At 68.9% G+C, this 115343-nt stretch carries 103 protein-coding genes, 2 tRNA genes and 1 riboswitch (2 of these 106 only partly in view); of the genes, 40 read left to right on the forward strand and 65 right to left on the reverse strand.

The features are described 5' to 3' along the window. Positions 1–917, forward strand: partial view of an FAD-dependent oxidoreductase gene (locus BLV57_RS14560; protein WP_091290350.1) — the 3' portion only. Its footprint begins 328 nt before the window's first position; 917 of the gene's 1245 nt are visible here — the last part of the coding sequence; its start codon lies off the left edge, out of view; its stop codon occupies positions 915–917. Here the strand turns inward: BLV57_RS14560 and BLV57_RS14565 are convergent. Both BLV57_RS14565 and BLV57_RS14570 read right to left on the reverse strand, forming a co-directional pair. Then, positions 895–1665: a fumarylacetoacetate hydrolase family protein gene (locus BLV57_RS14565; protein ID WP_091289280.1), complete on the reverse strand. Its 771-nt coding sequence runs from the start codon at positions 1663–1665 to the stop codon at positions 895–897. The two genes, BLV57_RS14560 and BLV57_RS14565, sit on opposite strands and share 23 nt — an antisense overlap. 13 nt (positions 1666–1678) lie before the next feature. Next, positions 1679–2197: a lipoprotein gene (locus tag BLV57_RS14570; protein ID WP_091289281.1), complete on the reverse strand. Its 519-nt coding sequence runs from the start codon at positions 2195–2197 to the stop codon at positions 1679–1681. Between the two features lie 86 nt (positions 2198–2283). Here BLV57_RS14570 and sigJ point away from each other — a divergent pair, with 86 nt between their 5' ends. Next, the gene (gene sigJ, locus BLV57_RS14575) at positions 2284–3132 is read left to right on the forward strand and encodes an RNA polymerase sigma factor SigJ (RefSeq protein ID WP_091290351.1); all 849 of its coding nucleotides are present in this window, start codon (positions 2284–2286) and stop codon (positions 3130–3132) included. 39 nt (positions 3133–3171) lie between these two features. On the opposite strand, the gene cimA is transcribed toward sigJ, so the two are convergent. From cimA to BLV57_RS14620, 8 genes are all read right to left on the reverse strand, one after another. Continuing rightward, positions 3172–4800 carry a citramalate synthase gene (gene cimA, locus BLV57_RS14580; RefSeq protein ID WP_091289282.1) on the reverse strand — a complete coding sequence of 543 codons (1629 nt, stop codon included), beginning with the start codon at positions 4798–4800 and terminating at the stop codon, positions 3172–3174. A 733-nt stretch (positions 4801–5533) separates the two neighbouring features. Next, on the reverse strand, positions 5534–6496 hold the full coding sequence (locus BLV57_RS14590) for an ABC transporter substrate-binding protein (RefSeq protein WP_091289284.1): 963 nt from the start codon (positions 6494–6496) through the stop codon (positions 5534–5536). Further along, positions 6489–7250, reverse strand: coding sequence for an ABC transporter ATP-binding protein (locus BLV57_RS14595; protein WP_091289285.1), 762 nt, complete (start codon positions 7248–7250; stop codon positions 6489–6491). Before BLV57_RS14595 ends, BLV57_RS14590 begins: the two co-directional genes overlap by 8 nt. Continuing rightward, positions 7250–8278 carry a FecCD family ABC transporter permease gene (locus tag BLV57_RS14600; protein ID WP_091289286.1) on the reverse strand — a complete coding sequence of 343 codons (1029 nt, stop codon included), beginning with the start codon at positions 8276–8278 and terminating at the stop codon, positions 7250–7252. The genes BLV57_RS14595 and BLV57_RS14600 overlap by 1 nt, the downstream gene beginning before the upstream one ends. 34 nt (positions 8279–8312) lie before the next feature. Next, positions 8313–8443, reverse strand: a riboswitch (cobalamin riboswitch). A 31-nt stretch (positions 8444–8474) separates the two neighbouring features. Then, complete coding sequence (locus tag BLV57_RS14605; protein WP_091289287.1) at positions 8475–9515, reverse strand: 3-isopropylmalate dehydrogenase; 1041 nt, start codon at positions 9513–9515, stop codon at positions 8475–8477. Between the two features lie 213 nt (positions 9516–9728). Continuing rightward, positions 9729–13079, reverse strand: coding sequence for a S8 family peptidase (locus tag BLV57_RS14610; protein ID WP_091289288.1), 3351 nt, complete (start codon positions 13077–13079; stop codon positions 9729–9731). A 108-nt stretch (positions 13080–13187) separates the two neighbouring features. Beyond that, positions 13188–14786 (reverse strand): phosphoglycerate dehydrogenase, encoded by a 1599-nt coding sequence (serA, locus tag BLV57_RS14615; RefSeq protein ID WP_091289289.1) that lies wholly within the window; start codon positions 14784–14786, stop codon positions 13188–13190. 115 nt (positions 14787–14901) lie between these two features. Continuing rightward, positions 14902–15447, reverse strand: a complete 546-nt coding sequence (locus BLV57_RS14620) for a TetR/AcrR family transcriptional regulator (protein ID WP_091289290.1) — start codon at positions 15445–15447, stop codon at positions 14902–14904. 80 nt (positions 15448–15527) lie between these two features. Here BLV57_RS14620 and BLV57_RS14625 point away from each other — a divergent pair, with 80 nt between their 5' ends. From BLV57_RS14625 to BLV57_RS14640, 4 genes are all read left to right on the forward strand, one after another. Next, positions 15528–16382 carry a TIGR03620 family F420-dependent LLM class oxidoreductase gene (locus tag BLV57_RS14625; protein WP_091289291.1) on the forward strand — a complete coding sequence of 285 codons (855 nt, stop codon included), beginning with the start codon at positions 15528–15530 and terminating at the stop codon, positions 16380–16382. Further along, positions 16379–17191 carry a TIGR03620 family F420-dependent LLM class oxidoreductase gene (locus BLV57_RS14630; protein ID WP_091289292.1) on the forward strand — a complete coding sequence of 271 codons (813 nt, stop codon included), beginning with the start codon at positions 16379–16381 and terminating at the stop codon, positions 17189–17191. Before BLV57_RS14625 ends, BLV57_RS14630 begins: the two co-directional genes overlap by 4 nt. Positions 17192–17231: 40 nt before the next feature. After that, positions 17232–18350, forward strand: a complete 1119-nt coding sequence (locus tag BLV57_RS14635; protein WP_091289293.1) for an ankyrin repeat domain-containing protein — start codon at positions 17232–17234, stop codon at positions 18348–18350. A gap of 530 nt (positions 18351–18880) precedes the next feature. Continuing rightward, the gene (locus BLV57_RS14640; protein WP_091289294.1) at positions 18881–19762 is read left to right on the forward strand and encodes a nuclear transport factor 2 family protein; all 882 of its coding nucleotides are present in this window, start codon (positions 18881–18883) and stop codon (positions 19760–19762) included. Here the strand turns inward: BLV57_RS14640 and BLV57_RS14645 are convergent. The 4 genes from BLV57_RS14645 to BLV57_RS14660 all read right to left on the reverse strand — a co-directional run bounded on the left by BLV57_RS14645 (position 19759) and on the right by BLV57_RS14660 (position 23479). Continuing rightward, positions 19759–20007, reverse strand: coding sequence for a DUF397 domain-containing protein (locus tag BLV57_RS14645; protein WP_091289295.1), 249 nt, complete (start codon positions 20005–20007; stop codon positions 19759–19761). The two genes, BLV57_RS14640 and BLV57_RS14645, sit on opposite strands and share 4 nt — an antisense overlap. 76 nt (positions 20008–20083) lie before the next feature. Further along, positions 20084–21097: a ketol-acid reductoisomerase gene (gene ilvC / locus BLV57_RS14650; RefSeq protein ID WP_091289296.1), complete on the reverse strand. Its 1014-nt coding sequence runs from the start codon at positions 21095–21097 to the stop codon at positions 20084–20086. Between the two features lie 40 nt (positions 21098–21137). After that, on the reverse strand, positions 21138–21644 hold the full coding sequence (gene ilvN / locus BLV57_RS14655; protein WP_091289297.1) for an acetolactate synthase small subunit: 507 nt from the start codon (positions 21642–21644) through the stop codon (positions 21138–21140). Beyond that, positions 21641–23479 (reverse strand): acetolactate synthase large subunit, encoded by a 1839-nt coding sequence (locus tag BLV57_RS14660; protein ID WP_091289298.1) that lies wholly within the window; start codon positions 23477–23479, stop codon positions 21641–21643. The genes ilvN and BLV57_RS14660 overlap by 4 nt, the downstream gene beginning before the upstream one ends. Positions 23480–23766: 287 nt before the next feature. Here BLV57_RS14660 and BLV57_RS43940 point away from each other — a divergent pair, with 287 nt between their 5' ends. Together BLV57_RS43940 and ilvD are read left to right on the forward strand one after the other, a co-directional pair. Continuing rightward, on the forward strand, positions 23767–24183 hold the full coding sequence (locus BLV57_RS43940; protein ID WP_245757324.1) for a PH domain-containing protein: 417 nt from the start codon (positions 23767–23769) through the stop codon (positions 24181–24183). A 36-nt stretch (positions 24184–24219) separates the two neighbouring features. Further along, the gene (gene ilvD, locus BLV57_RS14670; RefSeq protein WP_091289299.1) at positions 24220–26064 is read left to right on the forward strand and encodes a dihydroxy-acid dehydratase; all 1845 of its coding nucleotides are present in this window, start codon (positions 24220–24222) and stop codon (positions 26062–26064) included. 97 nt (positions 26065–26161) lie between these two features. Here the strand turns inward: ilvD and BLV57_RS14675 are convergent, their stop codons facing one another. Together BLV57_RS14675 and BLV57_RS14680 are read right to left on the reverse strand one after the other, a co-directional pair. Continuing rightward, positions 26162–26701, reverse strand: coding sequence for a DoxX family protein (locus BLV57_RS14675; RefSeq protein ID WP_091289300.1), 540 nt, complete (start codon positions 26699–26701; stop codon positions 26162–26164). 81 nt (positions 26702–26782) lie between these two features. Beyond that, the gene (locus BLV57_RS14680) at positions 26783–27745 is read right to left on the reverse strand and encodes a hypothetical protein (RefSeq protein ID WP_091289301.1); all 963 of its coding nucleotides are present in this window, start codon (positions 27743–27745) and stop codon (positions 26783–26785) included. A gap of 183 nt (positions 27746–27928) precedes the next feature. Between BLV57_RS14680 and BLV57_RS14685 the strand changes: the two genes are divergently transcribed. Then, positions 27929–28282: a hypothetical protein gene (locus BLV57_RS14685; protein WP_091289302.1), complete on the forward strand. Its 354-nt coding sequence runs from the start codon at positions 27929–27931 to the stop codon at positions 28280–28282. Between the two features lie 52 nt (positions 28283–28334). Here the strand turns inward: BLV57_RS14685 and BLV57_RS14690 are convergent, their stop codons facing one another. After that, positions 28335–29243 carry a 2-hydroxyacid dehydrogenase gene (locus BLV57_RS14690; protein WP_091290355.1) on the reverse strand — a complete coding sequence of 303 codons (909 nt, stop codon included), beginning with the start codon at positions 29241–29243 and terminating at the stop codon, positions 28335–28337. 64 nt (positions 29244–29307) lie between these two features. On the opposite strand from BLV57_RS14690, the gene BLV57_RS14695 reads away from it, so the two are divergent. Beyond that, entirely contained in the window at positions 29308–30489 is a 1182-nt protein-coding gene (locus BLV57_RS14695) for a PQQ-dependent sugar dehydrogenase (RefSeq protein ID WP_091289303.1), read from the forward strand. On the opposite strand, the gene BLV57_RS14700 is transcribed toward BLV57_RS14695, so the two are convergent. The 10 genes from BLV57_RS14700 to gatC form a co-directional block, all read right to left on the reverse strand. Beyond that, entirely contained in the window at positions 30486–31931 is a 1446-nt protein-coding gene (locus BLV57_RS14700) for a caspase, EACC1-associated type (RefSeq protein ID WP_091289304.1), read from the reverse strand. The two genes, BLV57_RS14695 and BLV57_RS14700, sit on opposite strands and share 4 nt — an antisense overlap. Positions 31932–31934: 3 nt before the next feature. Further along, entirely contained in the window at positions 31935–32303 is a 369-nt protein-coding gene (locus BLV57_RS14705) for a hypothetical protein (RefSeq protein ID WP_091289305.1), read from the reverse strand. A gap of 33 nt (positions 32304–32336) precedes the next feature. Further along, on the reverse strand, positions 32337–33485 hold the full coding sequence (locus BLV57_RS14710) for a Gfo/Idh/MocA family protein (RefSeq protein ID WP_091290356.1): 1149 nt from the start codon (positions 33483–33485) through the stop codon (positions 32337–32339). Between the two features lie 5 nt (positions 33486–33490). Beyond that, a complete protein-coding gene (locus BLV57_RS14715; RefSeq protein WP_091289306.1) occupies positions 33491–34204 on the reverse strand; it encodes a cupin domain-containing protein in 714 nt (237 codons plus the stop codon). Continuing rightward, a complete protein-coding gene (locus BLV57_RS14720) occupies positions 34204–35118 on the reverse strand; it encodes a DUF6807 domain-containing protein (protein WP_091289307.1) in 915 nt (304 codons plus the stop codon). The genes BLV57_RS14715 and BLV57_RS14720 overlap by 1 nt, the downstream gene beginning before the upstream one ends. Continuing rightward, positions 35115–36179 carry a Gfo/Idh/MocA family protein gene (locus tag BLV57_RS14725; protein WP_091289308.1) on the reverse strand — a complete coding sequence of 355 codons (1065 nt, stop codon included), beginning with the start codon at positions 36177–36179 and terminating at the stop codon, positions 35115–35117. The genes BLV57_RS14720 and BLV57_RS14725 overlap by 4 nt, the downstream gene beginning before the upstream one ends. 119 nt (positions 36180–36298) lie before the next feature. Continuing rightward, the gene (locus BLV57_RS14730) at positions 36299–36826 is read right to left on the reverse strand and encodes a hypothetical protein (RefSeq protein WP_091289309.1); all 528 of its coding nucleotides are present in this window, start codon (positions 36824–36826) and stop codon (positions 36299–36301) included. Between the two features lies 1 nt (position 36827). Then, positions 36828–38333 (reverse strand): Asp-tRNA(Asn)/Glu-tRNA(Gln) amidotransferase subunit GatB, encoded by a 1506-nt coding sequence (gene gatB, locus BLV57_RS14735; protein WP_091289310.1) that lies wholly within the window; start codon positions 38331–38333, stop codon positions 36828–36830. Continuing rightward, positions 38330–39835 (reverse strand): Asp-tRNA(Asn)/Glu-tRNA(Gln) amidotransferase subunit GatA, encoded by a 1506-nt coding sequence (gatA, locus tag BLV57_RS14740; protein ID WP_091289311.1) that lies wholly within the window; start codon positions 39833–39835, stop codon positions 38330–38332. Before gatA ends, gatB begins: the two co-directional genes overlap by 4 nt. Continuing rightward, positions 39832–40131, reverse strand: a complete 300-nt coding sequence (gene gatC, locus BLV57_RS14745; RefSeq protein ID WP_091289312.1) for an Asp-tRNA(Asn)/Glu-tRNA(Gln) amidotransferase subunit GatC — start codon at positions 40129–40131, stop codon at positions 39832–39834. The genes gatA and gatC overlap by 4 nt, the downstream gene beginning before the upstream one ends. Before the next feature lie 191 nt (positions 40132–40322). Between gatC and BLV57_RS14750 the strand changes: the two genes are divergently transcribed. Beyond that, the gene (locus BLV57_RS14750) at positions 40323–40976 is read left to right on the forward strand and encodes an ACT domain-containing protein (protein WP_176968621.1); all 654 of its coding nucleotides are present in this window, start codon (positions 40323–40325) and stop codon (positions 40974–40976) included. A gap of 343 nt (positions 40977–41319) precedes the next feature. Then, positions 41320–41499: a hypothetical protein gene (locus BLV57_RS14755; RefSeq protein ID WP_091289314.1), complete on the forward strand. Its 180-nt coding sequence runs from the start codon at positions 41320–41322 to the stop codon at positions 41497–41499. 52 nt (positions 41500–41551) lie between these two features. Here the strand turns inward: BLV57_RS14755 and BLV57_RS14760 are convergent, their stop codons facing one another. From BLV57_RS14760 to BLV57_RS14770, 3 genes are all read right to left on the reverse strand, one after another. Continuing rightward, positions 41552–42274: a peptidylprolyl isomerase gene (locus tag BLV57_RS14760; protein ID WP_091289315.1), complete on the reverse strand. Its 723-nt coding sequence runs from the start codon at positions 42272–42274 to the stop codon at positions 41552–41554. A 68-nt stretch (positions 42275–42342) separates the two neighbouring features. Beyond that, positions 42343–43299 carry a methylmalonyl Co-A mutase-associated GTPase MeaB gene (meaB, locus tag BLV57_RS14765; RefSeq protein ID WP_091289316.1) on the reverse strand — a complete coding sequence of 319 codons (957 nt, stop codon included), beginning with the start codon at positions 43297–43299 and terminating at the stop codon, positions 42343–42345. Then, entirely contained in the window at positions 43300–44481 is a 1182-nt protein-coding gene (locus BLV57_RS14770; RefSeq protein ID WP_091289317.1) for an acetyl-CoA C-acetyltransferase, read from the reverse strand. A gap of 126 nt (positions 44482–44607) precedes the next feature. Here BLV57_RS14770 and mce point away from each other — a divergent pair, with 126 nt between their 5' ends. After that, on the forward strand, positions 44608–45048 hold the full coding sequence (gene mce, locus BLV57_RS14775; RefSeq protein ID WP_091289318.1) for a methylmalonyl-CoA epimerase: 441 nt from the start codon (positions 44608–44610) through the stop codon (positions 45046–45048). Between the two features lie 78 nt (positions 45049–45126). Here mce and BLV57_RS14780 read toward each other — a convergent pair whose 3' ends face one another. After that, complete coding sequence (locus BLV57_RS14780) at positions 45127–45693, reverse strand: TetR/AcrR family transcriptional regulator (protein WP_091289319.1); 567 nt, start codon at positions 45691–45693, stop codon at positions 45127–45129. 19 nt (positions 45694–45712) lie between these two features. Continuing rightward, on the reverse strand, positions 45713–46081 hold the full coding sequence (locus BLV57_RS14785) for an SPW repeat protein (RefSeq protein WP_091290358.1): 369 nt from the start codon (positions 46079–46081) through the stop codon (positions 45713–45715). Positions 46082–46242: 161 nt separating this feature from the next. Here BLV57_RS14785 and ccrA point away from each other — a divergent pair, with 161 nt between their 5' ends. From ccrA to BLV57_RS43245, 5 genes are all read left to right on the forward strand, one after another. Then, on the forward strand, positions 46243–47583 hold the full coding sequence (gene ccrA, locus BLV57_RS14790; protein WP_091289320.1) for a crotonyl-CoA carboxylase/reductase: 1341 nt from the start codon (positions 46243–46245) through the stop codon (positions 47581–47583). A gap of 54 nt (positions 47584–47637) precedes the next feature. Beyond that, positions 47638–48729 carry a coiled-coil domain-containing protein gene (locus tag BLV57_RS14795; protein ID WP_425425998.1) on the forward strand — a complete coding sequence of 364 codons (1092 nt, stop codon included), beginning with the start codon at positions 47638–47640 and terminating at the stop codon, positions 48727–48729. A gap of 44 nt (positions 48730–48773) precedes the next feature. Further along, complete coding sequence (locus BLV57_RS14800) at positions 48774–49223, forward strand: universal stress protein (RefSeq protein ID WP_091289322.1); 450 nt, start codon at positions 48774–48776, stop codon at positions 49221–49223. Beyond that, complete coding sequence (locus BLV57_RS14805; protein WP_091289323.1) at positions 49220–50290, forward strand: adenylate/guanylate cyclase domain-containing protein; 1071 nt, start codon at positions 49220–49222, stop codon at positions 50288–50290. Before BLV57_RS14800 ends, BLV57_RS14805 begins: the two co-directional genes overlap by 4 nt. Before the next feature lie 81 nt (positions 50291–50371). Further along, the gene (locus BLV57_RS43245; protein WP_176968622.1) at positions 50372–50527 is read left to right on the forward strand and encodes a hypothetical protein; all 156 of its coding nucleotides are present in this window, start codon (positions 50372–50374) and stop codon (positions 50525–50527) included. 167 nt (positions 50528–50694) lie between these two features. Here the strand turns inward: BLV57_RS43245 and BLV57_RS14810 are convergent, their stop codons facing one another. The 3 genes from BLV57_RS14810 to BLV57_RS14820 form a co-directional block, all read right to left on the reverse strand. Beyond that, positions 50695–51927: an aldehyde dehydrogenase family protein gene (locus BLV57_RS14810; protein ID WP_091290360.1), complete on the reverse strand. Its 1233-nt coding sequence runs from the start codon at positions 51925–51927 to the stop codon at positions 50695–50697. Positions 51928–51990: 63 nt separating this feature from the next. Further along, the gene (locus tag BLV57_RS14815; protein ID WP_091289324.1) at positions 51991–52710 is read right to left on the reverse strand and encodes a M50 family metallopeptidase; all 720 of its coding nucleotides are present in this window, start codon (positions 52708–52710) and stop codon (positions 51991–51993) included. Between the two features lie 63 nt (positions 52711–52773). Beyond that, entirely contained in the window at positions 52774–53703 is a 930-nt protein-coding gene (locus tag BLV57_RS14820) for a DNA-3-methyladenine glycosylase family protein (protein ID WP_091289325.1), read from the reverse strand. Positions 53704–53824: 121 nt separating this feature from the next. Here BLV57_RS14820 and BLV57_RS14825 point away from each other — a divergent pair, with 121 nt between their 5' ends. Together BLV57_RS14825 and BLV57_RS14830 are read left to right on the forward strand one after the other, a co-directional pair. Beyond that, entirely contained in the window at positions 53825–54589 is a 765-nt protein-coding gene (locus BLV57_RS14825; RefSeq protein ID WP_245757325.1) for a class I SAM-dependent methyltransferase, read from the forward strand. Positions 54590–54666: 77 nt separating this feature from the next. Next, the gene (locus BLV57_RS14830) at positions 54667–55572 is read left to right on the forward strand and encodes a S1C family serine protease (RefSeq protein ID WP_091289327.1); all 906 of its coding nucleotides are present in this window, start codon (positions 54667–54669) and stop codon (positions 55570–55572) included. Here BLV57_RS14830 and BLV57_RS14835 read toward each other — a convergent pair. Both BLV57_RS14835 and BLV57_RS14840 read right to left on the reverse strand, forming a co-directional pair. Further along, on the reverse strand, positions 55553–55930 hold the full coding sequence (locus BLV57_RS14835) for a DUF3224 domain-containing protein (RefSeq protein ID WP_091289328.1): 378 nt from the start codon (positions 55928–55930) through the stop codon (positions 55553–55555). The genes BLV57_RS14830 and BLV57_RS14835 overlap by 20 nt on opposite strands. A gap of 65 nt (positions 55931–55995) precedes the next feature. Beyond that, entirely contained in the window at positions 55996–57519 is a 1524-nt protein-coding gene (locus BLV57_RS14840) for a helicase HerA-like domain-containing protein (RefSeq protein ID WP_091289329.1), read from the reverse strand. A gap of 101 nt (positions 57520–57620) precedes the next feature. Here BLV57_RS14840 and orn point away from each other — a divergent pair, with 101 nt between their 5' ends. Together orn and BLV57_RS14850 are read left to right on the forward strand one after the other, a co-directional pair. Then, positions 57621–58229: an oligoribonuclease gene (orn, locus tag BLV57_RS14845; protein WP_091289330.1), complete on the forward strand. Its 609-nt coding sequence runs from the start codon at positions 57621–57623 to the stop codon at positions 58227–58229. 76 nt (positions 58230–58305) lie between these two features. Further along, positions 58306–58378: transfer RNA gene (locus BLV57_RS14850), tRNA-His, on the forward strand. A gap of 101 nt (positions 58379–58479) precedes the next feature. On the opposite strand, the gene BLV57_RS14855 is transcribed toward BLV57_RS14850, so the two are convergent. Continuing rightward, a complete protein-coding gene (locus BLV57_RS14855; protein WP_091289331.1) occupies positions 58480–59649 on the reverse strand; it encodes a L,D-transpeptidase in 1170 nt (389 codons plus the stop codon). 175 nt (positions 59650–59824) lie between these two features. Here BLV57_RS14855 and BLV57_RS14860 point away from each other — a divergent pair. Both BLV57_RS14860 and BLV57_RS14865 read left to right on the forward strand, forming a co-directional pair. Beyond that, positions 59825–59900: transfer RNA gene (locus tag BLV57_RS14860), tRNA-Lys, on the forward strand. 113 nt (positions 59901–60013) lie between these two features. Further along, positions 60014–61114, forward strand: coding sequence for an AbrB/MazE/SpoVT family DNA-binding domain-containing protein (locus BLV57_RS14865; RefSeq protein WP_143047059.1), 1101 nt, complete (start codon positions 60014–60016; stop codon positions 61112–61114). Between the two features lie 6 nt (positions 61115–61120). On the opposite strand, the gene BLV57_RS14870 is transcribed toward BLV57_RS14865, so the two are convergent. The 5 genes from BLV57_RS14870 to BLV57_RS14890 form a co-directional block, all read right to left on the reverse strand. Next, a complete protein-coding gene (locus BLV57_RS14870; protein ID WP_091289333.1) occupies positions 61121–61768 on the reverse strand; it encodes an HAD family hydrolase in 648 nt (215 codons plus the stop codon). Between the two features lie 466 nt (positions 61769–62234). Next, positions 62235–62453, reverse strand: a complete 219-nt coding sequence (locus tag BLV57_RS14875) for a hypothetical protein (RefSeq protein WP_091289334.1) — start codon at positions 62451–62453, stop codon at positions 62235–62237. Positions 62454–62581: 128 nt separating this feature from the next. After that, the gene (locus BLV57_RS14880) at positions 62582–63688 is read right to left on the reverse strand and encodes a hypothetical protein (RefSeq protein ID WP_143047060.1); all 1107 of its coding nucleotides are present in this window, start codon (positions 63686–63688) and stop codon (positions 62582–62584) included. A gap of 90 nt (positions 63689–63778) precedes the next feature. Then, complete coding sequence (locus BLV57_RS14885) at positions 63779–68053, reverse strand: RNase A-like domain-containing protein (protein WP_218134809.1); 4275 nt, start codon at positions 68051–68053, stop codon at positions 63779–63781. 50 nt (positions 68054–68103) lie between these two features. Further along, complete coding sequence (locus BLV57_RS14890; RefSeq protein WP_176968624.1) at positions 68104–69036, reverse strand: hypothetical protein; 933 nt, start codon at positions 69034–69036, stop codon at positions 68104–68106. Positions 69037–69481: 445 nt separating this feature from the next. On the opposite strand from BLV57_RS14890, the gene BLV57_RS14895 reads away from it, so the two are divergent. Next, positions 69482–71410: an RICIN domain-containing protein gene (locus BLV57_RS14895; RefSeq protein WP_176968625.1), complete on the forward strand. Its 1929-nt coding sequence runs from the start codon at positions 69482–69484 to the stop codon at positions 71408–71410. Positions 71411–71885: 475 nt separating this feature from the next. Here BLV57_RS14895 and BLV57_RS14900 read toward each other — a convergent pair whose 3' ends face one another. Continuing rightward, positions 71886–72329: a nuclear transport factor 2 family protein gene (locus tag BLV57_RS14900; RefSeq protein WP_091289339.1), complete on the reverse strand. Its 444-nt coding sequence runs from the start codon at positions 72327–72329 to the stop codon at positions 71886–71888. Positions 72330–72508: 179 nt separating this feature from the next. Between BLV57_RS14900 and BLV57_RS14905 the strand changes: the two genes are divergently transcribed. Next, positions 72509–72964: a hypothetical protein gene (locus tag BLV57_RS14905; RefSeq protein ID WP_143047062.1), complete on the forward strand. Its 456-nt coding sequence runs from the start codon at positions 72509–72511 to the stop codon at positions 72962–72964. Here the strand turns inward: BLV57_RS14905 and BLV57_RS14910 are convergent, their stop codons facing one another. Next, complete coding sequence (locus BLV57_RS14910; RefSeq protein ID WP_176968626.1) at positions 72965–73459, reverse strand: YfbM family protein; 495 nt, start codon at positions 73457–73459, stop codon at positions 72965–72967. A 109-nt stretch (positions 73460–73568) separates the two neighbouring features. On the opposite strand from BLV57_RS14910, the gene BLV57_RS14915 reads away from it, so the two are divergent. After that, complete coding sequence (locus BLV57_RS14915; RefSeq protein WP_091289342.1) at positions 73569–74717, forward strand: PLL family lectin; 1149 nt, start codon at positions 73569–73571, stop codon at positions 74715–74717. Positions 74718–75000: 283 nt separating this feature from the next. On the opposite strand, the gene BLV57_RS14920 is transcribed toward BLV57_RS14915, so the two are convergent. Continuing rightward, on the reverse strand, positions 75001–75633 hold the full coding sequence (locus tag BLV57_RS14920; RefSeq protein WP_176968627.1) for a TetR/AcrR family transcriptional regulator: 633 nt from the start codon (positions 75631–75633) through the stop codon (positions 75001–75003). An 81-nt stretch (positions 75634–75714) separates the two neighbouring features. On the opposite strand from BLV57_RS14920, the gene BLV57_RS14925 reads away from it, so the two are divergent. Then, positions 75715–77112: an amidase gene (locus BLV57_RS14925; protein WP_091289344.1), complete on the forward strand. Its 1398-nt coding sequence runs from the start codon at positions 75715–75717 to the stop codon at positions 77110–77112. Here the strand turns inward: BLV57_RS14925 and BLV57_RS14930 are convergent. Beyond that, the gene (locus BLV57_RS14930) at positions 77109–79808 is read right to left on the reverse strand and encodes a helix-turn-helix transcriptional regulator (RefSeq protein WP_091289345.1); all 2700 of its coding nucleotides are present in this window, start codon (positions 79806–79808) and stop codon (positions 77109–77111) included. The two genes, BLV57_RS14925 and BLV57_RS14930, sit on opposite strands and share 4 nt — an antisense overlap. Positions 79809–79991: 183 nt before the next feature. On the opposite strand from BLV57_RS14930, the gene BLV57_RS14935 reads away from it, so the two are divergent. The 3 genes from BLV57_RS14935 (at position 79992) to BLV57_RS14945 (ending at position 83300) form a co-directional block, all read left to right on the forward strand. Further along, positions 79992–80576, forward strand: coding sequence for a papain-like cysteine protease family protein (locus BLV57_RS14935; RefSeq protein ID WP_091289346.1), 585 nt, complete (start codon positions 79992–79994; stop codon positions 80574–80576). A 2-nt stretch (positions 80577–80578) separates the two neighbouring features. Beyond that, positions 80579–81343: a hypothetical protein gene (locus BLV57_RS14940; RefSeq protein ID WP_091289347.1), complete on the forward strand. Its 765-nt coding sequence runs from the start codon at positions 80579–80581 to the stop codon at positions 81341–81343. A gap of 235 nt (positions 81344–81578) precedes the next feature. Continuing rightward, entirely contained in the window at positions 81579–83300 is a 1722-nt protein-coding gene (locus BLV57_RS14945; protein WP_176968628.1) for a BCCT family transporter, read from the forward strand. 66 nt (positions 83301–83366) lie between these two features. Here the strand turns inward: BLV57_RS14945 and BLV57_RS14950 are convergent, their stop codons facing one another. The 3 genes from BLV57_RS14950 to BLV57_RS14960 all read right to left on the reverse strand — a co-directional run bounded on the left by BLV57_RS14950 (position 83367) and on the right by BLV57_RS14960 (position 87986). After that, positions 83367–85406: a putative bifunctional diguanylate cyclase/phosphodiesterase gene (locus tag BLV57_RS14950; RefSeq protein WP_245757326.1), complete on the reverse strand. Its 2040-nt coding sequence runs from the start codon at positions 85404–85406 to the stop codon at positions 83367–83369. Positions 85407–85522: 116 nt separating this feature from the next. Next, positions 85523–86593, reverse strand: a complete 1071-nt coding sequence (locus tag BLV57_RS14955) for an alpha/beta hydrolase (protein WP_091289349.1) — start codon at positions 86591–86593, stop codon at positions 85523–85525. 61 nt (positions 86594–86654) lie between these two features. Then, positions 86655–87986 (reverse strand): cytochrome P450, encoded by a 1332-nt coding sequence (locus BLV57_RS14960; protein ID WP_281244413.1) that lies wholly within the window; start codon positions 87984–87986, stop codon positions 86655–86657. Between the two features lie 103 nt (positions 87987–88089). On the opposite strand from BLV57_RS14960, the gene BLV57_RS14965 reads away from it, so the two are divergent. After that, positions 88090–88902 carry an SAM-dependent methyltransferase gene (locus BLV57_RS14965; RefSeq protein WP_091289351.1) on the forward strand — a complete coding sequence of 271 codons (813 nt, stop codon included), beginning with the start codon at positions 88090–88092 and terminating at the stop codon, positions 88900–88902. Here BLV57_RS14965 and BLV57_RS14970 read toward each other — a convergent pair. Then, positions 88875–90059 carry an epoxide hydrolase family protein gene (locus tag BLV57_RS14970; RefSeq protein WP_091289352.1) on the reverse strand — a complete coding sequence of 395 codons (1185 nt, stop codon included), beginning with the start codon at positions 90057–90059 and terminating at the stop codon, positions 88875–88877. The two genes, BLV57_RS14965 and BLV57_RS14970, sit on opposite strands and share 28 nt — an antisense overlap. A 62-nt stretch (positions 90060–90121) precedes the next feature. On the opposite strand from BLV57_RS14970, the gene BLV57_RS14975 reads away from it, so the two are divergent. Beyond that, entirely contained in the window at positions 90122–91081 is a 960-nt protein-coding gene (locus BLV57_RS14975) for a helix-turn-helix transcriptional regulator (protein WP_091289353.1), read from the forward strand. A 385-nt stretch (positions 91082–91466) separates the two neighbouring features. Here the strand turns inward: BLV57_RS14975 and BLV57_RS14980 are convergent, their stop codons facing one another. Further along, entirely contained in the window at positions 91467–91931 is a 465-nt protein-coding gene (locus tag BLV57_RS14980; protein ID WP_091289354.1) for a hemerythrin domain-containing protein, read from the reverse strand. Between the two features lie 258 nt (positions 91932–92189). On the opposite strand from BLV57_RS14980, the gene BLV57_RS14985 reads away from it, so the two are divergent. From BLV57_RS14985 to BLV57_RS15005, 5 genes are all read left to right on the forward strand, one after another. Further along, on the forward strand, positions 92190–92678 hold the full coding sequence (locus tag BLV57_RS14985) for a DUF3830 family protein (protein ID WP_091289355.1): 489 nt from the start codon (positions 92190–92192) through the stop codon (positions 92676–92678). Continuing rightward, a complete protein-coding gene (locus tag BLV57_RS14990) occupies positions 92675–93430 on the forward strand; it encodes a maleate cis-trans isomerase family protein (protein ID WP_091289356.1) in 756 nt (251 codons plus the stop codon). The genes BLV57_RS14985 and BLV57_RS14990 overlap by 4 nt, the downstream gene beginning before the upstream one ends. A gap of 9 nt (positions 93431–93439) precedes the next feature. Beyond that, entirely contained in the window at positions 93440–94120 is a 681-nt protein-coding gene (locus BLV57_RS14995; RefSeq protein ID WP_091289357.1) for a maleate cis-trans isomerase family protein, read from the forward strand. 241 nt (positions 94121–94361) lie between these two features. Then, a complete protein-coding gene (locus tag BLV57_RS15000) occupies positions 94362–96614 on the forward strand; it encodes a helix-turn-helix domain-containing protein (protein ID WP_091289358.1) in 2253 nt (750 codons plus the stop codon). A gap of 231 nt (positions 96615–96845) precedes the next feature. Then, positions 96846–97034: a hypothetical protein gene (locus BLV57_RS15005; RefSeq protein WP_091289359.1), complete on the forward strand. Its 189-nt coding sequence runs from the start codon at positions 96846–96848 to the stop codon at positions 97032–97034. A gap of 143 nt (positions 97035–97177) precedes the next feature. On the opposite strand, the gene BLV57_RS15010 is transcribed toward BLV57_RS15005, so the two are convergent. Then, entirely contained in the window at positions 97178–97960 is a 783-nt protein-coding gene (locus BLV57_RS15010; protein ID WP_176968630.1) for a polyketide synthase dehydratase domain-containing protein, read from the reverse strand. Positions 97961–98044: 84 nt separating this feature from the next. Between BLV57_RS15010 and BLV57_RS15015 the strand changes: the two genes are divergently transcribed. Then, a complete protein-coding gene (locus BLV57_RS15015; RefSeq protein WP_091289361.1) occupies positions 98045–100843 on the forward strand; it encodes an ATP-binding protein in 2799 nt (932 codons plus the stop codon). A 57-nt stretch (positions 100844–100900) separates the two neighbouring features. Here BLV57_RS15015 and BLV57_RS15020 read toward each other — a convergent pair whose 3' ends face one another. Together BLV57_RS15020 and BLV57_RS15025 are read right to left on the reverse strand one after the other, a co-directional pair. Next, positions 100901–101440, reverse strand: coding sequence for a carboxymuconolactone decarboxylase family protein (locus tag BLV57_RS15020; protein WP_091289362.1), 540 nt, complete (start codon positions 101438–101440; stop codon positions 100901–100903). Positions 101441–101453: 13 nt separating this feature from the next. Continuing rightward, positions 101454–101711 (reverse strand): DUF6235 family protein, encoded by a 258-nt coding sequence (locus tag BLV57_RS15025; RefSeq protein WP_091289363.1) that lies wholly within the window; start codon positions 101709–101711, stop codon positions 101454–101456. A 270-nt stretch (positions 101712–101981) separates the two neighbouring features. Between BLV57_RS15025 and BLV57_RS43250 the strand changes: the two genes are divergently transcribed. Beyond that, positions 101982–102155 (forward strand): hypothetical protein, encoded by a 174-nt coding sequence (locus BLV57_RS43250; protein WP_176968631.1) that lies wholly within the window; start codon positions 101982–101984, stop codon positions 102153–102155. On the opposite strand, the gene BLV57_RS15030 is transcribed toward BLV57_RS43250, so the two are convergent. The 10 genes from BLV57_RS15030 to BLV57_RS15070 all read right to left on the reverse strand — a co-directional run. Then, positions 102138–102311, reverse strand: a complete 174-nt coding sequence (locus BLV57_RS15030) for an acyl-CoA carboxylase subunit epsilon (RefSeq protein WP_091289364.1) — start codon at positions 102309–102311, stop codon at positions 102138–102140. The two genes, BLV57_RS43250 and BLV57_RS15030, sit on opposite strands and share 18 nt — an antisense overlap. After that, positions 102308–103828, reverse strand: a complete 1521-nt coding sequence (locus BLV57_RS15035; protein ID WP_091289365.1) for an acyl-CoA carboxylase subunit beta — start codon at positions 103826–103828, stop codon at positions 102308–102310. Before BLV57_RS15035 ends, BLV57_RS15030 begins: the two co-directional genes overlap by 4 nt. 110 nt (positions 103829–103938) lie before the next feature. After that, the gene (locus tag BLV57_RS43255; RefSeq protein WP_176968632.1) at positions 103939–104106 is read right to left on the reverse strand and encodes a DUF6222 family protein; all 168 of its coding nucleotides are present in this window, start codon (positions 104104–104106) and stop codon (positions 103939–103941) included. Continuing rightward, positions 104103–105137: an NAD-dependent epimerase/dehydratase family protein gene (locus BLV57_RS15040; protein ID WP_091289366.1), complete on the reverse strand. Its 1035-nt coding sequence runs from the start codon at positions 105135–105137 to the stop codon at positions 104103–104105. The genes BLV57_RS43255 and BLV57_RS15040 overlap by 4 nt, the downstream gene beginning before the upstream one ends. Before the next feature lie 110 nt (positions 105138–105247). Beyond that, positions 105248–105721 (reverse strand): flavin reductase family protein, encoded by a 474-nt coding sequence (locus BLV57_RS15045; protein WP_091290363.1) that lies wholly within the window; start codon positions 105719–105721, stop codon positions 105248–105250. Between the two features lie 73 nt (positions 105722–105794). Beyond that, positions 105795–106232 (reverse strand): acyl-CoA thioesterase, encoded by a 438-nt coding sequence (locus BLV57_RS15050; protein WP_091289367.1) that lies wholly within the window; start codon positions 106230–106232, stop codon positions 105795–105797. Between the two features lie 2 nt (positions 106233–106234). Then, positions 106235–112054 (reverse strand): type I polyketide synthase, encoded by a 5820-nt coding sequence (locus BLV57_RS15055; RefSeq protein ID WP_091289368.1) that lies wholly within the window; start codon positions 112052–112054, stop codon positions 106235–106237. Between the two features lie 146 nt (positions 112055–112200). After that, entirely contained in the window at positions 112201–113133 is a 933-nt protein-coding gene (locus BLV57_RS15060) for a hypothetical protein (protein WP_091289369.1), read from the reverse strand. A 512-nt stretch (positions 113134–113645) separates the two neighbouring features. Beyond that, on the reverse strand, positions 113646–114779 hold the full coding sequence (locus BLV57_RS15065; protein WP_091289370.1) for a nucleotide disphospho-sugar-binding domain-containing protein: 1134 nt from the start codon (positions 114777–114779) through the stop codon (positions 113646–113648). Between the two features lie 70 nt (positions 114780–114849). Continuing rightward, positions 114850–115343, reverse strand: the 3' portion of a protein-coding gene (locus BLV57_RS15070; protein ID WP_091289371.1) for a TIGR03084 family metal-binding protein. 292 nt of this gene lie beyond the right edge of the window; 494 of the gene's 786 nt are visible here — the last part of the coding sequence; the start codon falls outside the window, past its right edge; its stop codon occupies positions 114850–114852.

Consider the following 115343-nt stretch of genomic DNA (forward strand, 5'->3'; position numbering starts at 1 on the left):
TCGACCTGATGGCTGAAGCAGGCAAGGCCGAGAAGACGTTCGACCTGCGGATGAGCACCGAGATGACCGGCCTGATCCGTGAGCACGGCAAGGTCACCGGCGTCCGGTACCGCACCGAGGGCGGCGAGGAGCGCGAGTTGCGCAGCAACCTGGTCGTGGCGGCCGATGGGCGCTGGTCGCTCGCGCGGCGCGAGTCGGGACTGCGGCCGAACGACTACGGCGTGCCGTTCGACGCGTGGTGGTTCCGCCTGTCACGCCCGGCCGAGCAGGGCCTGAGCGGCGCGCAGATCATGCCGGAGATGAAGAACCGCCGCTTCGGCGTGCCGTTGCCGCGGGTCGGCTACTACCAGATCGCCTACCTCGCGCCGAAGGGCGAAGACCTGCGCAGGCAAGGGATCGAGAAGTTCCGCGAGACCGTCACCGCGCTGTTCCCGGCGTTCGCGGACCGCGTCGGCGAGCTCGAGTCGATGGACGACGTCAAACTGCTCGACGTCAAGCTGAACCGGCTGCACCGCTGGCACGTCGACGGCCTGCTCTGCATCGGCGACGCGGCGCACGCGATGTCACCCGTCGGTGGCGTCGGCATCAACCTGGCGGTGCAGGACGCCGTCGCGACCGCGACCCTGCTGGCCAAGCCGCTGCTGTCCGGCACGATCGGCGCCAAGGACCTGGCGAAGGTCCGCGCGCGCCGCTGGCTGCCGACCGTGCTGGTGCAGGCACTGCAGCGGGTGATGCACAAGGCCGTCATGCGCCCGGTGATGGAGGGCAGGCGCAATGGCCCGCCCCCGCTGATGATCAAGCTGATGGAGCGCTTCCCGCGCACCTCGATCGTGCCCGCCTACCTGCTCGGCGTCGGGTTCCGCCCCGAGCACGCGCCGGACTTCGCGCGGCGCGCTACAGAGCCTGCACGGGGTTAGTCAGCGTCCCGATGCCCTCGATGGTGATCGAAACCTGCTGCCCGTCGACGATCGGGCCGACCCCCTCCGGGGTGCCGGTCAGGATCACGTCGCCGGGCAGCAGCGTCATGACACCGGAGACGAACTCGACCAGCTCGGGGATCTTGTGCACCAGGTCGGAGGTGCGCCCGTCCTGCTTGAGCTCACCGTCCACTTCGGTCCGCAGCGCCAGGTCGGACGCGTCGATCGAGGTCTCGATCCACGGGCCCAGCGGGCAGAACGTGTCGTAGCCCTTGGCGCGGCCCCACTGCCCGTCGGACTTCTGCAGGTCACGCGCGGAAACGTCGTTGGCGACGGTGTAGCCGAGAATCACGCTCGACGCGCGCGCGGCGCTGACGTTCTTGATCGGCTGGCCGATGACGATGGCCAGCTCACCCTCGAAGTCGATCCGGCCGACGTCGCCGGGCCGCTTGATGGCCGCGTTGGGGCCGATCACCGTGGTCGACGGCTTGATGAAGGTCATCGGTGAGGCAGGCACCTCGTTGCCGAACTCGGCCGCGTGCTTCGCGTAGTTGCGCCCGACGGCGATGATCTTCGACGGCAGGATCGGCGCCAGCAGGCGGACATCCGCCAGCGGCCACCGTTTCCCGGTGAAGTTCGGGGTGCCGAAGGGGTGCTCGGCGATCTCCAGCACCTGGGCGTCGTCACCGTCCCCCTCGACCGAAGCGAAGGCGACACCACCGGGATGAGCAATACGGGCTAAGCGCACGCTGCCGAGCTTACTAGGTCAACTTGAGCGTGCTCTTGGCCAGCTCGTAGGCCTTGACGTTGGTGTCGAAGGTCTCCTGGTCGAGCCCGCCGACCTCGAGCAGGATCACCGAGTTCGCGGCGGACACGGCCAGCACCCGCTTCGGCATCTCGATGTCGTCCTGCTTGATGACGTAACTCACTTCCTTGCCCGCGATGCCGCCCGCGGTGACGTCGGAGTACGCGAACCCCTCGGCGCCCTTGGACTTGGTGGCGAAGGTCTTCAGCCCGGACTCGAGGTCGGTGGCGGTGGTCTTGTAGACGCGCAGGAAACCGAGGCTGCCCGCCGGCTTCGAGTCGATCTCGCACAGGATCTCGCTGCCCGCGTCGACCGTGCCCGCCTTCCACTTCTCGGCGATCTTGAAGGTGACCGGCATCGGGCAGGGCGAGCCCGCCGGGCCGACTTCGGCGGCCGCGGCCGCGGGCTTCGGGTCGCCGTCGGAGCCGCATCCGGCGGCCAGCAGCAGAGCGACGAGCGGTACAAGCTTTTTCATGTTCTTCCCCCAGGCGAGTCAGGCAGGATCACCTTAGTCCCGCGGCCATGTCACGTCTGCCGGGTTTCACACGTCGAGGGGACATGATGAACGACTTCTCCCTGGCGGAGCGCTTCGAGGAAAACCGCTCCCAGCTGCGCTCGGTCGCGTACCGGATGCTCGGCTCGACCAGTGAGGCCGACGACGCCGTCCAGGAGGCCTGGCTGCGGCTGAGCCGGTCGGACACCAGCGAGGTCGAGAACCTGGCAGCCTGGCTGACCACGGTCGTCGGGCGGGTCTGCCTGGACATGCTGCGCTCGCGCAAGTCGCGCGGCGAGGAGCCGCTCGGCGTGCACGTGCCCGACCCGATCGTGAGCCTGGACCCCGAGCAGGAAACGCTGATGGCCGACTCGGTCGGCCTCGCGCTGCTCGTCGTGCTGGAGACCCTCTCCCCCGCCGAGCGCCTGTCGTTCGTGCTGCACGACATGTTCGGCGTGCCTTTCGACGACATCGCGACCATCGCGGGCCGTACGCCCGCCGCGACGCGGCAGCTCGCGAGCCGGGCACGGCGGCGGGTGCAGGGGGTTCCGGCGCCTGAGACGGATCTCACGCGCCAGCGGACGGTCGTCGAGGCGTTCATCGCGGCTTCGCGCGGCGGGGACTTCGACGCGCTCGTGGCGGTGCTCGATCCCGATGTCGTGCTGCACGTCGACGGTGGGACTTTCTCGAAGGTCGTGCGCGGCGCGGCCGAGGTGGCCGGGCAGGCGCTCATGTTCTCGCGGCTCGCGCCGTACTCGCGCCCTGCGCTCATCAATGGCGCTTGGGGGATTTTGACCGCGCCGGAAGGGAAACCGGCTTCGGTGATGGCGTTCACCGTGCGCGACGGGCTGGTGGCCGAGCTGCACATCTTGGCCGACCCCGAGCGGCTCGGGCGGCTGGAGGTTAAGGACTCGTGAGTGGCGTTGCCGGTTAGAACCGGCAACGCCACTCACGACCTACTTGGTCACCAGGGATTCGCGGACCGTGGCGGCCTTGTGGACGAGCGCGTCGCAGAGCGCGAGCCAGCTCGCCTCGACGATGTTGCCGTGCACGCCGACGGTGGTCCACTCCGTGTGGCCGTCGGTGGTTTCGACCAGTACTCGCGTAACGGCGTCAGTACCGGGATGCCCGGGGAGAATGCGCACCTTGTAGTCGGCCAGCTCCACGGTGTCCAGCCACGGCAGGTGCGGGGTCAGCGCCTCGCGCAGCGCAGCGTCCAGCGCGTGGACCGGCCCGGTGCCCTCGGCGGTCGCGATGACGCGCTGGTCGCCGACGTGCACGCGGACCGTCGCCTCGGAGACCACCTCGCCGTCGGCGCGGTGGTCCATCACCACCCGGTAGGACTCGAGCACGAACGGCGGCTCGTCGAGAAAATCGCTGCCGATTTCGCGGTGCAGCAACAGTTCCAGTGAGGCGTCGGCGGCTTCGAACGACCAGCCCTCCGATTCCAGCAGCTTCACCTTGCGCACCGAGCGCGTCAAGGCTTCGGGCTGACCGGCAAGGTCAACCCCGAGCTCACGTCCCTTGAGTTCGAGGCTGGCCCTGCCGGCCATCTCGGTGACCAGAACCCGCATGTCATTGCCGACGGAAGCTGGATCGATGTGGTTGTACAGCAACGGATCCACCTTGATCGCGCTCGCGTGCAGGCCCGCCTTGTGGGCGAACGCTGACGAACCGACATACGCCTGGTGGGTGTCGGGTGCGAGATTCGCGATTTCGGCAAGGGCATGGGAGACCCGGGTGAGCTCGGCGGCGCGTCCGGTCGGGAGCACCTCCATGCCGAGCTTGGCCACCAAGTTTCCCGTGACGGCGAACAGATCGGCGTTGCCCGCCCGTTCGCCGTACCCATTGGCGGTGCACTGGACGTGCGTCGCGCCGGCCTGCACCGCGGCGATGGAGTTCGCCACCGCGCAGGAAGTATCGTCCTGGCAATGGATCCCGAGCCGGAATCCGGTCTTGTCCTTGATCGTCCGCACGGTCTCCGCGAGCCCCAGCGGCAACTGCCCGCCATTCGTGTCACACAGGACCATGACGTCCGCCCCGCCACTCGCGGCCGCGTCGAGCACCCGGTACGACGTCTCCGGCGAGAACTCATACCCGTCGAAGAAGTGTTCCAGGTCAACGAAAACCCGGCGCCCCTCAGCCACCAGGAAGCTCACGGTGTCCCGCACCATCTCGCACGCCTCGTCGACATCGACGCGCAGCGCCCGCTCGATGTGCCGCAGATCGGACTTCGCGACCAGCGTGATCACCGGCGCCTGCGAGTCCAGCAGTGCCCTGACCTGCTTGTCCTGGTCGGCTGTGGTGTTCGCCTTCCGTGTCGACCCGAACGCGACCAGCGCCGCGTGCTTCAGCTGGAGCTCGCCCGCCGCGGCCTTCGCGAAGAACTCGGTGTCCTTCGGCAGCGCGCCCGGCCAGCCGCCCTCGATGAAACCCACACCCAGCTCGTCGAGCAGCCTGGCGACGGCCAGCTTGTCCGCGACGGAATAGGTGATGCCTTCACGCTGCGCACCGTCGCGCAGGGTGGTGTCGTAAAGGTGGAAATCGTCGCCGAGCGGCGTATCGGCGGGCTCCTGGCGGGTCACTGCGGTCATCTCCTCTTGAGGCAGGGCAACAAAAAAACCTCCCGCTGGGGTGCGAGAGGTTTGCGCGCCTGGTGTGCTCTTGTGGAGCACCTACCCGGCGCGCTGCGCAATAATGATGGAGAAGGAAGCCATACCGGGATCATGCCATACCGCGTCAAGCTTTCCAACCCTCGGTCCCATTTCCCACTCCTTGGACGCTGGTCCAGTCCACTTTTCGCTGGGATAAAGCGGGCTTTATCCCGGGTTCGGCGTGGGGACTGGGGCTTCGGTGTCCGGAGTCTTCCGCAGGGCTGGGCGGGTGGGATGAATGGGGCTGCTGCGTCGCTCAGCGTTGTGAACGTGGCTTTCATGCGTTCGGCCGAGCCGGGATGGCCTTGCCGGAGCCCGGAGGCTTCGTTCGAGTGAGGGCCTCCCTCACCCAGGTCGGGCCAGTGAGGGCCTCCCTCACCCAAGTGGAGCCAGTCAGGGCCTCCCTCACCAAGCTATACGAGGTGAGGGCCTCCCTCACCAAGCCAAGGTTGGTGAGGGAGGCCCTCACTAGGCCGCCGTTGTATGAAGGCTCCCCTCATACACCCCTGCCCGTATGAAGGCTCCCTTCATCACGCATAGCTGGATGAAGGCTCCCCTCATCCAACGCGGGCTGTATGAAGGCTCCCTTCATACAGCTAGGCCGGATGAAGGCTCCCCTCATACAACCCAGCCGGATGAAGGGAGCCTTCATACAAACCCCCGCCTACCCCCGCAGATAAGCCGCGAAAGCCTTGATCGCACCCGCATTCCGCGGCCCCTCCACCAGAGCGGCATACGGCAGCGCGAAGAAGCGGGAGTTCTTCACCGCCGGAACGTCCCGCAGCCCGGGATGCGACCGCAGGAATTTCTCCTTGTCGGCGACCGTCCCCACCTCGCCGCCGTAGTCGTTGATCAGGATCACGTCCGGCGCGCGCTGCACGACGGCCTCCCAGCTCACCGTGGTCCAGCTGTCGTCGACGTCGTCGAAGATGTTGCGCCCGCCCGCCTTGGCGATGATCTGATTCGGGCCCGCGTTGCGCGCCGCGGTGAACGGCTGGTCCTTGCCATCGTCGTAAAGGAAGACTTTGGGCGTCCGACCATCCGGCGCGACCGAAGCGATGGCCTCCGTGTACTCGCGCACCAGCTTCTCCGCCCGATCACTGACCCCGAACAGCGTGCCCAGATTCCGCAGATCCGTGTACAGGGCGTCGAGCGGCGGCATGATCCCGCGCTGCTTGCCGACGCCGTTCCGGCAGGCCTCCGTCAGCTGGTAGGTCGCGATGCCGAGCGCGCCCAAGGAGTCCGGCGTGAATCCCTCGGACTCGCTGAAGCCGTAACTCCAGCCCGCGAACACGAGATCGGCGGCCGCTGCCTGCACGACCTCCTTGTTGATCTTCTCGGCGAGTTTCGGGACGCGCTGGAAGTCGGCCTTCCACGGCGACGACTCGACGCCGGCCGTCTGGCCGGAGTCGATGACGTAGCCGGCCATCCGGTCGCCGAGGCCGAGCGCGAACATCAGCTCGGTGATGCCGATGTCGTTGGTCACCGCCCGCGCGGGCGGCCGCGAGAGGGTCAGCGGCTTGCCGCAGTTGGTCACGGTGACCGGCTGCGCGGCGACCGGCTCTTGCGCCACGGTCGCGCCGCAGCCGGAGACGAGCAGCGCCACCAACGACAGAGCCTTACGCATCGGTGGTCCCTTCGAAGAGCAATTGCGGCGAGCCGGTCACGGGATGGGGCACGACATGGGCGATGACCCCGAACACCGAGGCCACCAAGGCGGGCGTCAACACCAGATCGGGCGGGCCGCCCGCGACCACGCGGCCGCCGTCGACGACGTAAACCTCGTCGCAGTAGGCCGCGGCGAGGTTCAGGTCGTGCAGCGCGGCGAGCACGGTGACGCCGAGCTTGCGCACCAGTGCGAGCGCATCGAGCTGATGGCGGATGTCGAGATGATTGGTCGGCTCGTCGAGCACCAGCACACGCGGGCGTTGCGCCAGCGCACGCGCGAGCAGGACGCGCTGGCGCTCGCCACCGGACAGCGTCAGCACCGAACGCGCGGCCAGCGCGCTCAGCCCGACCTGCCGCAACGCCTCCGCGCAGATGTCGCGGTCGTCATCGTGGGATCCCTCGTGCGGCAACCGTCCCATCGCGACTACTTCGGCGACCGTGAAGTCGAACTCCGTGTGCGACTCCTGCGTCAACGCCGCCATCCGACGCGCGCTGTCGCGCAGCGCGTACTCGTCGAGTGGGCGGCCGTCGAGCCGCACTACGCCGTGAGAAGGCTTAAGAGCGCGATAGACGCAGCGCAACGTCGTCGACTTGCCGCTGCCGTTCGGCCCGAGCAGCCCGACGACCGTCCCGGACGGAACGGTCAGGGTCAGCGAGTCGACGAGCTTGCGGCCCGCGACGGTGACGGTGACCTCGTCCAGCCCGACTTCCATCAAGCACCTCCGAACACATAGGCGCGGCGGCGCATCAGCACCAGGAAAACCGGCACACCGATCGCCGCGGTGAGCACGCCGATCGGCAGTTCCTGCGGTGCCGCGAGCACGCGCGCGGCGACGTCGACCCACACGAGAAAGCACGCGCCGGCGAGCGGCACGACCAGTAACACGCGCCGGTGGTCGGCGCCGACCAGCATCCGGACCAGATGCGGCAGCATCAGCCCGACGAACCCGATCGCCCCGCTCACCGCGACCAGCACCCCGGTCATGGCCGCGCACAGCGCGAACAACCCGGCACGCAGCCTGGGCACGTGCACGCCCAAAGTGGTCGCCGCTTCGTCCCCCATGGACAGTGCGTCGAGTCGCCCCGACCGCGCGAGCAGCCACGCGGTCCCGGCGAGCACGGTCACCGCGGCGATCGGCAGCGACGCCCAGTTCGCCCCGGCGAGACTGCCCATCAGCCAGAACAACGCCGACCGCGCCGCCTCGCCGTGCGGCGCGTTGAACACGATCACCGTGGTGACGGCGAAAAACCCGTACGACAGCGCGGTTCCGGTCAGCACCAGCCGCAACGGTGTCAGCCCGCTCCGGCTCCGCGCGACCAGGTAGACCACCAGCATCGACCCCAGCGCGGCGACGAAAGCACCGGCCGACAACGCGTAGATCCCGAAACCGGAGAACAGGCCCAGCACCGAAACCGAGGTCGCGCCCACCGAAGCACCGGACGAGATACCGAGCACGAACGGGTCGGCGAGCGCGTTGCGGACCATCGCCTGGATGGCGACGCCGACCGTGGCGAGCCCGGCGCCGACGACCGCGGCGAGCAGCACGCGGGGAAACCGGATGTCGAAGATGATCCGGTACTGCCCGGCGTCGGCGGCGGAGATCGTGCCGCCGAAAAGCCCGGCGCGCAGGAACGTCCAGGTCCGGCCGATCGGCACGGACACCGTTCCGATGCCGATGGACAACAGGATCGAAACGAGCAAGAAGACGGCGAGGAGCGGGACGAGCAGACGTCTGTCCACTGTGCACCTTTCTCGTAGACCACGACGAGATACAAGGGCGAAGCAGTGTCCAGGCGGTAATCGGGCTCGCCCACGGGGAACGTGGGCCTACCGTTGCGGGTCAGCGCCGGATTTCGACCGGCTTCCCCGCCTGGCACAAGAAACCCCGAAAGCCACTTTCGTCAGATCGGATCTGACGAAAGTGGCTTTCGGGCTTTTAAACGGTCGGGCGGGTGTTCGACGAGACGAGGGCGGCCAGCCGGTCGCCGATGGAGTGCGTCGGGCCGGGGTTGGCCTGGTCGCGGGTCGCGAGGTCGAAGGCGACCGAGGCCTCGATGCGGCGCGCGGCCTCCTTCTGGCCCAGGTGGTCGAGCAGCAGCGCGACCGAGAGGACCGCGGCGGTCGGGTCGGCGAGACCCTGGCCCGCGATGTCCGGGGCGGAACCGTGCACCGGCTCGAACATCGACGGGTTGCGGCGGGTGATGTCCAGGTTGCCGCTGGCCGCCAGGCCGATGCCACCGGTGACGGCGGCCGCGAGGTCGGTGATGATGTCGCCGAACAGGTTGTCGGTGACGATCACGTCGAACCGGGACGGGTCGGTGACCATGTGGATGGTCGCGGCGTCCACATGGGAGTAGGCGACCGTGACGTCCGGGTGCTCCAGCGAGACCTCTTCGACGATCCGGGACCACAGGCCACCGGCGTACTCGAGGACGTTGGTCTTGTGCACCAGCGTGAGGTGCTTGCGCGGGCGGGCCTCGGCGCGGTTGAACGCGTCGGCGACCACGCGGCGGATGCCGAACGCGGTGTTGACGCTGACCTCGGTCGCGATCTCGTGCTCGGTGTCCTTGCGCAGCAGTCCGCCGGTGCCCGCGTACGGGCCCTCGGTGCCCTCGCGCACGACGACCATGTCGATCTCGCCGTTGTCGGCGAGCGGGCCGCGCACACCCGGGTACAGCCGGGCCGGGCGCAGGTTCACGTGGTGGTCCATCTCGAACCGCAGGCGCAGCAGCAGCCCGCGCTCGAGGATGCCACTGGGGACGCTCGGGTCGCCGACGGCGCCGAGCAGGATCGCGTCGTGCTGGCGGAGCTCGCCCAGCACGGACTCGGGAAGCAGCTCACCGGTGGAATGCCAGCGCGCCGCCCCGAGGTCGTAGTTGGTGATCTCAGCCGTAGGCACGACTTCACCGAGCACCTTGAGCGCCTCGGCGACCACCTCGGGTCCGATCCCGTCACCTGGGATCACTGCGAGCCGCATCCACACACCTCCGTCGACGAGGCCCCGGAATTCCCGGATGGCCCATCCTCGAGAAAACGCCAGCGACCGAAGGTTACCGGCCGTAGACAACGCGATGTAGCGGCACCACCCTTATGTCTGATCATCCCGGGATCTGGAACACCCAGACGGGTAAAAAAGAAGGGGGTTCCCCCTGCACGGAGTGCAGAAAGAACCCCCTTCACACCCGGATGATCAACCGGCCCCGATGGGCTGACGACCGCCCTGGCGGCCCGGTCCGGAGACCGGCAGAGGCTCTTCCGAAGCACTCTGACCAGTGTTGATCTTGATGATGTTCACCCGATCGCCTGAAGCGTTGTGGTGTTCCAGCGCCAGCAGGCCGAGCACGGTGTCGGTCGTGGCCGCGTTCCGGTTGACCACGAGCGCGGTGCCCGGCTTGGCCGTGTACCCGAGCGCCGCGTCGCCGCCGCCCTGCACCGAGTAGCCCGGCGCGAGTACGTCGAACGAGAGCGGACCGGCGACGTAGTCGATCAGCCCGTTGGTCGTGCCCGGCGCGACGTACGGCCCTGCCGTGCCGACCGAGTAGGCGATCTTGTGCGAAGCGCCGTTCACGTCGATACCCAAAGCTGCGACACTGACCGGAAGGGTGACCACGTTGGTGTCGAACACGTTGGTGTCCACGTCACCCAGCTGGCCGTTGACCGCCTGCACGTCGACCACCGAACCGTCCGCGAGCGCGACCGTCTCGGCGAGCAGCACGTCCGTCGAGGGCGCCTTCGTCACAAAGGTCTCAAAATCCGGACGCCCGTCGCCGTTGGTGTCGATGTCGACGAACGGGACGGTGTTGCTGCCGAGGTTGGCCCAGTCGCTCCAGGTGGTGAGCCCGAACGCGAGCAGCGCGTTCTCCGGCTCGCCCTGCTGCTTGGCCAGCGGCGCCGTCGACGCGGCGCCGACATAGCGCAGGTCGGCGCCCTTGGCGGTGTTGTTGATCGTGCAGTCGGTGGTCGTCGAGTGGTCGCACTCGGCCAGCTGCGGTGATTCCGCCTGCAGTTCGAGCACGCTGATCAGCGAGCGGTAGCGCTGCGCGCCGCTGCCCTGGTCGACGCCCTTGCCGGACAGGTTGACCACGGCCTGCGCGCTGCCGTGGAAGTTCGCCTCGGCACTGGTCGCGATCGCCGAAACCGGCTTCGGAGCCGAGTAGACGGCCACCCGCAGCGGAACGGTCGCGCCACCGCGCGGGGTGAACGCGACCCGGCCGGAAGCGTCGGCGAGGAACTGGCGTGCCAGCCCGGCCTGCTCGGTGGCCATGGTCGGGTCGATGACCTTGCGCAGCGCCTTCGGGTCGGTGATCTTCAGCGTCACCTTGACCGTCGTGATCCCGCGCGGGCTCAGCTTCACGGTGTCCTTGTCCAGCTGGAATTCGACACCGGGGAGCGTGTTCACGCCCTGGTAAGCGACGCCGTACTCGACCGGCTTGACGCCCTTGTTGACGACCTTGATCGTCTTGGTCAGGCTCACCGGCCCACCGGCTTCGACAGTGCCGAAGTTGACGCTGACGGCGCCCGGGTTGTCGACGACGTAAGCGAGGACCTGGTTGTCCAGCGCGGCCTTCGCGTCGATCCGGCCGGTGCCGACGCGCTGCGGCGCGTAGGTGTGGCCCGCGGTGTCCTTGAGGTCGTGCCCGGCGGTGTCGATGACCGCGGCCTTGACCTCCTCGACCGTCCAGTCGGGGTGCGCCTCGCGGACCAGCGCGGTGATGCCGGCCGTGTGCGGCGCGGCCATCGAGGTGCCCGAGAGCACGGTCCGGTCGCTGCCGCTGCCGCGGAAGGCCGACGCGATCGTGTCACCGGGCGCGGTGATGTCCGGCTTCGACGCCGGGCCGCGGACACCGCGCGAGCTGAACGAGCTCGGGCTGTCCACAATGGAGTTGTCATAGGTCTGCAGGTTGGCGCGGCCCTTGCCGCTCAGGTGGACCTGCAGCGTGCCCGCGTTCAGCCCTGGCCGCACCGCGTTGGTGGCCGAGGCGGTGAACTGGAACATCGGGTTGGTCGCGTTGCCCGCGATACCGGCCGAGAAATGCTCCACAGTGGACGAAAGCAGCGTGCCGGCGGCACCGGCGGCCTGCGCGTTGTTCGCGCGGACGGCGGAGCCGCACAGGCGCGTCGCGTCGTTGCTGTCCCACTCCAGCCAGGCGAACTTGCCCGCGACCGCGGCCTTGTCGGCGTCCGAGTACGGCTTGCAGCCGTCGGCGTTGGCCGCCGAAAGCTTGGCGACCGGCTTGGTCTCCTCGAGCGTGTCGAAGCCGGTGAAGTTCTGGCTGAACTGGCCGCCCTTGGCGCCGGTGATCGGCGCGACGATGTCGGCCGCGTCCCGCAGTACCGAGCGGTCCCGGCTGCTGGCGACGGTCAGCGCCTCCGGGGTGTTGCCCGGCGCGCCCGCGACGTCGTAGAGGTCGCCGCCGTTGCCCGCGGAGAAGACCGGGAGCACGTTGTTCGCGGCGATCTTGCGCACGAACAGCGAGTCGGGGTCGTCGGGGGCGTTGAAGTCGCCGCCGAGACTCAAGTTGACGATGTCGAGGTGATCGGTGAAGTCACCGTCGCCGTCCGGGTCGAGCGACCAGTCGAGCGCCTGCGAGACGACGTTGGTCGAGCCCTCGCAGCCGAAGACCTTGACGGCGTAGAGCAATGCCTTCGGCGCGGTGCCGGGGCCGACCTTCAGCGCCTCGATCTTCTTGGCGTTGAGCTTCGAGTAGTCGCCCTTGAACGTGGTGCCGTCGGCGTTGACGCCGAAACCGGCGACCGTGCCTGCCACGTGCGTGCCGTGCTCACCGCAGGCGAGCGGGTTCGGGTCGGGCACGGGGGTGTCGCCGCGGTTGGCGTCGTAGTCGTCGCCGACCAGGTCCGTGCCGCCGACGACCTTGGCGGTCGGGAAGTACGCGGCGTCGGCCTTGGTGCGGTCGATCGCCTTGTACGCCTCCGGCGTGCCGGGGCCACCGAAGTCGGCGTGGGTGTAGTCGATGCCGTCGTCGATCACGCCGACGCGCACCCCGTCGCCGAGGCGCCCGGTCTGCTGCCAGCTCGCGAGCGTGTTGGTGAGCTGCACGGCGCTGGAGTTGGTGCGGGACTTGGGAACGACGGTCCGCACGGCCACCACGTCCGGGCGCTTCGCGAGCTCACGCAGCTTCGCGGCGTCGGCGGTCACGACGGCGCCGGAGACGGCGTTGGCGGTCTGGGTGATGACCTTGGCGCCGCGGTCGCTCGCCTTGAGCTGACCGACGACGGCGTCGACCGCGGCTGCCGTTTCGGCCTTCGCGGCCTTGGCGGCCTGCTTGGCCTTTTCCTTGCCCTTGTGCTGTTCCGCGTTGAAGGCGTCGACCGCGGGCTTCTTGGCCAGCTCGACGAACGCGGTGATCTTGCCCTGCGCGGCGCTCACGCGCGGCGAAAGCTTCCCCTTGATCCCCGCGGCGTTGACCTTCGCCGCGCCGACCCCATCGGCGAGCGGCACGTCCTGGGCCGAGGCGGGCGGGGCGGCGATGACCGCCGCTGCCAGCACCGCGGCGGCGTAGACCGGTATGCGTCTTCTCATAGGCGGCTACCTAACCGGAAGATCAGCCGCCGCAACAGGGTATTTGGGATTTAGCGGGCTTTATCCCGGGAAATGCGCCCGGGATAAAGCCCGCTAAATCACGACTGCCTAGCCCAGGTGGATGCCGCGGATGGTGTGGGTGCCCACGCCCGCGCCGATCGGCTCCAGGAGGTGGGCGCCGACCTCGCGGTCCACGCGCAGCAGCATGACCGAGTCCGAGCCGTCGGTGGTCTGGCTGATCTGCGCGGCCTCGATGTTCACGCCGGCCTCGCCGAGCAGGGTGCCGACGCGGCCCATGATGCCGGGACGGTCGGGGTACTCGAGCAGCAGCACGTCGCCCTCGGCACGCAGGTCGAAGTGGCGGCCGTTGACCTCGACGATCTTCTCGACCTCCTCCTTCCCGGTGACCGAGCCGGAGACGGTGAGCGTCTGGCCGTCGGCGGTGACCACGCGGATGGTGACCGCGCTGCGGAACTTCGGGCTCTCGGTCTCGGTGACCAGCTCGACCTGCACGCCACGGTCCGACGCGAGGCGCGGCGCGTTGACGAAGGTGACCTGCTCGTCGACGACGCCGGTGAAGACACCGCGCAGCGCGGCCAGCTGCAGGACGCTGACGTCCTCGCCGGCGAGCTCGCCCTTGACCACGACGGTGACCGAGGCCGGGGCCTTCGGGTTGAGCGCGGACAGCACGGTGCCGAGCTTCTGGGTGAGCGAGAGGTACGGGCGGACGTGCTCGCCGACCGTGCCGCCGCCGGTGACGTTGACCGCGTCGGGCACGAAGTCGCCGCGCAGCGCCAGCAGCGTCGAGCGCGCGACGTCGGTGCCCGCGCGGTCCTGCGCCTCGGCGGTCGACGCGCCCAGGTGCGGGGTGACGACCACGTTCGGCAGGTCGAACAGCGGGCTCTCGGTGGTGGGCTCGGTGACGAAGACGTCGATGCCCGCGCCGCCGACGTGGCCGGAGCGGATGGCGTCGGCGAGGTCCTCTTCGACGATCAGGCCACCGCGCGCGGCGTTGACGATGATGACGCCCTGTTTGGTCTTCTTGAGCGCTTCGGCGTCGATGAGGCCCTTGGTCTCGGGCGTCTTCGGCAGGTGGATCGAGATGAAGTCGGCGCGCTCCAGCAGCTCGTCCAGCGTGACGAGCTCGATGCCGAGCTGCGCGGCGCGGGCGGCGCTGACGTAGGGGTCGTACGCGATGAGCTTGGTGCCGAACGCGGCGAGGCGCTGCGCGAAGAGCTGGCCGATCTTGCCGAGGCCGACCACGCCGACGGTCTTGCCCTGCACCTCGACGCCCGAGTAGGAGCTGCGCTTCCACGCGCCGCCACGCAGGCTCTCGCTGGCGGCCGGGACGCGGCGGGCGACCGCGAGCAGCAGCGCGACCGCGTGCTCGGCGGCGCTGACGATGTTGGAGGTGGGGGCGTTGACGACCAGCACGCCGCGCTCGGTGGCGGCGGGCACCTCGACGTTGTCCAGCCCGACGCCCGCGCGGGCGACGACCTTCAGGCGGGTGGTCGCGGCGAGCACCTCGGCGTCGACCTGGGTCGCGGACCGCACGAGCAGCGCGTCGGCGCCCTTCACGGCCTCGAGCAGCGCGGCGCGGTCGGTGCCGTCCACATGCTGGACGTCCACCTCGTCACCGAACACGCTGAGGACGGAGGGCGCTAGCTTTTCCGCGATGAGGACGACGGGCTTGCTGGCATTGGTCACGACGCTGCTCCCACTATTTGGTCACTAAATCGAGGACGCTCTCAACGGCGCACGACGTTGTGCCCGGATGGGCCGCAGTTTAGCTCTGCGCACCCCTACCTTGCCGAGTGCATTGTTAACTTGCCCGCAACCCGGTGACAACAAGGGCGAAAAGCCGATCCATCCCATCATCGGACGGATGATGTTCACTCGCCCAAACGACGGCGTGGGTAAGGAGAAGCAGCTCGCGCGTGGTCGCGCCCTCCCGCAGTTCGCCCGCCTCGTGCGCCCGGTCCACCAGCTGAGACACCGCGTCCTGCATCTCATGACATGAGACGTAGAGCGGCGAGCCGGGCTGGTTGATGGCGGCCGCCATCGCCTCCGGCAGGCCTTTGTACTCCCCCGACGTCCTGCCGAGCCCGAGCAGCCAGGCCGTGAGCGCCTCGAACGGCGACGGGTGGTCGAGCAGCTCGCGCGCGGCGGCGGCCTGGGTGTCGAACCGGTCCCTGAGCAAGGTCTCGATGAGCGCCTCGCGGGTGGGGAAATGCCGGTAGAGCGTGCCGATCCCGACTCCCGCGTTGCGCGCGATGTCCTCCAGCGACGCCTCGACGCCGTGGCTGCGGAACGCGAGTTTCGCCTCGCTGAGCAGGCGTTCGTAGTTGCGGAGGGCGTCGGCGCGCATGAGCCAGACAATAGTGGGTGACAAATCGGAGGCAACCTCCGTATATTAACCGGAGGCAGCCTCACCTTCTGGAGGGAATCGTGATCGAGGAAACGCGCGCCCGCTTGGGCCCGGTGGGGGTCTGGCTCCCGTCGGCGCCACTCGGCCCGCCGCTCGAAGCCGAGCGAAGAGCGAACCAGCGCATCGAGGAGCTGGGCTACGGCTCGGCGTGGAGCGGCGAAGGCGTCGCCGCCCGCGATCTGTTCGACGTCACCGAAGACCTGCTCGGCGCCACGTCACGGCTGACGATCGGCACCGGCATCGCGAACATCTGGGCCCGCGACGCGCGGACCGCCCAAGCCCGCGCGAGTGCGCTCGCGGCGGCTCATCCCGGCCGTTTCGTGCTCGGTGTCGGCATCGGCCACGCGTTCCAGACGGAGTCGGCCTACCAGCCGCTGGCGCAAACCCGAGCGTATTTGTCCACAATGGACTACTCGGCGTCACCGCTGGTGCTGGCCGCCGTCGGCCCCCGGATGCTCGAACTGGCCGGGGAGCTGACCGATGGCGCGCACCCGTTCGCCCAGCCTTTCGAGCACACGCCGTACGCCCGCGAGATCCTCGGCCCGGACAAGCTGCTGATCCCGCATCAGGCCGTCCTGCTGGGCACGCGGGACGAGGCGCGCGCCGCGCTCACGCGAACGGTCGAGCAGATGACCAAGTTCGAGATCCCGCACTACATGAACAGCTGGAAACGGCTCGGCTTCACCGACTTGAGCGACCGCCTCGTCGACAGCCTCTATGCCTGGGGTGACGAGGAGTCGATCGCCGGACGCGTCCGGCTGCTGCTCGACAGCGGCGCCGACCACGTGCTCGTCTCCCCCGTCGGAGCCACCCTCGAATCCATTGTGGACCAGCTCGCCCGGCTCGCGCCCGCGTTGAAGGAGATCACCCGATGAGCGTCGGAATCTGGACTTTCGCCTTGGAGGGCAAGAAACCCGCCGAGATCCGCGATGCCGCGCTGGAGGTCGAAGACCTCGGCTTCGACACGCTCTGGTTCGGCGAGGCCTACGGTCGCGAAGCCTTCACGCAGGCCGCCGTCCTGCTGGCCGCGACCACCCGGTTGCGCGTCGCCACCGGCATCGCCCAGACCTCCTGGCGCGAACCGGCCGCGGCGGCGGGCGCCGAACGCCTGCTCGACCAGGCCTACCCCGGCCGCTTCGTGCACGGCCTCGGCGGCCACCGCGTCGGCAAGCGCCCGGTCGCCGCGATCCGCGACTACCTGACCGCCCTCGACGAGGCCTTGGACGAGCCCGCGCCGACCCGGGTCATCGCCGCGCTCGGCCCCCGCATGCTGGAGGTCGCCCGCGACCACGCCGACGGCGCGCATCCGTACTTCGTCCCGGTCTCCCACACGGCCTTCGCCCGAAGCGTGCTGGGGCCCGGCAAGTTCCTCGCGGTCGAGCAGGCGGTCACCTTCGACCCGGCGCTGGCGCGCGAACACGTCGGCCTCTACGTGAAGTACGCCCCGCACCACCAGGCGAACCTGCGCCGCCTGGGCTTCACCGACGACGAGCAGGCCGCCGCCGCGCCCCGCTTGGTCGACGCGATCGTCGCGGTCGGCGAAGACGCCATCGCCGCCCGAGTCCAAGCGCAGCTCGACGCGGGCGCCGACCACGTCTGCCTCCAAGTGCTCACCGGCAACGACGACCTCCCGCTCGCCGAGTGGCGTGCGCTGAAAGGGGTCGTGAGTGGTATTGCCGGTTAGAATCGGCCGCATCACTCACGACCCCGGTTAGGCTTGGCGAATGCAGGCTTACCAGCCCGATCCCGAGTACTACGCCGAGCGGGCGCTCGGGCTGCTCGAGTCCGCCGAGGACGGCACGCCGGGAGCGGTCGAAGCGTTCGGGGAGCTGCCGCGCGACGAGGAGGGGGCGCGGACCGCGCTCGCGCGGGCGCATGGGTTCGCGACGTGGCGCGACCTGCTCAAGCATGTCGCGCAGGTGGGCGACGAGCCGTTCGCGCGGGCTTACCGGGCCATCGAGGAACGCGATCTCGAAAGGCTCGCGCTGATCGTCGACGAGCATCCCGAAGTCGTGGATGTCCGTGGTACCAACGGAAACGACCTCCTCGGCATGGCGGGCGCGACCTGCGACGAGCGGCTCAGCAAGGTCCTGCTCGACCGGGGCGCCGACCCGGCGCGCGGCAACGTCCACGGCTGGACCCCGCTGCACCAGGCCGCGTACAGCAACCTCCCGCTCCTGATCGACCTGCTCCTCGACGCGGGCGCGCCGACGGACGTCTCAGCACGCGGCGACGGCGGCACGCCGCTCGTCGTGGCGTTGTTCTGGGGTCATCGCGAAGCGGCGGAGAAGCTCGCCGCACGGAGTCTCGCGCCAGGCAATCTCCGGGTCGCGGCGGGGCTCGGGCGGCTCGATCTGCTCGACGCCGGTGGTGAGCATCGGCAGTTTTACCGGCCGCACAGCGGTTTCCCGCGCTGGAAGCCGACGGACGACCCCAGCGAAGTCCTCAACGAGGCCCTCACCTGGGCGGCCCGCAACGACCGACCGGAAGCGCTGGAGGCGCTCGTCGCCCGAGGCGCCGATCTCGAAGCCGACGTCTATCGCGGCACGCCGCTGCTCTGGGCCGCCGCGCAGGGCAAGACCGCCGCGGTCCGCGCGCTGCTCGAACTCGGCGCGAATGTCAACGCCCAGGCCACTTTCGGCGGCCCCGGGCATGGCAAGGACGTCACCGCGCTGCACCTGGCCGCGCAGAACAACGCGCTCGACGTCCTCGACGTACTGCTCGACGCCGGGGCGGACCCGACGATCCGTGACGGCCTTTTCGACAGCACGCCCGCGGGCTGGGCCGAGCACTGCGGCAGCCCCGAAGCGCTGGAAAAGCTCGTGAGTGTTGCGGCCGGTTAGAACCGGCCGGTTTTTGGCGATCTACGCCTGGCCTGGGCTTGGCTGGTCGGTATGAACGGGGCTTGTGTCACGCTCAGCGGAACGACAGTGACTTATGTGTGGTGGTGCGTGGGAAACGAGGCGTTCAACGCTTCGTTTCCCACACCCCGGGCCCCGGTCTGGGTGACACGGGCGGCCCTTGTCACCCAGAGTGTTGCAAGGGCGGCCCTTGTCACGTGTCCAGGGTGGACGAGTCCGAGCGAGTGGAAGAATTTCTGCATCTAACGGAGCAAACCTTCCACTCGCGCCGAGACTCGCGTGGTAAGTAGCCGGGTACCGGTCCGCTAGAACCGGCCGCAACACTCACGACCCCGATCTCGCATGGCCGGACCGTGGGCGAGGTCTCGCGCAAAGGCTCGCCCGAGTCTGATCACGCGGCGTGCCTCAAGGTCGCCATCTCATCGAACCCTGCCCAAGGAACTAGACAAGCGGAGTCGTGAGTCCGTATCGTCGGGGATACGGACTACGGACTCCGTTTACTGGGAGGATTCATGCCAACACCACGCGAAGTGTTCGACAAGCTGTCCGAGGGCGTCACGAGCGGCGACTGGAGCGAACTTTCCGCGCTCTACGCCGAGGACACGGTCGTCGAACACCCGCAGCGCCCGCCCGCGCCGACCAGGGTCGTCGGCAGGGCGACCGTGCACGAGCAGTTCACGAGGGGGCTCGTGTCGCAGCTCCGGTTGCGGCGCAAGAACGTGCTGATCCACGAGACCACCGATCCCGAGCTGATCGTGGCCGAGTACGACTACTCCGGCGAGGCGCTGGCCACCGGGAAGACCTTTGAGGCAGCCAATATCCAGGTGCTGCGCGTCCGCGACGGGCTCATCCAGTGGTCGCGGGACTACCACGACTACCTGCGTATCGCCGCCGCCCGCGACGGGCTCGAAGAACTCGCGGACGGGGCCGAAAAGGCCGAGATCACCGTCGAGCCGCTGCCGGAACGCCCGGTCAGCACGGCCGATCCGAAGAGCCCGCGCGGTGTGTTCGAGCGGCTCGTCTACGGCGTCTCAGACGGGAAATGGGATGAGCTGGCGGATCTCTACGCCGAGGAAACCCACGTCACGCACCCGTTCTTGCCTGGCGCTCCGGCGCTGAAGTCGCGGCAGGATCTGCGCGAGCACTTCGCTCAGGTTTCCCGGAGCGCGACCAAGATTCAGGCACGTGACCTGGTCATCTACCAGTCGACGGATCCGGAGGTGGTCATCGGCGAGTTCGTCTACCAGGGTGAATCGGTGCGGCCGTACCGGGTTTCGAACATCTTCGTCATGCGCGTGCGCGACGGGCTGATCGTCGAATCCCGTGACTATGGGGATTACGTGGCGCTCGCCGCGGCGGGCGGCTGGCTGCGTGACCTGATCAAGCGGCTCTAGCCGGGAAGGTCGAACTCGCCGTCGCGGACACCCGCGACGAACGCGTCCCATTCGGACTGCGTGAACACCAGGGTGGTGCCGCCGTGGCGCATCGCCCAGTAGGTGTGGCCGTCGGTGTGCGGGACGGACGCGTACTCGATGCAGTCCTCCGGGGCGAGGCCGTCGGCCTGCGCCCTGATCCACTCCGCGCCGGTCAGATCCAGTTCGTGGCGGATGTGGGCCTTGTCGTCGACGGACTCGCTCATGGTGCTCAGCTTATCCCGACGGGATTTAGCGGGCTTTATCCCGGGAAAACACCCGGGATAAAGCCCGCTAAATCACTTAGGCCGTCTCGGTGATGGGGCGGTCCACCCACGACATGAGGCCGCGCAGCTTCGCGCCGGTCTCCTCGATCGGGTGCTCGGCGCCCTTCTTCTCGAGCGCGTGGAAGTTCTCGCGGCCGTTCTCGTCCTCGGCCACCCACTCGCGGGCGAAGGTGCCGTCCTGGATCTCGCCCAGAATCTTCTTCATCTCTTCCTTGACCGCCGGCGAGATGACGCGCGGGCCGCGGGTCAGGTCGCCGTACTCGGCGGTGTCGGAGACCGAGTAACGCTGGCGGGCGATGCCGCCCTCGTACATCAGGTCGACGATCAGCTTGAGCTCGTGCAGCACCTCGAAGTACGCGATCTCCGGGGCGTAGCCGGCCTCGGTCAGCACCTCGAACCCGGTCTGCACCAGCGCGGAGGCGCCACCGCAGAGCACGGCCTGCTCACCGAAGAGGTCGGTCTCGGTCTCCTCGGTGAAGGTCGTCTTGATGACACCGGCTCGCGCGCCACCGATGGCGGCCGCGTACGACAGCGCCAGCGCCTGCGCGCCGCCGGTCGCGTCCTGCTCGACCGCGATGAGCGCCGGGACGCCCTTGCCGTCGACGAACTGGCGGCGGACCAGGTGACCAGGGCCCTTCGGGGCGACCATCGCGACATCCACATTGGACGGCGGCTTGATCAGGTCGTAGCGGATGTTGAAGCCGTGACCGAAGAAGATCGCGTCGCCGTCCTTGAGGTTCGGCTCGATGTCGTCGGTGTAGATGAAGCGCTGCTTGGTGTCCGGAGCCAGGATCATGATCAGATCGGCTTCCTTGGACGCCTCGGCGGGCGTCAGGACACGCAGGCCCTGCTCCTCGGCCTTGGCGCGGGACTTGGACCCCTCGGGCAGGCCGATGCGGACGTCGACGCCCGAATCGCGCAGGCTCAGCGCGTGGGCGTGGCCCTGGCTGCCATAGCCGATGACGGCGACCTTGCGGCCCTGGATGATGGACAGATCGGCATCGTCGTCGTAGAAGATTTCGACGGACATGAGAGGGGGTTTTCCTTTCCTGACAACAACTACAAGAGAATCAGCGGGGCGAGGTGGCGGTGATCGAGCGGGCGCCCCTGCCCACCGCGACCATGCCGGACTGCACGAGCTCACGGATCCCATAGGGCTCCAGCATCCGGAGCAGGGCGCCGATCTTGTCCGACGTGCCGGTGGCCTCCACGGTGAGGGCCTCCGGCGACACGTCGACCACCTTGGCACGGAACAGCTGCACGGTTTCGAGCACCTGGCTGCGGACGGTGGCGTCCGCGCGGACCTTCACCAGCAGCAGTTCACGCTGCACGGCGGAGGCCTTTTCGAGTTCCACGATCTTGATGACGTTGACCAGCTTGTTGAGCTGCTTCGTCACCTGTTCGAGCGGTAGCTCTTCGACCGCGACCACGATCGTCATCCTGGACACCTCGGGGTTCTCCGTGGGTCCGACGGCGAGTGACTCGATGTTGAAACCGCGACGGGAGAACAGGCCGGCGACGCGGGCCAGCACACCGGGCTTGTTCTCGACCAAAACACTCAGTGTGTGGGTGCTCATTCGCTGACCTCGTCATCGTCAAACAGCGGGCGGATGCCGCGCACGGCCATGATCTCGTCGTTGCCGGTCCCGGCGGCGACCATCGGCCACACCTGGGCGTCCTTGCCGACCACGAAGTCGATCACCACGGGGCGGTCGTTGATCTCCATCGCGCGCTTGATGACCTCGTCGACCTCTTCCTTCGTCTCGCAGCGTAGCCCGGCGCAACCCAGCGCCTCGGCCAGCAGCGTGAAGTCGGGAATGCGGTGCTTGTGAGTACCGAGATCGGTGTTGGAGTACCGCTCCGAGTAGAAGAGGTTCTGCCACTGGCGCACCATGCCCAGGTTGCCGTTGTTGATCACGGCGACCTTGATCGGGGCGCCCTCGATGGCGCAGGTGGCCAGCTCCTGGTTGGTCATCTGGAAGCAGCCGTCGCCGTCGATGGCCCAGACCTGCTTGTCCGGCATGCCGAACTTGGCGCCCATGGCCGCCGGGACGGCGTAGCCCATGGTGCCGAGGCCGCCGGAGTTGATCCAGGTGCGCGGGTTCTCGTACTTGATGAACTGGGCGGCCCACATCTGGTGCTGGCCGACGCCTGCCGCGTAGATGGCGTCCGGGCCGACGAGCTGGCCGATGCGCTCGATGACGTACTGCGGGGAGAGCGTGCCGTCCTCGGGCCACTCGTAGCCCGCCGGGTAGCCCTCGCGCAGGCCGTTGAGCTGGGTCCACCACGCCTCGATGTCGGGGCGGCCGCTGTGGTCGAACTCGGTGCGCACGGCGGCGGTCAGCTCGGTGATGATCTCCGCGCAGTCGCCGACGATCGGCACATCCGCCTTGCGGTTCTTGGAGATCTCGGCCGGGTCGATGTCGGCGTGCACGATGGCCGCGTCCGGCGCGAACGAGTCGAGACGGCCGGTGACCCGGTCGTCGAACCGCGCGCCGAGGGTGATCAGCAGGTCGGAGCGCTGCATCGCGGCGACCGCGGCGACCGTGCCGTGCATGCCCGGCATGCCCAGGTGCTGCCGGTGCGAGTCGGGGAACCCGCCGCGCGCCATCAGCGTGGTGACCACCGGGATCCCGGTGTACTCGGCCAGCTCCAGCAGCTGCTTCGACGCCTGCGCCTTGATGACGCCGCCGCCGACGTAGAGCACCGGCCGTTTCGCACCCTGGATCAGGCGGGCGGCCTCGCGGACCTGCTTGCCGTGCGGACGCAGCGTCGGGCGGTATCCCGGCAGGCGCATCTCCGGCGGCCAGCTGAAGGAGGTCATCTCCTGCAGGACGTCCTTGGGGATGTCGACCAGGACCGGGCCCGGGCGGCCAGTCGACGCCAGGTGGAACGCCTCGGCGATGGTGCGCGGGATCTCGGCCGGGTCGGTCACCAGGAAGTTGTGCTTGGTGATCGGCATGGTGATGCCGCAGATGTCGGCTTCCTGGAACGCGTCGGTGCCGATCAGCGGGCGGCTCTGCTGCCCGGTGATCGCGACCACCGGCACCGAGTCCATGTTCGCGTCGGCCAGCGGGGTGACCAGGTTGGTGGCGCCGGGACCCGAGGTCGCCATGCAGACGCCGACCTTGCCGGTGGCCTGCGCGTAGCCGGTCGCGGCGTGGCCGGCGCCCTGCTCGTGGCGGACCAGGACGTGGCGGACCTTGGTCGAGTCGAGCAGCGGGTCGTAGGCGGGGAGGATCGTGCCACCCGGAATGCCGAAGACCACCTCGGCGCCGACGGCTTCAAGCGAGCGCACAAGCGACTGCGCGCCGGTTACCCGGATGGGCGTTCCGGCGGGCGGGGTCGGCTTCGGGCGAGCTGAGCTTGGCGACGGCGGTGAAGCTTCCGATCGCGATGTGGCGCTTGTCATCGGTTCTGCCCCGGGGGTCTAGGTGTCACTCTTTCGGGTACTTCTCTTGCGTAGGCAACAAAAAACCCTCGCCGACCGTAAGGTCGCACGAGGGTCGCGCATCGACGCAGCGGAAATGCTTCCTAAGCGTCGATGCGCTGAGGAAGTACGAGGCCGGTCTGCGGTGTCACGGACGGAACGTTAATCGGTCGCCGTCAATAGTGTCAACTCTGCGGGATGGCGATTCCGCATGCTGGACATCCCGACCCGCTTTCCGAACGTCTCACGGACCGGTGCACCATCTTCGCGTGGCCGAAAAAGACCAGGCAGAGCCCAAAGCCGTGTTCCGGATCCCAGGTATCGCGTACCTGGCGATCGCCCTTCTAGTGGTGTGCGTCATACCGCTCGCCTTCGGCGGGATTCCGGGACTGCAAGCGCTGATGCTCGTGCCGGTCGCGCTGATCGTGTTCGTGGCGAGGACCAGGACGACCGCGCACGCGGGCGGGCTGACCGTGCGCACCGTGTTCGGGCAGCGCGAACTTCCTTGGGAAGCGCTCAAAGGATTGGCGATTTCGAAAAGCGCGCGCGTGAGCGCGGTTCTTTCCGATGACAGCAAAGTCGGACTTCCGACAGTCCGGACCAGGCATCTTCCGGTGATCGCCGTGGTCAGCGGCGGACGCATGAAAGACCCCTCCGGGCTCACGGATACTCCGAACGAGGAGTAAATTGGTAGGACCAGTCCGTCGGACCTTGGAGTAGCTGTGCCTCAGCTCCGTTCCCGAACCACCACTCACGGCCGCAACGCCGCGGGCGCGCGCTCGCTCTGGCGTGCGACCGGCATGACCGACAGCGACTTCGGCAAGCCGATCGTGGCCATCGCCAACTCGTACACCCAGTTCGTGCCGGGGCACGTGCACCTCAAGGACCTCGGCGAGATCGTGGCCGAGGGCGTGAAGGCCGCGGGCGGCGTCGCGCGCGAGTTCCACACGATCGCCGTCGACGACGGCATCGCCATGGGTCACTCCGGGATGCTGTACTCGCTCCCGTCGCGCGAGATCATCGCCGACTCGGTCGAGTACATGGTCAACGCGCACCAGGCCGACGCGCTCGTCTGCATCTCCAACTGCGACAAGATCACCCCCGGCATGCTCAACGCCGCGCTGCGGCTGAACATCCCGGTCGTGTTCGTCTCCGGCGGCCCGATGGAAGCGGGCAAGGCGGTCGTGGTCGGCGGGGTCGCGCAGGCGCCGACCGACCTCATCACCGCGATCGCGGCCTCGGCCAGCAGCGAGGTCGACGAGGACGGGCTGTCCATTGTGGAGCGCTCGGCCTGTCCGACCTGTGGCTCCTGCTCGGGCATGTTCACCGCGAACTCGATGAACTGCCTCACCGAGGCGCTCGGCCTTTCGTTGCCGGGCAACGGTTCCACGCTGGCGACGCACGCGCTGCGGCGCACGCTGTTCGAAGACGCCGGCCGCACGGTCGTCGAACTGTGCAAGCGCTGGTACGGCGAGGACGACGAATCCGTGCTGCCGCGCTCGATCGCGAACAAGAAGGCGTTCGAGAACGCGATGGCGCTGGACATGGCCATGGGCGGCTCGACCAACACGGTCCTGCACATCCTCGCGGCCGCGCAGGAGGGCGAGATCGACTTCACGATCTCCGACATCGACGCGATCGGCCGCCGCGTGCCGTGCCTGTCCAAGGTCGCGCCGAACTCCGACTATCACATGGAAGACGTCCACCGGGCCGGCGGCATCCCGGCCATCCTGGGTGAGCTGCACCGCGGCGGGCTGCTGAACACCGACGTCCACTCGGTGCACTCGCCGGACCTCGAGTCCTGGCTGAACGAGTGGGACGTGCGCGGCGGCAAGGCGTCTTCTCGTGCTTTGGAACTCTTCCACGCTGCGCCCGGTGGCGTGCGCACCACGCAGGCCTTCTCCACCGACGCGCGCTGGTCCTCTTTGGACACCGACGCCACCGATGGCTGCATCCACGACGTCGAGCACGCGTACACCGCCGACGGCGGCCTCGCGATCCTGCGCGGCAACCTGGCCGAGAACGGCGCGGTCATCAAGTCCGCCGGTATCGACGAGGACCTGTGGCACTTCCAGGGCCCGGCACGGGTGCTGGAAAGCCAGGAGGAAGCCGTCTCCGCGATCCTCAAGAAGGAGATCCAGCCCGGTGAGGTGCTGGTGATCCGCTACGAGGGTCCGGCGGGTGGGCCCGGCATGCAGGAGATGCTGCACCCGACCGCGTTCCTCAAGGGCTCCGGCCTCGGCAAGAAGTGCGCCCTGATCACGGACGGCCGCTTCTCCGGCGGCTCGTCGGGCATCTCGGTCGGCCACATCTCCCCCGAGGCGGCCGCCGGCGGTCTCATCGGCCTGGTGGAGAACGGCGACCAGATCCTCCTCGACGTCCACGAGCGCCGCCTCGAGCTGCTGGTCGAGCCCGAGATCCTGGCCGAGCGCCGCTCGAAGATGGAGGCCTCGGAGCGCCCATGGCAGCCGGTCGACCGGGTCCGCCCGATCACCGCGGCCCTGCGCGCCTACGCCCGCATGGCCACCTCGGCCGACACCGGCGCCGTCCGCGACCCCAGCAAGTAAAAAAATCCCAATGTGGCTTTCGTCAGCTTTCGTCTGACGAAAGCCACATTGGCGGCCTGAAAACTGACCAATGCCGCATTGGGATTTTTTCCCCGGGTCAGCGGCAGAGGACCAGGACTACGACTGAGGCGGCGACCGAGAGGAGCAGGGCGAGCAGGCCGATCGGCATCGGACGCTTGCGCCAGGGGGTGTTGCGGTCGAGCGAGATGCGGCCCGCGCCCATGCACAGGATCGACAGCGCGACGCCGGCCAGGAGCAGCTCGAACTCGAAGCCCTTGCCCGAGCCCTCGAAGAAGCCGCCACGGAACTTCACGTAGACGATGTTGATCGCGACGCCGAGCAGCGCGGCCGAGGCGACCGGGGTGAACAGGCCGACGATCAGCAGCAGGCTGCCGCCGAGCTCGGTCACGCCGGTGATCCACGACAGCAGCGTCGTCTGGGTCGTGTAGCCGAAGCCGGTGAGCACCTTCGCGAAGCCGTCGATGCCGGGCCCGCCGAACAGGCCGAACAGGTGCTGCAGGCCGTGCGCGCCCATGATGACGCCGAGCAGCAGCCGCAGGACCAGCAGGCCGACGTCCAGCCCGCCGTGCCAGCGGTCGGGCTCGCGCGCCGGCGCGTCCTCGACCGGGTTGAGCATGCCGCCGGACTCATACGGTTCAGTCGTCACGGATCGCAGGGTAGAGGATTCGCCCAGGTCCGGCCGGGACAACGCGCGGGCTCACGGCCGGTAGGTCGACACCAGCTCCGGCCGGTAGTCACCGCTCCGCCGCGGGTAACGCCGGTGCACGATGTGCCCGGCCGGGCAGGCGTCGTCGGACCGGTCACGCGAGAATTCGGTCCACACCAGCTCGACGTACACGCATCGGGAGTCCCGGTCGAGGTCGGCGACCCAGATCTCCACCGCGTCGAGGCATTCGCGCAGCCGGACCGAGCCCGCCGCCTGATGGTTCCCGTTGTCGACCAGCGTGGTCCGCTCGGCGCAGTGATCGGGATTGCGGTCGACCTCGGCGGCCACCGGCCGGGAGGCGAGCACGCGGTAATCGGGATTGTCGTCGGTCGGGGACCACGGCCACGGCAGCACCCCGCCCATGAAGGCCGCCGCGAGCAGCACCGAGATCGCCGCCGTGACCGCGGCGGCGATCAGCCAGGGTCTGCGCCGGTCGCGACGCGACCGCGGCGAGGCGGCACGAAGCTCGAGGACGCCGGAGTCACGGGGTTCGGGCACCACGCGACCGTCGAGGATCGCGCGGCGGCCGCGCACGATCACCTGCGCGTCGCCCGCCCGCCGGTCGGCGGCCTCCGCTTCGGCGACCAGCACCTGAATGCGTTGACTGGCCGCCAACAATGGCACGGTCGCGTCCAGCGTCAATTCCTCGCCGAGGATCTCATGGCACGCGCGGGCCACCGCGACCACGAGCGGCGTATTGGTGAGACATTCGGTTTTACCGGTGAAAACGCCGCCGATCAGGTCTTTGTCGATCCCGTAATACCACCCGTTGGCGCGGATGACCTCGTCGATATGCCGCAGCGAACCCGGCTGCCGCCGTTTGACCGCCGATCCGCGCACCGGCGTATAAGTGCCTTCCTGACGCACCCGCGTCGCGATGGTGCCCAGATAGGACGACATCAGCTTCGCCGCTTTGTCGACCTCCGCCCACCACGGTTCCCTGTACCCGGCCACGGCTTCCTCCCCGAAGTCACTGGTAGAGCTGTCTTTCATAGTGCTGCGCCGCGCCCGGACTGTCCCCGAAAGACACCCTGAAGTGGATCAGGGACACCCAGATGTCGCAGAGCTGCCGCGCATTGTGCGAAGTTCGGTCCAGCCGGAAATCACCGGCGAAGAAATGAGGGAGGAGAATTCCCCATGGTTTCCCTGAAACGATTGCTGACGGCGGTCGCCACCGCGACCGTTCTCTGTGGAATGGGCGCTCAGGCGGAGGCGGCGCCCGCGAAACCGGCCGAGGTCCAAATCCTCGCGAGCCACACTTTCAGCAGAGGCGTCACCGAGGACATCTATCACGCGGCCACGCAAGCGGGGACGGGAGCGCTGAACGCGCTCTGCGGCAAGGTCGCACCCGGCTGGCTGCGGCCGCTGTGCGGACCGTTCGTCGCGCTGGTCAAGCAGAAGATCCCCAAGGACCCGCCGAAGGGCCGCTGCCTCAAGGTGTGGAGCAAGTGGGACGTGCCGCCGGTCGGCATCGGCTACGTGAAGTGCTAAAGGACTCGTGAGTGTTCCGGCCGGTTAGAACCGGCCGGAACACTCACGAGCCCTAGTACTCGCCGTGCACCAGGTTGTGCGGCAGTTCCCCGCCCGCGTACCGGGCGATCTCCGCCGCCACCACCGCGTACGACCGCTTGCGCGTGCCGTGCACCGCTCCCCCGATGTGCGGGTAGACGATCGCGCCGGGCGAGGTCCACAGCGGGTGCCCCTCGGGCAGCGGCTCGGGGTCGGTCACGTCGAGGACCGCCCTGATCCGCTCCAGCTTCAGCTCCTCGACCAGCGCGTCGGTGTTCACCACCGCCCCCCGCGCCGCGTTGACCAGGATGGCGCCGTCCTGCATCGCCGCGAAGAAACCCGCGTCGGCCATGCCGCGGGTGCGTGAGGTCAGCGGCACCATCAGCACGACGACGTCATGCGAGCCCAGCAGCCCGCGCAGCTCGCTGACGGCGTGCACGCCGTCACGGGCCGACAGCCCGACCATGGACACCTTCGTGTCGAATGGCTCGATCCGCCGGCGCAGCTGCTGGCCCAGGTCGCCGGCGCCGACGATCAGGATCCGCTTGCCCTGCAGGGTGTCCGACGTCCGCCGCTGCCAGCGCCCCACGGCCTGGTCCGCGGTGTAGAGAGGCAGCTCACGGTAGAGCGAGAGCAGCGCCGCGATGACCCATTCGGCCGTGCTGCCGCCGTGCGCGCCGCGGCAGGTGGACAGCAGCACGCCGTCGGGGACCGTGCCGATCCAGTCTTCGGCGCCCGCGGACAGGAGCTGGATGAGCCGGAGGTTCGGTAGCTGGTCGAACAGTTCGTCGGTCGCCCGGTGCGCGCCGGGGATGAGCACCTCGGCCTGGACGGCCTCGCGCGGGAGCGGCTGGCCCCACTTGTAGCGGACCGCGTGCACGCCGGGCAGCTCGGACAAGGCGGTGAGACCGTCGTCGTCGGGGACGAGAACCGTGACCGTCATGATCACCACGGTAGACCCATTACCTGGCGTTCACGTGAACGCGCCTACCCTCGTGATCGTGCGTATGAGGACCGTCCGGCCGCTGGCCCTGCTCGCGGGCACCGGCCTGCTGCTGTCGGGATGCGCGACCTTCGACGACACCGCGGCCCACCAGACGTACAGCGCGGCGCCGTCGATCACGCCCGAGCACGCGCCGGATCCGGGCGGTCCCAGCGGCAGCGACGCGGGACCGGCCAAGCCCGGCTCCACCTCGCGCACGCCCATCCCGCCGCCACAGGGCTGCAAGGACTTCGACGAGGCCGTCATCGCGACCTGCCTCGACCCGGTGTCGGCCGTCGCGGGCATCCCTAGCGACGGCACGAGCGCCAGCGCGCTCGCCGGTGAGCGCAAGACCGGCCGGATCCTGCTGGTCGCGACCGGCAAGGACCCCGTGGTGATGGCCACGGTGCCGGTCGACGCGTCCGGTGACGGCGGCCTGACCGGGCTCGCGCTGTCCCCCGCGTACGGCGAGGACCAGCTGTTCTTCGCCTACATCACCACGCCGAGCGACAACCGTGTGGTCCGCCTCGCCAAGGGCCAGGCTCCGAAACCCGTGCTGACCGGGATCCCCAAGGGCGCCACCGGCAACCACGGCGCCCTGATGCGCGACGCCAAGGGCGGCCTGCTGGTCGCGACCGGCGACGCGGGCAACCCCGCCGCGGCCGCCGACCCTAACTCGCTCGCGGGCAAGATCCTGCGCATCGACGTCGCGGGCCAGCCGTTCGCGGGCAACCCGACCGCGGGCTCCCCGGTGTTCGCCGCCGGGCTGCACGCGCCGGGCGGGCTCTGCGCGTCGGACGACGGCGCGCGCCTGTGGGTCACCGACCGCCAGTCCGACAAGGACGTCGTCTACCGCGTCGAGGCGGGCAAGCCGTTCACCTCGCCCGCGTGGAGCTGGCCGGAGAAGCCGGGCGTCTACGGCTGCGACGACTCGGGCCGCACGCTCGGCGTCGCCGCCACCTCGGCCGCGAACATGCAGATACTCCCGCTGTCCCCGGAGGGCGCGGTCACCAGCGCCCCGTTCCCCACCTTCGACGGCAAGAAGGGCCCCACCTACGGCAGGCTCGGCCCGGTCAGCCCGATCAACGCCGACTTCGCCGTGATGGGCACGCTCAACAAGGACGGCGGCACGCCGGTGTCCAGCGACGACCGGGTCGTGATCATCAGCCGCAAGGCGCTCTCGTCCGCCGTGCCCGGCAAGGACTAGAGCAGCATCGGCCGGGGCACGTCGACGGTGACCATCAGGTTGCCGCGGCCGTCGCCGCTCACCTCGGGGAACCCGAGCCCGGCGACCCGGACCGTCTTGCCCGACTTGATCCCGCCGGGGATCCGGATCTTCCGCACCCCGTCGAACGTGGCGAGATCGACGATCCCGCCGGTGCGCGCGAGTTCGGGCTCGACCTTGATCGTGCAGTACAGGTCACGCCCGCGCCGCTCGAACGCGGTGTCGGGCAGTTCGACGACCTCGAGATAGACGTCGGCCGCCGGGCCGCCGCCCGGCCCGACCTCGCCTTGCTCGGAGAACCGGACCCGCATGCCGTTGGTGACACCCCTCGGCAGGCGGTAGGTCATGGACCGCGTGTTCAGCACCCGGCCGTCACCGGCGCAGACGGCGCACGGGTTCCGGATCAGCGTCCCGAACCCGGTGCACCGCTCGCAGTCCGTCTCGCCGTCGACGCCGTACCCGGAGCAGGACGTGCACCGCTCCACGACGGAATCCGCCGCGGTGCCGAGGCCTTGACAGGATCCGCACGCGATCGCGCTCTGGATCTTGAGCGTGTCCACCTTGCCCAGCGCCAGATCCTTCAGCGAGACGTCGAGCCGGATCAGCGCGTCCTGCCCGCGCCTGGCCCGGCGCTGCGGCCAGGCCGTCTTGGCCTGGACCTTCACCGGCTGGTCCGGCTGCACCGGGATCGCCGTGTTCGCCAGGAAGACGCGGTACTCCAGATCGGCCCAGTAGCGCGGGGTCTGCTTGGCGCCGGACTCGCGCAGCCGCTCGAAGACGTGGTCGTAGAGCTCGTCGACGGCCACCCGGCCGTCCCCGTCGCGGTCGGCCTCCCCGGTGCGCAGCCCGTGGATGATCGCTTCGGTGAACCGGGACGGCGCCGGTTCCAGCTCGAGGAACCGGTTGCCCTCCCAGGCGTATTCGGTGCGATTGGTGGCCGTCAGTATCGCCCGGCCGGAACCCGCCAGCTGCTCTTTGGCGTCCACGGTGGCGGGCGCCTTGATCCCCGGCAGTGCCGCGCCGCTGAAGCAGCAGTCCAGCAACAGGATGATCGACTTGGCCCGGCACCGGCTCATCTGCTCGTGCAGGAACGCCGCCGGGATGGCCGTCGACCCGAGCAGGTCGAGTTCGGTGTCCGCCGCCGCGAGGAACAGCTCGCCGTCGTCGTTCTTCACGCCGTGACACGAAAGGTGCAGCACGAGCAGGTCATCGGTGCTGCGGTCGCGGAAGAACTTCTCGATCGCACGGGTCGCCTTGTAGGCGGGCGCGTCGACCAGCGTCTTCGTCTCGAACCAGCCGATCGCCGGATCGGCCAGCACGTCCGCCAGCTCGGCGACGTCCGCGCCGGGTGAGCGCAGCTCGGTGAGCCGTCCGCTGTCGTACTTGCCGGTCGCGATCAGGAGCGCGTCGCGGATCCCACTCACGCGTCAGCCGTTCTTCCGCTCCACCGACTTCAGGAAGGCTTTGACTTTCGCGTCGTGCTCCTCGGGTTTCCCGCCCGTGAGCGTCAGTTTGTACTCGCCCATCTCGATCACGACGGTCCGCTTCTCGTACCGGGTCACCCACGTCCGCACGACCTGGCTGATGCCCGTGACCAGCGCGGTCAGCACCGCGGAACCGCCGAGGCTGACGATCATCGACCCGATGTCGGTGCCCGCCCCCTTCGCACCGTCGGGCGCGTCGGCGGCGGGCAGGCGCACGGCCTCGACGTCGAGTTCCAGCAACGCTTTCCGGAGTCGCCTGGTCTCGGTGTCCAGGTCCTCGTCACCGTCGATCCGGATGTTCAGCGTCGTCATGCGCCCCCCTCGTTCGAGTGAGGCGCAATCGTACTAGCCGAGCGGGGTCATCTCCACGCGTCGGCCTTCCGCCGAAGAGGCGAGTCCGGCTTCGGCGAGCTGGATTCCGCGTGCCGCCGCGTAGAAGTCGTAGGCGTGCGGACGCCCGGCGACCACGTCCCGGACGAAAACCTCCCACTGCGCCTTGAACCCGTTGTCGAACTCCGCGTTGTCGGGCACCTCCGCCCATTGGTCGCGGAACCGCTCGGTGGCCGGCAGATCCGGGTTCCACACCGGCTTCGGCGTGACCGACCGATGCTGCACGCGGCAGTTGCGCAGCCCGGCGACCGCGCTGCCCTCGGTGCCGTCCACCTGGAACTCGACCAGCTCGTCGCGGTTGACGCGCACCGCCCACGACGAGTTGATCTGCGCGATGATCCCGTTCTCCAGCTCGAAGATCCCGTACGCCGCGTCGTCGGCCGTCGCCGGATATTCGAGTCCCTGCTCGTCGACGCGGGTCGGGATGTGCGTGACCGCGCGCGCGGTCACCGCCTCGACCCGGCCGAAGAGGTTCTCCAGCACGTAGTTCCAGTGGCAGAACATGTCGAGCACGATGCCGCCGCCGTCCTCGGACCGGTAGTTCCAGCTCGGCCGCTGCGCGGTCTGCCAGTCGCCCTCGAACACCCAATAGCCGAATTCCCCGCGCACGGAAAGGATCCGGCCGAAGAACCCGCCATCGACGAGCCGCCGCAGCTTGAGCAGCCCCGGCAGGAACAGCTTGTCGTGCACGACACCGTGCACCACACCCGCGTCGTCGGCGAGACGGGCGAGCGCGAGCGCGTCGGCGACCGACTCGGCGACCGGCTTCTCGGAGTAGATGTGCTTGCCCGCCGCGATGGCCGCGCGCACGGCCTTCTCGCGCGCGGACGTGATCTGCGCGTCGAAGTACACGGTCGCCGTGTCGTCGGACAGCGCGTTGTCGAGGTCGGTCGTCCAGCGTTCCAGTCCGTGCCGCTGGGCCATTTCCTTCAGTTTCGCCTCGTTGCGGCCGACTAGGATCGGGTCGAGCTGGACGCGACGCCCGTCGGGGAGCTCGACACCGCCCTGCTCGCGGATCGCGAGCACCGAGCGGACCAGATGCTGGCGATAGCCCATCCGGCCGGTGGCGCCATTGAGGATGACCCCCAAAGTGGGCTGAGTCATGCCGGTCACCTTTCCTGTCCGCTAGCGGGGATCTCGTATTCCGCGCGATGGCCGCACATGCCGAAGCCGTCGCGCTTGGCCGGTTCGGCGACGCGCACGCCCGCGTGCGCGAGATGGCTCGCGTCGCCGCTCGCCAAGGCCTTGAGGTGCTCGCCGGTCAGTTCGGCCGCGGCGAGCGCGCCCGCACGCCAGCGCGGGAACCACTGCTCGACCTTCGGCTGCGCCAACGCGACCGCCGCCGTTTGGAACGCCGTGAATGGGCCACTGTCGCCGTCCCGCAACGCGTCCCTGATCGGGAGATAGCCGCTGACCGCGAGGTCGCGACGTTTGCGCGCCTGGTCTTCGTCTTGGGGCGGCGCGGCCGCTTTGGCGTACTCAGCGGGATCGGCGAGCACTTCCGGCGGGAACGTGAACACCGCGTCGCCCGCCTCCGGCAGGCCGCTGTTCTGCATGAGCACGGTGATCCGCAGGTCCTCGCGCTGGACCATGCGATGCACGGTGCCCGGCGAGAACCACGCGATCACGCCAGCCTCGAGTTCGGTTTCGCGGTACCCGTCGGCGCCGAGCGTCTGCACCGCGCCGCGGCCGCCGGTGACCACGTACGCCTCGGTGCACGCGAGATGCAGATGCGGGCTGCCGCCGCAGACGCCGTCCGCCGCCTCCCACGGATACGCACGCAGATGGGAAAGCCCGATCGCGCCCGGCAAAGGAAAAGTCATCAGTCCCACCCGTGCGACTTGAGGTAGACCTCGACGCGACCGGAGTCCCAGCCGCCGTCCGCGACGATCACGCGGTAGCGATACGAGAAGCTCTCGCCAGGTGGCAGTCCGAACTCCTCGAAGAACGCCCACGAGATCGCGACCATCGGCGTGACGTCGGAGCGCACGAACCAGTGCGACTCGTGGATGGCGTTCGCGTTTTCCGGCGCGTGCGCGAAAACGAGGGTCGACTTGGCGTCCAGAGCGTCGTGCTCGCCGACGAACGCGAGCCAGGGCGCCTGCTTGCCCATCATCTCCTCGGCGCCGTCCGGGCCGAACACCTCGCCGCCGCCGAAGTCACGCGGGCCGCGCCAGTGCAGGCCGGTGTAGCCCGCCAGCTCGCGACCGGCGGTGGTCGGGCTGCCGAACCTGAGCGGCTCGTCGCGGAGGTTGGTGAGCCTGATCGACCAGTCGAGCGCCCAGGAGCCCTCCTCCGGCTCGACCGAGTGCACGACGATGTCGCGCTGCTCGCTCGCCCAGTGCTCACCGCCGTTCTCGATCCAGGTGAGCCGCTCGCGGATGGTCAGTTTCTCGTCCTCGACGGTGAAATCCTCGAACCCGTCGTGCCGCATCCGGCCGATCTTGTCCGGCAGATCCTGGTACCAATCGCCGGGCACGTACGTCCAGCCACCCCAGAAGTTCTGGCCGGACAAATGACTCGACGTCATCTGGATGCCCTTGTGCCACCGGTGATCGGACGGCCGGTAGCCGGACACGGGGCTGCCCTGCAAGGTCCGGATCGGGTGGGCGTAAGGCTTCTGCGACTCGTAGGCGACGGGATCCGGTTTGTACACATAGGACAGCAGCTCGACGCCGAGCGCTTCGACGGTGATCTTCTCGCCATGGCGGTGGGTGACGGTGATCTTCTCGGTCACGAGGCCGCGCCTTCCCTGATCCGGCCGTCCATCGAGTGGTGGAACGGGCCTCCGGCGGTGATCTCGCCGTGGCGCACCGTCCGCCCGGTGGCCGCGGACTTGTACAGCGCGGCGATGAGTTCGAGCGTCTTGCGGCCGTCCGCACCGCTGGCGCGTGGCCGTTTCCCGGCTTTGATCGCTTCGATCAGCTGCGGCAGCTGTGCGCTGTGCGAACTCGGGATGTCGGCTTCCGGTTTCGGGAAGTCCTTGCTGTAGAACCAGTCCGCGTTGCGGTAGCCGTAGAGATGGGTGAGTTCGACCGTGGCTTCGGTGCAGTCGACGCGGATCCGGCTGACCTCCTGTGGCGAGAGGACGCTGTTCACGACCGTGGCCAGCGCGCCATTCGCGAAGCGGATCAACGCGGTCGACACGTCCTCGGTCTCCACGTCGTGCACCAGGCGAGCGGTCATCGCGCTGACTTCGGTCCACTCACCGAGCAGATCGAGCAGCAGGTCCATCTGGTGGATCCCGTGGCCCATCGCGGGTCCGCCGCCCTCGGTCTCCCATTTCCCGCGCCACGGCACCGAGTAGTAGGCCGTGTCGCGGTACCAGGTCGTCTGGCAATGCGCGACGAGCGGACGCCCCAGCTCCCCTGCGGCGAGCAGCTCGCGGAAGTGCGCGGCACCCGAGCCGAATCGGTGCTGGAAAACAAAAGACGCGTACGGGCCACCTTCCGTTTCCGCGGCGGTGATCGCGTCGTAACCCGCCAGCGACAGGCACGGCGGCTTCTCGCACCAGACCCAGGCGCCGGATTCGAGCGCCTCGACGGTCTGGCCGGTGTGCAGTGACGGCGGGGTGCAGATGGAAACCAGGTCCGGCCGTTGCTCGGCGAGCATCCGGGAGACGTCGGTGTACGGCGTGACTCCGGCCTTCTCGGCGAACGCACGCGCGCGGCCTTCGTCGATGTCGACGGCCGCGATGAGCTCTATGTCCGTTTCGCAGGCCTGAAAAGCGATCAAATGAGCATCGGCGATCGCGCCGGTGCCGATGAGCGCGGCGCGTAAGCGCTTTCTCGCAGTCACCCGGGCACCTCCGGTCGATCGGGATGCCCCGACGGTAACCAGAAAGCGCTTTCACACGCAAGAGAGCCCAGGATAAAGCGGGCTAAACTCCGCACTGGAGTAAAGCCCGCTTTATCCCGTCAGGAGTCCTTGAGGGGGACCTTCTTCTTGGGCGCGCGGTACTCCTCGCGCGCCGCCCGCGCGTCCAAGATCGCCGCGGCCAGGCTGACGATCGTGCACACCAGTGCGAGGTAGCGCCCGTACGACGGCGCGACCGCGATCCCGCCCGCCTCGAACAGCGCGCGCTCTTCACTGCCGAACTGCCAGCCGATGGCGTACCACCCGGCGACCATCAGCAGCAGGTTCCCGGCCGCCGCCACCAGCCACAGCGCGGGCAGGCCGCTCACCCTGGCCTTGCGGACCTGGCCGAAGAGCACGACCACCAGCCCGGTCAGCAGCAGCAGGATCGGCGGGCACCAGGCGAAGAAGTCCGACTTCCACGCGTCGCGCACGACGTCGTCCGCGGGCAGCGAGCGCAGCGCCGACTCGATCTCGGTCGACGCCGCGCTCAGCGTGGTCCATGGCAGGAAGAGCGTCCCCGCCGCGAGCAGGCCGGCGCCGAAGCCGACCCACTCGCGCCAGGAGACGTTTCCGACCTTGAACGACAACTCAGGAACCGACCCGCTCGATGATCAGCTCACGCACGCGCTTGGCATCGGCCTGGCCCTTGGTGGCCTTCATGACCGAGCCGACGATCGCACCGGCGGCCGCCACCTTGCCGTCGCGGATCTTGCCCGCGATGTCCGGCTGCGCGGCCAGCGCCTCGTCGATGGCGGCGAGCAGCGCGGAGTCGTCGTTGACGACCTTGAACCCGCGCTTCTCGACGACCTCGCGCGGCGAGCCCTCGCCGTCGAGCACGCCGGTCGCGACCTGCTTGGCCAGCTTGTTGGTGAGCTCACCGGAGTTGACCAGCGCGATGATCTCGGCGACCTGCGCCGGGGTGATCGGCAGCGCGTCGAGCTCGACCTCGCGGGTGTTGGCCTCCTGCGCCAGCGTGGCGACCCACCAGGCCCGCGCCTCGGCGGGCGTGGCGCCCGCGTCGACCGTGGCGGCGATCAGGTCGACCGCGCCGAGGTTGAGCAGGTCGCGCAGCTCGGCGTCGGACAGCTGCCACTCCTGCTGGATCCGCTTGCGGCGCACCGCGGGCATCTCCGGCAGGGTGCCGCGCAGCTCCTCGACCCATTCGCGGCTCGGCGCGATCGGGACCAGGTCGGGCTCCGGGAAGTACCGGTAGTCCTCGGCGGTCTCCTTGGTGCGGCCGGACGCGGTCGAGCCGTCGGCCTCCTGGAAGTGCCGGGTCTCCTGCTTGATGCTGCCGCCGCCGGCGAGGATCGCCGCCTGCCGCGTCATCTCGTAGCGCACCGCGCGCTCGACCGAGCGCAGCGAGTTCACGTTCTTGGTCTCGGTGCGCGTGCCGAACTCGGTCGCGCCCTTGGCCATCAGCGACACGTTCGCGTCGCAGCGCAGCGAGCCCTGGTCCATCCGGACGTCGGACACGTCGAGCGCCTTGAGCAGGTCACGCAGCGCGGAGACGTACGCGCGGGCCACCTCGGGCGCGCGCTCGCCGGTGCCCTCGATCGTCTTGGTGACGATCTCGATCAGCGGCACGCCAGCGCGGTTGTAGTCGAGCAGCGAGTGCTCCGCGCCGTGGATCCGCCCGGTCGCGCCGCCGACGTGCAGCGACTTGCCGGTGTCCTCCTCCATGTGCGCGCGCTCGATCTCGACGCGCACGATCTCGCCGTCGTCGAGCGTGACGTCGAGGTAGCCGTTGAACGCGATCGGCTCGTCGTACTGCGAGGTCTGGAAGTTCTTCGGCATGTCCGGGTAGAAGTAGTTCTTCCTGGCGAACCGGCACCACTCGGCGATCTCGCAGTTCAGCGCGAGGCCGATGCGGATGGCGCTCTCCACCGCCTTGCCGTTGACCACCGGCAGCGAGCCGGGCAGGCCGAGGCAGGTCGGGCAGGTGTGCGTGTTCGGCTCGCCGCCGAAGACGTTCTCGCAGCCGCAGAACATCTTGGTGTTCGTGGACAGCTCCACGTGCACCTCGAGCCCGAGCACCGGGTCGAAACGCTCGACCACCTCGGCGTAGTCCATCAGTTCGGCCACGGCGGTCATGCCTTTCCTCCCAGCTCCGGAACCTGGTGGATGAGTGCTCCACCGGCGGCGTCGTTGCGCGCGACCTCGTACGCGGCGCCGACGCGGTACAGCCTGTCGTCGGCGAGCGACGGGGCCATGATCTGCAGGCCGACCGGCAGTCCGTCCTCATCGGACAGTCCACTCGGGACACTCATGGCGGCGTTGCCCGACAGGTTCGACGGGATGGTGCACAGGTCGGCCAGGTACATGGCCATCGGGTCGTCGACCCGCTCGCCGATCTTGAACGCGGTGGTCGGCGTCGTCGGCGACACCAGCACGTCCACCTTCTCGAACGCGGCGTCGAAGTCGCGTGAAATCAGCGTCCGCACCTTCTGCGCGGAGCCGTAGTACGCGTCGTAGTAACCGGACGAGAGCGCGTAGGTGCCGAGCATGATCCGGCGCTTGACCTCGGGGCCGAAGCCCTTTTCCCTGGTCAGCGACATGACCTCTTCGGCGCTGTGCGTGCCGTCGTCCGACACGCGCAGGCCGTAGCGCATGGCGTCGAACCTGGCGAGGTTCGACGAGCACTCGCTCGGCGCGATCAGGTAGTACGCGGGCAGCGCGAGGGTGAACGCCGGGCAGGACACCTCGACGACCTCGGCGCCGAGCGCGCGCAGCTGCTCGACCGCGGCTTCGAAGGACCGCGTGACGCCTGCCTGGTAGCCGTCGCCCGCGAACTCCTTGACCACGCCGACGCGCACGCCCTTGAGGTCGCCCTTCATGCCCTCGCGGGCCGCGGCGACGACCGGCGGGACCGGCGCGTTGATCGACGTCGAGTCCATCGGGTCGTACCCGCCGATGACCTCGTGCAGCAACGCGGCGTCGAGCACCGTGCGGGCGCAGGGACCGGCCTGGTCGAGCGAGGACGAGAAGGCGATGAGGCCATAGCGCGACACGCCGCCGTAGGTCGGCTTCACGCCGACGGTGCCGGTGACGGCGCCGGGCTGGCGGATCGAGCCGCCGGTGTCGGTGCCGATGGCCAGCGGGGCCTCGAACGCCGCGAGCGACGCCGACGAGCCACCGCCCGAGCCGCCGGGGATGCGCGAGTGGTCCCACGGGTTGTGCGTCGGGCCGTACGCCGAGTTCTCGGTGGAGGAGCCCATCGCGAACTCGTCCATGTTGGTCTTGCCGAGGATGACGACACCGGCCTCGCGCAGCTTGCGCGTGACGGTGGCGTCGTACGGCGGGACCCAGCCTTCGAGCGTGCGCGAACCGGCCGTGGTCGGCATGTCCGTGGTGGTCAGCACGTCCTTGAGCGCGAGCGGCACCCCGGCCAGCGGCGACGCCGGCGTCTCGGCCTCGTCGACCGCGCGGGCCGCGGCGAGCGCGCCCTCGGCGTCGACGTGCAGGAAGGCGTGCACGTGCTCGTCGATCTTGGCGATCCGGTCCAGGTGCGCCTGCGCGACCTCGACGGCCGACACCTCGCGCTTCTGGACCTTTTCGGCCAGCTCGGCGGCGGTGAGCTTGATGAGATCGGTCACTGTTCCTCCCCCAGAATGCGCGGCACGCGGAACCTGCCCTCTTCCTCGGCGGGCGCCCCGGAGAGCGCCTGCTGCTGCGACAGGCTCGGCTTCACGACATCCTCACGGAACACGTTCGTCAGCGGGACGGCGTGGGAGGTCGGCGGGATGTCCTGGTCGGCGACCTGGCCGACCTGGGCGACCGCGTCGAGGATCTGGTCGAGCTGACCTGCGAAAACGTCCAGTTCCTCGTCGGTGACGGCCAGCCTGGCCAGCTTGGCGAGATGCGCGACTTCGTCGCGGGAGATCGTGGGCACGCGGATAACCTCGGGTGTGCGCTGTTCTCGGGCTTATCGGAAGCCACGAGTCTATGGGTCGAGCTCAAACCGTTAGTTCCCGGTGTACGGACTGAGAGCCCGTTCATAACCCTGGTCTGCCACAATCGTCGCCCGGCGAGCGCGTTCCGAGCACCAGGCCGGACCGCCGAATAAAGTGAGAGGGGCTCGTGTTGTCGTTCCTCATCCGGGTGCAGCTGCCGGACAGCCCGGGAACACTGGGCGCGGTGGCCACCGCACTCGGCACGATCGGCGCGGACATACTGAGCGTCGACGTGGTCGAGCGCGGCAGCGGCATAGCCATCGACGACCTCGTGGTCGAGCTCCCCTCCGGCAGGCTCCCCGACGCGCTGATCACGGCCGCCGAGAGCGTCGACGGCGTCGAGGTCGACGCGGTCCGCCCATACGCAGGCGTGCTGGACACCCACCGCGAGCTCGAGCTCGTCGAGGAGATCGCGGCCCAGCCCAAGTCCGGCCTGCACATCCTGGCCGAGGGCGTCCCGCGCATCATCCGCGCGGGCTGGTCACTGGTGGTCGAACACGGCGAAGGCGGCATCCACCGACTCGCGGCCTCGTCGGCCGCGCCCGAGGTCCCGATCACGCACCTGCCGTGGCTCCCCCTCGAGCGCGCGACGGTCTTGGACGGCGAGGAGTCCTGGGTCCCGGAGACCTGGCAGGAGCTGGGCACGGAACTCGCGGCCACCCCGCTCGGCAAGCCCGGCAAGGCCCTGCTGGTCGGCCGCCCCGGCGGCCCCCTCTTCCGCGCGGCCGAAGTGGCCAGGCTCGCCCACTTCGCGGGCATCGTCTCGGTGGTTTTGGACTCCTGAAACGGGATAAAGCGGGCTTTATCCCGGGCGCTTTCCCCGGGATAAAGCCCGCTTTATCCCGTTTCGCCCGCGTTGCAGGCAGCTGGCACAGCAACGCTCACGAGTACTTCTACTCATCCGCGAGACTTCGTCACCCGCAAGACTGAACGCATGCCCGAACAAAAGTCCCCGGCCGCTACGGTGACACTCGGCCTGATCGGCCTGCTGTGGCTGGTCGGCACGCCCTACCTCGTGTTCAGCGCCGGGATGGCCTCCTGGGCGCAGGCCGGTGCGGGTGACCGCACGCTGATGTGGGCGACGATCTGGGGGTATCGGGCTTCCCTTCGCCGGCTTCCTCATCGCGATGCTGGCGCGCTTGCGGGTGGCGACGGGGATCTTCGCGATCTGCTTCATGGTGAGCCTGGGGATCGCCGGTTACGAGTACCTGCAAGCACAACGGCACCACGGGACGACCACTCGGTCACCGGCGCCGACGCACTGCGTCGAGCGCAGCGGCGGCGACAACGAATGCCCCGGCAACTAAGGGTCGTGAGTGTTCCGGCCGGTTCTAACCGGCCAAAACACTCACGAGCCCTTTAACACCAAACGCGAGCCTTGATGATCTTGGCGGGCAGAACCGGCGCCCCGTCCACCGGCGGCGTCCCCGGCGACGACGGGTCAGGCTGGATCCCGCCCGCCGCGATCTTGTCGAGCGTCTGCAGGCCTTCGGTGTCGACGGTGCCGAAGATCGTGTAGTTCGGCCGGAGCGCCGAGTCGCCGTAGACCACGAAGAACTGGCTGCCGTTGGTGGCCGGGCCCGCGTTGGCCATCGCGAGCACGCCGCGGGCGTAGACACGGCGGGCGCCGGTCGGGTCGGTGGGCGCGGGCGGCAGGTCCGTCGGGAGCTCGTCCTTGTACTTGTAGCCGGGGCCGCCCTCGCCGGTGCCCGACGGGTCGCCGCACTGCAGCACCTTCAACGTCGGGTACGCCGTCAGGCGGTGGCAGGACGTCATGTCGTAGAACCGGTGCTTGGTCAGGTGCAGGAAGCTCTGCACCGTGCACGGTGCCTGCTTGCGGTTCAGCTTCAGGCCGATGTCGCCCTGGTTGCCCTTCAGCTTCACCTCGACCGTGCCCCACGACGGCGTGTGGCGGGGGTCCGGCGGCAGCGGGACCGGGCGCGACGCGGGCTCGTCAGGTGTCTCGGTGTACTGGCACGGGCCCTTGGTGACCTTGGGCGGCGGGGCGTCGGCCGAGGCCACCCCCGTCAAGGTCAGGGTGGCGAGCACGGAGACAGCGGCAACAGCGACCGTACGGAGCACGGACGTCCCTCCCAGCTTCGGCGACGAAACTCGGGAAGTATAGGGCGGTTTTTCCCCGCCAAAAGTCGTTATCCGTGCAAATCCGCGACGAGCCGGTCGGCGGCCGCGTACGGGTCCAGCGTGCGCTCGACGACCGCGGACGCCAGCTCGGCCAGCCGGTCGCCGCGCACGTCGACCAGCTCGGCGCGCAGTATCCGCAACGCGATCGCCTCGACCTCGGAGCGGGCGCGCGCGGCGCGGCGCTGGGCGAGCTCGCCGTGCGACGAGAGCCAGGCGTGGTGTTCTTCCAAGGCCTTCACGACGTCGTCGACGCCTTCGCCGCGTGAGGCGACCGTCGGCAGGATCGGCTGGCGCCAGCTCGGGCCGCGGATCTCCCTGCGGGACAAGGAGATCATCTGCTTGAGGTCGTGGATGGTCGCGTCGGCGCCCTCGCGGTCGGCCTTGTTGACCACGAACAGGTCGGCGATCTCCAGCACCCCGGCCTTCGCCGCCTGGATCCCGTCGCCCATGCCCGGCGCGAGCAGCACGACCGTGGTGTCGGCGAGCTTCACGACGTCCACTTCGGACTGACCGACGCCGACCGTCTCGATCAGCACCACGTCGAACCCCGCCGCGTCGAGCACGCGCACGGCCTGCGGGGTCGCCCACGCGAGCCCGCCGAGATGTCCTCGGGTGGCCATCGACCGGATGAACACGCCGGGGTCGACCGCGTGCTCGGTCATCCGGATCCGGTCGCCGAGCAGCGCGCCGCCGGAGAACGGCGACGACGGGTCGATCGCCAGCACGCCGACCCGCTTGCCCTGCTTGCGCAGCGCCGTGAGCAGCGCGGACGTGGATGTCGACTTGCCGACACCCGGCGGCCCGGTGAGCCCGACGATCTGGGCGCGCCCGGTGAACGGGGTCAGCGCCGCGGCCACCTCGCGCAGCCGCGGATGCGCGTCCTCGACCAGCGAGATCAGCCGCGCGATCGCGCGGGCCTGGCCGTCACGCGCACGTGCGACCAGGTCCGCGACATCAAGCGTCATCTAGGGAACGCGGATCAGCAGCGCGTCGCCCTGGCCGCCGCCACCGCACAGCGCGGCCGCGCCGAGCCCGCCACCGCGGCGGCGCAGCTCGTGCACCAGGTGCACGGCGAGCCGGGCGCCGGAGGCGCCGATCGGGTGGCCGAGCGCGATGGCGCCGCCGTTGACGTTGACCTTCTCCGGGTCCAGGCCGAGCTTGTCCGACGAGACCAGGCCGACGGCCGCGAACGCCTCGTTGATCTCCACCAGGTCGAGCGCGTCGGCGGTCAGGCCCGCCTTCGCCAGCGCCGCGAGGATGGCGTTCGACGGCTGCTCGTGCAGGCTCGCGTCCGGCCCGGCGACCACACCGTGCGCGCCGATCTCGGCGAGCGGGGTGATGCCGAGCTTCTCGGCCATGGCCGGGCTGGCGACCACGACGGCGGCGGCGCCGTCGGAGATCTGCGACGCCGAGCCCGCGGTGATCGTGCCGTCGGAGGCGAACGCGGGGCGCAGCTTCGCGAGGCTCGCGGCGGTCGTGTCGGCGCGGACGCCTTCGTCGGTGTCGAAGACGACCGGGTCGCCCTTGCGCTGCGGAATCGAAACCGGCGCGATCTCGGCGGTGAACCGGCCTTCGGCGATCGCGGCGGCGGCGCGCTGGTGCGAGCGCGCGGAGAACTCGTCCTGCTGCTCGCGGGTGATGCCGTAGCGGGTGTTGTACTTCTCGGTCGACGAGCCCATCGCGACCTGGTCGAACGCGCAGAACAGGCCGTCGTAGGCCATGTGGTCGACGAGCGTGGTGTCGCCGTACTTGAACCCGGAGCGCGACTTCGGCAGCAGGTGCGGCGACTGGGTCATCGACTCCTGGCCACCGGCGACGATCAGCTCGAACTCACCGGCGCGGATCAGCTGGTCCGCGAGCGCGATGGCGTCGAGCCCGGACAGGCACACCTTGTTGATGGTCAGCGCGGGCACGCTCATCGGGATGCCCGCGGCGACCGCGGCCTGGCGCGCCGGGATCTGGCCAGCGCCGGCGGTGAGCACCTGGCCCATGATCGTGTACTGCACGGCGTCCGGCGAGACACCGGCCTGCTCCAGCGCGGCCTTGATGGCCACGCCGCCGAGCTGGGCTCCGGTGAAGTCCTTCAAAGATCCGAGCAGACGTCCGATCGGGGTGCGGGCGGCACCCAGGATCACGGAACCGGACACGACTTCCTCCAAGCATCGGCGCACGGCGGTCTCCAGGGACCATACCTGGGGTTCACCCTTCTGAATTGACTTAGTGTGAGGCGTCGCACGCCGTCACGGCTTGCGCGCCCTCTTAGGGTTTGTCGCATGAACGACGCGCTGAAGCCTTACGTGACGGCCATCGACCATGTCGGCATCGCCGTGCCCGACCTGGACGCCGCGATCGCCTTCCACACCGAGCACTTCGGGCTGGAGGTCGGCCACCAGGAGGTCAACGAGGAGCAGGGCGTCCGCGAGGCCATGCTCTACGCGCCCGGTGGCGGCGGCACCGCCATCCAGCTGCTCGCGCCGCTGCGCGAGGACTCCGCGATCGGCAAGTTCATCGCGAAGAGCGGGCCCGGCCTGCAGCAGCTGGCCTACCGGGTGTCCGATGTGGACGCCGCGGCCGAGGCACTGCGCGCGAAGGGCCTGCGCCTGCTCTACGACGCGGCCAAGCGCGGCACGTCGGACAGCCGGGTCAACTTCGTGCACCCCAAGGACGCGGGCGGCGTGCTCGTGGAACTCGTGGAGCCCGCCGCCGGTCACTGAGCCCCTGCCGTTAGCCCGAAGGCCACTTTCGTCAGATGCGATCTGACGAAAGCCACTTTCGGGCTGCGAACAGCGAGGTCACTGAGCCTTGGCGGTGAGGGCGTCGGCGATGAACGCCAGCTCCTGCTCGAGTTCGCCGGGGATGTCGTCGTCGCTGTGCCGCGCGACGGAGTGCCGGTAGCTGACCGCGCGGGCGAGCAGGCCGGACGCGCTGTCGATGTCGGCTCGTTCGAGGCGGCAGCCCGCCGCGGCGACGATCACCGCGCGCACCTGGCGGACCAGCGCCTGGAACCGCTCGTGCAGCGCGTCGCGGACCGCGAGATGCGTGTCCGCTTCACGCCACAGCAGGTGGGACAGCACCCGCGAACCACTCAGCCTGCGGTCGAGTTCGGCGACGAGTTTGTGCAGGCTGCTCGCGATGTCGCCGGGCACGACCACGTGCTCCGGCTCGACGCGCTCGTCGGGCAGCCGCTCGACGAGCGCGGTGAGCAGATCGGGCTTGCGGCGGAAGTAATAGTGGACGAGGCCTTTCGGCACGCCGGCGCGCTCGGCGATGCGTGAGGTCGGGGTGGCGTCGAAACCGGACTCGGCGAAAAGCTCTTCCGCAGCGAGCAGGATGCGCTCTTTCGCCGAGTCGTCGTTCATCGGATCAGTCTTTCAGTTTTCAGTGCGAACCGGCCATCTTGTGCGCCGCGTTGGCGACGGGCACAGCCGCCGCACCGACGACGATGGTCAGCGCGCCGACGATCCACGCGGTCCAGGCGGCACCGTTGAACGCGGTGTAGCCCAGCACCCACGGGGACAGGAAGAGCAGGGCGCCGAGCACGACCTGCGCGCCTTCGCCGTAGACCATCCCCGGCCGCGCCAGTGAGGCCAGGCCGTCGAGTGCGATGAGCGCGCCGAGCACGATCATCGTCCACATCGCGGTGTTGTCCGTGTCCATCCAGAGTGGTGACAGCACGGCGACCACGCCGAGTACCACCTCCGCCCAGTCATGCGGGCGCATCCACGGACGGGTCGAAGTTTCGGTCATCTTCAGTTCACCTCCGGCTTCGATGGTCCGCTTGATTGGCCGCCCGGTCAAATAACACTTCGGCACGACAGAGTGCTTCACGTCTCGTAGTGTTGTGATCGCGAGTTACCGACCAGTAATTTTGTTCGCCAACGCCGCAACCACTCCCCGTGGAGGTTCCGATGACGCAGCTCGGCGAGATTCAGCAGGCCATCTTGACCGGCGAACTCGACGCGGTCGGCTCGCTGGCCGTGCCGGAGAGCTACCGGGGCGTCACCGTGCACGCCGACGAGGCCGACATGTTCGAGGGCCTCGACTCGCGCGACAAGGACCCGCGCAAGTCGCTGCACGTCGACGACGTCCCCGTGCCCGAGCTCGGCCCCGGCGAGGCGCTCGTCGCGGTGATGGCCAGCGCCATCAACTACAACACCGTGTGGACGTCGATCTTCGAGCCGGTCTCGACCTTCAAGTTCCTCAAGCGCTACGGCAAGCTCTCCCCGCTCTCGAAGCGCCACGACCTGCCGTATCACGTGGTCGGCTCCGACCTGTCCGGCGTCGTGCTGCGCACCGGCGTCGGCGTGCACAACTGGAAGCCGGGCGACGAGGTCGTCGCGCACTGCCTCAACGTGGAGCTCGAGGGCCCGGACGGGCACAACGACACGATGCTGGACACCGAGCAGCGCATCTGGGGCTTCGAGACGAACTTCGGCGGGCTCGCCGAGATCGCGCTCGTCAAGGCCAACCAGCTGATGCCGAAGCCGGATCACCTCACCTGGGAAGAGGCCGCCTCCCCCGGGCTGGTCAACTCGACCGCGTACCGCCAGCTGGTCTCGCGCAACGGCGCCGACATGAAGCAGGGCGACGTCGTGCTCATCTGGGGCGCGTCCGGCGGATTGGGCTCCTACGCCACGCAATACGCGCTCAACGGCGGCGCGATCCCGGTTTGCGTCGTCTCCAGCCCGGAAAAGGCGGAGATCTGCCGGAAGCTCGGCGCGGAGCTGGTGATCGACCGCGGCGCCGAGGGCTACAAGTTCTGGAAGAACGAGCACGAGCAGGATCCCAAGGAATGGCAGCGGTTCGGCGCGAAGATCCGCGAACTGACCGGCGGCGAGGACCCGGACATCGTCTTCGAGCACCCCGGCCGGGAAACGTTCGGCGCGTCCGTTTACGCCGCGCGCAAGGGCGGCACGATCGTCACCTGCGCGTCGACGTCCGGGTACATGCACCAGTTCGACAACCGGTACCTGTGGATGAATCTCAAGCGGATCATCGGCTCCCATTTCGCGAACTACCGCGAGTCCTGGGAGGCGAACAGGTTGATCGCCAAGGGTTTGATCCATCCCACACTGTCCAAGACCTACACCTTGGAAGAGACCGGCCAGGCCGCGCTCGACGTGCACCGCAATGCCCACCAGGGCAAGGTCGGCGTGCTCGCGCTGGCGCCGGAAGAAGGCCTCGGTGTGCGTGATCACGCATTGCGGGAAAAGCACCTGACGAAGATCAACGCGTTCCGCGGTGAGTGAATTCTCGCCAGGGTGCTCACCCGGTCGTGACCGGGTTCCGGCTACGGTAGGGGAATGAGCCTTGGCGATGAACGGGAGCTTGTGCCGCTGGGCGCCGGTTTCGACCTGGCGAAGCGTGGCTACCACCGTGCACAGGTCGACGAGCACCTCGAACGGCTCGACGCCGATCTGAAGATGCTCGCGGCGGATCGCGACGCGGCCATCTCGCAGTCCGGTGATCTGGCGCGCCAGCTCGAAGTGGCGCGCGGCGAGATCAGGGATCTGCGCGGCCAGGTCGAGCGCCTCGCGCAGCCGCCGACGAGCATCGAGGGGCTTTCCGAGCGCCTGCAACGGATGTTGCGGCTGGCGCAGGACGAGGCCGCCGACACGAAGGCGCGCGCGGAGGCCGAGGCCGGGCACATCAGGGCCAAGGCCGAGACCGACGCGAGCGCCATGCGTGCCCGGTACGAGCAGCTGCTGAACGAGCTCGACGCGCGCCGCAAGGAGATGGAGGCCGAGCACCGCGGCGTCCTCGAGAAGGCGCGCGCCGAGGTCGAGCGGCTCGACGCGGAGGCCGAGGCCCGGCGTAACCAGATCGAAGAGGACTTCGAGATCGCCATGGCCTCGCGCCGCACCGAGGCGATGCGCGTGCTGGCCGAGCAGGAAGCGGCCAGCAAGGCCGAGGCCGCGCGCCGTGTCCGCGAGGCGACCGACGACGCGGCCAGGATCCGCGCCGAGGTGCTCGAAGAGGAGACCAAGGCGAAGGCCGAGATCGAGAAGCGGCGCCGCGAGTCGGTCGAGGACGCCAACAAGCGCAAGCAGGACTCGATCACCGAGGCCAACGCCCGGCTCGCCGAGGCGGCCGACGAGAGCCACCGCCGGGTCCGCGAGGCCACGGAGGAGTCCAACCGCCGCATCAACCAGGCAGCGGAGCGCGTCGAGGTGCTGCGCAAGGTCCGCGCGAGCCTCGCCGAGCAGGTGCGCGCGGCGCGTGTGTCACTGAGCGAAGCCAGCACGGTACTGGGCGAAGCGGGCCCGATCTCGGAGAAGGCCGCCGAGATCATGAGCCCCGACTCGCAGGCCACCGTGCGCATCTCGAAAGCGTCCGTACCCGCGGCGAAGCCCGCACCCAAGCCAGCGGGAGCGGCGAAACCAACTGGCGAGTAACCTCCATCCCGACTAGAGGGATACGGCTCGCCCAGGAGGACTCAATGCCCGCCTATCAGACCGTGGTCGTCGGCACCGACGGCTCCGAGACCTCGTTCGCCGCGGTGGACCGCGCCGCGGGCGTCGCCGCCGACGCGGGCGCGACGCTCGTGATCGCGTGCGCGTACCACCCGGCCAGCCGTGGCGACGTGGAGAAGGCACAGGACGTGCTCCGCGAGGAGGCGTACCAGGTGGTGGGCTCCGCGCCCGCCGAGGACACACTGCTCTCCGCGCGCGACCGCGCCGCGAAGGCGGGCGCGTCGAAGATCGAGACCGTGGCCGTCGAAGGCGACCCGGTCGTCTCGCTGCGCCAGGTGGTGGCCGACCACAAGGCCGACCTGCTGGTGGTGGGCAACCGGGGGCTGAACAGCCTCGCCGGCCGCATCCTCGGCTCGGTGCCGTCCGAGGTGGCCCGCAAGTCCGGCGTCGACGTGCTCATCGTGCACACGACGTGAGCGAGCCCGATCCCGACGAACTCCAGCAGCGGCTGGAAAAGGTCCTGCTCGGCGGGCGCCGCAGATACACCCGCCTCGAAGTCGCCGCGAAGACCGGCGTGCCCGAGGAGCGTGCGCGCAGGCTGTGGCGCGCGCTGGGCTTCGCGACGGTCAACGACGACGAGGTCGTGTTCACCGACGCCGACATCGACGTGCTCAAGACGGCCGACCAGCTGGTCAACTCCGGCCTGGTCGACCCCGGCATGGAGGTCGCGGTGACCCGCGCGCTCGGCCAGCACCTGTCGCGGCTCGCGGAGTGGCAGGTGCACATGCTTCGCCAGCTGATCACCGAGAACCCCGAGCTCGCCAAGAGCGAGCGCCAGATCGCCCGCCTGGTCGAGCGGCTGCTGCCCGAGCTGGAGCGCGTCCAGAGCTTCGTCTGGCGGCGGCACCTGGCCGCCTACGCGGGGCGCGCGCTCGTCGCGACCGACGAGGAGGTCGAAGCCGGCGTCCAGGTGGTCGGTTTCGTCGACATGGTCGGCTACACGAGGCTGACCAGGCAGGTCGACGAGGCCGAGCTCAGCGCGGTGCTCGACGCGTTCGAGATGGTCACCACGGAGGTCATCGCCGAGCACCACGGGCGCGTCGTCAAGATGATCGGCGACGAGGTCCTCTTCGTCTGCGACTCCCCCACCGACGCCGCCGAGATCGCGCTCACGCTGTCCGAGCGCACCGCCGAGGACGAGGAGCTGCCCGCGGTCCGCGCGGGCTTGGCCTCGGGCCGCGTCCTGTCCCGCTTCGGCGACGTCTACGGGTCGGTCGTCAACCTCGCGGCCCGCCTGACGTCAATAGCCCGACCCGGCACGATCCTGATCGACAAGGAACTGGCCGGTCTGCTCGCGAACGAGCCCGCCTACGAGGTCCGCTCCCGCCGCCCGGTCTCGGTACGCGGCTACAGCCGCATGCGCCCATCCTCGCTGCGCCGCGCCCCGGAGCAGCCCACCGGCAAGTTCGCCGAGTCCCAGGAGATCGCCGCCGAGATGCTCGGCATCGACCCGCCCTCGGCACGGCGCGGCCGTCGTCGCTGAGCGCGACCAAGCACCGCTCGACCAGGTGAATCCGCCTGCCAAGGGGCGCATTTCCGGGTCCGCTCGGCAAAACTCGGCACCGTGAACGAAGCCGACACGGCTCAGCGCGCCGGCGCGCTGACCCCCGAAACCCAGGCACGGATCGCGAAACTGGTCGAGGACTCGCCTCCGCTGAGCGCCGACCTGCGCGAGCGCCTCACCCAGCTGCTGAAGTCACGCCGTCCCCAAGCAGGCTGAGGGTTCGACCTCGGCGGCGACTTCGGGCGGCGACGTGACAAGGGCCGCCCTTGCAACGCCTAGCCTCACAAAGGCGCCCCTTGTGCCGTGGCATGCCGCTGGCCGACCCGGGCGCCGTGAGCACGGACGACCCGGTCTTCGAAACGGCCGTACCACTCACGAGCCTCTTAGGCGGGGAGGACGGCGTACTGGCGGATGTAGAGGTCGGTGTAGGTGACCGGGCCGCGGGGGCCGGGGACGTTGTCGAGGTTGATGCCGGTCTCGGGGACGGCGAGGAGCTTGAAGCCGTCGAGGAGGCGGGTGGGGGCGTTCCAGAAGACGCCGGTGCCGGTGTAGCCGTCGAAGAAGGCTTCGGCGGCGGCCCGGTCTTCGGTGGCGATGCCCGCGGCGAGGCCCGAGGTGCGGTCGTTGGCGATCGAGACGGCCTCGGTGAGGGAGGCGACCTGGGCGACCGTGACGGTGGCCTCGTTGTCCGAGTCGAGTGCCCACTCGTAGCCGATGGGGTGCTCGTGGGGGGCGAGCGACGGGGTGACGCCGCGCTCGGCCAGCGCCTCGGTGACCGAAGGCCAGAGCGCGTCGTGGGCGTCGGCGTGGATGAGGAGCAGGTTCAGGCGGTTGCAGACGCCGAGGCGGTCGAGGCTGGCCGCGACCAGGTCGCGGACCTTGGCCGCGTCGGCGGCCGAGTCGAGGTAGAGGACGCCGCCGCCGTCCGCGTGGGCGAGGGTGCCGACGCCGTGGAGCGCGGCCTCGGTGGCGAGTTTGCGGGTGCTCTCACCGCTGCCGCGGAGGATGACCAGCGGGACGAGGCCGGGCAGGCTGACGAGCGCCGCGGCCGCTTCGCGCTCGACGCGGGGCACGAGCTGGATGACGTCGGAGTCGATGCCGGCGTCGGCGAGCGCCGGGGCGATGACGACGTCGAGCAGGCGCTGGGCGGAGCCGAGCGCGGCCGAGCCGGTGCGCAGGACGCCGCCATTGCGGGACTTCACGAGCTGCGAGGCCACGTCGACCGTGACGTTCGGGCGGGCCTCGTAGTTCGCGCCGATGACGCCGACCGGGCGGCGGCGCTCGACCAGGCGCAGCCCTCCGTCCAATGTGGACAGCTCGATCGCGCGCTCCTGATGCGGGGCGCCCGCGAGCAGCCGGAGTTGCTCGGCCATGCCGGTGAGGCGCTCGTCGGTGATCGTGAGCCGGTCGAGCAGACCGGCGCTCATGCCCTCCTCGGTCGCCTTGGCGACGTCGGCACGGTTGGCTTCGAGCACCTCGTCGCGGTGCGCCAGCAGCCTTTCGGCCATGGCGGTGAGCGCGGCGTCGATGGCCTGGTCCGTCGCGGTGGCCAGCGACGGGGCCGCCTGCTTGGCCGCCCGCGCGCATTCCTCGACAGCCTTGGCCACGTCACTCACGGCGATCACTCCAACCATCGACCAGCAATTTGCAGGTCATCAGTGTGCCGCACGCCCGCACGGCTACTTCAGCGTGGGTTGCAGCAGGAAGGCGCCGCCCATGATCACGCAGCTGACCGAGATCATGGCGAGCACCAGCACCCACAGCGCCGCGGGCACCTCGGTGAGCCGGGCGAGCTGGTCCGCGTCGGAGTCGCGGGCCTGGCCCTGGCGCCGTTTCAGCTGCAGCTCGATCACCGGCCGCACGCCGCCGAACAGCAGGAACCACGTCATGAGGTACACGAACGCCGCCTGCACGCTCGACGGCGCCACCAGCGACGCGAGCGCCAGCACCCCGGCCGTCACCACGACGACCAGCACGCCATAGGCGTTGCGCACCATCACCAGCACGGCCAGCAGCAGCACTGCGGCCAGCACGAGCAGCGCCGTGACGCGGCTCGCCGCGAGCAGACCAGCGAAGACCAGCCCGAGCACCGAGGGCGCCGGGTACCCGCCGAGCGCGGTCAGCACCATGCCAGGGCCTTCCGGCTTGCCGCGCGAGACGGTCACACCCGAGGTGTCCGAGTGCAGCCGGATGCCCTGCAGCCTGCGGCCGACGAGCACCGCGAGCAGCGCGTGCCCGGCCTCGTGCACGATCGTGATCGCCGTGCGCGCCCAGCGCCACGGTGTCCCGGACAGCACGACGAGCAACGCCACGCCGCCGGTGATCAAAGCCAGCCAGCTACCAGGGTCGGGCTGCGCGTCCAGCACGCCAGCCACCGCGGAGGGATCCGGTTCTCGCACCCGGACACCTCAGCACACGCCAGGTCGGCTACCCGTTAGGTGGGTGATCATCGCCGTGGGTGATCACGATCGGCGCCCTCCGATCTCACCGGTGCGGATCTCCCGCTCGGTGCGGAACAACAGCGCGACCCAGCTGCGATACGGCCGCCAGGCATCGGCGATGCGCTCCAGCTTGGCGGCGGAGACGGCTCCGCCCTGCCCGTACACCCGCGCCATTTCGTCCTGGAGGCGGCGTTCGTCGCGCGGGAAGACATCCGGGTGCCCGGCGCCCCTGATCAGGATCAGCTGCGACGAGAACGGCCCGATGCCCGGCAGTTTGAGCAGCCTGGTCAGCGCCTCGGCGGAATCCTTGGCACGCAACGTTTCCGCGTCGAGCAGGCCATCTCGCGCGGCCCTGGCCATCGCGTGCAGCCGCTCGACCTTGGCGGGCGGCAGGCTCGGATGACTGTCCATCTCGAGCAGTTCTTCCGGCGTGGGAAAGGAGATCAGCGGAACTCCGCCGACATCGACCTCACGGCCGAAGCGCTCGGCGACCCGCCGCTTGATGCCCGCCGCCTGCACGATCCGGATGCCGTGCCCGATCACCGCCCAGCACGCCGCCTCGTACGGCGAGTGGAACAGCACCGGCCGCAGTCCCGGATTGCGTTCCTGCAGCCCGGCGACCACCTTGTCCGCCGCGCCGACGCGCGCGAACCCCTCGCCGTCGACGTCCAGCGACAGCATCCGCCGCACCTGCGTGACCGCGAACGGCACCACGTCCGGTTCGGCGAACACCTCGACCTCGACCCGGTCGGGCGCCCGCTGCCGCACCACCACTCCCGCGTGCGACCAGGTTCTCTCCACCGGGAACGCCATGCGGAGCACTCCTGGCTCGGCGGCGGCATCCGGCCTGGCCGCCGGCGTGAACCCCTCCAGGAACCTCGTGGACGCGTCCAGGTCGAACGGGCCCGTGAACGAAACCTCCGCGACCTGCGAAGACACCGTGCTGATCATGACCATCTCCTCTGCTGATGACGACCCCTACGACGGTAGGCCGGGGGTACGACAGTTTCTGGGGTGTCAGTGCCGGCCGGGTGCGGCATACTGCCGGTATCTGAAAGCAGAGGAGCTGTCAGTGCCGACGACCCACTCGAACGCCCAAGCCCGCGCGCTCAAACTGCTCAAGGCGGGTGACGAGGCCAAGCCCACCCACGGCTTCCTCGACCTGCTCGGCGACGAGGAGCAGGCCGGTCCGCCGACCGGGCTCGCCCAGCGGCTGATGCGCACCTCGATCGTCCCGAGCATCTACGAGCAGTACTGGCGCCCCGCGCTCGGCCGCGTCGCGAAAGGACTGCGCGGCCCCACGATGGCGGGCGAGGTCGCCATCGCGACCAACCTGCTCGGCCTGCGCCCCGGCCTCACCGCGCTCGACGTCGCGTGCGGGACCGGCCGGTTCACCCGCGCGTTCGGCAAGGCGGTCGGCCCGGACGGGCTCGCCATCGGGCTCGACGGTTCCCGCACCATGCTCGACCGCGCGCTCGACAACGCGAGCCCAGCCGACCCGGTCGCCTACCTGCGCGCCGACGCGGTCGACCTGCCGCTGCGACCGGCCACAGTGGACGCCGTGTGCTGCTTCGCCGCGCTGCACATGTTCGCCGACCCCGACGCCGCGCTCGCCTCGTTCGCGCGCGTGCTGAAGCCGGGCGGACGCGTCGCGCTGCTCACCAGCGCCCGCCGCACCTGGCAACCGGCCCGGCTGGCCGACACGGCGCTGGGCGCGGCGAGCGGGCAGAAGATGTTCGACCGCGGCGAAATCGCGGGCAAGCTACGGGACCTCGGGTTCAAGAGCGTGAGCGAACGCTTCGCGGGCGTCACGCAGATCGTCGCCGGAACACGCTGATTCTCAGCTGGTTCTTATCAGGAAATCCCAAGGCTAATCCACAGGTTGTTCACAACCGGCGGCGCGAACCTGAGCACATGACCGAATTCCAGCCGCACCCCGCGTACCAGCCGTACTACGGCAACCCGCTCTTCACCCAGGCGCCGCCACCCCCGCCGAAGAAGAAGAGCAACAAGCTCGCGCTGCTGGTCGGCGCGACGGCGCTCGGCGCCGCGCTGCTCGGCGGCACCGGCGGCGCGCTCATCGTCGGGCTCGACAGCCCGGCACCGCCCGCGACGAGCTCGTCCACCGGCACCACCGGGCAGCAGATCTCCAACTCCACCAACGACGTCAGCAAGATCGCCGCCAAGGTGACGCCGAGCGTCGTGCAGGTCAACGTCCAGACCGCGCAGGGCGGCCAGGGCATCGGCTCCGGCGTGATCCTCAGCCAGGACGGCAAGATCCTGACCAACGCGCACGTCGTCAACGGCGCGACCAGCGTGCAGATCGTCACCTCCGACGGCAAGAAGTACCAGGCCAGTGTGGTCGGCTCGGACACGAAGGCCGATATCGCCGTGGTGCAGGCGCGCGGCGCGAGCGGGCTCACCCCGGCGACGCTCGGCGACTCCAGCAAGCTCGCGGTCGGCCAGCAGGTCGTCGCGATCGGCTCGCCGGGCGGCCTGCAGAACACGGTGACCTCCGGCATCATCAGCGCGCTGAACCGCCAGCTGTCGGACATCGGGAAGAAGCAGCAGCAGTCGCCGTACGACCAGACCGCCAACGGCGGCTCGGACAGCCCGAGCTACACCGCGATCCAGACCGACGCCTCGATCAACCAGGGCAACTCGGGCGGCGCGCTGGTCGACGCCGGCGGCAACGTCATCGGCATCAACTCCGCGCTCTACAACCCGAGCGGCTCGGCGGGCAGCATCGGCATCGGCTTCTCGATCCCGATCAACGACGCCAAGAAGATCGTCGATCAGATCACGGCAGCGAACAACTGAGCTTGAAGGTGTGATTACCCGCCGCATCCTGCTCGATGGCCGCGGTACCGGTGATTCCGGTCAGATCACCGGTACCCGACCCGGGCAGGATCGTCAGCGTGTACCCGGCTTCGCCCGCGCTGTGGTGCAGCACGAACGTGCCCTTCCGGCCGCCGACGGTCACCGCAAAGCGCTCGAAGGCGACGTAGGCCCGCCCGGTCTCGGTCACGGCCGTGAGCATCTCGACGGTGCTCGTGCCCTCGACCTCGCCGGTGAACGTCTTCGCGATCGCCACTCGCGCGAACTCGGTGCCGTCAGCCTTTTCTTCGGACTGCGGCTCCCACTTGTCGAGGGTGAAAGCGGCGGTGGCGGTCTGCATGGCGGGTCCCTTCAGGTCGGTATGGCGGACAGCCTGCCCGCCATACCTGCCATCTACTGTCAGGTTTACCGGCGCCGGTTCCCGAACAGCCCGCGCGTGATCTCGCGGCCGAGCGCACTCGCCGCCGAGCGCAGGAACGACTTCACCGCCGGGTTCGCCATGGCCTTCTCGACCATCCCCGGCTCTTCCCTCTGTGGCGCTGGCGCTTCCGGAACGGCTTCAGGCGCGGGTGCCTCCGGGGCAGGCGGAGCGATCTTCGCCGCCAGCTTCTCGTAGGCCGACTCGCGGTCGATCGTCTCCGCGTACTTGCCGTGCAGGTCGGAGGCGGTCGTGGCGGCCGAGATGGCCTCCTCGCCGATCGACCCCATCTTCGACCGGGGCGCGCGCAGCCGCGTCCACGCGACCGGCGTCGGCGCACCGCGTTCGGACAGCACCGTGACGATCGCCTCACCGATGCCGAGCGAGGTCAGCGCCTTGTCCAGCTCGTAGTACTCGGTCGTCGGATACGTCTTGACCGTCTTGGTCAGCGCCTTCTGGTCCTCCGGGGTGAACGCGCGCAGCGCGTGCTGGATCCGCGCGCCGAGCTGCGAGAGGACGTTGTTCGGGATGTCCGTGGGCAGCTGGGTGCAGAAGAACACGCCGACGCCCTTCGACCGGATGAGCTTCACGGTCTGCTCGATACGCTCCAGGAACGCCTTCGACGCGTCGTTGAACAGCAGGTGCGCCTCGTCGAAGAAGAAGACGAGCTTCGGCTTGTCGAGGTCGCCCTCCTCGGGCAGCTCCTCGAAGAGCTCGGCCAGCAGCCACATCAGGAACGTCGAGAACAACGCGGGCTTGGACTGCAGGTTGTCCAGCTCCAGCAGGGTGACCACGCCCTTGCCGTCGGCCTGGCGCATGAGGTCGTGGACGTCCAGTTCGGGCTCGCCGAAGAAGTCCTCGCCGCCTTGAGCCTCCAAATTGGACAGCGAGCGCAGGATGACGCCCGCGGTCGCGGCGGACACCCCGCCGATGCCCTTGAGGTCCTCCTTGCCCTCGTCGCTGGTCAGGTGCGTGATGACCGAGCGGAGGTCCTTGGTGTCCAGCAGCGCGAGGCCGCGCTGGTCGGCCCAGTGGAAGATCAGCCCGAGCGTCGACTCCTGTGTCTCGTTGAGACCGAGCACTTTGGACAGCAGCACCGGGCCGAAGCTGGTGATGGTCGCGCGGATCGGCGAACCCTTGCCGCCGGTGCCGATCGAGAGGAACTGCACGGGGAACGCGGCGGGCTGCCAGTCGTCGCCCAGCTCGCCCGCACGCTTGGTCAGCTTGTCGTTGGCCTCACCCTGCGCCGCCAGGCCGGACAAATCACCCTTCACGTCGGCCAGCACCACCGGCACACCCGCGGCCGACAGCTGCTCGGAGACCAGTTGCAGCGTCTTCGTCTTGCCCGTCCCGGTCGCGCCCGCGACAAGGCCGTGCCTGTTCAGGGTGGCCATCGGCAACCGGACGGCGGCGGCCGCCTCGGCCTGCCCGTCGATCACCACGGCGCCCAGCTCGACGGCGGGCCCCTCACTCACATAACCGCTCGCGATCACACCCGCCGGACTGGTCACAGGTCACTCCCTCGGAACGACTTCGCTGCCGAGCTGAGCGTAACGCGCCGAACACGCACGTCGCGCGGCTTGGAACCCCCCTGTCGGGTTAGGGTTCCGGGGTGACTGACCGCCTAGTCTGGATCGACTGCGAGATGACGGGGCTCGACCTCGCCAAGGACGCGCTGATCGAAATAGCCGCACTGGTGACCGACGCCGAGCTGAACGTGCTCGGGGAAGGCGTCGACATCGTGATCCACGCCGACGACGAGGCGCTAGCCGGGATGCCCGACATCGTGCGCGACATGCACGCCAAGTCCGGGCTCACCGAAGAGGTCCGCGCGTCGGCCGTGACGCTGGCCGAGGCCGAGCGCCGCGTGCTCGAGTACATCAAGGAGCACGTGCCCGACCCCAACAGCGCCCCGCTGGCTGGCAACTCGATCGCCACCGACCGCGGCTTCATCACTCGCGACATGCCCGAGCTCGACGCGCACCTGCACTACCGCATGGTCGACGTCTCGTCGATCAAGGAACTCGTGCGCCGCTGGTACCCGCGCATCTACTACGCCAAGCCGGAAAAGGGCCTCGCGCACCGCGCGCTCGCGGACATCAAGGAGTCCATCGGCGAGCTCGACTACTACCGCGAGATCGCCTTCGTCCCGCAGCCGGGACCGACCAGCGAACAGGCCAAGGTCGCGGCCGCTGAAGTGCTCAAACGGCATCGCGGGTAACCCAGTCGCGGAGGCGTTTCGAGGTCCGATACGATATGCGGGACGCGGTGATCGCGGTACCGATCGCCTCGGCATGGTGGATATAGCTCAGCTGGTAGAGCACCTGGTTGTGGTCCCGGAGGTCGCGGGTTCGAGCCCCGTTATCCACCCGCATGAAAGCCCCGCCTCGAGTTTTCGAGGCGGGGCTTTTTTTCGTGGGTGTCGTGAGTGTTCCGGCCGGTTCTAACCGGCCGGAACACTCACGACCACATCAGGACTTCCACTGATCCCAGGGAAGCTGCCAGACACTCCAGCCATCGGTCGGCTCAAGAGGCTTGCCTCCACTGCCCGTGACCGTGACGATGTCGCCCCGCTTCGTGAGGTCCATCAGCCATTTCGCGTTGGCAGGCGAGAGGTTCAGGCAGCCGTGGCTCACGTTGCGCTTCCCCTGCTGCCCCACCGACCACGGCGCCGAGTGGTAGAAGATGCCGCTGTTGGACAGCCGCACCGCGGTCTGCACGAACGTCCGGTAGCCGCCGGGGCTGTCCTCGGGAACGCCGTAAGTGCCGGAGTCCATGGTGTACCCGTTGTGCTCGCTCATCACCGTGTAGGTGCCGAGCGGCGTGTTGTGGCCCGGCTTGCCCATCGAGATCGGCACGGTCTTCACTTCGGCGTCGTTGACCGAGACCTTCATCTGGAAGGTCGAGCCGTCCGCCTCCGCGATCAGCTTGTCACCGATGGTGATGTGCGAGGTCCGGTCTTCCTTGCCATAGGTGCCATTGCCGAGATGCCTGCCGTAGACGGCCGCGTCGACCGTGACCTTCGTCCCGCTCTTCCAGTACTCCTTCGGACGCCAGATCACCGTCTGGTCCCCGAACCACTTGAACGCGCCCTCGGTCGCCGGCTCCGCTGTGACCTTCAACGCCTTTTCCGCGAGTGCCTTGTCCGGCACCTTCCCGCCGAAGGTGAAGATCAGCGGCATCCCGACGCCGACGGTCTCCCCGTCGGTCGCGTTGATCGAGACGGTCATCTGCCGCGCGGCCTTCGCCGTGGTGAACGTCGACGTCGCCGTCTGCGGCTTCCCGTCGGTGCCGGTCGCGGTCGCGTTGACCGTGTAGCTCTTGCCATAACCCAGCGGCTCAGCCGATTCCCAGCCGCTACCGTCCTCTTTGGCCTTGCCCTGGACCTGCTTGCCATCGGCGCCCGTCAGCGTGACCTCGCCGACCTTCCCGTCCTTCACCGCGACGGAAACCGGCAGCCCCGGCTCGACATCGGCGGCCCCCGCGGCCGGCACCAGCGCCAGCGAAGCCGGCTTCACCTCAACGGATGAAGTACCGCCGCCGGGCGACGGCGCCTTGGGCGTTTCCGCCCCCGGCGCGCTCGTACACCCCGCGACCAGCCCCACGGCCAGTATCAGCCCCGCCACACCCCAGACCCTCATGGAAACCGTCCGTTCGTACTCACACCGACGCCCTGTTGCCGCCCAGTGTGCCTGACCGGCGCAAACACCCGTGCGGGGAGTGCCCATGCCGTTATGAGGGGGGTGCCTGCAGAGCCCCTCCGGAGGGGGTGCTAATGTTTTCCACGTCGCCGAGGGAAACCGAAGCGGAGAAGACGCGCCATTAGCTCAATTGGCAGAGCAGCTGGCTCTTAACCAGCGGGTTCGGGGTTCGAGTCCCTGATGGCGCACCAAAACACGTGCTGTGTCCCGTGTTATGCAGGCACTTTAACACCCATTACGGATCAAGTATTCGTAGTGGGTTTTGCCATGTCCATCGCTTTGATCACCGCCTTATCGATGGGCGGTGGCGACGATGAACGAGCGCCTTGTATCCCCGCTGGTCCCATCCGCCGCCCGTCTCCAGGACCGATCGCGAGGCCATTCGGGCCCGGACAGTCCCTCCGCGCCGCTGCCGCTCGCCGAGGTGCCGGTGTTCCGCGATGGTGCGCCGGTCGGCTACGCGATGGCCACAGTGGACGGTTCAGGCCGGGTGTCGGATCAAAGGATCCTGCGGTCGTTGGGCTGGCAGCCGGGCGATCCGCTGACGATCACCGCACAGGACGGCGCCGTGATCCTGCGCCGCGACCCGCGTGGCGTGTTCGCCCTTGCCCCCAGCACGGAGTTGTTGTCCGAACTCGGTCGCGCTCATCTCCAGGCACGCGGACAGGAGCGCGAGCAGATCACGCAAATGCTCACGATGGCCTACCGGGCCGCAGACGGTGTCGCGTTCAAGTTCGGATACGCGGACCTGTCCGCACGCATCATCGATCTCATGCGCCTGGCCACGGCCGAGTCCCAGGATCGGCTGCTGGCGGCTTCCGTTTCCTATGTCCGCACGGAAACCTTCTTCGCCACCGGCAATCTGAACGCAGGCGGACGCGCGCTCACGAAGGCCATCGACGCCATGCCAAGCTCGTCGCTGGCCGCCGCCACCGCGACCCGCGGTTCGCTGCACATGCGCGCGGCGGTCGTCGCCGCGCGCGCAGGCAAAGCCGACGAAGCCCACGATCACCTCGACGAAGCTCGCACCGCGGCGGCGGACGTCAGCGAAGGCGTTTACTACGGCACCGCCTTCGGACCGGCATCGGTCAAGATCCACGACGTCGCCGTGGCCGTCGAACTCGGCGACAGCCCGACAGCGGTCCAGCGCGGCGGCGACTGGCAGCCACCTCGCCGGCTCCCCGCCGAACGGCGATCCCACTACTACATCGATCTCGCGGGCGCCCAGCTCGAGGTCGGTCGCGCCGACGACGCCTACGCCTCACTGCAGCTTGCTCGCCAGATCGCACCTCAGCACACCCGTGAGCATCCTCGCGTCAGGCTCGCACTGTCGGCCCTTCTGCGCAGCCGTCCTACGGCGAATGCGGATCTGAAGGACTTCGTGACCTGGGCAGGAGCGCACTGATCGAGTTCAGCGCTCGGCAGTGAGCAGGACGGGCAGCTCGGCCAACGAGTCGATCACCCAGTCCGCGTGCTGCTCGACCAGCGGATCGTTCGCCCAGAGGTACCCCCAGGGGCCTCGCCGCACGAGGGCAGTCCGCAGGCCGGCGTTCTTGCCCGCGACGATGTCGTTGTCCCGGTGATCACCCACGTAGACGATCTCACCCGCAGGCCGGCCAGCCATCTCGACCACACGGTCGAAGAACTCCTTCTTCGGCTTCGCCACGCCCCACTCAGCGGACGTGGCGAGCGCATCGACGGGCAGGTCAAGCGCACGCAACAACCGGGCGGCCTTCGCGGTCTGGTTCCCGACGACGCCGATCCAGAGCCCGCGCTCCCGGAGTTGGGTCAGGCTGGGTAGCACGTCGGGATACAGGTCGGCGCTGCCGATCTGCTCGCCGAGCCCAGCGTCCTCTCGCAGCTGCCGCTCACGCACAAGGTCAAAGCCCGGCCGGAAGTACTGGAACGTCTCTGCGTTGTCTCTGCCCGCCGCGGTCACCGCGCCGAGGACAGCCGAAAAGGTGTGCCTGCGGACCTTGAGCCAGTCCGCCCACGCGTTCCACTCCCGCGTGTCATCCAGCAACGTCTCGCCGACGTCAAACACCACCGCACTCACCACACCACCTTCCTACGCCGTGGCGATCCAGGGCGGCGACCTGGGCCCCCATGGCTCGGCTAGCACCAACGGACCAGGAGCGGCGCCCTCGTGCGCAGCAGCCTGCGCCACCATCTACCAGGTCTCGGATGTGCGCCAAGCAAGCACGGCAGGCCCGCTGGCCCCCGTTTGCTCGGAACGAGTGATCGCTGAGTGAACGAGGTCAAAAGACGGCCTCGCAGCGGAAAACTCGGATCCGCTGTCGAGGTCCTGGCACAACTCCGCGCCGTTAGCGGCAGGGAGCCCCCCTATCGTGACCCAGGGGCCTTCGTAGTCGAGTTCGTCACCGGGTCCGTAGTAGGCAAGGCCAGCGCATCGTCACCGAAACTCCGTCTGGGCCGAGACAGGAAGATGCCTAAGCCCCAGACGGGGCTCGCCGCCACGGTCAAGGCAGGCGGCCGATCATGCCCTCCGACGACGTGGACGACCGTCACGATCCTGGCACCATGATCTGCCGAGCCAGCCTCAGCGCCCATTCCATGAATTCGACAGAGATTCCGTCGACTTTAGGACTGATGCTCACCTTCGCGTTCGACCACTCTTCAGAGGTGTTGTAAACGGCGAGGATCGCGCCTGCTTCCTCGGTATTGGAGTCAATGAACTCCAATACCCGTTCACCACTCACATCGTCGACGTCGATGATCCACACTCGGCGTCCGTTGAATTCCTCATATCGCACCAGTAAGCCCCAGGCAGGGAATCCCAGCAGGGATACTTTGCAAAATGTTTCGGCCAAGTACCCCGCACCAGAAACCACCGCAGGGTACTTGTCCGAACCTAGTTGGCCAGGTACTTGATGTCGGAGACGACGAACTCGCCATAGCCGAACTGCTCACCCAACCTGACATAGCGCTCATATTGAGCGGCCGACAGTTTGTATCCACGTTCACCGATCACGCGAAGCAAGAACCGAAAAGCGAGGTTCGGCGAGCATTGCCGCACACATCGGATCAGCGCGGCACGGACGTCATCTGCGGGCAAGACCTCGGTCGCTTCAACTTCTACGGCGGAGGCGAACTGGCGCCCTGGTCCAGGAATCTCAACTTCCGGCGCATCGTGGCCAGCGAGCCGCCGGTCACAACGCTCGGCGATAAGTTCCATCCAGCGAGTCCCAGTCGGAACCGGGGCGGCAGGGTCGCCGAGTTTGAACCCGTAGCAGCTCGCGTTCCACAGGTTCTCGATCTCAGCCGAGCTGAGTCTGTCGCGCAGGAGAACCGCATCGTCACGCAATGCGAACACTCCCGACCTATCGCCATCGGGATGCATACCAACCTCGACCACGTCCATCGGCCCGCCAACGTGGCCCCAATCCTGATGGAACTGCGACGCTAGCCCTGTGATACCGAAATCGAAGTCAGTGAACTCCGCTGGCTGGCGTTCTCGCACGAGCTGCGCTACAGCGGCTACGACCGATTCACCGAAGCCGAGATCCCGACCCAGCAATACATAGCGGTCGTACTGGACACCGGACACAACGGACCATCCGGTGCTGAGCATCCTGAGCATGAACCGGAAAGCCAAACTTGGCGAGCACTCCTGGGCGCACTTGACCAATAAGGATTCCTCATCGTCCCCAGCCATCGCCTCGGCAATTTCCCCCAGGACCGCGGGCAGCAAATGGGTTCCAGGACCGGGAGGTTCGGCTCCGGGAGCGCTGTGATCGGTGAGCCACCGGTCACAGCGCTCCGCGATGAGTTCCATCCACCGCTTCCCAGGCAGAACGTCTCGTCCCTCGACGCGGAGGAAATTCGCCGTCGTGCTGGTGACCCACAGGGTTTCGATCTCGGCTGAGCTGAGACCGTCGTGCAGCAGTTTCGCGTCTTGCCGCAATGCCAGTACTTCTGTCGGATCATCAGGCATGCCCAGCAAGTCGAGCGCGTCCAACGGACCACTATGGCGGAACCAATCCGCGGGGAGCCTCGACGACAACCCGGTCAGGCCGAAGTCAACGTCTGTGAATGGCATTCATAACTCCTAGAGTGGATACCCGGTCAGCACGAAGTAGCCTCCTGGTTTGTGGCTCTTGTCACGCTTCAAAACGATAAAGTACCTATTGGTGGAGTTGACGATAGCCCCATCCGCCTTGGCGACCCATCCGAGCGGGTTGTCAGCCCCGAACGCTCCCGTGAGCTCCAGGTTGCGAGGTGAGGCTTCACTGCCGGTCTTACGGAGCCAGTTGCTGATCTTCGTTGCGTTGGAGGCCAGTGCGTAGTCGACGACCTGCTGAGCGATCTGCTGATCGAGGAACACGCCGTTGGTGCCACTCGTCGATTTCGCCTTGGCCAGGTCTATTGCCTGCTGCGGAGTGACGTTGACGTGCTCGTCCAAGATGTGAGCGTCACGGAACTTGGCCGCGTCCGCCGTCAAGTTGCCGCAGTTGTGGACCAGCGCCGGAGTGTTTCCGGCAACGACGTAAAACGTGTGCACCGCATCGACGCTCAGGTTGTACGTGCGCATCGTGCTGGAGTAGGCACGCGTTGCTCTGACCTCGGCGTCGGCGCCGGGCGTGGCCACTCGGTCACCTGCACGCAGGTCGCCGGCGTCAACCCAGCCGTGTTTGGCCGGATTCCAGAACCAGTGGTGCGCGGTTGTCGTGATGGTCGATGCGCCGACCGCAAGATCCACGAACTCGCGATCACTGTCGGTGACATTCACCGCCAGAACCTTGCGCTTCTCGACGACGCCGCTGTCGGGAACGCTGTTCGCCACCTCATCTCCGACCGCTATCTGGGAGATCTGTTTGGTGCGACCGTCCGCCATGAGAACCTGAGTGCTCGCCGCGAAGCTGTTGCATCCAGGGCCGAAGGGGTCCGGTTTGATCGGTGAGGTGGGTTCGAGTCCTGGATGGACCGGCTCCACCTTGAGCGTTCCGCCTTCGAACTTGGCGACGTCGCCCTCGAGACGGATCGTCCCGCCCTCGATACGGCCTGCCATCCCCTCCAGCTTGGCAAGATCGCCTTCGGCCTTGATCGCGCCGATCTCCAGGCGATATGGCACGCCATCGATCTTCACGATCCCGTTCGTGACCTTGGGAAGCCCGTTCTCGATCTTGAGGGTGAGGCCCAGGACTTCGGCCACTTTGTTGGCGAAGTTGGCCAATGGGACAGCGAAGTGATCGATCTTGATCACGTTGTTCAGGAATTTGGCGACCGCTCGTCCCACTGCGCTGCCGACTGCGTCCAGTGCCTTGATCAGGGCACCAGCGGGGTTCGGGATGGCGAAGGTGGTGAGATCGAACAGGGACAGCCCGAGCGCCTTGCCGGGGTTGCGGTCCCACTCGCTGAGGTGGAACAGTTCGAGTGGGTGATCAAGGATCTGCTTGAAGCTATCGGCGATCCGGCCACACGCGGCATAGCCACTGGGGACAGCAGGACCTGCTAGTCCGCAGTGGCCGAGCTCCAGCAGCCCCTTGCCGAAGTTGACCGCGCCTTCCTTGAATCCGTCGATCGCTTGCGTCACGAAGTATTCGATCTTGGCGTTGGCTTCGCGGAGCTTGACGCAGGCCTGCTCGTCATTGCCGTAAGTGCAGCTAAGCAGGACGACGTAGTAGTCGCTGATTGCGTCTTTCGCCTTACCTGCCAGTTCGTCGATCTTCGACTTGACCTCGCCGCAGGCCGCAGGGTTGCTGTACTTCAGGCATTTGATGACGTTGGTCGCACCGAGCAGGAAGTTGGCTTCAAGCTCGCGTTGGTGCCGTTCGGCCTCTTCGCGCTTCAGCCGGGCTTCTTCCTCGGCTTGCTTCTTAAGGTCGTAGAACTGCGTGAGTGACGCTTGGACGTTGGTGGCGAACTGGTGAATGTTGCCGGTCGTCTCGACTGCCCAGGCATACAGCGCCTCGGTTTCACCGGCGGCCTTGCCGGCCACCTCGGCAGCCGACGAAGCGATCGCCGCCGCGTTGCTGGCCTGCACGGCCTCGGAGCGAGCCATCGAAGAAGCTTGTGAAGCGTCGTTGGATGCTCGGTGCGCGTTCTGCGCGGACTGCGCCGCTGCGTTGGCCGCGTTGTTCGCGGCCTCGGCGGATTGCGCTGCCGCCGCGGCGGACTCGGCCGCGCGCTCGACTGCCTCGAACGCGGGTTTGACCTCGTCGATGGCCGCTTCTGCCGCACCACGGGCGCGCTGAGCGGCCTCGTCAGCCTCCCGCGCCTTGGCCTGTGCGGCCGCGGCCTGCTCAGCACCGATTGCCAGCGCATCGGCAGCCGCTTCCAAGGCGAACCGTGCGTCTGCGTTGACCTCCGAGCTCGGTGTGCCCAGATCGATCGCGGTGTGTGCCGGATCGATGATCTGCGCGGACGAGGCTCTCGCAGCGTACGCAGCCCGGCCCGCGACGGCAGACTGATAGGTGGCTTGAGCCGCTTCGTCCACCGCGGCATAAGCCTCGCTCTGCGTGTTCTCCGCAGCGGACTTCGCCGCGTTGACGGCAACAACCGCCTCAATGGTCAGCCGGTTGGCTTCGTCAGCGGCCCGACGTGCAGTCACGGCTTCCTGATCGGCCTGAGCTGCGGCCTGCTTGGCTCGCTGGGCTTCCGCCCGCGCGGCGTCGGCTTCCGCTTTGGCCCGATTGGCGAACGCACGAGCACGGTCGGCGTATCCAGCCGAAGCGTTGGCGTCCGCACGAGCCCGCGTAGCCATCTCACCCATAACCTTGGTGGCCTCATCGGCGTCCTTGCCAGCCGCGATCGCCTCGTCCCGGGCTCGCTTGAGACCTTGTTCGACCTGGTCGGCGTAGCTCTGCTTGATACCGCATGAGTGCACGGCGAACCACAGATCCGAGGAAGCCTGCTGGGTTCGCTTGAACGCGGCGTCCTCGGCGACCTTCGCCTTGACAGCGACATTGTGCGCGAGGACCGCCTTGTTGCTTCGATCGATCGCGTTCGACGCCGCCGCCTGGGCGTTGACGCGTGCCGTGCGCGCGTTCGCCGCGTGCGCACGCGCCTTACGTGCGGCATCTTCGGCAGCCAGTTGCTGGGCCTTGGCTCGCTCCGCGGCCTTGACTGCGATCTGCTCCTGCACCTTCGCGGCGGCGGCCAGATCAGCTGCGGCCTGTGCCTGCCGTTCCGCTTCCTCTCGCCATTTCCGCGCGTTGTCCGCGTGCTCCTGCGCGTTCGCGTCGGCGTCAAGCGCACGGCTGTCGGCCAGCGTCGCCTCGGCCGCATGCTGCGCGGTTTCTGTTGCCTTCGCGGCCGCCTTGGTAGCGGCGCCCACGGCGATGGTGACCTTGGCCCAGTCGAGCCCGTTGGTCATCCCGGCCTGTTCGAGCTTCGTTGCTGCGTTTTGCGCCTGCGCGCTAGTGCTCCCAGTCAGTTCTGCGGTCTCGGCGGCCTGCCTGGCGTTCTGGGCGGCTTCTGCTCTGAACGCGTCGATCTCAGGGTTGCGACCTCGTTGACCGTTCGCGCGAAGCGGCTTGTCTTCTTGGAAGATGCGATCGGCGTTGCGTGCGGCCGCAGTGCCCAGCTGCATGAACCGGACGCCGTCTTCCAGAAACTTGAGCGCCTCCATGTTGGCGCGGATGATCTCGGCACGAGCGGTCGCCGCGTCCGCGGAGCGCTTGGCCAGGTCGGTAAGGGCGGCGACGGCCTTGTTGCGGTCGTCGAGCGCCTTTTCGATTTGGGCTTGGTAGTCGTGGTCGCGCTTGTTGGCCTCGGCGTAGCCGGTCTTGTAGAACTCGGCGATCTGCTCGTAGTCACCGATGGCGAGGATGGCTTCGCCTTCCACCTTCACCTGCGGGCCACCATGGGCCACCATGTCACGGACGCGGCCGATGATCCGCTCCTGCTCGGCCTTGGTATCCACCGCGGCCTGTGCGTCTTGCTTCTCGGCGATTTCCTTGCCATAGGCCACGAAGTCGCCGATCCGGACATCGTCACCGCTGTCCCAGGCCGCTTTCGCACCTGCCCGGACATTGGGGCCACCGGTCTCGGCCCAAAGCTTCACTTTCTCGCGGTTTTCGAGGATCACGAGCTTCTTGCGGTCCGCCGCTCGCTTCTTGGCAGCGGGTTCGCCGTAGTCGAGGAACTCGAGGATCTTGGCCGGATCGTTGGTGTCCAGAGCCGCTTGAGCAGCCTCTCGCACCTCGATGTCGGCCGCGCCCTTGGCGATGTCCTCCACGAGTTGCCTGTTGAATGCGTCCTCGTCGTCATCGGTGACGGCGGCGGGCACGATGGTGCTCGCCGAAGCAGTCGGCGCAGCGAAGGCAGCCACCTGAACAGTGCCGCCGAGCATGGCGCTGATCACCATCAGGACAACTGCCACGGTGAGTTTTCGCCGCCACCAGGCGGCCCTTGGGACTCCGTGTCTCGCGTTCACTGGTTCCCCCCGTTGCGGATGATGGCCGCCTCCGCGCTCGCGCGGGCTTGGTCCGCGATACCGGTCCACTTCGCGGCTTGAGTAATAGCCCATTCGGCTTCGTCGGCCCAAGACTTCTGGTTGGCGCCGGCGCGGGCGAGCACGCTCGCCCAGTCCTGGCCGGTGGTCGCGGCGCGGGCGTAGTCGGCGACCGCTGCCCAGGAAGCGACCTGGGCCAATGCCTTGTCCCGCTCAGCGCCCCAGTTGACCGATGACACGTCGGCTTGGTCTCCGATCGAGCGCCACGCGGCGATCGCGTCGGCACGTGCCTTGTCGGCGAGCGCCCCGGACGATTCGCGTTCGGCCTGCTCAGCGGCCAGCGCCGCTTCCTGCAGTCGGCGCACGGTGTTGTGCCAGATCACGTCCTGGTCGGCAGTGAACATCCGGAAGGCTTCGTCGTCCAGCTTCGTCGCGCTGGGCCAGTAGTAGGTGAAGAAGTCCGCGATGTCGGCGTCGTCGCCGGTGCGTAGCGCACGTGCCGCCGCTGCCCGCACCTGCGGCCCGGGATCATCGACTGACAAGTGAGTGACGTAGTCACGGTCCGCCTGAGCCTGCTTGGCGACGTGCTCCTGGTACTTGTTGTCGTTGAGTCGATCCGCTTCCTGAGCCTTGGCAAAACCGGTGCGGACGTATTCGTCTCTCTCGGCGTCGGTGCCGCGCAGTGCGCGTTCGGCGGTGACACGCACGTTGCTGCCTGGCAGCGATGTGGTGATGGTGCGCTGGATGATGTCGGTATTGCGCCGTGCGTTGTCGATCGCACGTGCCCTGGCCTTGTCCAGGCCGGTGGCCAGGAATTCGGCGATCGCCTCATCTCCCCGGCTGCTCAGCAGCGCGGTCCACGCGGAGGTCTGGACCTCCGGCCGCGGGTCCCGCTTGGCGATCCGCTTCACCCGCGCACGATCTGCCGCTGCCTGCTGAGCAGGGTCGACAGCGGCTATCACAGTGTCCGCGATTGCCGTGGTGGGTGTGATCGCCCCAGTTGTTCCTATGACTATCGCGGTGACCATGACCGCGCGCATGAGCGTATGACGCCCCATGCCGTTCCCCCCTGCAAATGTGAAATTAGAATTTGCCCGACCTTTTTTTAGCACGCGCCAGACCAGACGAAGGCCGGGGGTTCGGTGATGTGGATCACCAAAGTTGCATGTAACGCGAACCGCGTGCGAAAGTCCGATCGGCATTCGACTGCGGGGAGTCGGACTACTCTTTTCGAGTGATGCCGCACAGTTAATTGAATGAGGGGGGAAGTTTCTGATGTTCACCAGAACATCGTTTGTCACCTATGGCGTGCGGGGGATCGCCGCGCTCGTCGTCGCGACGTCGGTCGCGGCCGGGATGACCGCCGCGCCCGCGCTTGCCGCACCTGTGGCAGCATCCGCGCTGGCCACAGTGCCAGAGTCGTCGGAAGAGGCGAAGATCGCCGCCGCCCGAGTGCTGGGTATCCAAGCCCGCGAAGATCTGCTGGTGCTCAGCGACAAGAACTTCGTCATCGCCCTGTGGCAGAAGGCTAAAGAAGGCACCGAGATCAAGGCCGCCGCACTGCGAGCCTTCACCGACAACGTCGATGAACTGGCCTGCAAGAAGTACATCGAGACCGGCATCTACGAAGCCGACCGGCTCGACCAGATCGCCAAAGCCGTAAAAGCGCAGCGTGACACAGAGCGACGCTCCGCCGCGCAGGAACTCGGCATTGTAGCCACCGATGAAATGCTTGATGCGACCAGCGAGAATTTCATTTTCCGCTTGTGGGAGCGCGCCGAGGCGGGCAGCGACGTGAAGAAGGCCGCGGCTGCCGTCCTCAAGCAGGGGACCACCGAGGAGCAGCGCCAGGCGTTCATCGTCAAGGGCATCCACGACGCGGCCGCCATCGATCGCCAGCGCAAGATCGACGAGGCCGACCGGCTCGAGCGGGAAGCCGCCGAGCGCAAGGCGAACCAGGAAGCCAAGGCTGCGGCGTTCTCCGCAGCCTTGGGCGCCGTCGCCTCCGAGGCCGACAAGAACCTGCCTGACCACGAGTTCATCTACGAGATCATCCGCCGCACCACCGGAGCCCAGGTCAAGGCTGCTGCACAGGCCGCCTATGACAACCGGGACCCGGCCGCGTGGAAGGCCTTCATCTACACCGGCGTGCACGCCGCACACAAAGCCGACCTCGACGAGCGCGACCGCCTCGCCGCCATCGAAGCCGAACGTCAGGTGCGGGTGATCCTCGACGCGGCCGAACGCGATGGCTTCCAGCCCAACCTCGTCGCCGCCGCACGCGCCGCCCTGGCCGGAACCGTCGCGGACCGTAACAACTTCCTCAACACGGGTCGGCACGCCGCCGCCAAGGCAGACCTGATCAAGCCGAAGAACAACCGCGTCATCGAACTGCAGGGCACCCAGTCCGGACGTTGCCTGCAGGTCTCCGGCCTCTGGGACCAGCCCGACGAAGGCGCCAACGCCGACGGCGCCACCACCGAACTGTGGGACTGCCAGCGCGGACCCAAGCAGGTCTGGGAACTGCTGGCCAAGGACAACGGCCAGTACACGCTGCAGAACCTCGCCTCCAAGCACTGCCTCGACCTCGACGGGGACAACGTCGTCCAGCACGCCTGCGACGACGCGAAGGCCACTCAGCGCTGGGAATTCCTGGAAGACGTCAACGGCACCTTCCAGCTGCGCAATGTCGCCACCGGCAAGTTCGCCACCGCGCTGGACTCTGGAACAGGCAACGCGACCCTCGTCGTGCAGTACACCAACACCAACTCGATCGACCAGAAATGGCGCATCATCGACCCGACCCACGTCTCATGGACCGTCTCGATGACCCCCGGCACCATCGAGCTCAAGAGCGTCGACTCCGGCCGGTGCCTGCAGGTCGCCGGCCGCACGGACCGACCCGACGCCGGCGCCAACGCTGACTCGGCACGTACCGAGATCTGGGACTGCACCCAGGGAGTCAAGCAGGTGTGGGAACTGATCTCGCTGGGCGAAAAGAAGTACGGGCTCAAGAACAAGAACTCCGGCAAATGCCTGGACATGCTCAACAGCGATCCTGCCAACGGTGCGCCGCTGATTCAATACGGCTGCCACTTCGCCGGCTCACAGCAGTGGGTGTTCACCCAGGGCGACAACGGCAGCCTCGGCCTGGCTAGCGCCTACACCGGCAAATTCGCCGATGTCGAGAACGCTTACACCGCCAACGGCTCGGCCGTCATCCAGTACGACGGCACCGGGGAACTCAACCAGCGGTGGACAGTGCACCAGCTCACCACCGCGTAGCCAAACAAGCTGCGGACGTCTAGCAAACCCTCCATGCACCAGCCCATCGGCAAATCCCGAGATCTCGGGATTTGCCGATGGGCTTCGTGCTCTCCCCGCCTTGCCGAATCGGCGATTGCCCCCAAGCCGCGAGTGAAACTCACGATCTAGACATCAAGTCGTGTCCTCGACGGCGTCGCCGCCCTCCTCAAGAGCTTCGACGACCATGTCCACGAGCTCGTGGGCGTCAGCATCGTCGATGTCGTAGCGCTGTGCGTGTGACTGTGAGCTCTGTCTGTCACTGGGTGAACCACCTCACCTCGGGCTTGGGCCGAGATGTGAGCACAGGTTGCCGCCAGATGTAGGCTCTAACCGTCACTTGGCATATTGTCAGCGGCCAGTCGGGATTCCCCGTGGACGGCCACCACTCCCCAAGCCAACATCATTGTTGGCTTGGGGAGTTTTGTTTTCCGCCGGCTGAATGTCCTTTGTGGCCTCAGCCGGGCAGGACGAGTGGTTCGAGCCCACGCCCAGGCTCGCGACGAGGTGAGACCTTCCGGCGCCTGATACGCCAGCCCTGGCCGGTGCGCACAAGCTGATCTTCGTAAGTGAAGCCGGCGACGGCACCGTCCTGGTTCACGGTCAGGCCCTTGGACCACGCCCTGGCGCCGTCGCCGTCCTCGCGGACGATGATGTTGGTGACCAGCATGGCGAGCGTGCTGCCAGGCCCCCGGTTCCGCGCGACGGCGATATACGCGTCGAGGCGCGACCGGGAGGGATCGCCCGCGGGTACGGGCCGGAGGCCGAGATCGCTGACGTCGACCTCGAGATCGGGCGTGAACACCTCGTCGAAGCGTTCGTAGGCGCTGGCGTCACACAGGTGGCCATGGAGTGCGATCACCTCGTGGATCAGCAGGCGGTCGTCGGCGGTCAAGCTCATTGGAAACCCCCAGGAACATCGATCGGAATATCACCGCCGACGTTAGCACCGTGATCCACTTCCCTGCCGGGAAACGAATGGGATGAATCAACAAGTGGCCGGCACACAAAAGGGGGATCGCCCGGCACAGCCGGGGGACTTCGGCCGTCTCCGCCTGTCGATGATGGTCTACTGCGGTGATGACCACGCCATCATTGTTCCGTGCCGGCCGTGCGTTGTCGGCCGTCGTACTCAGCTGTCTCGTGGCCGGACTGGCCACTCCGGCCTCGGCCGACGCCATCGCCCCCACGATGTCGGCAACCGCCCATGCCTCGAACAAACACAAACTGAAAATCGAAGCAGGGGTTTCGAAGTCCAGAATCAAGCTCGGCGAGACGACCAAGGTCACTGGCTCGCTCAAAGAGACGGGTGGCCTCGAATCAGCTGCCATCGAAGGCGGTGAGCCGATCGTCGTGCAGCGGCTCGCGGGAAACGTGTGGGTGGATGTCGCGAGCGGCACCTGCAGGCCGAACGGGAACTTCAGCCTCAGCGTCTCCTTCAGCCTCCGGGCCAGCCTCACGCTGCGGGTGTATCACCCCGAGACAGATCTCTACTGGTCTGCCTCTTCCAGCACGTTCGCGCTCCTCGTCATCTAGTCACTGGTCGACGACGAACACGCTCGCTCGGCCCGTCTTCGCGGCCTGTTCGTAGAACTCGGTGATCTTCCGCAGGTAGCGGGTCAGGTACGCCAGGCCATCCTGGTCGACCGGGGCGCCGTAGTCGTCCGGGTCGAGTTTCCAGTACCTGTCGGCGAAGGACGTGAGGTCGAGGCCGGCGAGCGCGGCGGCGACCTCACGGACCTCCGCCGGGGTGTTGTAGCTGACGACGTAGTCCTCGCCCTGATGCAGTGGCAGGCCGCCGAGTACCACCGCGTTGAGGGGATACGTGCCGTCCTCGCCGCCGAGCGCGCCCTCGGTGAGGCAGCGGTGGATGCCGTCCCAGGCCTTGTCCACCTCGCATTCGTCCGGCACGTCGTCGGTCATGTCGAGGTCCCTGATGAACTCGATGAGGCGCTCGTCGTCGCCGTCGTGGACCAGCAAACGCGCCGCGAGGGGTTCGTCGAGGGCGAGGAAGTATCCGCGGCAGGCCATGGGCGAGACGGTAGCGCGGCGATCGGCTCGGCCACTGAGGTTCCACAACATTCTCACAAGCGGGCGTACCTAGCTTCGCGATCACGTCGCAACCCTTCATGGAGGAGACATGATCGCGATACGCAGCAGGCGCCGGATACTCGCCGGGGTGGCCATCGCCGCACTGGCCGGGCTTCTGGCACCGGGCACGGCCGCCGCCGACGCGGAGCCGCTCGGCCCGGACGTCACCTTCAACAGCACTCCGGTGATCGACCCATCGGGGCTGTTCATGGTTTCCCGCGGGCTGGACGGGTCCATCCTGTACAGCCGGGGCACGCCCAGCACCAACGGCTACGAGGACTTCCGTTCGCTCGGCCAGCAGATCGTCGGTGACCCGACCGGTGTCACCGCGCCCGATGGCGCGCAGATCTTCGCGCGCGGCACCGACAATCAGGCGATCACCAGCCTGATCGTCTCGTACAACTTCCCGACTCCCTTCCAGGTCATTCCCGGGCTGCGGATCTCGAGCGAGGTGACCGCGGTCAAGATCCCGCCTCGGGGCTCCCAGCCGCCGATGATCCGGATCTTCGCGCGGGACATGGACACCGGCTCCGTCTTCACCAACCTGCTCGTCCAAGGCGCGCCGCAGGGCTGGGTCAACCTGGGCCTCTTCGCCACCAGTGAGCTCTCGGCGTCGGTCATCGATTCGCCGGGACTCGACGTCAACATCCGGCTCGTGGTGCGGGGCGTGGTCAACCGGCTCTACTCCACGGTCATCAACAACAGCACCGGGGTGATCACCGGGTGGTCGCAGCTCGGCGACCTGTTCACGACCGGAAACCCGACGCTGGTCAACGCGGGCGCCTCGTTCACGCCGCGGGGCAACGAGGTGTTCGCCCGGCAATCGGGCAGCCAGGCCATCTTCCTCTGGAACTTCGACAACCCCGGCTGGGTCAACCTGGGCGGTGTCGCCACCAGTGACATCGCCGCGTCCATCGCCTCGGACAACGGGTTGCAGTTCTACCACCGGGGCACCAACCTCCGGATCTACCTGAACCGGCGGCCGCCGGGGTCGACACGCTTCGGCGGCTATGTCGATCTGCGCGGCACCTCGTTCGGCAATCCGGCGGCGAGTGGCGGAGCGCCGGCGGGCACGAGGACGGTGGCCGACCAGTTCATCGTGCGAGGCACCGACAACCGGCTGTACAGCAGGATCCAGACCAATTTCGTGGGTGGCTTCACGGCGTACTTCGCGTTCGGCGGGCCGCTGCACGGCTGAACCGGGACGGTCCCCCAAATCGGCTTTGGGGGACCGTCGCCCGTGTCGAACGATAAGGCCCGCCCCTGTCCAGCGAAGGCTGCCTGGGGGAACAGCCTGCGAGCAGAGGCGGGAGTTCAAGGCCGGTACGGGGGTCGCCTCTCGGCGAGTGGCTCGACACGGCTCCGGCCTGACCGGTATTCCGTGAAGGCAAGGGGTGAGGCCCGGGGACTCCTCCGTACCGACACCCTGTACAACGCTTCGGGGCCGCTGGTGTTCCCGGGCGTCCGGGTGACCTGCGTCGCTACCCCGAAGCGCGCAGGCTGAGTGCCAGCTCCACGTGGCCGTTGTCGAGCAGATAACCGAGGAACAGCGCACGCAGCGCGGAGCGCAGCGCGTCCGGGGCGACCTGGCCGGGGACCGCGAGCTGGTGCATGACGAAACCGTGCGCCAAGGCGGCCAGCGCGGGCGCCATGAGGTCCGGGTCGGGCGCGCCTGCGGCACGGGCCGCGGCCGAGGCGACTTGGCGGGACGCGGCCAGTGCTTCCGAGACGGGGGCGTGGAGTTCCGGGCCTCGGGCGGCGTGGAGGTAGGCCTCGAACATCGCCAGCGCTGCCGAGCGATCGGGAGCGGACTCGGCGGCGAAGGCCGCGGCGATCTCGTCCGGGGAGCGCCGCTCGGCGCCGAGCGCGTTCGCGAGTTCGATGAGGCGGGCTCGTTCGGAGGCGGTGAACGTTCGCAAGGCTTCTTCGACGAGCTGGGTGATCGAGTCGAAGAAGTAGCTCACCGTCGCCAGCGGGACGCCTGCCTTCTCGGTGACGGCCCGGTGTGTGATGCCCGCGGTCCCCTGCTCGGCCGCCACTTCGACGGTGGCGCGCAGCAGGGCGTCCCGGCGGGCCTTCCCACGCTCGCGGTGGTGGCGCTTGGGAGTGGTCACGGCGGACACGGTACGCAAAGTCTGGAAGTTCTTCCAGACTTCGGTCATGATGGAGGCCACTGGACCTGAAGGAGTTTCACGATGGCGGACCGGGTGCACGCGTTCACCGACGACGCGCTGGCTGATCACGACGCGGTGGGGCTGGCGTCCTTGGTCCGGCGCGGTGAGGTCAGTCCCGCCGAGCTGGCACAGGCGGCGATCGCGCGAGCGGAACGCGTCACCTCGCTCAACGCCGTCGTCCACTCCGTTTACGAAAGCCCTCGGCACGGGCAGGACCCCGAGGCGGCTCTGTTCGGCGTCCCGACGTTTGTCAAGGACAACACCGACCTGCGCGGCATGCCGACCAACCACGGCACTGAGGCCTACGTGGCAGCGCCCGCGAAGGCGGACGGCCGCTACGCAAGCCAGTTCGTCTCTACCGGCTTAACAGTGCTTGGTAAGAGCCGGATGCCGGAGTACGGCTTCAACGCGACGACCGAATACATGAACGCCGACCCGGTGCGTAATCCCTGGAACCCCGAGTACTCGGTCGGCGCTTCCTCCGGCGGGTCGGCCGCGCTGGTGGCCGCCGGCGTCGTGCCGCTCGCGCACGCGAACGACGGTGGCGGGTCGATCCGGATCCCGGCCGCCTGCGCCGGGCTGATCGGGCTGAAACCCAGCCGTGGCAGGCACTTGGACGGCGAAGAGGCCGCCAGGCTGCCCATCAAGATCATCTCGGAGGGCGTGGTCACCCGGTCCGTCCGCGACACCGCCGCGTTCATCGCCGCGCAGGAAGACCACTGGCGCAACCCCGCGCTGCCCCCGATCGGGCTGGTGCACGGCCCCGCGCGGCGGCGCCTGCGGATCGGCCTGATCACCGAGAGCGTCACCGGCGCGGTGCTCGACGCACCGACCCGGGCGGCCGTCGAACGGACCGCGACACTGCTCGAGAAGCAAGGACACGTCGTCACGCCGGTGACACTGCCGGTGGACGAGACGTTCGCGAGCGACTTCACGCTCTACTGGGGCATGCTGGCCACACTCGCGGCTGGCACCGGCAAACTGCTGGTGGACCGGCGCTACGACCGGACCAAATTGGACGGTCTCACCCTCGGCCTGCGTGCGCACTATCTGCGCAACCTGCGGCACACCCCGGCCGCGCTGCGCAGGCTCTCCCGCGTCAAGCACGCGCACGCGAAGTTGTTCCAGCGCCACGAACTCCTGCTGTCGCCGGTCCTCGCGCACAGCGTGCCGAAGCTCGGCCACATCAGCCCGGCGGTCCCCTTCGACACGCTGATCGAGCGGCTGCTGCACTACGTCGCGTTCACGCCGATGGACAACGTCTCGGGCAATCCGGCGATCTCGCTGCCGATGGGACAGACCGACGACGGGCTGCCGGTCGGCGTGCAGCTGTCGGCGGCGCACGGCGACGAGCGCAGCCTGATCGAGACCGCGTTCGAGCTGGAGCAGCAGCAGGCCTGGCGGCGCATCCAGGATTAGGCGGTCATCGGGCGCGTGGACAGGTGCTTGCGCAGGAGCTCCTGGCTCAGCATCGTGCGTGAAGGCAGCCCGAGCTTGTGCAGTGCCCGGCCGAGATGGACTTCGACGGTACGCGCGGACAGGAACAGGCGCGCGGCGATCTCGCGGTTGGTGAGGCTTTGCGCGGCCAGTTCCACGACCTCGATCTCGCGCGGGGACAGCTCGCTGCCGTAACCCCGGCGGCCGCGGCGTGGGGTGGTGGGGTCGTAGCGGACCAAGGTGCGGCGGCAGCGCTGGGCGTCGGCGGCCGCCGCCAGTGCGCGGTAGCCCGACTCGGCCGCGGTGAGTGCCGCGCGGGCTCGCTGGTGGTCGCCGAGTGCGGCGAAGCATTCGCCCGCGAGTTCGTCCGCGTTGGCAGCTGCGGAGGGGCGCGGGAGTTCGCGATACGCACGGCTCGCGCGGCTGAGGAGACCGGCCGCGGTGGCAAGATCGGCGGCGGCGTGCGCGAGCAGGCCCTCAGCGAACAGGGCCGCGGCATGGGCGAGCGGGGCGTCGCGGTCGTCGACGCCGTGGCGGTATTCGGCCAGCAGCGCGGTGGCGTCGGCGGTGCGCTCCTGGGCGAGCAGGACCCGGATCGCGAGCGGGACCAGTTCGGCGGCCCATACCCAGTTGTTCTTGCGGCGGACGCTGGCGATGCCCTGGTCGGCGAGTCGGCAGGCGACCGCGAGGTCCTTGCCCGCGAGATGGACCGCGACGCGGCCCGCGAACGCGGAGGCCTGGATCGGAGCGCTGCCCGCGGCGAGTGCGCAGGCGGCGTCGAAGTTGCGCAGGGCCGGGGCGCGGCGGCCTTGGCCGAAATCGTGCCACCCGAGCACCAGCAACGGTTCGGCGGCGAGTGAGCTGGTCGCGCCGACCTGCTCGACCAGGCGGCGGGCCTGACCGTCCACTTCGGACCACGCGCCGGTCTCGACGTCGACGCGCAGCTCGGTGCCGGTCGCCAATGCCTCGAGGTACGGCTGGTTCTCGTCGCTGATCAGGCGTTTCGCGGTGGCGAGGTAGGCGCGCGCGACCGGGTAGTGGCCGTTCCAGGCGGCCGCGTCCGCGAGGTTGATGTACGTGCGGCTGAGCTGCCAGCGCACCTCGGCGGACTGGGGCGCGCGCGGGAGCGTGCCGATGGCGTCCCAGGCGCCGGGGTCGGCCACCTGCATCCGGCTCGACACGCGGTTCGCGGAGACCGCGAGGAGCACTTCGACGTCCTGAACGCGCTTACTGACCTGCTCGGCCTGGTCCAGCCAGCGCAGGTTCTGCTCGACCGGGACGGCACCGACGTGGGGCAGCGCGAGTGTCGCCAGGCCGCGGGCGAGCAGCGCCGGGCGGTGCGCGAGATCGGCGGCGGCGAGCTCGATCTCGTCGCGGCCCGCGTCGACCTGACCGGTCTGGTTGACCAGCACGCGGCCGAGGTTGATCCGGATCTCACCGCGCGCCGACCTGGTCAGCGGGCAGTCGCGGATCGTGCGGCGCAGCAGCCGCACCGTGCGCTCGTGCGCCAGGCCGAGTGCCAGCTCGCGGCTGAGCCGGACCGCGAAGACCTCGCAAGCCGCGCGCGGCAGCTCCGGGTCTTCCAGCGCCGCTTCGAGCAGGCGCATGGTCTCGTCCGGCCTGCCGTCGTCGGCGGCGCGGTCGACCGCGTCGGAGGTCCAGCGGACCCAGTCGTCGAGCGCGCCCGCCTGCCGGAAATGGTGGGCGACGCGGTCAGCGGCCGGCTCGGTGGCCGCGGCCAGGAAGTCCGCGGCCCTGGTGTGCAGCACACAGCGTCGTGGCCCGGAAATGGCTTCGTACAAGGCATCCGACACCAGCGGGCTGCGCGAGACGTAGCGGCCGCGGCCGTGGTCGAGCAGGAGTCCGGCGGCCAATGCCGCCGTGATGGCCTGCTCGGTCGCGGCGACACCCGACACCGCGGCGAGCGCGGCGGCGCACGCGGGACCGCCCAGCACGGCGGCCGCCTCGGCGATCGGCGCGCCCTCGGTGCCTTCCATCCGCGCCGTCAGCGCGTCGCACCAGGCGGTGGGCAAATCGTCGCCCGTCTTCAGCATCGCCATCACGGCGCCGGCGACTCCCCCGGTCCGCTCCCGGATGTGCTTGGCCACCTCGCGGGAGCCGGTGAGCGCCGCGATTTCGTCTATCCCCCAAGGACTCAGCACCACCCGGGCGGTCGCGCCGGAGTGCGGAAGCCGTGAAACCGAACTGACGACGACGGTCAGGCGCGGTGACATGCCGCCTGCCAGGAAACGCAGGAAATCCTGGGTTTCCTCATCGGCTTCGTGCACGTCGTCGAGCACCAGCAGCGTGCGGTCGTGCAGGGTCAGCAATTCCCGCAGCGCGCGGAAAATCTGATGGCGCGTAGGGGTTTCCCCGTTCCACGAGGGCAGTATCCCCGCCAATTCGGGCAGCGATGGCCGGAGCGCGCCCGTCAACGGGGACAGCTTGGCGGACACCGGATTCCAGTTGCCACCGAACGCGATCACCGCCTCGAGCAACGGTCCTAACGGGACCGGACGGCGCAGGCGGGTGCAGCGCGCCGAAAGCACGACGTGCTCACGACCGGCCCGGCCTGCGAAATCGGCGAGCAAGGCAGACCGGCCCGCGCCTGGTTCACCTTCGACGACGACGAAGGCGGCGGGCCGCGCGGCTTCCGGCAAGGCCGCACTCGACACCATGTCAGGACTTTAGTCACTGTGCACCCCTCCCAAAGGAGGGAATTCGCTCTCCGGGGTGAGGAATTACCAATACGGGTCCTCACTTATTGACCAGAGGGTTGTCAGCCTCACCACTTACGGGTGAATCTTCTGGCGTCACGTTACACACAATTCCCTGATGCGCACTTAGCGTAAGGAGTGCCCGTGAAACGCTCACTCGCGCGCGGACTGGCGGCGGCCTGCGCCGCCGTCTCGGTCTTCGCACTGCAGGCGCCCGCGACGGCGACCGCAGTCCAGCTCAAGGGTCAGGTCGGCATCCAGATGCAAGCGCAGGAGAAGAGCAACTGGTGCTGGGACGCCAGTGGCAACACGATCGCCGCCTACTTCGGACACACGTTGTCGCAGACCAAGTTCTGCCAGGTCGCGCACAACGAGTCGGGGACCACCTGCGCGAACAACCAGGGCTATCTGAGTGATCAGCAGCGGGTGTTCCGCTGGCTCGGCTTCAGCAACGCGGGCACCTACAACTCGAACGGCCAGACGCTCAGCTTCGCCTCGATCAAGAGCCAGATCGACGCCGGGCGGCCCATCGGCACCAGGATCGGCTGGAGCAACGGCGGCGGGCACATGCACGTGCTCTACGGCTACGACAACTCCACGAGTACCTCGAAAGTGGACTTCGGCGATCCCTGGGGCAGCAACCCGCGCTACAACCACATGAACTACACGTCGTACCTGCGCAACAGCCAGTTCACCTGGACCCACACCGTGTACGGAATCGAGGACTGACCATGACCAGGCCCCTTCTCGGCGCCGGACTGCTGATCGCGCTCGGTCTCATGCTCGGCGCAGGCCAGGCCTCCGCCGCAGGCCAGCCGGCGGGCACCCCCGACGCCCGCGACCTGTCCGCCGTCGCCGCGCTCGCCACCAGCCCGTCGACGGTCGACCAGCTCGCCAAGGTCACCTTCCCCGACAGCCCCAAGACCGCGGCCAGGATGGCCAACGCGGCCAAGGCCGAACCCGCCGCGTCGATCGCGGTCTACCAGCCGACGGCGGCCTTCGTCGCCGGAACCTCGTCGGTGCCCGCCGACCTCGCCTACGTCGCCGTGCCCGCCACCCTCGGCACCGGTGAGGTGGCGACCGTCTGGGCGCAGCGCGAAGGCCAGGACTGGACGGTGGTGAACATCGCGTCCGGTGACGTGGAAAAGCGCCTCGCCACCAAGGCCGGCAAGGGCTATCTCCTGCACGAGCCGCAGATCAACGCCTGGTACGCGGTCGACGGCGACGCGGTCACCGTGCTCGACGGCTCGACCACCGGCGTGGCGGCGGGCACCCGGATGACCGTCGCCCAGTACCAGTCCGCGGTGCACGCCCGCTACGGCGACAAGCTGCCCGGCTCGGCCTACGACCGGTCCGGCGCGGCGGGTGGCTTCGGCCCGGCGGCGCCCGCATCGGGCGACGCCGGCGTCCCCGACTGGGCGATCGCGGGCGGGGCGGGCGCGCTCGTCTTGGCCGCGGGCGTCGCCCTCCGCCTGCGCAGGCGCAGCGAGGGTTAAAGGCTCGTGCGCGTTGCGGGCGGTTAGAACCGCCCACCCGTCTCCCGCCACCACCCTCAACGGAGGCGCGGCGCGCCACAGCGCCGTCCGCAACGCGCACGACCCCGCGTGACCTGCGTCGCCCAGCATGCGGCCACCCCCGGCTCACTCCACACTGGAGGCGATGGGGGCTTAGGCCGAATGGGTTAGACAAGGGTGGAAGGAGATCGCGCCGGGTGACGGCGCGAGCTGAACCATGAGTTCGCAGGACGGCAAACCAGTGGTGGAACACACCGCCACGCAGGGACTGGCCAACGCACCGGACACCGCGGGTCCGGGCCACCCACCCGACGAGCACGTCCCGCTCGAACTCGCCGCCGACCGGCCTGCCGAGACCGACCGCACGGTGTTCTGGATCGCCGCCGGGCTCGCGCTCGCGATCATCGCGTGGGGCGTGTTCTCGCCGTCGAGCCTCGCGAATCTCGCCAAGACCGTGCTGAACGACGCGGTGATCCCCTACGGCGGCTGGGCCTTCGTGCTCACCGCGAGCGGGTTCGTCGTGTTCGCCGTCTGCCTGGCGATCAGCCGGTACGGGCGGATCCCGCTCGGCCAGGACAAGGAACTGCCCGAATTCCGGACCTCGTCGTGGATCGCGATGATGTTCAGCGCCGGGATGGGCATCGGGCTGATGTTCTTCGGCGTGTACGAGCCGGTTTCGCACCTGGCCAGCCCGCCGCCCGGCACCGCGGCCGCTGGCTCGGACGACGCCGTGCACACCGCGATGGCGACCACGCTGTTCCACTGGACGGTGCATCCGTGGGCGATCTACGCGGTGGTCGGGCTCGCGATCGCGTACAGCACCTTCCGCAAGGGCCGCAGCCAGCTGATCAGCTCGGTGTTCGTCCCGCTGATCGGGCAGCGGCGCTCGGCGGGCCCGCTGGGCAAGGCGATCGACATCATGGCGATCTTCGCGACGCTGTTCGGCTCGGCCGCCTCGCTGGGGCTGGGCGCGCTGCAGGTCGGCGGCGGGATGGCGGCGGTCGGCTGGATCGACAACCCCGGCAAGGGCCTGCTGGTCGCGATCATCGTGGTGCTGACCATCGCGTTCATCGCCTCGGCCGTGTCCGGGGTGGCCAAGGGCATCCAGTGGCTGTCGAACATCAACATGGTGCTCGCCGCCGTGCTCGCGGTGTTCGTGCTGGTGGTCGGGCCGACCGTGCTGATCCTCAACATCGTGCCCGGCGCGATCGGCGACTACTTCCGCGAGCTGGCCGAGATGTCGGGCCGGACCGGGATGACCGGCGGCGAGAAGATGCAGACCTGGCTCAGCGGCTGGACCGTCTTCTACTGGGCGTGGTGGATCTCCTGGACGCCGTTCGTCGGCATGTTCATCGCGCGGATCTCGCGCGGGCGCACGATCCGGCAGTTCATCTTCGGCGTCATCGCGGTGCCGAGCATCGTGAGCCTGATCTGGTTCGCGGTCTTCGGCGGCGCGGCGATCAGCAGGCAGCGCTCCGGCGCGGACATCGCGGGCGCGGGCAGTGCCGAGTCGGCGACGTTCAAGCTGCTCGAGACGCTGCCGTGGTTCGTGCCGATCGCGATCCTCGTGATGCTGCTGGTGTCGATCTTCTTCGTCTCCGGCGCGGACGCCGCGTCGATCGTGATGGGCACGTTGTCGCAGAAGGGATCCGTGCATCCGGCGAAGTCCGTGGTGATCTTCTGGGGCGTGCTGATGGGCGGGGTCGCCGCGGTCATGCTGCTGGTCGGCGGCGACGAGGCGCTCACCGGGCTGCAGAACCTGACGATCCTGATCGCGGTGCCGTTCCTGTTCGTCATGATCGGGCTCTGCGTCGCCGTCTGGCGCGATCTGCGGCATGACCCGCTGATGCAGCAGGAGGACGCGATGATGCGCTCGCTCAAGGAGTTGCACGAAGAGCGGACCAACGGTCACCGGAAACGGCGCCTGCGCAAGGCTTAGCCAGGTCCCGAAAGCCCGAAAGCCACTTTCGTCAGATCGCATCTGACGAAAGTGGCTTTCGGGCTTTCACGAGCTCTTCAACCCTACCTCGGCGCCGACCTGGCGCCACCAGGCCGCGTCTTCGGGGGTGTTGACGCCCTCGGCGATCACGGTCGCCCCGGCCAGGTGGGCGAACTCGGCGAGGCCGGTGACCAAAGCGCCGAGATGGTCGGTGACACGACCGGTGAAACGGACCGCGTCGACCGGAAGCTCGGTCAGGTCCACCGCGGTGGCCTCGGAGAAATCGCGGATCTCCGCGCGCACGCCGATCTCGGCCAGCACCTTCAGGTTGTCGGTGGCGTCGCCATGCGAAGCCAGCGCCGAAGCCGGGAAACCGCAACGCAAACGCGAAGGGTCCACTCCGGTTTCGGAAAGGATCTCGCGGATGGCGCCGACCAAATCCGCGTCGGCGGCTTGGCGCGCGGTCAGTCCGATGGAAATCGGCAGTTCGGGCACGGTCTCGCAAGCCTTGCGAAGCAGCCAGCCGCCCAAGGGATGGATCAGGCCGGTCCGGTCGGCGAGCGACACGCACTCGCGATGCGGCAGCTTGCCGTCTTCGGGGTGGTTCCACTGCAAGAGCGCCTCGACGCCGACGATCTTGTCGTCGGAGAGCCGGACCAGCGGTTCGTAGACGACGGCGAGTTCGCCGGTCTCCCAAGCGCCCGGCATCGACGCGGCCAGCCGGAACTGCTTGCGGTCTTCGGTGTCGCGCTCCGAGTCGACCAGTTCCCACTGCCGGTGGCCCTTGGCCTGCGCGCGGCGCAACGTCATGTCGACCGCGCGCAGCAACTCCGCCGGCTCGACGTCGCGGGCCGGGCGGTGCGCGACGCCCATGGTCGCCGAGATCGCCACGCCGTGGCCGCTTTCGAGGTACTCGGGCTCGGACAGTTCCGCGTTGATCATCCTGATCATCGTCGGCACGTCCGGGGTGTCCGGCGTGTTCTCGATCAGGATGCCGAACTCGTCGCCGCCGAGCCTGGCGATGAACGCGGTCTCGTCCGCGAGCACGGTCTTCAGCTTCGCGGTGACGCTCCTGAGCAGCCGGTCGCCGGTCGCGTGGCCGAAGCCGCCGGTGATCAGCCGGAAGCCGTCGAGATCGAGGTGGTAGACGGTGATCCCGGTCGCCGGATCCGCTTGGCGCAGCGCCTTTTCCAGGCGGGTGCTGAAGAACTGGCGGTTCGGCAGGCCGGTGAGCGCGTCGTGCAGTGTCTGGTGCGTCATCCGGCGCTGCAGCAGCGACGCGTCGGTCTCGTCTTCGATGATCGTCACGAACTGGCGTGCGCCGCCACCGCCGTCGCGGACCGCCGAGGCCACGAGGTTCACCCAGATCGGCTCGCCGCCGCCGACCAGGAACCGGCGCGCGATCCGCACCTTCGGCGACTTCGGGTCGAGCAGCTCGCGGTACCCCTCGCGCAGCGCTTCGACGTCCTCTTCGTGGACGAAGTCGAACAGCTCGCGCCCGACGAGCTGGGCTGGCGAGTGCTGCAGCGACTCGGCCAGCGCGTCGTTGACCCGCAGGAACCGGCCGTCCAGATCGGTGAGCGCGACGCCGCTGGCCGTGCTGGTGAACAGCTGCTCGAACTGCGCCTGCGCGATCAGCGTGGTCCGGCGTGCCTCCTGCTCGACCTTGAACAGCGCGCGGTTGAGGTCTTCCTGGCGTGCCTGGATGTTCTCGCGCAGTGCCTCGCTGTAACCGGAGGTCATCGCGCCGAGCGCGAGGACGACACGCTCGGTGAGCCGATCGAGGCGCCGCAGCTCGGGCGCCTGCGGCAGCGCCTTGCCGAGCACCTCCATGCTCACGCGCAGGCTTTCCGGCCCGACACACCGCAGGTCGACGAGCTTGCCGCCGGCCTCGATCGCGAGCTGCTGGCCCTCGGTGTCACGGCGGACGGCGTCGATCAGCAGGTCGACCAGCGCGCGCAGATGCTGCTCGAGCTCCTGGTGCGGGTACGGGAGATACGCCGTCATGCTGATGAGGTAGGCCCATTTGCGCGCGACGGACGCGCGTGACCGGTCGGCGGGCTGCGCCGTCGGCCACGCGTCGTCTTCCGGATGCGGGACTGTCACGTCTGTGGTGTCCAGGGGTCGGGTGCGCCGGTCGGGCACAGGCATGCCGGGCACACGTCTGCGCGGATTCTCCAGTGCTACGGAGGGTTTATGAATTACCTGATCGGGTGGTAACGCTATGCAACCACTCCGAGCCGGTCCCGCAGCCAGTCGCGCGTCGCGTCGCGGTAGGCGCCCGCGTTCTCGTGCAGGCCGAGCGAATGCCCGGCTCCCGGCAGGACGAACGTCGAAAGCTGGGCCGACGGCGAGTAGTACGGCGCCTCCTGGGCACGCAGGTTCTGCGCGTTCGAGCAGTCCCGCAGCGCGAGCACCCCGCAGAACAGCACGTCCTTCTCTCCCACTGCCTGGAACACGGGGACGTTGATGCCGAGCGTGGCCGGGAGCACGATCCCGAACACGGCGACGGTGCCCATGCCCGGCACGGAGACCTGGTCCTTGGTGGCTTCGTCCGCCGCGATCACCCCGGGGTCGGCGTCGGGTTCGTTGTAGAACAGCCACGAGCGGGCGCCCGGCCTGGTCGTGAAGTACAGCGGGTCGCTGCCGAGCGCGGTCAGCGCCGGGTCGGTGAACGCGGGCGTCAAGCCGAAGACGACACCCAGCAGCAGCACCGGGATCGCCGGGATGTGCGTCATCCCGCTCAGCACCACGCCGTCGACGTCGTGGTACGTGGACGCCTCCGCCGCCACGATGCCGGAGCCGACCGAGTGCCCGACGATGACGACCTTGGAGAACGCGATACCACCGACGTGCCCGGCACGCAGGTGACCCACCACCTGGTGCATGGACTCGGCCTCGGCGGAGAGCGTCATCCACGGGCTGGCCGGTTTGCTGCTCTGGCCGGTGCCGAGCCGGTCGGGCGCGAACGTGGCGAGGCCGTGCGCGGCCATGTCGCGCTGGTACGAGTACTGCCCGGATCCGTAGGGCAGGTCCCAATAAGCGCTGTTGTACGTGCCGCCGTGCACCAGCAGCTGGACCGCTTCGGGTGCGGGGCCGTTGGGCAGGCACAGCCTGCCGTGCATGGTGGCCGGCGCCGGCGGCAGCAGCACCGGCAGGCCGGGGCCGGACACCGGGAGGTCCACATCGGAGCAGGTGAACGCCGACGCCCCGGCGCCGGGAGCGGTCACGGTGGCGGTCAAGAGCAGGCAGCACGCGGACAGCGCGACGACCAGTTTCCGTGGCACACGCATGACCGACCTCCGGATGGGCTTGAGAAAGGGACACAGGAGAGTACTACCGGTAGCCGGACGGTCACCGGCGCGGTACCGCTGTCATCGGGAGCTGGTTCGGCTGCATCGTGGCTTTGATCTTGGGGTAGACCGTTTTCCCCGGCACCGGCACCAAACGCCAGCGCGCGCCGATGGTCGCCGCGACGATGGCGATCTCGGCGGGCGCGAACTGGTGGCCGGGGCACAGCCGCGCGCCCGCGCCGAACGGGATGAACGCGCCCTTGGGCAGTTTCTCGGCCTCGCCGTCGGCCCAGCGGTCCGGATCGAACCTGCCGGGATCGCTGAACCAGCGCGGATCCTGGTGCAGCGTGTGCTGACTGACCGCGACCTCGGTGCCCGCCGGGATGCGCACACCGCCGATCTCGACGTCCTCGCGGGCGCGGCGCATCAGGATCAGCGGCGGTGTCCGGCGGACGACCTCGTTGATGATCTGCTGTGTGTAGCGGAGTTTCGGCAGGTCCTCGAACCGGGCGGGCCGCCCGTCGAGCACGGCGTCCACTTCGGCGTGGAACTCGGCCTCGATCTTCGGATCCGCGCCGATCTCGTGGAAGAACCAGGCCAGCGCCACGGCCGTGGTCTCGGCGCCGGTGGTCAGGATGGTGATGACCTCGTCGCGGATCTGCTCGTCGCTCATCCGCTCGCCGGTCTCCTCGTCGCGCGCCATGAGCAGCATCGAGAGCAGATCGCCCTGGTCGCCGCCCTCGGCCCTGGCCGAGACGATGGCTTCGCCGATGACCCGGCGCAGCCTGGCCGCGGCCGCGTCGAACCGCCGGTTCGCCGGGATCGGCAGTTTTTCCACCGGCTTCGGGGAAAACGCCCTTACCAGCACGTACTTGAGCATGATCGGGATCGACCGCTGGATCTCGGCGAGCACGTCCGCGCCGAGCTCGGTGGAGAACAGCGTCCGGCCCGCGATGCCCAGCGCGATGTCCTGCATGCGCTGGTCCACCTCGATGACCTGGCCCGATCGCCAGGAATCCGCGAGTTCCGCGGCCATCGTGGTCATCGTGGACTCGGCGTACGCCGCGATCCGCCCGCGCGCGAACGCGGGCAGCACCATCCGCCGCTGACGGCGGTTGAACTCGCCGTTCGAGGTGGCGAGCCCGTCGCCGAAGAGCGGGCGCATCTTGTCGAAGACGATGCCCTTGTCGAACTTGTCCGCTTCGAGCGCCAGCACCCGCCAGGCGAGTTCCGGGGTGGTGACCAGGTAAACCGGGAGCGGGCCGAGATAAAGCCGCACCACGTCGCCGTATTCGCGTAATGAGGTGAAGAGTTTCAGCGGATCCCGCAACATCGGTATGGTATGGCCCAACAACGGCCATCGACCGGGAAGAACCGCGACTTTTTCGGGCACCGCACTCGCCTCCTCCCCGAACGGCCGGACAGGAAACAATAGAATCGGTCAAGCCCGCAAAGCGAGACCGGGCGCGGACGTCTACACGAATGGAGGAAGACCGGTGACCGGGGAGCTGAGCTGGGTACCGCCGGAAGTCGACACCACGGTGCCGAATCCGGCCAGGGTATACGATTATTGGCTCGACGGTGATCACAATTTCCAGGTGGACCGCGAGCTGGGTGAGAAAATACTCCACATCATGCCGGGAGTCCGCGACGCGGCCCGGCTCAATCGCGCGTTCCTCCGCCGCGCCGCGCTTTTCATGGCCGAATCCGGTATCAAGCAATTTCTCGACGTCGGCTCCGGAATTCCGACCGTCGGAAACCTGCACGAAATCGTGCAGGGCGTCGATCCCGATTCCCGGGTCGTCTATGTCGACCGCGAATCGGTGGCGGTCGCGCACAGCCAGCTTCTATTGGCAGGCAACAAGAACTGCGCGGCCATCCAGGCAGATCTGCGTGACGTCAACGACATCGTCAACCACGAGCGGACCCGCGAGCTGCTGGACTTCAGCCAGCCGGTCGGCGTGTTCATGTTGCTGCTGCTGCATTTCGTGCCGGACTCGTGGGACCCCGCCGGTATCGTGTCGAGGTACCGGGAGCGGCTCGCGCCCGGCAGTTTCCTCGCCATCTCGCACGTCGCGGCCGACTCGAACGCGCCGAAGCTGGACGAGGCGGTCGAGGCGTACAAGAGCACCCAGAATCTGCCGCAGCCGCGGACGCACGAGGAGATCGTGCGTTTCTTCGACGGCTTCGACCTCGTCGACCCGGGGGTCGTCGGCTGTGCGATGTGGAACCCGCAAGGCGCGGGCGACATGTCCGACGACCCCGAGATCAACGCGCTCCCCTATGCCGGGGTCGGCCGCAAACCCTGAGTACGGGTGAAGACGCGGAGGTCCTCGGCGAGCAGCTCGGGGACCTCCATCGCGGCGAAGTGCCCGCCGCGGTCGAACTCCGACCAGTGCTTGATCTTGCCCTTCGGGTCCATGAGGCTCTGGATCGTGGTGTCACCGGCGAAGACGGCGACACCGGTCGGCGGGCCCTCCTGCTCCCAGTCGCTGGATTCCTGTTGCGAGGCAAAGGCTTTCCAAGCCTTCATGCCGTCGTACACGGCGTGCGCGGTCGACGCGCCGGATTCGGTGAACCAGTACAGCGTGACGTTCGTGAGCAGCTGGTCGAGGTCGACGGACTCGGGCAGCGTCTCGGCCGGGTCCGTCCACTCGTAGAACTTCTCGACGATCCAGGCGAGCTGCCCGATCGGCGAGTCGTTGAGGCCGTACGCGAGCGTCTGCGGGCGCGTCGACTGCATGACCAGGTAGCCGAGCCCTTCCTCGCGGAAGAAGTTGAACTTCTCGGCGCGCGCCCGGTCGGCGCCGGTGAACGCGTCGGCGTCGAGCGCCGGGCCGAACGGCGTCGAAGCCGAGGTCCCGCTGAGGTGGACGCCCGCCACCCCTTGCGGGTCGACGATCGGCAGCATGCCCGCGACGCCGGCGCCGACATCCGTGCCCTGCACGACATAGCGCTGGTAACCGAGGCGCCCCATGAGCGTTGCCCATGCCTGCGCGACGCCGAAAAGGTTGAACCCTGGCTCGGCGAGCGGCGTCGAGAAGCCGTAGCCCGGCAGCGACGGGATCACCACGTGGAACGCGTCGGCGGGGTCGCCCCCGTACTTGGCGGGGTCGGTCAGCGGCTCGATCAGGCGCAGGAATTCGACCGGTGAACTCGGCCAGCCGTGCGTCAGGATCAGCGGCATCGCGCCCGGTTCCGGTGAGCGCTGGTGGAAGAAGTGGATGCGCTGGCCGTTGATCTCGGTCGTGAACTGCGGGATCTCGTTGAGCGCTTCTTCCTGCCGTCGCCAGTCGAAGCCGTTGGCCCAGTAGTCGGCGAGCTGCTTGAGGTAGCGGGGCGGGACGCCGCGGCTCCAGTCCTCGGCGGGCGAGGCGGGCCAGCGGGCGCCGGCCAGACGTTTGCGCAGGTCATCGACGTCGGCCTGAGGGATCTCGATGCGGAAGGGAAGGATTTCGTTCGTCATGAGGGCAACGCTAGAAGGCAATGCGGAAAGCTACGTTCCGCATTGAATGCCAGACTTGAGGAATGTTGGAAACCTCGGCCAGGCTGCTGCGGCTGCTCTCCTTGCTGGAGACACGCCGCGACTGGACCGGCCCGCAGCTGGCGGACCGGCTCGAAGTCACCACGCGCACGATCCGCAACGACGTCGAACGCCTGCGCAGCCTCGGCTACCCGGTCGAAGCCGCGCCCGGCGCCACCGGCGGCTATCGCCTCGGCGCCGGCGCGTCGCTGCCCCCGCTGCTCCTCGACGACGAGGAAGCCGTCGCGGTCGCCATCGGGCTGCGCACGGCCGCGGGCGGAACCGTCGCCGGGATCGAGGAAACCTCGGTCCGCGCGCTCGCCAAGCTCGAGCGGCTGCTGCCGTCCCGGCTGCGGCGCCGGGTCGGCGTGCTGACGAGCACCGTGGTCACGCTGCCCCGGCGGGGCCCGGAGGTCGATCCGTCCATTCTGGTCGCGATCGCGGCGGCCTGCCGTGACCATGAGCGGCTGCGGTTCGACTACCGCACGCACGATCGCGCGGACAGCCGCCGCGTCACCGAGCCGCACCGGCTGGTGCACAACGCGGGGCGCTGGTATCTGCTCGCGTGGGATCTGACCAGGGAGGACTGGCGGACCTTCCGCGTCGACCGGATCACGCCGAAACTCCCGGCGGGGCCCCGTTTCACGCCGCGCACGATGCCGGACGAGGAGGTGAGCGAGCGGGTTTCGTCGGGGCTCGCCGTGGCGACTTGGCGGTACCAGGCGCGCGTGCGGGTGGACGCGCCCGCGTCGCATGTGTCGGCCCGGCTGCCGGTGGCGACCGTGGAGCCGCTCGACGCGCGGACCTGCGTGCTCACGGCAGGCTCGGACACGCCGGAGATGCTGGCGTTCTACTTGGGACTGCTCGATGCGGACTTCCACATCGAGCCGGCCGAGGCCCCGGAACTCGCCGCCTACCTCTCAAAACTCGCGCTCAGATACGCCGCCGCCACCAAGGGCTCGTGAGTGTTCCGGCCGGTTAGAACCGGCCAAACCACTCACGACCCTCCCCTGCCCACCCGGGATAAAGCAGGCTTTATCCCGGCCGCCCCCGCGAGTGGTCGACACGCGGTACCCAACTGGTCGACACGAGGTGTCGGAGCGTGCGACACGAGGTGCCCGAGTGTGGGACACGCGGTGCGCGAGTGTGGGACACGGACATGCGTCATGTCGACCAGTCCGGCACGTCGTGTCGCACGGTGCGGTAGGGCGTGTTGACCAGTGCGGTATCTCGTGTTGGACGTTGGGGTGGCCCGGGATAAAGCGGGCTTTATCCCGGGCTCGGATGGCCTAGACGTTGGGGTCGTGAGTGTTTTGGCCGGTTAGAACCGGCCGCAACACTCACGAGTCCTTAGTAGGGGGCGGGGGTGGTGTTCAGGGCCGCCACGACCGTGCGTTCCTCGTAGTCGAAGTGGGCTTCGAGTTTGGTGGCGAGTTCGCGCAGGTTGGTGCGGAGGTCGCGGGGGTCGGTCGCGCCGGGGACGTAGGAGTCGACGAGACGCTGGATCTCCTTCTGCAAGGCGGAGACGGCCGCGTGTTCCTCGCCGAGTTTGTGCAAGGCCGGTGCCATTTCCGGGAATTGGCGGGCGAGCATGGGAAAGGCGCCCATGTCCTCGCCGGTGTGGTGTTTGGTCAAGGCGCCGCAGAAGGACAGGCAATGCGCGCGCAGGTCGGCGGAGAGCGAAAGCGTTGCCTCGGCTCGGCCGTCGGCGACGGCGTCGACCTGGGTGAGCAGGCCGTCGAGTTCCCCGCGGAGCCAGGTGTGGACCTCCACCAGGAAGTCGCCCATGCCGCGGACTCGGTCGGTTCGGGTCATGCGTTTCCTTTCGTCGGAAGAAAGGAGGACGGCGACCACCGCAAGACAGCACAAAAGAACCCCGTATGCCTGATACGCACGAGAGAACAAGGCTGTTCTCAGTGGTGGCTTGAGAAGCCGCTACCTCCATGCGATAGGCCCATACGGGGCGCACCAGAACGATAGCACGGCACGGCATTGACCCGAGCGGATGCCACTCGTAGGATTGTCGACAATCCGCGTGGGGCGGAGGCCGAGTGTGGACGTTGGAGGTGTGTCATGGCCAGGAGGATGTCCATTTCGCTGGAAAAGCGCGGCGTCACCTGTGTGGCCGAGCTGCTCGACAAAGACGCGCCGCTGACCTGCGACGCGGTCTGGGAGCACCTGCCTCAGCGCGGCGACGCGTACCACGCGAAGTACGCGCGCAACGAGGTCTACGCGATGGTCGAGCGGTTCGCCGAGATCCCGCAGGAGAACCCGACGGTCACGCCGATCCCCGGTGACGTCGTGCTGTTCTCGTTCTCCTCGGGCATGCTCGACCGGAAGTTCAAGGAAGAGAAGGGCATCGACGCGCTGCCGGGCGTGATCGACCTCGCGATCTTCTACGGGCGCAACAACCTGCTGCTCAACGGGGACGTCGGCTGGGTGCCCGGCAATGTCTACGGGACCATCGTCGAGGGACTCGGCGAGATGGCCGAGGCGTGCAACGACGTCTGGCGGTCGGGCGGGGTCGGCGAGCGGCTGGTGTACCGCCGGATCACGGAGTGACACCCGAGTACCCCACCGGCCCCGAACTGCTGCCCCAGCACGGGGTCGGGGTGATCGCGCCGTTCGATTTCGCGCTCGACCGGGAACTCTGGCGCTGGGCGCCGCCGGACGTCTCGCTGTACCTGACGCGGCTGCCGTTCACGCCGGCGCCGGTGACCGTCGAACTCGCCGAAGCGCTGAGCGATTTGGACAGTATCCGCCGCGCGACGCGGGACGTGCTCGCGCCGGAGCCGCTCAGCGTGGTGTACGCCTGCACGTCCGGCAGCTTCGTCGGCGGCGCGGCCGGGGAACGCGCGCTCGTCCAGAGCATGCTCGAAGCGGGCGCGCCGCGGGCGTCGAGCACGTCCGGCGGGCTGATCGAAGCGCTCGGGCTGCTCGGGATGACCAAGATCGCCGTGGTCACGCCGTACATCGACAGCGTGACCCAGCGCCTGCTGGACTTCCTTGCCGAGCATGGCGTCGAGGTCGTGTCGAGTGTCGGGCTGGGACTGCTCAGCCACATCTGGAAGGTCGGCTACGCGGAGGTCATCCGCGCGGTGGCGGATGTGGACGACGCCGGCGCGCAGGGCCTGTTCATCAGCTGCACCAACGTTCCCACCTACGACATCATCGCCCCGCTCGAACGGCTGCTCGGCAAACCGGTGCTCACCGCCAACCAGGTGACCATGTGGTCCGCGCTGCGGTCCATGGGTTTCCGCGCGTCCGCCGAGGAGCAGCTGCTCGTGCGGGCGACCCAGCCGCACGCCGCCTGAGGAGGCCCCATGTCCCGCGTCGGATTCCTGTACCCAGGCTTCAGCGCCGAAGACGAGTACCCGGCCATGGCGCGCCGCCTCGGCGTCGAACTTCCGTTGGCGCACACGGAGATGCGGGTCGACGCGCATCGGGTGGACGCGCTGCTCGACATCGGCGGCGACGAGGTGCTCGCCGAGGGCGCCAAGCGGCTCGAAGGCGTCTCGGCGATCGTGTGGGCCTGCACGAGCGGGAGTTTCGTGTTCGGCTGGGACGGTGCGCTGCGGCAGGTCGCCGAGCTCAGCGCGGCGGCGGGCGTGCCCGCGTCGAGCACCTCTTTCGCGTTCGTCAACGCGGTGCGGCATCTCGGGCTGCGCCGGGTGGCGGTCGCGGCGACGTATCCGGAGGACGTCGCACGTCGCTTTGTCGATTTTCTGGCGACCGCCGGGATCGAGGTGGTCTCACTGGCGTGCCGGGGCGTGATCACCGCGGCCGAGGTCGGCACGCTCGGGCGCGAGGACGTGCTGGAGTTCGTCGCCGCCAACGACCATCCCGACGCCGAGGCGGTACTGGTGCCCGACACCGCGCTGCACACGGTCGCCTGGCTGGACGAGCTCGCGGCGCGGATCGGCAAGCCCGTGCTGACCGCGAACCAGGTCAGCGTATGGGAGGGTCTTCGGCTCATCGGGTCCTGTGATCGAATGGCGCTGTAATTCTTGGTCACGAACACGCATAGGCAATCGATCTTGCGTAACATTACCCGGGAGTAGTCGTTCCATAGAGTGAAGTAAATCGCGAGAAATTGCCCAGATCCAGTTCACCCGGTAGGCAGACGGGGATCTGGGGAACATGCTTGCGGTGACTGTGCGTGGCAGCAGCGGGCGAAGATTTCTCTCGAAGGAGTTGCGCAACTCCCCGGGTAGGTCTTGTCCGCGATAATTGGCGAGGGGCCAAATGGAAGACATCACCAGGTTCGCCACCGAGGTGAAGCGGCTTCGGCGGCGGTTGGGGGTGTCGCTGACCGCGCTGGCCCAGCAGACGAGCTTCAGCGAAAGCTACATCTCGAAGATGCTCCGCGGTGATCGGCCGCTGAGCCCCCGGGTCGTGAAAGAGCTGGACAACGCGCTGAAGGCCGAAGGCGCGCTCGAACGCATGGCCGAGCAGCAAGAAGAAGAGGCGAACCTCGAATGGCTGCGCCCCGCGCAGCTGCCGCCCGCTGTCGACAATTTCGTCGGCCGTGAGGCCTACGTCCGCAAGCTCGACGCCGCGGTCGCCATCCCGCCGGCGCCGGGCGCCGCGCGCACGATCGTGATCGAGGGCGCGCCGGGCGTCGGCAAGACCGCGTTGCTGCTGCACTGGGCCGCGACCATCGCCAAGCGTTTCCCCGGCGGCGTGCTGTTCGCCGACCTGCACGGCTTCGCGCCCGGCGAGTCCGCCGACCCCGGCGACGTGCTCAACGAGTTCCTGCGCGCACTGGGCGCGCCCGCCGAAACCGCCATGACCAGCCTGGAGTCGCGCACCGCGCGGTTCCGATCGATGCTCGCGGCGAAGCCGACGCTGGTCGTGCTGGACAACGTCGGCACCTATCAGCAGATCAAACCGCTGCTGCCCGGCCAGGGCAGCGTCGTGCTGGCCACCACCCGGGTGCACCTGTTCGGGCTCGCGGTGAACAGCGGCGCGACGCGGGTCTCGCTCGACCGGCTGCCGGTCGAGGAGGCGCTCGATCTGCTGGGCCGTCTCGCCGGTCCGACCCGGGTCGACGCCGAACGCAAGGCGGCCGAGGTCGTGGTGCACCGCTGCGGCAGGCTGCCGCTCGCGGTCCGGATCGCCGCCGAACACCTCGCCACGCACCCGCACCTGACCCTGCGTGCGATGGCCGACTCGCTGGCGCCGGAAGGACACCGGCTCGACATGCTGGCCACGGCCGACGAGTCGGTCGACATCCGCAGTGTCTTCGAGCTGTCCTACCGCGCGCTGAAACCCAGCGCCGCGCACATGTTCCGACTGCTGGGCATCTTCCCCGGCAAGACGATCGACGCGCCGGCGGCCGCCGCGCTCACCGGCGAACCGCTCAGCGCCGCCCGCAACAGCCTCGACGCGCTCGTCGCCGCCAACCTCGCCGAGACCACCATCGGCGACCGGGTGCACCTCCACGACCTGCTGCGGCTGTACGCGGCCGAGCGCGCCGAGAAGGAGGAAACCCCGGCCACGCTGGCGGAAACCCGCGACCGCGTGCTGCGCTGGTACTTCCTGACCGGGCTCAACGCGGGCAACGCGCTCGCGCAGGGCTGGGCGGGCCCCGCGCTCACGGTCGACGAAACCGGGCTCACGGCCCTCACCTTCACCGACGACTACGACGGCGCCGTCTCCTGGTACGAGAACGAGGGCGACACCGTGCTCGCGCTGGCGCGCAACGCCCACGAGCACGGCATGTCCCGGCTCGCGTGGCTGCTGCCGTGCACCCTCATGCCGTATTGGTACCTGGTCAAGAACATGGGCGCCTGGCTCGCGGGCGCGTCCGCGGGCCTCGCCGCCGCGCGCGAGGGCGGCGACGAGCTCGGCATGGCGCGCTCGCAGCACAGCCTCGGCGCGGCCAAGCACGAGCTGCACCGCGACGACGAGGCGTTGCCCCATATGGAGGAGGCGATGCGGCTGCACGCCCACCTCGAGGACGACCGGGGGCACGCGTATGCCGCGTACGGCCTCGGCACCGTCTACACCGGACTGGGCAGGCACCACGACGCGCAGGCCATGTACAACATCGCCGTCGAACTGTTCGCCGCCAGCGATTTCGACCTCGGCATCGCGATCGTGCATCACCAGCTCTCGACCGCGTACGGCTCGATGAACCAGCTCGACGACGCGACGCAGACCGCGCACCAGGCGCTGGAGATCGGCCACCGGCTCGGCAACACGCCCGTCGAAGGCTGGGCCCGCCACCGCCTCGGCGTGCTGTACCAACGGCAGAACCAGTACCCGACGGCGCTCATCCAGTTCGACAGGGCGCTCGCGCTGCGCCGCGCCAGCCGCGAGCGCTGGGGCGAGGCCGAGACCCAGCTGGCGCGTGGCGAAACGCTGTTAGCACTCGACCGGTTACCGGACGCACACGCCGCTTTCGAGGACGCGGCGGCCATTTTCGACGATCTCCACGACCCCCGTGCCCTGGACGCTCATGCGCAGCTAGCAGCGCTGGCCAACCGCCAATAGAACACCCCCGGATCCGCACATTTTGTGCGGTTTTTGTGCGGGGTTTGTCCGTTGCGCTGCACGTGCTTGTCACAGAGAGTTGACGCATGCGAATCAGCACTCCGAGGAGCGCGACGCCGGCAGCGATCGAGGGGTCGAGGGTCGTCGTTGCGGCGTAATTCGCATTCGACGGGTGATGGCCCTGCCATCGGCCATCACCCGTCGACAGCACATCCAGGCAGGAGGCACCCGATGTCACTTCACTACGTTCTCGAATGCGGGCATCAGCAGGCTCTGCCGACCATCCGCCAGATGCTCGCCGACCTGTCCTCGCTGCCCTGCTCCGCCTGGTGCGAGTGCTGCGACACCCGGCGTGTCGTCATCGAACTCGCCGACCCGCTCGACGAGACCACGACCATCCCGCGGCAACGGGTCGGCTAGCCCACCCCGTTGCGCCGCGAAGGCCGCCCACCCGAGACGTCGGACGCGGCCTTCGCGGCCTAAAACCTCCTTCAGGCGGGAGGAACCGTAGGGGCACCTTTCCCGGGGAAGCGGGAAGGGTGCCCCTCACGAGTTTCCAGGCGTCAGGGGCGCAGGATGAGGGAGACGTCGAAGAGCTCGGCGCGCAGTGCGCCGTCTTCGTCGAAGAAGGCGATGTCGCACTCGGCCTCGACGTCGTGGATCTGCCTGGCCCACACCACGCAGGAGACCGGCCCCGGCGCGAGGCCGGCGCGGTGCACCCGGCAGGCGCCGACGGCCATCGGGAGTGAGGCGCCGCCCAGCTCGAGCTCCGCCCAGAGGACCGCGATCTGCAGGCCGCCGTCCAGCATGGCCGGGTCGGTGTGCCAGTCGGCGTCGCCCCAGCCCGCTGACCGTGAGCCGACCAGCGTGCCCGCCGCGCCGGAGGACGAGAAGCCGGTGAGGGACCGGAGGACCTGGAAGCTGCTGCCGTGGAAGAGGGTGCGGCCGTCGTAGACCTCGTCGTCGATCCACGGCACGAGGTCGCGGGGCTGCTCGCGGCCCGCCAGGCTGCCGTTGCGGGTGTGGCCGAGCACGCCGTGCGCGCGGTAGTGCGGGGGCCTGCCGGGCGCGGTGAAGAGATCGAGGGTCAGCATCTGGTCGCTGAGGGCGCAGGCGACGCGGACCGTGGTGCCCGCGCCGCCGAAGTCCTCGATCACCAGCTTGCGGTAGACCTTCACGGCACGGATCTCGAGCACGTCGGCGTCCGGGGTGAACTCGCGGGCCGCGTGCGTGAACCATTCGAGCGCCATCACGACCGGGAGCACGAGTGCCCCACCCACCTCGTGGTCGGCGAGATAGGGATGAGATCGTGCGGTCAGCGTGTACTCGGCATTGAAGTATTTCACTGCCGGAAACCGTAAGACGGCAATTTGCCGTCGGCCGGGCGATCTTCCGGCGAAGGTAGGAGCCGGGAAGGAAGTGGGTAGCCGATGTTCGAATTCCGGCTACTGGGGCAGTTCGAGGTATGGTCCGGTGAGGAGCGCCGCATTGTCGGCGGGGGCGGGCAGCAGGCGCTGCTCGCCGCGCTCGTGCTGGACATCGGGCAGACCGTGTCCGTCGAACGGCTGGCAAGTGTGCTGTGGGACGGAAAGCCGCCGCCCACCTATCGGCAGCAGGTGTACAAACGGGTGCACGCGCTGCGGTCGGTTCTGGACGCTTCGGCGGTCGTGACCGAGGAGGCCGGTTATCGGCTCGATCTGCCCGCGCACTGTTCGGATCTCGCGCGATTCACCGAACTGGTCGCTTCGGCGCGGGCGAGCCAATCGGTTCGCATATTCCGGAAAGCGCTGTCACTGTGGCGTAAACCGGCGCTCGAGGGGATCGAAAGCACGGTATTGCGGAAAGCGGGCGCCGAGCTGGACGAAGAACGGCGGCGGGTGTTCCGGGAATGCGCGGAACTCGAACAGCGGCTCGCCGAAGAGCGTCCTGGCGCGCCCGCCTGCCTGCCGATGGACTTGCCGAGTTTCACCGGACGGGCGGCCGAACTCGCCGAGCTGGACCGGATTCACGGCGGCGCGCAGGGCACCGCGGTGGTGATCACCTCGATCGCGGGCACCGCCGGGGTCGGCAAGACCGCGCTCGCCGTGCACTGGGCGCATCGCACACGGCACCTGTTCCCCGATGGCCAGCTGTACGTGAACCTGCGCGGGTTCGACCGGGCCGGGCCGATGGCCACCGAGGTGGCGCTGACCCTGCTGCTGCGCGAACTCGGCATGGCAGGCGCGCACATCCCGGTCGAGCCGGAGGCGCTCGCGCTGCTCTATCGCTCCACTGTGGACGGTAAACGGCTGCTCATCGTGCTCGACAACGCCGCGGACGCGGGCCAGGTCCGGCCGCTGCTGCCCGGCTCCGCGGGCTGTTTCGTGGTCGTCACCAGCCGCAACGCGCTGACCGGGTTGTCGGCGTTGCACGACGCGAAGAGGATCACCCTGGACCCGATGTCGGCGGCCGAGTCCTCGGCGCTGCTGGCGCGGATATTGGGCGGCGACACGGTCGCGGCGGATCCGGCGGCCGCGGCCAGGCTGGCCGAGCTGTGCGGGCATTTGCCGCTGGCGCTGCGCGTCGCGGCCGCGAACCTGACCAGGCACGGGAGTGTCGCGGGGCTGGCTGGCAGGCTCGCCGAGGGCGACCGGCTCACCCAGCTCCGCATCGACGGCGACCCGGACGCGAGCGTCGCGGTCGCGTTCGACCTGTCGTACGGCGCCGTCCGGCCCGCCGCCCAGGACCTGCTGCGGCTGCTCAGCGTCGCGCCGGGGCCGGACCTCGCGCTCGACGCGGTCACCGCGCTGAACGGCGGTGACGCGGCCGGGCTGCTCGACGAGCTGGAGACGACGCATCTGGTCGAGCAGCACCTGCCCGGCCGCTACCGCCTGCACGACCTGATCAAGCTGTACGCGCGGAGCCGGGGCGCCGACGACGCGGCGGTCACCCGGTTGCTGGGCTTCTACCTGGCGAGCGTCGGCAACGCGACCGCCGTGCTGAGCCCGCTCGCGAACTCCCCCGCCGGCGAGGCGGGCCGGGCGTTCACCGACGGGCCGGACGCGATGGGCTGGCTCGAAGCGGAGGGCCAGAACCTCGTCGCCGCCACGGAATGGGCCCACGAGCTGGGCGCCGATCTGCTGTGCACGCGGCTGGTGGACGCGTTGCGCGGGGTGTTCTGGCTGAACCGGCAGATCGGCGACTGGCTGGCGACCGGCGAACTCGGCCTCGCCTCCGCGCGACGGCTGGGTGACGCCGCGCTCGAGGCCGCGATGCACCGGACGCTCGGGCTGGCGCATTACGTCGCCAGGGACATGGACAGCGCGCTGGATCACTCGTTCCAGGCGATCGCGTTGTGGCTCGAGCTCGGCGATTGGGAAGGCGCCGCGGGGATGCGGCTCAACCTGGCCATCGCGTACCTGTTCCACGGCAGGCACGACATCGCGCTGAGGCACGCGCGCAAGGCGTTGAGCCTGGGCGACGAGCACGGGCTGGAGCGAGTGCGGACCACCGCGCTGAGTGCGGAGATCGAGTGCGAGATGGCGCTCGGCGACGCCGAAGGGACCGAGCGGGCGGCCGATCGCCTGCGGCGGATGGCGGAGGCTTCGGGTGACAAAGCGTTGCAGGCCAACGCTCTCGCCGCGCGTGGGTGGGCTCTGCACCAGCTCGGCCGGACCGCCGAGGCCGACGCGGACTTCGCGGCCTCGGCCGCGCTCGGCGTGAAGGCCAGGCACGCTTACACGTTGGAGCAGCTCGGCGGCGTCTTCCTTTCGCTGGGCTACGACGCCACGGCTGAGCTGCTGATCAAGCAGTCACGGGTCAAGCTGCACGAACTCGCCGAGCCACGGTGGAAGAGCGAGTCGCTGCACGGGCTCGCGCAGGTCCAGCATCACCTCGGGCGCCTGGACGAGGCGCTGAGGCTGGAACTCGACGCACTGCGGATCGCCGACGACGTCGGGCACACCCCGGTCCGGATCGAAGGCCTGCTGGGGCTGACGGATCTGATGCTCGCGCGCGGGGAGCCGTTGCTCGCGCAGGAGCACGCCGTGGAGGCTTTACGGCTCTGCGAGGAGCACGGGTGGGCGCTGTTCCTTGGCAGGGCAAGACATGCGCTGGCTGCGGTGAATCTCGCGCTCGGACGGCCTGAGGACGCGCGCAAGCACGCCGAGCTGGCGCTCGAGCTGCATCGGTCGTCCGGGCAGCGCCTGCGTGAAGCGGAGACCTTGGCCTTGCTCGCGCGTTTGCCCTAGGCCCGGGATAAAGCGGGCTTTATCCCGCTCCGGCATAAAGCCCGCTTTATCCCGTTCTCAGGCGAGGTGCTCGGCGAGGCCCGCGTAGCCGATGTCGTGGAGGCGCTTGCCCGAGGTGGCCGCGTAGCCGGGGCCTGCTTCGATGCCGAGGCCCTCGACCATGCGGTTCATGAAGTTGAACAGCGCGCAGACGACGACCGCGTCGTGCAGGGCGCGGTCGTCCCAGCCTGCCGCGAAGACCGCTTCGGCGTCCTCGGCGGTGATCTTGGCCGGCGTGCGGGTGAGCTTGCCGACGTAGCGGAGCACCGGCTTGAGCTTGTCGTCGATCGGGGCGGAGTCGAGGTCCGTCAACGCCGCGGTGAGCAGCCCTTCCGGCACGCCGAACGCCTCCGCGGTCACCGTGTGGATGCCGTGGCAGTAGTCGCAGCTGTTGACGCCCGAGACGTACGCGGCCAGCAGCTCGCGCTCGCCGGGGGTGAACACCGACGGGCCGCGCAGGACGACCTCGTGGAGGTCGAGCAGCGGGCGCGCGGTGTCCGGGTTGGCCTGGAACACCTGCAGGAGATGGGAATCCGCGGGCAGGGACTTCAGGAACATCCGTTCTCCCTCATCACACTTCGGCACCGATGTGCAGGATATCGAATGTCTCCTTGTCGTGAATCCCGATCTTCACCCGGAGATCTTCCTTGACCTGGAAGATGAACCGTTTCGCCGTCCCTTCCGGGAACACGTCGTAGATCAGGAACGCCGTGCCATCCCCCACGGAGAACAGGGCTTTGTACATGGCGTTCTTGTCAGCCTGGCTGGCCGACGCGGCCCACCGTTCGAGCACAGGCAACCCCTCGGTGAGCCGGAGGCGCATAGCCATGCGGTGGCCTCCTCGCCAAAAAGAGCGGACTCCGGCAGCACAACCCAGTGTGCCGGTGGCACGCCTCGCCGGTCTTCTTCGATCTTGCCCAGGACCGGCGCAATGGAAAAGTTGTCGGTTACTGCCCCGAAGCGGTGTCCTTGCTATAGCAGAAAACACACTGCATGGGGAGTGAAAAATGACTGAATACCTTGACCCTTATGAACTCTTCGCGGATGACGAATACGAAGCCGTCGCCGAAGACAGCTCGGAAGAAGTGGACAAAGCCGCATGAGCGTGGTGAAGCGCCAGCGGACCTGCGCGGTCTGCGGCGCGCCCTTCGCCGACGGCGAGCAGGCCGAGCTGGAGCCGCTGATCGACGGCGTCATCCGCTACCTGGCGGTGCACCCTGGGCACAGCACGTGGCGCAGGTCTTACGAGGAAGAGTTACCGAAGGCGAGTTGAGTCCAGAGTGGACTCTCGCCAGGCGGGCCCGCGCCACCGGGAAACCGGGGCATGCCTCACCGGCCGCGGCTGGGCGGCCAGTGAGGCGAGCACCGCGATCAGCGCGGCGAGCTCTTCGGCGTCCGGGACGCCACGCTCGATCCTGATCTCGGTCATACCGGCGGATTCCCGTGCTTGCGCTGGGGCAGTGCCTTGCGCTTGTCGCGCACCATGGCCAGGCCTCTGGCGATCGCCGAGCGGGTGTCGACCGGGTCGATCACGTCGTCGACGAGTCCGCGCTCGGCCGCGTAGCCGGCGTGCATGAACTCCTCGGTGTACTCCGCGACGAGCTTGCTGCGAAGCCGCGCGGGGTCCTTCGCGTTCGCCAGCTCCTTGCGGTGCAGCACGTTGACCGCGCCCTCCGCGCCCATCACGGCGATCTGGTTCGTCGGCCAGGCCAGCGACAGGTCGGTGCCGATCGCGCGGGAGTCCATCACGATGTACGCGCCGCCGTACGCCTTGCGCAGGATGACCTGCACGCGCGGGACCGAGGCCTCGCAGTAGGCGGACAGCAGCGTCGCGCCGTGCCGGATGATGCCGGAATGCTCCTGCTCGACCCCCGGCAGGAAGCCAGGCACGTCGACCAGCGTCACCAGCGGGATGCCGAACGCGTCGCAGAACCGCACGAACCGCGCCGCCTTCTGCGACGCCGGGCCGTCCAGCACGCCCGCGAACACCAGCGGCTGGTTGCCGACAATGCCGACCACGTGCCCGTCGATCCTGGCGAAGGCACAAAGGACGTTGCCCGCCCACAGCTCGTGGATCTCGAAGAACTCACCGTCGTCGGCGATCTCGGCGATGACCTCGCGCATGTCGTAGGGCTGGTTCGGCTCGACGGGGACGATCTCGGCGAGCCTTGGCCGCTCGTCGTTTTCGGCGTCCGAAGAACCGGTGTGCGGCGCCTGCTCCAGATAATTCCTGGGCAGCATGGAGATCAGATAGCGCACGTCCTCGAGGCAGCTCTCCTCGTCGTCGTGCACGACGGTGGCCACACCGGACAGTGAGCCGTGCACGTCCGCGCCGCCGAGCTCGTCGTGCGACACGCGGTGCCCGGTGACGGCTTCGACCACGTCGGGGCCGGTCAGGTACATCCTGGCCGTGTCGCGGACCATGAACGTGAAGTCCGCCAGCGCCGGCGAGTACGCCGCACCGCCCGCGCACGGGCCGAGCACGACGCTGATCTGCGGGATCACCCCGGACGCCTCGACCTGACGGCGGAAGATGCCGCCGTAGCCGTGCAGCGCGAGCACGCCCTCCTGGATGCGCGCGCCGCCGCTGTCGTTGAGCCCGATCAGCGGTGAGCCGGTGGCGACCGCGAGGTCCATCACCTTCTGGATCTTCGCCGCGTGCGCCTCGCCGAGCGAGCCGCCGAACAGCGTGAAGTCCTGCGCGTAGACGTAGACGCGGCGCCCGTCGATGGTGCCGGAGCCGACCACCACGCCGTCGGTGTGCGGGCCGCCGGAGCGGCGCCGGGTCAGCTGCTGGACCTCGGTGAACGACCCCTCGTCGAGCAGCAGGTCGAGCCGCTCCCGTGCGGTGCGCTTGCCGAGCGCGTGCTGGCGCTCGACCGCGGCCGGGTTGCCGTCGAAGATCAGCGCCCGCTGCTCCGCCCGGTGCGCGCGCAGCAGCTCCATCGATTTCGCTTGCTGTATAAGCGAAATCACCCTGCCGTCGGAGGACCGGCTCAGCTGACGCCAAGACCGGTCCTCCGGCGGCGGGGCGTACGCGAACCCGGCCCCTTCGCTCACGCCGCCCGCCCCAGGCGGTCCTTGTCGCGCTCGATCTCGGCCACGACGTCGCTCCAGCGCAGCCCGCGGGCGAGCTGCGGGGTGCGCACCGGCGCGGGCTGGAACATCAGCAGGGAGATCTCTTCGGTCTCGGTGGTTTCCGCGGATGCCTCGTTCGTGGTCATGCCATCGCCTTTCGGATTTGGGTGTGCGCGGCGGTGCCCGCCTGCCTGGCGGTCAGCCGCCCTGTCCGGTGCAGCCAGCGGACGCTGTCCGTCACCGTGTCCGTGAACTCACGCGGGGCGATGCCCGCGGTCGGCGCGCCGTCGTCGGCAGGGACCGCGACGGCGCAGGTGTAGAGCGCCCCGTACTCGGCGGGGATATGCCAGGGCCAGCCGCGCTGGACGAAATCGGCGGTCTTGCCGATCGGGAACATCGCCTTGGCTGGCAAGAAAAGCGTGGGCAGTGCGCGGCCGGTGACCGCGCGGACGGTCTCGAGATAGGCACGGGTCGTCAAGAAGTGCGACGGCCCGAAAACACGGCTGCCGCCGGGTGCGGTGACCGCTTCGGCGTGCATCAGCGCGGTGTCCCTGACGTCGCCGAGCGGGAGTCCGCCCGACGGCCAGAACGGCATCAGGCCGCGCAGGACGTCACGCAGCCGCGCGTTCTGGTCGCCCAGGTGCGGGTCGTGCGGGCCGAGCAGCGCGGGCGGATACGTGATGACCACGGGCGCGCCCTCGTCCTGGTGCCTGCGCGCGACCTCGTCCGCGGCGGCCTTGGTCGCCAGGTACGTCTCCTTCGGCTTGCCGATCGGCGACCAAGGGCCGATCGTCGCCGAAAGCGACGGGAAGAGCGCGCCGACACTCGACACGTGCGTGACCGGGGTGCCCCGTTTCCGCGCCGCTTCGAGCACGACCTCGGTGCCGCGGACGTTGGTGCGCGCCATGGCCTCGCGGTCGCGGCTGTCGAACGAGTACACCGACGCCGCGTGCAGCACGGCGTCGGCAGGCTTGACGAACGCCGCGACCACCTTCTCGTCGGTGACGTCGCCGACGACGACGTCGACCGCCTTGGCGTCGACCTGGAGCGGTCCGAGTGCCTTGGCGACCCTGGACTCCTCCCTGGCCAGCAGCCGGACCTTGTGTCCACTTCGGACGATCGCGGCCACCGAGTGGGCGCCCACGAACCCGGTACCCCCGGTCACCCCCACCAGCATCCGACCCACCCCTCTCGGTGTTCGTTTTAGCCCGAAAGCCACTTTCGTCAGGTCCTACCTGCCAAAAGCGACTTTCGGGCTATCCCATCTGACGAAAGCCACTTTCGGGTTTAAGCGGATTGGCGGGCTCGGGGCTCGATGTCGTGGTAGCCGCCGCCGTAGAAGACGAGGGCGTCCTGGGCGGTTCCGCGGCTGGCGGACAGGACCTCGCCTACGAAGATGGTGTGGTCGCCGCCTTCGTAGGCGTGGGCGAGCCGGCATTCGAGCCAGGCGAGCGCGCCGTTGAGCAGTGGCGCGCCCGTGTGCTTGCCGAACGTGCAGTCCACGTCGTCGAACTGGGCGAGCCCGCCGGGACGCCGCCAGTCGGCGAAGTACTTGGACAGTTCCCGTTGCCCCGAGCCGAGGATCGTGACGCCGAACGAGCCCGCCGCCTCGATCGCCGAGTGCATCCTGGCGGCGCGGGAAACGCAGCACAGGACCATCGGCGGTTCGAGCGAGACCGAGCTGAACGCGTTGGCCGTCATGCCGTGGCCCGATTCGCCGCCGGCCGTGAGCACCGTGATGCCGGTGGCGAACTTGGCCATCACCTCACGCAGGCCCGTCTGCGAGGAGAGCCGCCGAGGTGGCAGCAGCCCCTTCAATACCGGCTCGACCACTTCATACCCCAGCCGTGAGGGTGTACGGGGCCAGCGCCTCGCGCAGCGCCTCCGGCACCCGCGAGGGCACCGTGGCCGTGTTCGGGCCGCGCATGCAGGCGATCCGCTGGCGCCCGCGCGCCACCAGCCGCTCGCCGTCCGGGTGCAGGTGCACGTAGTCGAAGGCGAACTGGACCTGGGTCGAGGTCTGCTCCTCCAAGCGCATCCGGATGGACAGCTCGTCGAAGGCGGTGATCTCGGCGAAGAACTCGCACTCGACCTTGAGGGTGAACAGCTTCAGGTCGTCGCGGACCTCTTCCAGCACCGTCGGCGCCTTCTCCTTGAGGAACATCTCGCGGCAGCGGCCCTGCCAGCGCAGGTAGTTCACGTAGTAGACGTTGCCGACGAGGTTGGTCTCTTCGAAGCCGACCGTGTGGCGGATCTCGTAGTACCCGGACATGCTCAGTCCTCTCCCTGAAGAACAGCGAATACGATCGGATCCGGCTTGCCGTTGACCGTGGTCGCCCAGGTCGCGATCCGGGCCGAACCGCTCGACAGCAGCGCCCAGCCGTCCTTGTCCACCCGCCCGACCGTGAGCGCCTGCGTCATCGCGCCGGTCTTGCGCACGCATTCCAGCGCCGACCAGACCCTGGTGTTGGCGATGTCCGCGGACTCCCCCGTCTCCGAGGCCAGCAGCGAACCGACGGCCAGCAGGTCCTCGCCGAGCAGGCCTGCCCAGTCCTCTTCGGTGCGGGCGACGGCGGTTTCCATGTCACAGGTCAGCGAACCGCTGCCCGCGACCACCAGCGTCAGCTCCGAGGTGTGCGAAGCCGACACCTCGACGTCGCCGGCCTCCGGCTTGCCGTCGGGCCGGTAGTGGATCGTGAGCGGCCGGTCGACCGCGCGGCTCGCGGCCAGTTCCGTCTGCGCACGGCGCTCGGCCGTCTCCCTGGCGGGAGCCCCGGCCGGGTCCGGCTCGACCACGACCGCACGCTGCCCGCCGAGCACCCGCTCGCACGCCCTTTCCAGGTACGAGCCCAGCATCGTCGGCACCCACGGACCCGCGCCGTCCCGCTTGCGGACCGCGCGCAGGCTCAGCCCTTCCCACCGCTCGACCAGCTCACCCGAAGGCGACGTGATGTCGAGGTCGTAGACGTAGGTGTCACCGTCCTGCGAGCGTTCGCGGGCGTCGAGCACCACGAGGTCACTGTCCTGATCGGACGGCTGGGCCAGGTACAGCTTCTCGATCCCTTGCGGCAGCAGCGTCGCGTCGGGGATGCAGCACTGGATCGCGTGCATCATCGCGTCGCGGGTGCCGGGGTCGGCCAGCAGCTGCTCCTGCGGCAGGAACGGGGCGAACCACGACACCGACTCCGAGGTCGAGATCTCGGCCACCGCGTGCCGGGCGCTCGCCCTGCGGTATCCGGTGACGCGCTGGAAACGCTTGCCCTGGAACAGAACCTCGCCGTACAGCTCGCTGATCGGGTCGACCGCGACGAGCGGGATCTCCGTGCTCCGCGCGGGGGCGCCCGACTCGGGCAGCTCGGGACGGGGCAGCCGCACCCTGGCCCGGAAGTGATCCGCGCTGAACCCGGTGTCCGCGCTGCGGAGCACGATGTCGACGTGCTCCTCGTCGCGGGCGAGCGCGGCCAGGCGGATCGTGTTCGAGCCGTCCGGCGGCACCACGATGGGCCGCAGGAACTCCACATCGGTCAGCAGCGGCACGCCGGGCCGTCCGAGCACGGCCGCGCTGACCTGCGTCATCGCCTCCATGCCGATGACCGCGGGGAACAGCAGCGCGCCGTCGAGCAGGTGGTCGGCCAGGTACGGGTCGCTGCCCGCCGACAGGTCGGCCTCGGTGATCAGCTCGATGCCCGGGTAGTGCACCAGCACGCGGTCGACGAACCGGGCCAGCGGCACCTCGGCCGTCTCGACCGGCAGCGTCGGCAGCCCGGCGGTGCGGCCGCAGACGACCACGACGTTCGGGCCCTCGGGGTCGGCCAGCACCTGCCGCAGCACGTCGATGCCGACCTCGGTGGGGATCGGCGTGATGCCGTCACGCAGCAGCGCGCCGACCACACCCAGCTTCTCGCCCATGCCAGCGCCGGACCAGACCGACCACTCCAGCGCGACGGCGCGCGCCTGCGGGTACTCCTGGCCGAAGCGCAGCGTCAGCTCGGTCATCCAGTCGTTGGCGGTGGCGTAGTGCGCCTCACCGCGCAGACCGGCCCGGCCGATGATGCTGCCGAAGGTGACCAGCAGCTTCACCCGGTTCGGGTCGACGGAGTCGAGCACCGCCTTGAGGCCGCCGATCTTCGGCGCGACCGTCTGCTTGAACGTCTGCTCGTTCAAGGCGAACAACGCGGCGGGCTCGTTGCGCCCGGCGCCGTGCATGATCGCGGTGACCGGGCCGAGCGCGGCCTCGGCGCGGGCGACCGCGGCGCGGACCTGCTCGGCGTTGGTGACGTCGGCGCGCTCGTAGACGACCGTGAGCCCCGCGGCCTCCATCCTGGCCAGGTTCTCGGTGAGCTCGGCGTCGCCCGCCGGGTCGCTCCGGCCGAGCAGCGCGAGCTTGGCGCCCGAGTCCTTGGCCAGCGCGAGTGCGCTTTCCGCGGTGATGCCCTTGCCGCCACCGGTGACCAGCAGCACGTCCGTCTCGTCGAGCGGGACCGAGCCGGTGGGCGAAGGCGCGGAGACGCTCAGGCTCGGGATGAGCCTGGTGCCGTCCAGCTCGTAGCGTGCCTCGGTGAAGTCGTTGGTCGCCGCGACCTCCGAGACCACGATGGACACCGCCTCGGAGATGCCCAGCGCGTCACGGGGCTCCACCTCGGCGAGGTCGACGATCGTCGTCTTCGCCGACGGGTCCTCCAGCCGCAGCGTCTTGGCGAGGCCCGAGGCGCCGAGTCCGTGCTGCACCACCACGAACCGCGTGCCGTTCGGCGCGGCCATCGTCGCGCGGCCCGCGTCGAGGAACAGGCGGATGTGCTGGTCGTCGCAGTCCTCCGGGAGGCACAGCAGCACGCCGTCGCCGAGACCGGCATGCGCCAGCGCGTCGCGCAGCGGTTCCGCGAGCGGATGCCCGTCGGTGGAGTAGACGGACCACTCGGCCGTCGAGACCCCGGCGGAGCCGAGCGCGGCGGGCGGGCGCGGCGCCGGCACGTAGTCGACCGCGAACGGCCGGACCCAAGTGTCCACACCGGACACTTCGCCGCCACCGGCGTTGTCCTCCGGCTTGGCGGTCGAGGCCAGCTCATCGATCATCTCGGCGAGCTCGCCCAGGCACACGGTGGCGAAGTTCGGCATGCCCTCCAGCGCCGGACGGCCCAGCGCCCTGGTCACGTCGTTGACCAGCTGGCCGACCGTGATCGAGCTCAGGTGCAGGTCGTCGAGCGGGTGCGTGTCGGCGGTGACCGTCTCCAGCGGCAGCTCGACGCGTTCGGCCGCCAGCTTGCGCAGCAGCTCCAGCGTCGCGTTGCCGCCACCCTCCACAGTGGACGCCGCGGCGACGTCGCGCTCGGGGCGCTTGGCGTCGACCGTCAGCCCGGCGCCGATGGCGGGCGCGGACTCGCACGGGCTGGCGAGGAACGTCATCGCGCCGTCGAGCGGCAGCGGCCGCACGACCCGGCCGTCGAACAGCGCGCCGGTGTCGACGCGGACGCCGAGCGCGAACGCGGCGGCCGCGATCCGCAGCACCGAGGTCAGCGAGGCGCTGTCGGTGTCGATGGCCAGCACCGGGGTGCTGGGCGCGATCTCCGCCATCAGCCCGGTCAGCACCCGGCCGGGGCCGACCTCGATCACCAGGTCGCTGCGCTCGGCGACCTTCGCGGCCGCCTCACGGAAGCGGACCGGCAGCACGACCTGGTCGCGCAGCAGCTCGCGCAGCTCCTCGGACGCGTGCAGCACGTCACCGGACACAGTGGACACGACGGGCCGTTCGAGCCTGGCGAAGTCGAATCCGGCGAGGTGCTCGGTGAAGGCGACGGCCGCGGGCTCCACCGCGGGCGAGTGGAAGGCGTGCGAGACGTTGATCCGCGTGGCGGTCACGTTCTCGGCACGGGCACGGGCGCAGACGCGTTCGACCGCGGCTTCCGGGCCGGAGACCACGGTCTGGCCCGGCGCGTTGTACCCGGCGATGACGACGTCCTCGCCGCGGATGAACTCCTCGGTGCGGTTCGCCGAGGCGGCGATGCCCGCCATCGCGCCGCCGCCGTCGCTGGCCTTGGCCATGACCTTGCCGCGGACCTGCGCCAGCCGGACGACCTCACGCTCGTTGAGCGCGCCGCCCCAGTACAGCGCGGTCAGCTCGCCCAGGCTGTGCCCGGCGGCGATACCGGCCTCGATGCCGAGGTGGTGCAGCACGCGCAGCCCGGCGAGCGAGCCGGTGACGATGCGCGGCTGCGCGACCTCGGTGGCCACCTGGTCGCCGTTCGCGGGCAGCCCGGCGACCGAGAAGATCTCGTCGGCGGCGGGGAACCGGCGCCGGATCGCGCCGACCGCGCCCTTGCCGGATCCCTGGCCGGGGAACAAGAAACCAACCTTCGGCGCCGTCTGCCGTTCGGAGACGAACAGGCCTTCCTTGTCGGAGAAGATCTCCGTGCCGCGCTCGTCGAGCAGCGCCAGCAGGCGGGTGAGCTTGTGCTCGGCGTCGTCCGGGGTGGTCACCACGACCGCCGCGCGGACGGGCTTGCCGCCGAGTTCCTTGACCAGCGCGCCGGCGAGGTCGGTGACCTCGGCCATGGACAGCTTGGCGACGACCGGGATCAGGTCGGTGACGCGCTCGCGCAGCTGGTCCGCGTCGCTCGCGTCGAGCAGCAGCAGCTCGGCGTCCTGGCGGCTCGCCACGAGCTGACGGGTCTCGCTGTCGAGGTCGCGGCGGCGGGACGCGGCCGGGCCCTCGCAGACGGCGACGTGCGAGTTGATCCCGCCGAAGCCCATCGCGGAGACGCCGGCGCGAATCGCCCGGTCCGAAGGCCACAGCTCCGCGGTCGAGGGCACGTACATCCGCGCGGAGTCGCCGGTGAGCTTCTCGTGCGGCTCGAAGTGCGCGGTGCCCGGCGGGATGACCTGGTGGTGCACGGCCAAGGTCGCCTTGATCAACCCGGCGACCCCGGCCGCTGCCTTGGTGTGCCCGATGTTGCCCTTGATCGTGCTCAACGCGGCGGGCGCGGCGAGCGGGTCGGCCTGACGCCGGGCGCCGGACAGCGCCTCGATCTCCGTGGCGTCACCCAGCGCGGTGCCAGTGCCGTGGCCTTCGAAGTACGAGACCGTCTCGACGCCGTAGCCCGCGCGCTCGTAAGCGCGGCTCAGCGCGAGCTGGTGACCGGCGGCCTCGGGCCGTGTGATGCCGCCCTTGCCGTCGGAAGAAACACCCCAGCCGGAGATCGACGCGTAGATCCGCAGGTTCTGCTCGACGGCGTCGGCCTCGCGCATCAGCACGAGCATGCCGGAGCCCTCGCCGGGCCAGAAGCCGTTGGAGCCCTTGTCGTAGACCTTCATCTCGCCCTTGGCGAGCGCGCCGGTCTTGGCGAAGCCGATCACCTCGAACGGGTCGATCGAGAGGTCCACACCACCGACGATCGCGACGTCGAGGTCGCGGTTCACGAGCGCGTTCGCCCCGGTGACCACGGCGAGCAGGCTCGACGAACAAGCGCCGTCGACGGTGAACCCGCCGCCCGCGAAGTCGAAGTGGTTGCAGACGCGGCCCGCGATGGTGTTCGCCAGCCCGCCCGCGAGGGTGTCCTCGTCGATCTCGGGGAACGGCGACTTGTACTGGAGTTCCAGGTCCTGCAGGAAGCCCGCGGTGTCGTCCTCGTCCCAGCCGCGGTCCTTCAGCGCGGCGGCGACCGTGCGGCGCACGTACGGCCAGCGCAGCCGCATGATGTTCGCGCGGGAGAACTCGCCGGTGAGGCTGTTGCCGATGACGACGCCGGTGCCCGCCTTCGGCAGGCCCTCGCCCTCGGGGAAGCCCGCGTCGGCCAGCGCCTGCGCGGCGACGTCCAGCGCCAGCCAGTGCGTGGTGTCGGTCGACCGGAAGGTGCTGCCCGCGATCTTGTGCTTCACGCGGTCGAACTCGTAGTCGCGCAGCACGGCGGCCTTCTGGGCGTAGAACCGGTCCGGCGCTTTCGGATCCGAGGAGAAGTAGTCCTCGCGGTTCATCCGCTCATCGGGGAGCCGCCGGAACGCCCGGCGCCCGGCCAGCACGTTCTCCCAGAGTTCGGCCGCCGACGTGGCGTCCGGGTACCGGAGGCCGATACCCACGATCGAGATCCGCTCACTACCCATGCCACCGCACTCCAATTAGCCGTCTGTGTTACGAATCCGGGTTCCACGATGCTCTTGGTTCGGCGCGGCGTCTTCTCTTGGGATGCCCGCCACCGCACTACGGGCATGCTCGGAGAATTTCTCTGTCCTTTGAGGACAGTGAATGGTCACGGAACGGAACGGCGTACCGATCCGACCGCGAACACCGCCGACTTGGCCCGGCTGTCGACGGGCGTGACCCAGGTGGCGGCATAGCCGTCCCCCGCGCGCCACAGCGCCCAGCCGTCCGGGTGCACTTCCACGATTTCCGGTTTTCCGGTCATACCGAGGTCTGCCAGGCATTTCACCGCCGCGGCGAGCTGCGTGTCCCAGCCGGTCACGCCGGGATCGGCGGGCTCCAGCGCGCAGGCGACGGGCTCGTCCGCGACCACGGCCAGCGTCAGTCCCATCGCCCTGGCCGTCGCCACCTCCGCACTGGGGAGCCTCGGCCTGCCGTCCTCGCCGTACCGCACGTCGGCGGGGGTGCCGAGCGCCCTGCCGATGGCCAGCCGCGCCTGGACGCGTTCGTCCACCACGGCCAGGCCGTCGAAAATGGCCGGATCGGGCTCGACCGCGACCGCGCGGCTTCCGCTCAGCAGGCGTTCGAGCGCACGTTCAAGGTAGGCGCCGAGCAGCGGCGGCGCCCATAATCCGGCGTGCCCCTCGCGGAGCACGCGCAGCTTCAGGCCTTCCCAGTACTCGACGAGCTTCCCGCTCAGCGTGCGCACGGAGACGTCGAAGATGTGTTTCTTGTAGAGCTGGCCGCGTTCCTTCGCGTCCACCACGACCGGGAGGCGGCGGCTGATCGGCGGCGGCACGAGCAGCCGGTCGACGCCCTCGGCGAACAAGGTCATGTCGGGCAGGCAGCAGCGCGCGGCGTGCAGCACGGCGTCGCGCAGCTCGGCGTAGGGCCCGACCACGATCACCGCGCGCCTGGCGCTCACATGCCGGTAGTCGACGGTGCGCCGGAGCCGGTCGTTCTCGAACGACGCGGGCTCGAGCGGGACGCTGGGCAGCAGCGGGGCTTCGAACTCGGGAACCGCGAGCGGATCGGTCGCCACACCCCCACCTCCAGCCTCGACGAATGCCTCTCCCCACTGTCTCCCGCCCACCGCCCAGCGGTCTTCTCCTCCCGCGCCAGGTCCGCGGGTCGCCCCGGCCCGGCCGCGTGAGCGCCACGTTCGCAACCTTGAGCGTTGTGAGCGCCTCGTTCCCAACGTTGGGACGCCCGGGAACCTGGACGACACAAGGGTGGCCCTTGTCACGCCGAGCGTTACAAGGGTGGCCCTTGTTCCTTCGGCAAGCTCCCACGCCAGGCGCGGGATAAAGCGGGCTTTATCCCGCCTGGCCTTGCCTGGACAATCCCCGCGCCGCCTACCCGACCTTGGGGTCGTGGGCGCTTGTATGAAGGCTCCCCTCATACAGCCGCGTTGTATGAAGGCTCCCTTCATCAGACCAGGCTGGATGAAGGCTCCCTTCATCCAGCTATACGGGATGAAGGGAGCCTTCATACAAACGGCGGCCGCAGGGAGGGGTCGTGAGTGGTATGGCCGGTTAGAACCGGCCGTACCACTCACGAGTCCTTGATGGCCTCGAGGGAGGTGGCGATCTCGGCCGGGGAGGGCTGGGCCGCGACTGCGGCTGCCGCGCTCGCCGCGCCTTCGCCGAAGCTGACGTTCTCGAGCAGGCGCAGGCAGCCCTTGGCCAAGGTCTCGGGTGAGATCTCCTCGGGGCGCAGGCGGATGCCCGCGCCCGAGCGCACGATGGCCGCCGCGTTCTCGAACTGGTCGGCGAACTGGGGCAGCACCAGCTGCGGGAGCCCGGCCGCCAGCGCGGTCAGCGAAGTTCCTTGTCCCCCATGGTGGATCACCGCGTCGCTGGCGCGCAGGACTTCCGAAAGCGGCATCCGGCCGACGTGTTCCGCCACCGAGGGCAGCGGCTCCCAGGCCGCGACCGCCTTCTCGTCGGCGACCAGCACCGGGTCGAAACCCAGGTCCGCCAGGTTCTCCAGGGTCTCGGAGATCAGGGGCGCGAGGCCGCGGACGTCGATGTGGGGCACCAGGGTGCCCATGGTGAGGCAGATACGCGGCTTCGCGCGGGGCGCGAGCATCCAGCCGGGCACGGGGGCGTCGCCGTTGTACGGCACGTGGCGGATGCCGTGATGCGGCAACGCGTGCGGCAGGCGCAGGACGCGGGGCCACGGGTCGAGCACCCAGGTCGGATCCGGGAGGCGCTCGCCGAGTACCGCTTCGGCGCCGAGGCGGTACTCGGGGAGTTCGGCCACGCCCCAGTGCAGTTGCACGATCGGGATGTCGTGACGGGCGCCCGCGACCGGGCCCGCGAACTCGGCGCGGTCGCTGACGATGATGTCCGGGTACCACTGGCCGATCAGCTCGGTCATGCCAGGGAGCCCGCTCGCGGCCATCTCGCCGAAGACCATGCCGTGGCCGTAGCGGAGCCGCCGTTCGACCTCGCGCACGTCCGCGCCCGGCACGCCCAGTTCCGGCGTGGTCTCCGCCGCCAGCTCGACGAAGTCGGCGGGCGGCGCGGTCGCGGCGGCGGGGAGTCCGGCGCGCACCACGGACGGGACGTAGCTGGCGGCCGTGGCGACCAGGACCTCGTGGCCCGCGGCCCGGCACGCCCACGCGAGCGGGACCAGCGGGAAGAAGTGGCCCGACAGCGGCGCGGTGGTGAAGAGGACACGCATGGCTTTTCCCTGGGTAGAGAGGGTTGTGCGCGTTCCGGGCGGTTAGAACCGCCCGGAACGCGCACGAGTCCTACTTGCGGAACTGGCCGGGCTTGCGGCCTTCGCCAGCGGGGCCGCGGTAGGCCTGCGCGATGTCCAGCCAGTGGTCCGCGTGCTCGCCGACGGCCGTCAGCGCCAGGTCGTCGCGGTGACGGCGGCGCGTGACCAGCAGGCAGAAGTCGACCGCGTCGCCGGTGATCCGCTGGTCCGAGTCCTCCGGGCCGAACGTCCACACCGCGCCGGACGGCCCGGTCAGCTCGAAGCGGAACTCGACGTCCGGCGGGGTCAGTCCCCTTGCCTGGTAACCGAAGTCCCAGACCCGCACGGCGAACCCGGCGAGGAACTGGACGCGGTCGGTGCGCGGCCGCTCGACGCCGAGCGCGTCCGCGATGTCCTGGCCGTGCGCGAAGAGCTCCATCATGCCGGCGCAGGCCAGCACGAACGGCGGCAGCGGGTTGACCAGCCACGGCACCAGCTGGTCGGCCGGGACCGCCGCCAGCGCCTTGATCCCGGTGTCCCGGATGG

Source organism: Amycolatopsis xylanica (genome assembly GCF_900107045.1).
Classification (GTDB): Bacteria; Actinomycetota; Actinomycetes; order Mycobacteriales; family Pseudonocardiaceae; genus Amycolatopsis; species Amycolatopsis xylanica.

Coding starts and splice junctions, on each gene's coding strand:
- BLV57_RS14605 (WP_091289287.1), bottom strand. CDS start 9,515: ATGCGGCTCGCAGTGATCCCAGGTGACGGGATCGGACCCGAGGTGGTC.
- BLV57_RS15030 (WP_091289364.1), bottom strand. CDS start 102,311: ATGACCGAGATCAGGATCGAGCGTGGCGTCCCGGACGCCGAAGAGCTC.
- BLV57_RS15065 (WP_091289370.1), bottom strand. CDS start 114,779: ATGCGTGTCCTCTTCACCACCGCGCCGCTGTCGGGCCACTTCTTCCCG.
- BLV57_RS14640 (WP_091289294.1), top strand. CDS start 18,881: ATGCCAACACCACGCGAAGTGTTCGACAAGCTGTCCGAGGGCGTCACG.
- BLV57_RS14780 (WP_091289319.1), bottom strand. CDS start 45,693: ATGAACGACGACTCGGCGAAAGAGCGCATCCTGCTCGCTGCGGAAGAG.
- BLV57_RS15025 (WP_091289363.1), bottom strand. CDS start 101,711: ATGGCTATGCGCCTCCGGCTCACCGAGGGGTTGCCTGTGCTCGAACGG.
- mce (WP_091289318.1), top strand. CDS start 44,608: ATGAACGACGCGCTGAAGCCTTACGTGACGGCCATCGACCATGTCGGC.
- BLV57_RS14975 (WP_091289353.1), top strand. CDS start 90,122: ATGTTGGAAACCTCGGCCAGGCTGCTGCGGCTGCTCTCCTTGCTGGAG.
- BLV57_RS14660 (WP_091289298.1), bottom strand. CDS start 23,479: ATGACAAGCGCCACATCGCGATCGGAAGCTTCACCGCCGTCGCCAAGC.
- BLV57_RS14795 (WP_425425998.1), top strand. CDS start 47,638: ATGAGCCTTGGCGATGAACGGGAGCTTGTGCCGCTGGGCGCCGGTTTC.
- BLV57_RS14590 (WP_091289284.1), bottom strand. CDS start 6,496: ATGCGTAAGGCTCTGTCGTTGGTGGCGCTGCTCGTCTCCGGCTGCGGC.
- BLV57_RS15000 (WP_091289358.1), top strand. CDS start 94,362: ATGGAAGACATCACCAGGTTCGCCACCGAGGTGAAGCGGCTTCGGCGG.
- BLV57_RS14710 (WP_091290356.1), bottom strand. CDS start 33,485: ATGACTCAGCCCACTTTGGGGGTCATCCTCAATGGCGCCACCGGCCGG.
- BLV57_RS14705 (WP_091289305.1), bottom strand. CDS start 32,303: ATGACGACGCTGAACATCCGGATCGACGGTGACGAGGACCTGGACACC.
- BLV57_RS14715 (WP_091289306.1), bottom strand. CDS start 34,204: ATGACTTTTCCTTTGCCGGGCGCGATCGGGCTTTCCCATCTGCGTGCG.
- BLV57_RS14970 (WP_091289352.1), bottom strand. CDS start 90,059: ATGACGAACGAAATCCTTCCCTTCCGCATCGAGATCCCTCAGGCCGAC.
- ilvC (WP_091289296.1), bottom strand. CDS start 21,097: ATGTCCGTCGAAATCTTCTACGACGACGATGCCGATCTGTCCATCATC.
- BLV57_RS14985 (WP_091289355.1), top strand. CDS start 92,190: ATGGCCAGGAGGATGTCCATTTCGCTGGAAAAGCGCGGCGTCACCTGT.
- BLV57_RS14980 (WP_091289354.1), bottom strand. CDS start 91,931: ATGACCCGAACCGACCGAGTCCGCGGCATGGGCGACTTCCTGGTGGAG.
- BLV57_RS15055 (WP_091289368.1), bottom strand. CDS start 112,054: ATGGGTAGTGAGCGGATCTCGATCGTGGGTATCGGCCTCCGGTACCCG.
- BLV57_RS14925 (WP_091289344.1), top strand. CDS start 75,715: ATGGCGGACCGGGTGCACGCGTTCACCGACGACGCGCTGGCTGATCAC.
- BLV57_RS14610 (WP_091289288.1), bottom strand. CDS start 13,079: ATGAGAAGACGCATACCGGTCTACGCCGCCGCGGTGCTGGCAGCGGCG.
- BLV57_RS14900 (WP_091289339.1), bottom strand. CDS start 72,329: ATGAGCTTGACCGCCGACGACCGCCTGCTGATCCACGAGGTGATCGCA.
- BLV57_RS15040 (WP_091289366.1), bottom strand. CDS start 105,137: ATGCTGGTGGGGGTGACCGGGGGTACCGGGTTCGTGGGCGCCCACTCG.
- BLV57_RS14620 (WP_091289290.1), bottom strand. CDS start 15,447: ATGCGCGCCGACGCCCTCCGCAACTACGAACGCCTGCTCAGCGAGGCG.
- BLV57_RS43255 (WP_176968632.1), bottom strand. CDS start 104,106: ATGACCACGAACGAGGCATCCGCGGAAACCACCGAGACCGAAGAGATC.
- BLV57_RS14855 (WP_091289331.1), bottom strand. CDS start 59,649: ATGAGGGTCTGGGGTGTGGCGGGGCTGATACTGGCCGTGGGGCTGGTC.
- BLV57_RS14785 (WP_091290358.1), bottom strand. CDS start 46,081: ATGACCGAAACTTCGACCCGTCCGTGGATGCGCCCGCATGACTGGGCG.
- BLV57_RS15050 (WP_091289367.1), bottom strand. CDS start 106,232: ATGTCCGGGTACTACGAGATCCGCCACACGGTCGGCTTCGAAGAGACC.
- BLV57_RS14685 (WP_091289302.1), top strand. CDS start 27,929: ATGGTTTCCCTGAAACGATTGCTGACGGCGGTCGCCACCGCGACCGTT.
- BLV57_RS14695 (WP_091289303.1), top strand. CDS start 29,308: ATGAGGACCGTCCGGCCGCTGGCCCTGCTCGCGGGCACCGGCCTGCTG.
- BLV57_RS15035 (WP_091289365.1), bottom strand. CDS start 103,828: ATGGAGCTGCTGCGCGCGCACCGGGCGGAGCAGCGGGCGCTGATCTTC.
- BLV57_RS15045 (WP_091290363.1), bottom strand. CDS start 105,721: ATGGCCAAGTTCGCCACCGGCATCACGGTGCTCACGGCCGGCGGCGAA.
- BLV57_RS14995 (WP_091289357.1), top strand. CDS start 93,440: ATGTCCCGCGTCGGATTCCTGTACCCAGGCTTCAGCGCCGAAGACGAG.
- BLV57_RS14630 (WP_091289292.1), top strand. CDS start 16,379: ATGAGCGTCGGAATCTGGACTTTCGCCTTGGAGGGCAAGAAACCCGCC.
- BLV57_RS14945 (WP_176968628.1), top strand. CDS start 81,579: ATGAGTTCGCAGGACGGCAAACCAGTGGTGGAACACACCGCCACGCAG.
- BLV57_RS14895 (WP_176968625.1), top strand. CDS start 69,482: ATGACCGCCGCGCCCGCGCTTGCCGCACCTGTGGCAGCATCCGCGCTG.
- BLV57_RS15015 (WP_091289361.1), top strand. CDS start 98,045: ATGTTCGAATTCCGGCTACTGGGGCAGTTCGAGGTATGGTCCGGTGAG.
- gatB (WP_091289310.1), bottom strand. CDS start 38,333: ATGACCGCCGTGGCCGAACTGATGGACTACGCCGAGGTGGTCGAGCGT.
- BLV57_RS14915 (WP_091289342.1), top strand. CDS start 73,569: ATGATCGCGATACGCAGCAGGCGCCGGATACTCGCCGGGGTGGCCATC.
- BLV57_RS14910 (WP_176968626.1), bottom strand. CDS start 73,459: ATGGCCTGCCGCGGATACTTCCTCGCCCTCGACGAACCCCTCGCGGCG.
- BLV57_RS14755 (WP_091289314.1), top strand. CDS start 41,320: ATGCTGGCGCGCTTGCGGGTGGCGACGGGGATCTTCGCGATCTGCTTC.
- ilvN (WP_091289297.1), bottom strand. CDS start 21,644: ATGAGCACCCACACACTGAGTGTTTTGGTCGAGAACAAGCCCGGTGTG.
- BLV57_RS14800 (WP_091289322.1), top strand. CDS start 48,774: ATGCCCGCCTATCAGACCGTGGTCGTCGGCACCGACGGCTCCGAGACC.
- meaB (WP_091289316.1), bottom strand. CDS start 43,299: ATGACGCTTGATGTCGCGGACCTGGTCGCACGTGCGCGTGACGGCCAG.
- BLV57_RS43250 (WP_176968631.1), top strand. CDS start 101,982: ATGAGCGTGGTGAAGCGCCAGCGGACCTGCGCGGTCTGCGGCGCGCCC.
- BLV57_RS14835 (WP_091289328.1), bottom strand. CDS start 55,930: ATGCAGACCGCCACCGCCGCTTTCACCCTCGACAAGTGGGAGCCGCAG.
- BLV57_RS14675 (WP_091289300.1), bottom strand. CDS start 26,701: ATGCTCAACCCGGTCGAGGACGCGCCGGCGCGCGAGCCCGACCGCTGG.
- BLV57_RS14635 (WP_091289293.1), top strand. CDS start 17,232: ATGCAGGCTTACCAGCCCGATCCCGAGTACTACGCCGAGCGGGCGCTC.
- BLV57_RS14940 (WP_091289347.1), top strand. CDS start 80,579: ATGACCAGGCCCCTTCTCGGCGCCGGACTGCTGATCGCGCTCGGTCTC.
- BLV57_RS14905 (WP_143047062.1), top strand. CDS start 72,509: ATGACCACGCCATCATTGTTCCGTGCCGGCCGTGCGTTGTCGGCCGTC.
- BLV57_RS14570 (WP_091289281.1), bottom strand. CDS start 2,197: ATGAAAAAGCTTGTACCGCTCGTCGCTCTGCTGCTGGCCGCCGGATGC.
- BLV57_RS14690 (WP_091290355.1), bottom strand. CDS start 29,243: ATGACGGTCACGGTTCTCGTCCCCGACGACGACGGTCTCACCGCCTTG.
- BLV57_RS14955 (WP_091289349.1), bottom strand. CDS start 86,593: ATGCGTGTGCCACGGAAACTGGTCGTCGCGCTGTCCGCGTGCTGCCTG.
- ccrA (WP_091289320.1), top strand. CDS start 46,243: ATGACGCAGCTCGGCGAGATTCAGCAGGCCATCTTGACCGGCGAACTC.
- BLV57_RS14595 (WP_091289285.1), bottom strand. CDS start 7,250: ATGGAAGTCGGGCTGGACGAGGTCACCGTCACCGTCGCGGGCCGCAAG.
- BLV57_RS14820 (WP_091289325.1), bottom strand. CDS start 53,703: ATGATCAGCACGGTGTCTTCGCAGGTCGCGGAGGTTTCGTTCACGGGC.
- BLV57_RS15020 (WP_091289362.1), bottom strand. CDS start 101,440: ATGTTCCTGAAGTCCCTGCCCGCGGATTCCCATCTCCTGCAGGTGTTC.
- BLV57_RS14830 (WP_091289327.1), top strand. CDS start 54,667: ATGACCGAATTCCAGCCGCACCCCGCGTACCAGCCGTACTACGGCAAC.
- sigJ (WP_091290351.1), top strand. CDS start 2,284: ATGAACGACTTCTCCCTGGCGGAGCGCTTCGAGGAAAACCGCTCCCAG.
- BLV57_RS15005 (WP_091289359.1), top strand. CDS start 96,846: ATGTCACTTCACTACGTTCTCGAATGCGGGCATCAGCAGGCTCTGCCG.
- BLV57_RS14645 (WP_091289295.1), bottom strand. CDS start 20,007: ATGAGCGAGTCCGTCGACGACAAGGCCCACATCCGCCACGAACTGGAT.
- BLV57_RS14930 (WP_091289345.1), bottom strand. CDS start 79,808: ATGGTGTCGAGTGCGGCCTTGCCGGAAGCCGCGCGGCCCGCCGCCTTC.